92 protein-coding genes and 2 riboswitches (1 of these 94 cut by a window edge) are annotated in these 96,054 nt (G+C 34.7%); of the genes, 74 read left to right on the top strand and 18 right to left on the bottom strand.

Going from position 1 to position 96,054, the window contains the following annotated elements; translation table 11 throughout:
• On the top strand, positions 1–347 hold the final stretch of the coding sequence (locus OL233_RS02205; protein ID WP_275470729.1) for a hypothetical protein. 430 nt of this gene lie to the left of the window's left edge; the window shows 347 of its 777 coding nt (coding positions 431–777); the start codon falls outside the window, past its left edge; the stop codon is at positions 345–347.
• 31 nt (positions 348–378) lie between these two features.
• Here OL233_RS02205 and OL233_RS02210 read toward each other — a convergent pair whose 3' ends face one another.
• Positions 379–1,410 (bottom strand): YdcF family protein, encoded by a 1,032-nt coding sequence (locus tag OL233_RS02210; protein WP_275470730.1) that lies wholly within the window; start codon positions 1,408–1,410, stop codon positions 379–381.
• Between the two features lie 334 nt (positions 1,411–1,744).
• Between OL233_RS02210 and abc-f the strand changes: the two genes are divergently transcribed.
• The 11 genes from abc-f to OL233_RS02265 all read left to right on the top strand — a co-directional run bounded on the left by abc-f (position 1,745) and on the right by OL233_RS02265 (position 13,751).
• Entirely contained in the window at positions 1,745–3,361 is a 1,617-nt protein-coding gene (gene abc-f, locus OL233_RS02215) for a ribosomal protection-like ABC-F family protein (protein WP_275470731.1), read from the top strand.
• A gap of 215 nt (positions 3,362–3,576) precedes the next feature.
• Positions 3,577–4,455: a shikimate dehydrogenase gene (locus OL233_RS02220; protein WP_275470732.1), complete on the top strand. Its 879-nt coding sequence runs from the start codon at positions 3,577–3,579 to the stop codon at positions 4,453–4,455.
• Between the two features lies 1 nt (position 4,456).
• Entirely contained in the window at positions 4,457–5,488 is a 1,032-nt protein-coding gene (gene aroF / locus OL233_RS02225; RefSeq protein WP_275470733.1) for a 3-deoxy-7-phosphoheptulonate synthase, read from the top strand.
• Between the two features lie 25 nt (positions 5,489–5,513).
• Complete coding sequence (gene aroB / locus OL233_RS02230) at positions 5,514–6,584, top strand: 3-dehydroquinate synthase (RefSeq protein WP_275470734.1); 1,071 nt, start codon at positions 5,514–5,516, stop codon at positions 6,582–6,584.
• Between the two features lie 19 nt (positions 6,585–6,603).
• Positions 6,604–7,770, top strand: coding sequence for a chorismate synthase (gene aroC / locus OL233_RS02235; RefSeq protein WP_275470735.1), 1,167 nt, complete (start codon positions 6,604–6,606; stop codon positions 7,768–7,770).
• Between the two features lie 17 nt (positions 7,771–7,787).
• On the top strand, positions 7,788–9,083 hold the full coding sequence (aroA, locus tag OL233_RS02240) for a 3-phosphoshikimate 1-carboxyvinyltransferase (RefSeq protein WP_275470736.1): 1,296 nt from the start codon (positions 7,788–7,790) through the stop codon (positions 9,081–9,083).
• 8 nt (positions 9,084–9,091) lie between these two features.
• Positions 9,092–9,595, top strand: coding sequence for a shikimate kinase (locus tag OL233_RS02245; protein ID WP_275470737.1), 504 nt, complete (start codon positions 9,092–9,094; stop codon positions 9,593–9,595).
• A gap of 104 nt (positions 9,596–9,699) precedes the next feature.
• Positions 9,700–10,584: a hypothetical protein gene (locus OL233_RS02250; protein ID WP_275470738.1), complete on the top strand. Its 885-nt coding sequence runs from the start codon at positions 9,700–9,702 to the stop codon at positions 10,582–10,584.
• A gap of 87 nt (positions 10,585–10,671) precedes the next feature.
• Positions 10,672–11,520, top strand: a complete 849-nt coding sequence (locus OL233_RS02255) for a DegV family protein (RefSeq protein WP_275470739.1) — start codon at positions 10,672–10,674, stop codon at positions 11,518–11,520.
• 114 nt (positions 11,521–11,634) lie between these two features.
• On the top strand, positions 11,635–12,498 hold the full coding sequence (locus OL233_RS02260; protein ID WP_275470740.1) for an Rgg/GadR/MutR family transcriptional regulator: 864 nt from the start codon (positions 11,635–11,637) through the stop codon (positions 12,496–12,498).
• A 47-nt stretch (positions 12,499–12,545) separates the two neighbouring features.
• Positions 12,546–13,751, top strand: a complete 1,206-nt coding sequence (locus OL233_RS02265) for a multidrug efflux MFS transporter (protein ID WP_275470741.1) — start codon at positions 12,546–12,548, stop codon at positions 13,749–13,751.
• Between the two features lie 24 nt (positions 13,752–13,775).
• On the opposite strand, the gene OL233_RS02270 is transcribed toward OL233_RS02265, so the two are convergent.
• The gene (locus tag OL233_RS02270; RefSeq protein ID WP_126830485.1) at positions 13,776–13,961 is read right to left on the bottom strand and encodes a DUF2929 family protein; all 186 of its coding nucleotides are present in this window, start codon (positions 13,959–13,961) and stop codon (positions 13,776–13,778) included.
• Between the two features lie 142 nt (positions 13,962–14,103).
• On the opposite strand from OL233_RS02270, the gene dnaE reads away from it, so the two are divergent.
• The 14 genes from dnaE (at position 14,104) to OL233_RS02340 (ending at position 32,724) form a co-directional block, all read left to right on the top strand.
• Positions 14,104–17,436, top strand: coding sequence for a DNA polymerase III subunit alpha (dnaE, locus tag OL233_RS02275; protein ID WP_275470742.1), 3,333 nt, complete (start codon positions 14,104–14,106; stop codon positions 17,434–17,436).
• A gap of 170 nt (positions 17,437–17,606) precedes the next feature.
• The gene (pfkA, locus tag OL233_RS02280; protein WP_275470743.1) at positions 17,607–18,569 is read left to right on the top strand and encodes a 6-phosphofructokinase; all 963 of its coding nucleotides are present in this window, start codon (positions 17,607–17,609) and stop codon (positions 18,567–18,569) included.
• Positions 18,570–18,624: 55 nt separating this feature from the next.
• The gene (pyk, locus tag OL233_RS02285; RefSeq protein ID WP_275470744.1) at positions 18,625–20,385 is read left to right on the top strand and encodes a pyruvate kinase; all 1,761 of its coding nucleotides are present in this window, start codon (positions 18,625–18,627) and stop codon (positions 20,383–20,385) included.
• Positions 20,386–20,523: 138 nt separating this feature from the next.
• Positions 20,524–21,978, top strand: a complete 1,455-nt coding sequence (locus tag OL233_RS02290) for a S41 family peptidase (RefSeq protein ID WP_275470745.1) — start codon at positions 20,524–20,526, stop codon at positions 21,976–21,978.
• A 123-nt stretch (positions 21,979–22,101) separates the two neighbouring features.
• Positions 22,102–22,644, top strand: coding sequence for a signal peptidase I (gene lepB / locus OL233_RS02295; RefSeq protein WP_275470746.1), 543 nt, complete (start codon positions 22,102–22,104; stop codon positions 22,642–22,644).
• 31 nt (positions 22,645–22,675) lie between these two features.
• Entirely contained in the window at positions 22,676–23,536 is an 861-nt protein-coding gene (gene ylqF, locus OL233_RS02300; RefSeq protein WP_275470747.1) for a ribosome biogenesis GTPase YlqF, read from the top strand.
• Entirely contained in the window at positions 23,529–24,302 is a 774-nt protein-coding gene (rnhB, locus tag OL233_RS02305) for a ribonuclease HII (RefSeq protein WP_275470748.1), read from the top strand. Before ylqF ends, rnhB begins: the two co-directional genes overlap by 8 nt.
• 52 nt (positions 24,303–24,354) lie before the next feature.
• Positions 24,355–25,230, top strand: coding sequence for a DNA-processing protein DprA (dprA, locus tag OL233_RS02310; RefSeq protein ID WP_275470749.1), 876 nt, complete (start codon positions 24,355–24,357; stop codon positions 25,228–25,230).
• 131 nt (positions 25,231–25,361) lie between these two features.
• Positions 25,362–27,440 carry a type I DNA topoisomerase gene (gene topA, locus OL233_RS02315; RefSeq protein ID WP_275470750.1) on the top strand — a complete coding sequence of 693 codons (2,079 nt, stop codon included), beginning with the start codon at positions 25,362–25,364 and terminating at the stop codon, positions 27,438–27,440.
• Between the two features lie 58 nt (positions 27,441–27,498).
• Positions 27,499–28,797 carry an FADH(2)-oxidizing methylenetetrahydrofolate--tRNA-(uracil(54)-C(5))-methyltransferase TrmFO gene (gene trmFO, locus OL233_RS02320; RefSeq protein ID WP_275470751.1) on the top strand — a complete coding sequence of 433 codons (1,299 nt, stop codon included), beginning with the start codon at positions 27,499–27,501 and terminating at the stop codon, positions 28,795–28,797.
• A 147-nt stretch (positions 28,798–28,944) separates the two neighbouring features.
• Entirely contained in the window at positions 28,945–29,844 is a 900-nt protein-coding gene (gene xerC, locus OL233_RS02325) for a tyrosine recombinase XerC (protein WP_275470752.1), read from the top strand.
• A 28-nt stretch (positions 29,845–29,872) separates the two neighbouring features.
• Entirely contained in the window at positions 29,873–30,421 is a 549-nt protein-coding gene (hslV, locus tag OL233_RS02330) for an ATP-dependent protease subunit HslV (protein ID WP_275470753.1), read from the top strand.
• A 12-nt stretch (positions 30,422–30,433) separates the two neighbouring features.
• On the top strand, positions 30,434–31,831 hold the full coding sequence (gene hslU / locus OL233_RS02335; protein ID WP_275470754.1) for an ATP-dependent protease ATPase subunit HslU: 1,398 nt from the start codon (positions 30,434–30,436) through the stop codon (positions 31,829–31,831).
• Between the two features lie 17 nt (positions 31,832–31,848).
• Positions 31,849–32,724, top strand: coding sequence for an aldose 1-epimerase family protein (locus OL233_RS02340; RefSeq protein ID WP_275470755.1), 876 nt, complete (start codon positions 31,849–31,851; stop codon positions 32,722–32,724).
• Positions 32,725–32,765: 41 nt separating this feature from the next.
• Here OL233_RS02340 and ald read toward each other — a convergent pair whose 3' ends face one another.
• Both ald and plsY read right to left on the bottom strand, forming a co-directional pair.
• Entirely contained in the window at positions 32,766–33,878 is a 1,113-nt protein-coding gene (ald, locus tag OL233_RS02345; RefSeq protein WP_275470756.1) for an alanine dehydrogenase, read from the bottom strand.
• 261 nt (positions 33,879–34,139) lie between these two features.
• On the bottom strand, positions 34,140–34,772 hold the full coding sequence (gene plsY, locus OL233_RS02350) for a glycerol-3-phosphate 1-O-acyltransferase PlsY (RefSeq protein ID WP_275470757.1): 633 nt from the start codon (positions 34,770–34,772) through the stop codon (positions 34,140–34,142).
• Between the two features lie 239 nt (positions 34,773–35,011).
• Between plsY and OL233_RS02355 the strand changes: the two genes are divergently transcribed.
• The 5 genes from OL233_RS02355 (at position 35,012) to OL233_RS02375 (ending at position 40,418) form a co-directional block, all read left to right on the top strand.
• Positions 35,012–36,355, top strand: coding sequence for an APC family permease (locus tag OL233_RS02355; protein WP_275470758.1), 1,344 nt, complete (start codon positions 35,012–35,014; stop codon positions 36,353–36,355).
• A 92-nt stretch (positions 36,356–36,447) separates the two neighbouring features.
• Positions 36,448–36,577, top strand: a riboswitch (cobalamin riboswitch).
• 92 nt (positions 36,578–36,669) lie between these two features.
• Positions 36,670–37,602 (top strand): energy-coupling factor transporter transmembrane component T, encoded by a 933-nt coding sequence (locus OL233_RS02360; RefSeq protein WP_275470759.1) that lies wholly within the window; start codon positions 36,670–36,672, stop codon positions 37,600–37,602.
• Positions 37,575–39,269, top strand: coding sequence for an ABC transporter ATP-binding protein (locus OL233_RS02365; protein ID WP_275470760.1), 1,695 nt, complete (start codon positions 37,575–37,577; stop codon positions 39,267–39,269). The genes OL233_RS02360 and OL233_RS02365 overlap by 28 nt, the downstream gene beginning before the upstream one ends.
• Complete coding sequence (locus tag OL233_RS02370; RefSeq protein WP_275470761.1) at positions 39,256–39,957, top strand: ECF transporter S component; 702 nt, start codon at positions 39,256–39,258, stop codon at positions 39,955–39,957. The genes OL233_RS02365 and OL233_RS02370 overlap by 14 nt, the downstream gene beginning before the upstream one ends.
• A 35-nt stretch (positions 39,958–39,992) precedes the next feature.
• Complete coding sequence (locus OL233_RS02375; RefSeq protein WP_275470762.1) at positions 39,993–40,418, top strand: DUF4430 domain-containing protein; 426 nt, start codon at positions 39,993–39,995, stop codon at positions 40,416–40,418.
• 40 nt (positions 40,419–40,458) lie between these two features.
• Here OL233_RS02375 and OL233_RS02380 read toward each other — a convergent pair whose 3' ends face one another.
• Both OL233_RS02380 and OL233_RS02385 read right to left on the bottom strand, forming a co-directional pair.
• Positions 40,459–41,013, bottom strand: coding sequence for a BMC domain-containing protein (locus OL233_RS02380; protein WP_275470763.1), 555 nt, complete (start codon positions 41,011–41,013; stop codon positions 40,459–40,461).
• Positions 41,013–42,365, bottom strand: coding sequence for a 4Fe-4S dicluster domain-containing protein (locus OL233_RS02385; RefSeq protein ID WP_275470764.1), 1,353 nt, complete (start codon positions 42,363–42,365; stop codon positions 41,013–41,015). Before OL233_RS02385 ends, OL233_RS02380 begins: the two co-directional genes overlap by 1 nt.
• A 295-nt stretch (positions 42,366–42,660) precedes the next feature.
• On the opposite strand from OL233_RS02385, the gene OL233_RS02390 reads away from it, so the two are divergent.
• From OL233_RS02390 to eutJ, 22 genes are all read left to right on the top strand, one after another.
• Positions 42,661–43,773: an oxidoreductase gene (locus tag OL233_RS02390; protein ID WP_275470765.1), complete on the top strand. Its 1,113-nt coding sequence runs from the start codon at positions 42,661–42,663 to the stop codon at positions 43,771–43,773.
• A 51-nt stretch (positions 43,774–43,824) separates the two neighbouring features.
• Positions 43,825–44,628: a homocysteine S-methyltransferase family protein gene (locus OL233_RS02395; protein ID WP_275470766.1), complete on the top strand. Its 804-nt coding sequence runs from the start codon at positions 43,825–43,827 to the stop codon at positions 44,626–44,628.
• 21 nt (positions 44,629–44,649) lie between these two features.
• A complete protein-coding gene (locus OL233_RS02400; RefSeq protein WP_275470767.1) occupies positions 44,650–44,994 on the top strand; it encodes a BMC domain-containing protein in 345 nt (114 codons plus the stop codon).
• A 22-nt stretch (positions 44,995–45,016) separates the two neighbouring features.
• Positions 45,017–45,457 carry a EutP/PduV family microcompartment system protein gene (locus OL233_RS02405; protein WP_275470768.1) on the top strand — a complete coding sequence of 147 codons (441 nt, stop codon included), beginning with the start codon at positions 45,017–45,019 and terminating at the stop codon, positions 45,455–45,457.
• Entirely contained in the window at positions 45,457–46,014 is a 558-nt protein-coding gene (locus OL233_RS02410; protein WP_275470769.1) for a cob(I)yrinic acid a,c-diamide adenosyltransferase, read from the top strand. Before OL233_RS02405 ends, OL233_RS02410 begins: the two co-directional genes overlap by 1 nt.
• Before the next feature lie 62 nt (positions 46,015–46,076).
• A riboswitch (adenosylcobalamin (AdoCbl) riboswitch) is annotated at positions 46,077–46,224 on the top strand.
• A 279-nt stretch (positions 46,225–46,503) separates the two neighbouring features.
• Positions 46,504–47,622, top strand: coding sequence for a 1-propanol dehydrogenase PduQ (locus OL233_RS02415; RefSeq protein WP_275470770.1), 1,119 nt, complete (start codon positions 46,504–46,506; stop codon positions 47,620–47,622).
• Positions 47,623–47,658: 36 nt separating this feature from the next.
• Complete coding sequence (locus OL233_RS02420; RefSeq protein ID WP_275470771.1) at positions 47,659–48,003, top strand: BMC domain-containing protein; 345 nt, start codon at positions 47,659–47,661, stop codon at positions 48,001–48,003.
• 38 nt (positions 48,004–48,041) lie between these two features.
• Positions 48,042–48,614, top strand: coding sequence for an ANTAR domain-containing response regulator (locus OL233_RS02425; protein WP_275470772.1), 573 nt, complete (start codon positions 48,042–48,044; stop codon positions 48,612–48,614).
• Positions 48,607–50,046 carry a GAF domain-containing sensor histidine kinase gene (locus OL233_RS02430; RefSeq protein ID WP_275470773.1) on the top strand — a complete coding sequence of 480 codons (1,440 nt, stop codon included), beginning with the start codon at positions 48,607–48,609 and terminating at the stop codon, positions 50,044–50,046. Before OL233_RS02425 ends, OL233_RS02430 begins: the two co-directional genes overlap by 8 nt.
• A 111-nt stretch (positions 50,047–50,157) precedes the next feature.
• A complete protein-coding gene (gene eutA / locus OL233_RS02435) occupies positions 50,158–51,591 on the top strand; it encodes an ethanolamine ammonia-lyase reactivating factor EutA (RefSeq protein ID WP_275470774.1) in 1,434 nt (477 codons plus the stop codon).
• 27 nt (positions 51,592–51,618) lie between these two features.
• The gene (locus OL233_RS02440) at positions 51,619–52,983 is read left to right on the top strand and encodes an ethanolamine ammonia-lyase subunit EutB (RefSeq protein ID WP_275470775.1); all 1,365 of its coding nucleotides are present in this window, start codon (positions 51,619–51,621) and stop codon (positions 52,981–52,983) included.
• Between the two features lie 21 nt (positions 52,984–53,004).
• Positions 53,005–53,922 carry an ethanolamine ammonia-lyase subunit EutC gene (eutC, locus tag OL233_RS02445; protein WP_275470776.1) on the top strand — a complete coding sequence of 306 codons (918 nt, stop codon included), beginning with the start codon at positions 53,005–53,007 and terminating at the stop codon, positions 53,920–53,922.
• Positions 53,923–53,939: 17 nt separating this feature from the next.
• The gene (gene eutL / locus OL233_RS02450; RefSeq protein ID WP_275470777.1) at positions 53,940–54,596 is read left to right on the top strand and encodes an ethanolamine utilization microcompartment protein EutL; all 657 of its coding nucleotides are present in this window, start codon (positions 53,940–53,942) and stop codon (positions 54,594–54,596) included.
• Between the two features lie 19 nt (positions 54,597–54,615).
• Positions 54,616–55,077, top strand: coding sequence for a BMC domain-containing protein (locus OL233_RS02455; RefSeq protein WP_275470778.1), 462 nt, complete (start codon positions 54,616–54,618; stop codon positions 55,075–55,077).
• A gap of 20 nt (positions 55,078–55,097) precedes the next feature.
• Complete coding sequence (locus OL233_RS02460) at positions 55,098–56,579, top strand: acetaldehyde dehydrogenase (acetylating) (protein WP_275470833.1); 1,482 nt, start codon at positions 55,098–55,100, stop codon at positions 56,577–56,579.
• A 61-nt stretch (positions 56,580–56,640) separates the two neighbouring features.
• Entirely contained in the window at positions 56,641–56,922 is a 282-nt protein-coding gene (gene eutM, locus OL233_RS02465; RefSeq protein WP_211330806.1) for an ethanolamine utilization microcompartment protein EutM, read from the top strand.
• A gap of 101 nt (positions 56,923–57,023) precedes the next feature.
• Positions 57,024–57,662: an ethanolamine utilization phosphate acetyltransferase EutD gene (gene eutD, locus OL233_RS02470; protein ID WP_275470779.1), complete on the top strand. Its 639-nt coding sequence runs from the start codon at positions 57,024–57,026 to the stop codon at positions 57,660–57,662.
• A 3-nt stretch (positions 57,663–57,665) separates the two neighbouring features.
• Positions 57,666–58,259: a hypothetical protein gene (locus OL233_RS02475; protein ID WP_275470780.1), complete on the top strand. Its 594-nt coding sequence runs from the start codon at positions 57,666–57,668 to the stop codon at positions 58,257–58,259.
• Between the two features lie 2 nt (positions 58,260–58,261).
• Positions 58,262–58,531, top strand: coding sequence for a EutN/CcmL family microcompartment protein (locus tag OL233_RS02480; protein WP_126830410.1), 270 nt, complete (start codon positions 58,262–58,264; stop codon positions 58,529–58,531).
• Positions 58,532–58,567: 36 nt separating this feature from the next.
• The gene (eutH, locus tag OL233_RS02485; RefSeq protein ID WP_275470781.1) at positions 58,568–59,665 is read left to right on the top strand and encodes an ethanolamine utilization protein EutH; all 1,098 of its coding nucleotides are present in this window, start codon (positions 58,568–58,570) and stop codon (positions 59,663–59,665) included.
• A 2-nt stretch (positions 59,666–59,667) separates the two neighbouring features.
• The gene (locus OL233_RS02490) at positions 59,668–60,120 is read left to right on the top strand and encodes a cupin domain-containing protein (RefSeq protein ID WP_126830405.1); all 453 of its coding nucleotides are present in this window, start codon (positions 59,668–59,670) and stop codon (positions 60,118–60,120) included.
• 18 nt (positions 60,121–60,138) lie between these two features.
• Positions 60,139–60,978, top strand: a complete 840-nt coding sequence (eutJ, locus tag OL233_RS02495; RefSeq protein ID WP_275470782.1) for an ethanolamine utilization protein EutJ — start codon at positions 60,139–60,141, stop codon at positions 60,976–60,978.
• Positions 60,979–61,079: 101 nt separating this feature from the next.
• Here the strand turns inward: eutJ and OL233_RS02500 are convergent, their stop codons facing one another.
• Positions 61,080–61,964, bottom strand: a complete 885-nt coding sequence (locus OL233_RS02500; RefSeq protein WP_275470783.1) for a Rossmann-fold NAD(P)-binding domain-containing protein — start codon at positions 61,962–61,964, stop codon at positions 61,080–61,082.
• Between the two features lie 229 nt (positions 61,965–62,193).
• Between OL233_RS02500 and parE the strand changes: the two genes are divergently transcribed.
• Positions 62,194–64,296 carry a DNA topoisomerase IV subunit B gene (parE, locus tag OL233_RS02505; protein ID WP_275470784.1) on the top strand — a complete coding sequence of 701 codons (2,103 nt, stop codon included), beginning with the start codon at positions 62,194–62,196 and terminating at the stop codon, positions 64,294–64,296.
• A gap of 16 nt (positions 64,297–64,312) precedes the next feature.
• Positions 64,313–66,769 (top strand): DNA topoisomerase IV subunit A, encoded by a 2,457-nt coding sequence (parC, locus tag OL233_RS02510; RefSeq protein WP_275470785.1) that lies wholly within the window; start codon positions 64,313–64,315, stop codon positions 66,767–66,769.
• A gap of 21 nt (positions 66,770–66,790) precedes the next feature.
• On the opposite strand, the gene OL233_RS02515 is transcribed toward parC, so the two are convergent.
• The gene (locus tag OL233_RS02515) at positions 66,791–67,003 is read right to left on the bottom strand and encodes a helix-turn-helix domain-containing protein (RefSeq protein WP_275470786.1); all 213 of its coding nucleotides are present in this window, start codon (positions 67,001–67,003) and stop codon (positions 66,791–66,793) included.
• A 140-nt stretch (positions 67,004–67,143) separates the two neighbouring features.
• Here OL233_RS02515 and OL233_RS02520 point away from each other — a divergent pair, with 140 nt between their 5' ends.
• From OL233_RS02520 to OL233_RS02560, 9 genes are all read left to right on the top strand, one after another.
• The gene (locus OL233_RS02520; protein WP_275470787.1) at positions 67,144–67,623 is read left to right on the top strand and encodes a hypothetical protein; all 480 of its coding nucleotides are present in this window, start codon (positions 67,144–67,146) and stop codon (positions 67,621–67,623) included.
• 484 nt (positions 67,624–68,107) lie between these two features.
• The gene (gene pflB / locus OL233_RS02525; protein ID WP_126830394.1) at positions 68,108–70,354 is read left to right on the top strand and encodes a formate C-acetyltransferase; all 2,247 of its coding nucleotides are present in this window, start codon (positions 68,108–68,110) and stop codon (positions 70,352–70,354) included.
• An 88-nt stretch (positions 70,355–70,442) separates the two neighbouring features.
• A complete protein-coding gene (pflA, locus tag OL233_RS02530) occupies positions 70,443–71,213 on the top strand; it encodes a pyruvate formate-lyase-activating protein (protein WP_275470788.1) in 771 nt (256 codons plus the stop codon).
• A gap of 277 nt (positions 71,214–71,490) precedes the next feature.
• A complete protein-coding gene (locus OL233_RS02535; protein ID WP_275470789.1) occupies positions 71,491–73,137 on the top strand; it encodes a DUF5011/hyalin repeat domain-containing protein in 1,647 nt (548 codons plus the stop codon).
• A gap of 196 nt (positions 73,138–73,333) precedes the next feature.
• Positions 73,334–74,962, top strand: a complete 1,629-nt coding sequence (locus OL233_RS02540; RefSeq protein WP_275470790.1) for a hypothetical protein — start codon at positions 73,334–73,336, stop codon at positions 74,960–74,962.
• A gap of 373 nt (positions 74,963–75,335) precedes the next feature.
• Entirely contained in the window at positions 75,336–76,289 is a 954-nt protein-coding gene (locus OL233_RS02545; protein ID WP_275470791.1) for a LysR family transcriptional regulator, read from the top strand.
• Between the two features lie 24 nt (positions 76,290–76,313).
• Positions 76,314–77,240: a manganese-dependent inorganic pyrophosphatase gene (locus tag OL233_RS02550; protein WP_275470792.1), complete on the top strand. Its 927-nt coding sequence runs from the start codon at positions 76,314–76,316 to the stop codon at positions 77,238–77,240.
• A 65-nt stretch (positions 77,241–77,305) separates the two neighbouring features.
• A complete protein-coding gene (locus OL233_RS02555; RefSeq protein ID WP_275470793.1) occupies positions 77,306–78,172 on the top strand; it encodes a DUF1803 domain-containing protein in 867 nt (288 codons plus the stop codon).
• 20 nt (positions 78,173–78,192) lie between these two features.
• Positions 78,193–78,975, top strand: a complete 783-nt coding sequence (locus OL233_RS02560; RefSeq protein WP_275470794.1) for a pseudouridine synthase — start codon at positions 78,193–78,195, stop codon at positions 78,973–78,975.
• A gap of 14 nt (positions 78,976–78,989) precedes the next feature.
• Here the strand turns inward: OL233_RS02560 and OL233_RS02565 are convergent, their stop codons facing one another.
• Entirely contained in the window at positions 78,990–80,030 is a 1,041-nt protein-coding gene (locus OL233_RS02565) for an acyltransferase family protein (protein WP_275470795.1), read from the bottom strand.
• 188 nt (positions 80,031–80,218) lie between these two features.
• Between OL233_RS02565 and OL233_RS02570 the strand changes: the two genes are divergently transcribed.
• The 7 genes from OL233_RS02570 to OL233_RS02600 all read left to right on the top strand — a co-directional run bounded on the left by OL233_RS02570 (position 80,219) and on the right by OL233_RS02600 (position 86,341).
• Positions 80,219–81,523 carry a hemolysin family protein gene (locus OL233_RS02570; protein WP_275470796.1) on the top strand — a complete coding sequence of 435 codons (1,305 nt, stop codon included), beginning with the start codon at positions 80,219–80,221 and terminating at the stop codon, positions 81,521–81,523.
• A 501-nt stretch (positions 81,524–82,024) separates the two neighbouring features.
• Positions 82,025–82,231 (top strand): hypothetical protein, encoded by a 207-nt coding sequence (locus OL233_RS02575; RefSeq protein WP_275470797.1) that lies wholly within the window; start codon positions 82,025–82,027, stop codon positions 82,229–82,231.
• Between the two features lie 174 nt (positions 82,232–82,405).
• Positions 82,406–83,110, top strand: coding sequence for a hypothetical protein (locus OL233_RS02580; RefSeq protein ID WP_275470798.1), 705 nt, complete (start codon positions 82,406–82,408; stop codon positions 83,108–83,110).
• Positions 83,111–83,814: 704 nt separating this feature from the next.
• Complete coding sequence (locus OL233_RS02585; RefSeq protein ID WP_275470799.1) at positions 83,815–84,510, top strand: hypothetical protein; 696 nt, start codon at positions 83,815–83,817, stop codon at positions 84,508–84,510.
• 16 nt (positions 84,511–84,526) lie between these two features.
• The gene (locus OL233_RS02590) at positions 84,527–85,159 is read left to right on the top strand and encodes an ATP-binding cassette domain-containing protein (RefSeq protein ID WP_275470800.1); all 633 of its coding nucleotides are present in this window, start codon (positions 84,527–84,529) and stop codon (positions 85,157–85,159) included.
• Entirely contained in the window at positions 85,156–85,671 is a 516-nt protein-coding gene (locus OL233_RS02595) for a hypothetical protein (protein ID WP_275470801.1), read from the top strand. The genes OL233_RS02590 and OL233_RS02595 overlap by 4 nt, the downstream gene beginning before the upstream one ends.
• A gap of 313 nt (positions 85,672–85,984) precedes the next feature.
• On the top strand, positions 85,985–86,341 hold the full coding sequence (locus OL233_RS02600) for a bacteriocin immunity protein (protein ID WP_275470802.1): 357 nt from the start codon (positions 85,985–85,987) through the stop codon (positions 86,339–86,341).
• A 330-nt stretch (positions 86,342–86,671) separates the two neighbouring features.
• Here the strand turns inward: OL233_RS02600 and OL233_RS02605 are convergent, their stop codons facing one another.
• Together OL233_RS02605 and OL233_RS02610 are read right to left on the bottom strand one after the other, a co-directional pair.
• Positions 86,672–87,919, bottom strand: coding sequence for a DUF4767 domain-containing protein (locus OL233_RS02605; protein ID WP_275470803.1), 1,248 nt, complete (start codon positions 87,917–87,919; stop codon positions 86,672–86,674).
• 118 nt (positions 87,920–88,037) lie between these two features.
• The gene (locus OL233_RS02610; RefSeq protein ID WP_275470804.1) at positions 88,038–89,393 is read right to left on the bottom strand and encodes an aldehyde dehydrogenase family protein; all 1,356 of its coding nucleotides are present in this window, start codon (positions 89,391–89,393) and stop codon (positions 88,038–88,040) included.
• Positions 89,394–89,619: 226 nt separating this feature from the next.
• On the opposite strand from OL233_RS02610, the gene OL233_RS02615 reads away from it, so the two are divergent.
• Positions 89,620–90,399, top strand: a complete 780-nt coding sequence (locus OL233_RS02615) for a response regulator transcription factor (RefSeq protein WP_275470805.1) — start codon at positions 89,620–89,622, stop codon at positions 90,397–90,399.
• Positions 90,400–90,485: 86 nt separating this feature from the next.
• Here OL233_RS02615 and OL233_RS02620 read toward each other — a convergent pair whose 3' ends face one another.
• Genes OL233_RS02620 through OL233_RS02630 form a run of 3 tightly spaced genes read right to left on the bottom strand, consistent with a single transcriptional unit; the run spans position 90,486 to position 92,204 of the window.
• On the bottom strand, positions 90,486–90,794 hold the full coding sequence (locus OL233_RS02620; RefSeq protein WP_275470806.1) for a DUF3784 domain-containing protein: 309 nt from the start codon (positions 90,792–90,794) through the stop codon (positions 90,486–90,488).
• Positions 90,795–90,809: 15 nt separating this feature from the next.
• Positions 90,810–91,622, bottom strand: a complete 813-nt coding sequence (locus OL233_RS02625; protein WP_275470807.1) for an AAA family ATPase — start codon at positions 91,620–91,622, stop codon at positions 90,810–90,812.
• Positions 91,623–91,634: 12 nt separating this feature from the next.
• Positions 91,635–92,204 carry a GNAT family N-acetyltransferase gene (locus OL233_RS02630; RefSeq protein WP_275470808.1) on the bottom strand — a complete coding sequence of 190 codons (570 nt, stop codon included), beginning with the start codon at positions 92,202–92,204 and terminating at the stop codon, positions 91,635–91,637.
• A gap of 188 nt (positions 92,205–92,392) precedes the next feature.
• On the opposite strand from OL233_RS02630, the gene OL233_RS02635 reads away from it, so the two are divergent.
• Positions 92,393–92,719 carry a DMT family transporter gene (locus tag OL233_RS02635; protein ID WP_275470809.1) on the top strand — a complete coding sequence of 109 codons (327 nt, stop codon included), beginning with the start codon at positions 92,393–92,395 and terminating at the stop codon, positions 92,717–92,719.
• Positions 92,719–93,045, top strand: a complete 327-nt coding sequence (locus tag OL233_RS02640) for a DMT family transporter (protein ID WP_275470810.1) — start codon at positions 92,719–92,721, stop codon at positions 93,043–93,045. The genes OL233_RS02635 and OL233_RS02640 overlap by 1 nt, the downstream gene beginning before the upstream one ends.
• A gap of 35 nt (positions 93,046–93,080) precedes the next feature.
• Here the strand turns inward: OL233_RS02640 and OL233_RS02645 are convergent, their stop codons facing one another.
• The 4 genes from OL233_RS02645 to OL233_RS02660 form a co-directional block, all read right to left on the bottom strand.
• Positions 93,081–93,296, bottom strand: coding sequence for a hypothetical protein (locus OL233_RS02645; RefSeq protein WP_275470811.1), 216 nt, complete (start codon positions 93,294–93,296; stop codon positions 93,081–93,083).
• 49 nt (positions 93,297–93,345) lie between these two features.
• Complete coding sequence (locus OL233_RS02650; RefSeq protein ID WP_275470812.1) at positions 93,346–94,728, bottom strand: hypothetical protein; 1,383 nt, start codon at positions 94,726–94,728, stop codon at positions 93,346–93,348.
• Positions 94,721–95,290, bottom strand: a complete 570-nt coding sequence (locus tag OL233_RS02655) for an RNA polymerase sigma factor (protein WP_275470813.1) — start codon at positions 95,288–95,290, stop codon at positions 94,721–94,723. The genes OL233_RS02650 and OL233_RS02655 overlap by 8 nt, the downstream gene beginning before the upstream one ends.
• A 168-nt stretch (positions 95,291–95,458) precedes the next feature.
• Positions 95,459–95,902, bottom strand: a complete 444-nt coding sequence (locus tag OL233_RS02660) for a DUF1307 domain-containing protein (RefSeq protein WP_275470814.1) — start codon at positions 95,900–95,902, stop codon at positions 95,459–95,461.
• Between the last annotated feature and the right edge of the window lie 152 nt (positions 95,903–96,054).

Genomic DNA, 96,054 nt, shown 5'->3' on the forward strand with positions numbered 1-96,054 from the left:
AATCATTATTGGATTCAAAAGAATTAAAGAAATATGATGGAACTATTTATTTATATCCCATTACGATGAATAAGGATAAAATTGAAAAATTTTATCATTTGAAATCAGATTTTACAATGCTTCGCTTTGAAAATAATAAAGAAGTGAATCGTATTCCTCTTACAACGAAAGATGAAGCCGAAGAAGAGTTAGTTAATTACTTAATTACCTTAGAACAAGGTGAGCGTCCTCAGATTGGCGAGAAGAATAAACAAAAACAAAAAGAATTACGTGAGCAGAAAGAACGAGAAGAAAAACGTAAAGAAAATGAAGATATTATAGATGAATTACAAGATTTTATCTTATAAAAAAGAAGTGACCTAGGTCACTTCTTTTTTATTATCCAAATAATGTTGTTAGTATAGGGATGATAGTTGTAATAAAGAGTATTCCGATTACAATGAGGTGTCTTTTTTTAGTCATAACAAGATATCCGATATATTCTCTTATGAAAGCAGTAGGCAGGTAGTAGAATTTTGTTTGGGCGCCGATGCCTCTAAATGATAGGCCGAGATTACGTGCTAGTATTCCAGCTCTAAGGAGGTGATAGTTGTTCGTTGCAACGACAACTTTTTTAGAGTGAAAGCTAGCAATATTATCTTTTTTGGAGGCTAACTCTTGTGAGTATAAAATATTTTCTCGAGTTGTTGTTGAACGATCTTCGAGATAAACTTTTTTTGGCTGATATCCTTTTTCATTGATGTAGTTTGCCATCGCTTGTGCTTCTGAGATGAGTTCATCGGAACCTTGACCACCAGACATGATAAGTGTTGGAGCGTGGTCATATTTTTTTAACTGCTTATTGTAGAGCTTGATACCAGCCTCGATTCTACTAGCAAGTAAAGGTGTAACCTTATCACGATTAAGTCCAGCTCCAAGTACAATAATATAATCTACTTTGCCAAAAATTGGATAGAAATTGTAAAGGACTGCAGTCAGTGTGAATAAAACAAAAGTTATAGCGAAGTAAACGAATGACATGTTAATGAAGCTAAAAACTTTTAAAAGACTCTGATTTTTAATTCTGTTATTTGATAAAAATAAGAGGATTTCAATAAAAATTAAACCTGTAGCCACGCCAAGTGGGAGCATATTGCTTAATGATGGTCGTTCTCTCTTTAATAATATTCGCTCATTCCAAAATAGAGCAATAATCATAGCGTAGATTCCAAATAGTGCGACAAATACAAGTAGTAGTGCAATAATTACACCTAAAAAATAGGCAATAGGTGCGGATACTCTTTCTATTAAAAAGAAGATGAAAATACCAAAAATGCTAAAAAAGCACAAGAACCAGAAACCGGTCCATAGACTAGTTGGTTTACGAGTAACCCATATAAAAAATAAAAGTGTGGGAACGAGTAGTAACATAAGAAGCATAAGTGTCATAGATTTAATCCTTTCTGTTGTGTTATATTATAAAATAAGTATAACATGAAATGGATAGACTTGATTAATTTTAGAGTTGTTGCTATAATGTTGTAAAATTAAGAAAGTAAGAGGTATCAGTACATGAAGTTATAATCTTATTGAAAATTTAAACACTATGTTTAAAACAATGGGATTAGTCTGCGCTGATATACAATTCGTATAGATGGGACCTTTTGAGGTACCCTTTTGCCTATCTAATCCTTCCGAAACTGGGAGGATTATTTTTATATCCTCCTTTTTATAACGAAAGGAGATGTTATTTATTAATACTATAATGACATTAAGTAATTTAAAATTAAAAATTAAAGAGCGTGACATAGTTAATATAAAACAAGTGAGTGTTGATAGTGACTCTATAATAGGTTTAATAGGAGCAAACGGAAGTGGAAAATCAACATTACTCAACTATATTGTAGGTTATCCACGTCCAGAAGAGATTGTTATTTCAGGTGATATCATTTCTAAAGTTAAAAATATTGGTTATTATGAGCAAGAAATAAGCAGCTATCATTCAGACTCTAAAGAGATAGACTATTCATTACTTAGTAAGCATGGTTTGGACGATTGGAAGAAAGTGTCTAACTATATTCGGATGAGTGGTGGTGAAAAAAGTAAGAGAAGGTTGTTAGATAGTTTTTCTGAAAAGACAGACTTACTTATTTTAGATGAACCAACCAATCACCTTGATCAAAAAGGTTTAGATGAGTTAGTTGAACTAATAAAGAGTTATAAAGGTGCTATTATCCTTGTGTCTCATGATCAATCGTTTATAGAGAAGACGTGTAATACTATTTGGGAAATAAAAGATGAAACGTTAATTACTTTTAAAGGAAAGCTGTCAGAATATGAGGAAGACAGCCAGCGAAAACTTAAAGAGAAGCAACGTGTGATGAAGAAGAAAGTGAAAGAGCAAAAACAACTTGAGAAAGAGTTGCAATCGTTAAAAAATTGGTCAGCGTCTGCCCATGCGCAGTCGACTAAACAAGAGTTCCCTAAAGAATTCTATCGTTCTAAAGCAAAGAGAATGGATAGTCAACGGAAATCAGCAGAAAAAAGATTGACTAAAAAAATAAAAGAATCAGATGAGATTACGATAAAGCAAGATAAAGTTACCCATTACGATTTTGATACAGGGCAATACAAAAAAGGAAAAGCTATCTTATTAGATGAGGTTAGTTTTAGCTTTGGTAATCATAAGGTACTTGATAACGTATCACTGACTATTAATTTTGGTGATAAGTTAGTGATTAAAGGATCCAATGGAAGTGGAAAAACAACCTTATTTAAACTCGTTACAGGTGAGTTAGTGGGGGACAAGAGGCCCTGGGTTTCAGAGTTCGCTAAAATAGGGTATTTGAAGCAAAGTATAGATGAAAAAAATGAGGAGACATTGGAAGACTATGTTTCTTTAACACCAGATACAAGACATCGTTTCGTTCTTTTAGCAACACAACTAGGATTTAGTCTTGATCAATTACAACAAGAGGTGTCCTCGTTTAGTATGGGAGAACAGTTAAAAGCCAAATTATTATATTTTATGATGAGAGAAATGAATGTTCTTATATTAGATGAGCCGACGAATCACTTAGACTATCCCTCTAGACAAGCGTTAGAGAGTGTACTAAAAGATTATCCTGGGACGATCATTTTCGCCTCTCACGATGAGAGGTTTGTTGAATCAGTGGCAACAGATGAGTACACATTAGGTAAGAAAATAAATAAACCAGTCGCAAATGATGTAATTGTGAAAAAGAAATCAAAATTACTTTTACAAATGGAAAAAGATCGTTTAATAAGTGAGTTGAGTTTACTTTCACAAGGAACTGACGAATATTCGTCTAAAAACGAACGTTTTACGAAAGTTATAAAAACGTTAAAAGAGTACGAGTAATAACGATTATAGCTGTTTGACATGACTCTAATAAAAAGGCTATACTTAATAGAATCGTTTGATCAGTATGAGGATAGTTAAACCCTAATTTATCTTGTGTAGACCTTTCTTTTGGCTTTTAAAAGCATAGAGATACTCTCTGGGATTTAATTATGAGATAAAACGATTACCTTTTCGGGTAGTCGTTTTAATTTTTAGTAAAGTGAGGGACTAGTATGATGATTCCTGATGGAAAGACAAGGTGGGCAGCGGTTATTGCTTCACCAATCGGACATAGCTTATCGCCCTTGATTCATAATACAGCGTTTAAAACGCTAGGCATTAATGCCATCTATCTAGCATTTGATGTGTCAGAGCAAGAATTAAATGATGCTTTTTTAGGTTTAAAGGTATTTAAAGGACTAGGGTGTAATCTCTCTATGCCAAACAAACAACGTGCTTTGGAGTATGTTGATCAAATAAGTGAAGAAGCGCAGTTAATCGGAGCTATCAATACGGTTGTGAATAGTGAAGGTAATTTGATTGGACATAATACAGATGGTCGAGGTTTTATTAAGAGCTTGGAATCGGAAAATGTTTCTGTAAAAGATAAACGAGTGACTGTTCTAGGATCTGGAGGCGCTGGATTATCGATAATTGTAGCTTTGGCTTTGTCGGATGTAAGGGAAATCAAAGTCTTCAAACGACTGAATGATAGTTTCGAAACAGTCAACGACAAGCTCAAATTTATAGCCGAACAGACAGGCTGTGAGATAGAATTGTTTCCTTTGGGATCGGGTGACCGTTTAACTAAGGAGATTTCTATGAGCGATATATTAGTCAATACAACTAGTGTTGGAATGGGAAAAAACTCTTCTGAAAGTTTAGTTAATGACACGTCTTGCTTAACGCCATCATTAGTAGTGGTGGATATTATATACAATCCCAAGGAAACGAGATTGTTAGCTGATGCGAGAGTAAAGGGCTGCCAAACGATTAATGGGCTGGGGATGCTTATTTATCAAGCGGCAGAAGCATTTAAATTATGGACAGGACAGGATATGCCTGTTGAAGACGTAAAAAAAGCAATACTAGAGCATGAAAGGAATTTGTAAGATGACAGATAGTTTAAGAATAGAAATGAAAAGTGAGAGTATTTCTTCTGATGTGACAGCAGTTGTTCAACAATTAGAAGCGGCAGGTCTGACTGTCTCAGTTAATGATGCGACACCAATTTACTTAAGTGTTCAAGGAGACATATCAGAGTCGTTTGTGACTGCACTTAAAAATAATCCTATCATTGCTGATTTAAAAGAGATAACAGGAACATATAAATTAACAAGTCGAGAGTTTCATCCAGGGAACAGTATAATTAAAGTGGGTGATATCGAAATAGGCGGTGCTGATTTTGTAACGATGGCAGGGCCTTGTTCAGTGGAGACATTAGATCAAATGATGACCTGTGCCAAAATTGCTCATGAGGGCGGTGCTAAGGTTCTTCGGGGTGGTGCGTTTAAACCCAGAACGTCGCCGTATGCTTTTCAAGGGTTAGAAGAGGAAGGGCTTATTTACTTACGACAAGCCGCAGATGAGTATGGCTTAAAAGTTATTACTGAGGTTATGGACGAGGCGAATTTAGAACTTGTTTGTAAGTATACTGATATTATACAAATCGGAGCACGGAATATGCAGAATTTTAGATTGCTAGAAGCCGTGGGAAAAACAACTAAGCCAGTAGCGTTGAAGCGCGGAATTTCTGGAACGATTGATGAATGGTTACATGCTGCTGAGTATATCGCAGCACAAGGCAATTCAAATATTATTTTTGTAGAACGTGGGATTAGGACCTACGAAACAGCAACTAGAAATACGTTTGACGTAAGTGCCGTGCCTATTATTCAAAAACTCAGTCATTTTCCAATTATTGTAGACCCGAGTCATGGTGTTGGGATTTGGGACATTGTTCCGCCAATGGCTCTTGCTGGTGTGGCCGCTGGAGCATCAGGAATGATTGTTGAAATTCATCCGACTCCCTCAGAGGCTTGGTCAGATGGGCCACAGTCTTTGAATGAAAAAAATTATTTATCTATGATGAAAAAAGTTACAATTCTTAGTCAAACGATGAAAGAATTAACTCAACTTGATTAACCAAAACCAACAAAGGAGAACGTTTATGAAAGTATGTGTTCCTTTAAAAACAACACCGTATACGATTACTTTCTGTAAAGGTGGCTTAAGTACCATCGGGGGCTGGCTTAGTGATATATGGGAGCCCCAACGTGTGGCAATAATCACTGATAAGACAGTCTCAAACTTATATTTAGAGTGTGTCAGTGTGAGTTTGAAAAAGGCTGGGTTTGAGGTCTCTCATTTTGCAATTGAACCAGGTGAAGCAAGTAAAAGCCTTCAGATGGCAGAAGTATTATTTCACTGGTTAGCAGAAGAAGGGCTAACTCGGAGTGATGGAATTATAGCTTTAGGTGGAGGTGTTGTAGGTGACTTAGCAGGATTTGTCGCGTCAACATATATGAGAGGCATTCACTTTGTACAAGTGCCAACAACACTTCTTGCACAAGTTGACAGTAGCGTGGGTGGTAAAACGGCTGTTAACACCGCAGTTGCTAAAAACTTAGTCGGTAGTTTTGCTCAACCGTCTGGGGTATTCATCGATACGACGACTTTACATACATTATCTGAAAGACGTGTCAAAGAGGGATTAGCTGAAATTATAAAAACAGCAGCTATTCTTGATGCCAAACTTTGGGAAACGTTAAGTGGGTTTGACTCGCTTGCTGATTTTCTGAAAGAATCAGATGCAGTTATTGCGAGGTGTTGTGAATTAAAGGCATCAGTCGTTTTAGAAGATGAGTTTGATAATGGTAAGAGACTTATTTTAAATTTTGGCCATACGATTGGTCATGCCATTGAAGCAACAAGTGGTTATGGTGTTGTGACTCATGGAGAAGCGGTAGCGTTAGGTATGGTTCAAATTAGCCAAAGAGCAGAGGATAAAGAGTTAATACCTAAAGGGCTGACGCGTGATATCAAGAAAATGCTAATCAAGTTTGGATTGAATACCCACATAGATAAATGGGATGAAGAAGCATTACTAGAGGCTATCGCTCATGACAAAAAAAAGCGTGGTAATACTCTAAAATTGATTTTATTAGAAACAATTGGTGAAGCAAAAATTGTCACTTTGCCAATCGAAGAAATAGCAAGCTTTTTGAAACGTTTAGACTAAGAAAAGGAGAGGGTTTATAGTGCGTTTTCTTACAGCAGGAGAGTCACATGGTCCTGAGTTAACGGCAATCATTGAAGGTTTGCCTGCAGGTATGCCATTAGACGTAGAGATGATAAATAAAGATTTAAAAAGACGTCAGGTTGGTTACGGTCGTGGTGGTAGAATGAAAATAGAACAAGACCAAGTTAGGATTACATCAGGACTAAGACATGGTAAAACATTAGGTTCTCCCTTAACATTAGTCATAGAAAATAAAGACTGGAAAAATTGGCAGTCGGTTATGGGGATAGATCCTGTTACTGAAAAAGAGAAAGTAAAACGTCAGGTAACCAGACCACGTCCGGGTCATGCTGATTTAGTTGGAGGCATTAAATATAATCATCGTGATTTACGTAATGTTTTAGAGCGATCTTCTGCACGTGAAACAGCTGTAAGAGTTGCAATTGGTGCTGTATCGAAAGCTATATTATCAGCCTCAGGTTGTGAAGTAATGGCTCATGTTATTGAAATAGGTGGAGTTGAAGCAAGTATATCTGAAGGCATGTCCCTAGCTGATTTAAAAATCAAGTCGGAAAGTTCAGATGTTAGATGTAGTGATGAGAATGCCGCAGGTTTAATGCGCGAAGCGATCGATAGAGCAAAGAAAGAGGGCAATACATTAGGTGGTATTGTTGAAGTCATTGTAACAGGTCTACCGATTGGTTTGGGCAGCTACACACAGTGGGATCAGAAATTAGATGGAAAACTGGCGCAAGCTATGTTGAGTATAAACGCATTTAAAGGTGTTGAATTTGGTGTCGGGTTTGAAGCTGCTCGATTGCCAGGTAGTGATGTGATGGATGAAATCATATGGGACCAAGCACAAGGTTACACACGTAAAACAAATAGACTAGGTGGTTTTGAAGGTGGTATGACCAATGGAATGCCTGTTATTGTTAGAGGGGTTATGAAACCTATCCCTACATTATATAAACCGTTGGAAAGTGTTGATATCACCACTAAAGAAGTTTATACAGCTAGTGTCGAGCGTTCTGATTCGTGCGCTGTACCAGCAGCAAGTGTTATTGCGGAAGCTGTAATAGCTACAGAATTAGCTAAGGCTCTTTTAGATAAATTTGATGGAGATTCTTTCGTTAAATTAACTGAAAACATTAAAGAATACAAAAACTATACAACAGAGTATTAGGATATAAGGGGAAGAAAATGAAACTTAAAACAAATGTTACGAAACTAGTTGGAAAAGTGATAGTTCCTGGCGATAAGTCAATTTCACATAGAAGTATTATGTTAGGTGCCATGGCTTATGGTACAACTGTTGTTAATAATTTTTTATTAGCAGAAGATTGTTTAGAAACGGTTATTCTTTTTAAAACGTTAGGTGCTGATATTGAAGTGGATAGTGAGACTGCTACTGTTACGATTAATGGTGGTGGACTACAATCGTTAACTCAACCGAATGAAGATTTATATGTTGGGAATTCTGGTACAACAATGCGTTTAGGTTTAGGTGTTTTATCAGGTGTTCCGTTTATGACACGATTTAAAGGCGATGAATCTTTATCTAAGCGTCCGATGGAGCGTGTAATGGCGCCGTTAAGAGAGATGATGGCTATTACTTTTTCTGAAAAAGGTGGTGATACCCCACCAATTATTATGCTTGGAACATCACGTTTACGCGGTAGAACCCATAAAATGACTGTTGCAAGCGCTCAAGTAAAATCAGCTATTTTATTAGCGGGTCTATCTGCAACAGGTGAAACGGTTGTCGAGGAATTAGAACAAACCAGAAATCACACAGAGCAAATGATCCAACAATTTGGTGGTGAATTGACGGTTTCGGATAAAACAATACGTTTGATTGGCCCACAAGTTTTAACTGGAACAACTGTTGTTGTACCAGGGGATATATCGTCTGCTGCGTATTTCATTGCTGCAGGTGTTTTAGTGAAGGATAGTGAAATCACACTACCTAATATAGGATTGAATCCAACAAGAACAGGGATCCTTAATGTGTTGGAGTCAATGGGAGCACAGTATAAAATAAAAAATAAGACAGAAGGTTCGGAGCCTAGAGGAACTATTAAAGTGTGTTCTAGTGACCTTAAAGCTACAACAATCGAAGGCAATATTATTCCAACATTGATTGATGAACTGCCAATAATTGCTCTATTAGCCACACAAGCTGACGGAAAAACAATTATTAAAGATGCAGCGGAGTTAAAAGTGAAAGAAACAAATCGTATAGATCTAACTGCTGAAGAGTTAAATAAGATGGGTGCTAAAGTTACCCCAACTGAAGACGGATTAATTATTGAAGGGCCAACACCTTTAAAGGCCGCAAAGGTATCAAGTCATGGAGATCATCGTCTAGGTATGATGTTATCGGTCGCCGCATTACTTGTTAAAGATGGCGATGTTGAATTGGAAAATGTTGATTCAATTCGAGTATCTTACCCATCATTCATCGAGGATTTGACTAATCTAGTAGAAAGTAAATAGGTGGTTGTATGTTATTTTTAGTAGGCTTTATGGCATCGGGAAAAACAACGGTTGGCTCGCAACTGGCCTCTACTTTGGATAGGGGTTTTTGTGATTTGGATTGTAAATTTGAAGATATGACGCAGATAACTATTCCAACCTTTTTTGAAAAATTTGGTGAAAAAGCGTTTAGAGATAAGGAAAGTGAAATACTTTGTGATGTGATAAACGAATGTTCAAAAAAGGTTTTTGCAACAGGTGGGGGTTGTGTAGTACGTGAAAAAAATCGTGTATTGCTTGACGGGCAACATGTTATTTATTTAAAAGTCCCATTTGATGTTATATATGAGCGTCTCACTACTAAAAATAAAAGAATACGTCCATTAGCTAATACGACATCTAAAGAAGAGTTACATTCTCTTTATGAAGAACGACAAAAGTGGTACAATTCCGTTTCCACTCATTGTATTGAGTGTGAGGATCTGAATTCTAATGAAATTGTAAGGTTGATTTTAAAAGAGCTGAGTCATTAAGCTTATAAATTTATTAAGCATAAGTCATATATCTTTATAATTGCACTAAAATCTATTATTCTTATTTTATGGTCTTTTAAATAAAGGTAAAGAGGTGACGATGTGTGAGTTCTCCTTATAAGGGGCAAAAATTAGGACTGAGTGGGGTTATTCGTTCGTTTGGGAAATTATTTTTATTTATTCTTATTATGTGTATTGCATACTGTTATTATAACTATACCCAGGGCAAACGATTATCAGAAAATGATATAAACTACAAGGAACCGACTGAAATGATTTATAAGGGTAAAAAAAATCGGAATGGCAGTATCAGCAGTATAATAATCATAAACAAAGGCAATGATTATTCAAAACGAGAAGCAAGTGCAATCATGTTTGTGGACTATTACGCGAAAGATAAAACGCCTCGTTTAATATCTTTTTTTCCGCAAGCGATAATCGAAACGAGTTCTAATCAAAAAACGACATTGGCAGATTGCTTCAAGCAAGATGGACCAGAAGGGGTTCGAGCATTGCTTAAAGAAAGTTTAGGTTTGGATTCCAACTATTACTGTGTGTTATCTCCCTATGCTTTAGAAAAAAGTATGGAAGGGCTAATCCCTAATGGGGCGACTTTTCAAACTTCGGCCCCATTCACTACCAAATCAAATTTTATTGATTATGCAATAGGAAATGGACAGGAAGATAATGAGTTGGCAGAGATAACAAAAGATCAGCTTGTATTTGAAGAATTGCATAGAGTCAGCTTTACCTTGAAGAACAGTTTACATGTTCCAAGAGGAATAGGAAATGCACACGGCTATATGGCAACAAACTTACCTGGGAGAGCCTATACAGGTATTTTAAAAGATTTAATATTAGGTCAAAATAAACCATTAAAAAAAATAATTTTACCCATAGAGTATTTGGTTAATGGGAAAGATAACAAAAAAAATGTTACAATAGACGATGAAAAAAACAAAAAAATAGTACATGAGTTTTTAAACTAGGAAAAGTTTTTGAACATAGAGCTACATGTTTTTTTAAACCTATAGTATAATAGGAACATGCACGAAGAAAAAAGTGAGGTTATTTTTATGAAAACGGCAATTGTGACGGACAGTACAGCTTACTTGTCTGATGAAATTAAAAATCACCCGGATTTATATATTATTCCAATTCCTGTAATTTTGGATGGAAAAATTTACAATGAAGGTATTGATATTGAAGCAAATGATTATTACGATTTATTAAATAACAGTAAGGAATTCCCAACGACCTCTCAACCGTCTATTGGTGAAGTACTTGAGTTATTTCAAGAACTAGCTAACAAAGGATATGAACGCGCTATTAGCATTCACCTGTCATCAGGTATTTCAGGGTTTGTTAATAACCTAATGGCAATGGCTCCTGGTATTGAAGGTATTGATGTTCGTCCATTTGATTCAAAAATTACAAGTATGCCAATGGGCTATATGGTAAAAACAGCCCTTGAAATGGTAGAGGAAGAACAAGATATTAATACTATCTTTGAAAAATTAGAGTTAATTAGAAGTAATACAGATGCGTACTTAGTTGTAGATGATTTGAATATCCTAGTTAGAGGTGGACGTCTTAAAAATGGCGCTGCTCTTATCGGAAGTTTATTGAAAATTAAACCAATTTTAAAATTTGATAATGGTGATATTATTTTATCAGAGAAAATTAGATCAACTAAAAAAGCGTTGTCACGTGTAGAAGATTTAATGGCAAAAAAACAAAAGAAAACAAAAGAGGACTTAAAGTTCTTCATTATTCATGCAAATAGCTTAGCCATTGCTGAGCTTGAGAAAAAAGAGATGGAAGAAAAATACCCTGGTATTGAGATTGAAATTGGACATATTGGCCCAGTTGTCGGAACTCATATTGGAGAGAAAGCAATTGTATTTGCTTGGTGTGGTAAATAGTTTTAGCTATTATTTTACTTATTTTTAATTACCACTGAGAAAAAGACAAGTGAGACAGTCACTTGTCTTTTTCTGTATTATTATCTTTTTATAAAGCTAGATTAGGAGGATTTGATGAAAGAGTATGGAAAGACTGTAAGAATAATTAGACAAAATAAACAACTCTTGCAGAAAGAAGTTTATGAAAATTTGGTAGTAAAAAGTTTTGCAATTCGCTTTGAAAAAGGTGAAGTGATGTTACAATATGATACCTTTTTAGAAGTATTAAACCGATTGAATGTAACGCCAGACGAATTCCATTTTATACATAATGATTACAAGATGATAGAAGAAAAGACAGTTTGGTCAGAGCTAATACTGGCAATTTCTACTGGGAATGATCGTAAACTACATAGTATTTATCAATCATATAAGGATAGTAAAGTTATTTTTGAACGTGTCTTGGCATTTTTAGCAAATGCAATTGATTGTTATAATCCGCAACGATCAGACCCACATGCTGGTTTAGATAAAAACGAAGTTAAGGCTGTTTACAACTATTTTAAAGGACAAGATAGATGGACATTGGATGAAATTACAATTTTTACGACGTGTCATTATATTTTTACGAGTTTAGAACAACAACGTTTGCTTAAAAGATGTTATCCTAGTTTACGGTTATATAGAGGATATCCTTTGTATAATGAAGGTATGGTGACCTTGTTGAGCCATTATGTTTTAGATTGCTACCATAAAGGTGAAATTAAAGAGGCGAACGCTTGGTTTGTCAAATTAAAATCTATTCCGACAACTAAGGATGAATTATCACTTAGGTTACGCCAGTTGTTATGTGAGGCCTATTATTGCTATGCTAAAGGGCAGAAGAGTGAAGCTGAACAGCTAATTAAAAATCAATTGTTTATTTTGGAAACGTTAGGGCTTGAAAATGAAGCTGAAGGAATTAGTCGTTCTTACAAACGCTTTAAAGAAAATAATTAGCCACTGTCTTAGCAGATAAAACTAAAATAAGAAAATGAGGGGAAAGCATGAAAGTAGATTGGAAACGTAATATGTATATTGCATGGGCGGGTTGTTTTTTTACAGGCGCAAGTTTCAGTTTAGTCATGCCCTTTATACCCGTATATATTGAAAGTTTAGGGGCTCCCAAAAATATGATAGAGTTTTATTCGGGAGTGTCAATCAGTATTACTGCACTAGCGTCTGCATTAGTTGCACCTATATGGGGTAGTTTAGCGGATAGAAAAGGGCGTAAGTTGATGATGGTTAGAGCTGCAGCAGGTATGACTTTTACCATGGGGGCGTTAGCATTCGTTCCTAATGTATACTGGCTGCTAGCTATGAGATTTATGACTGGGATACTTTCGGGATATGTTCCGAATGCAACGGCTATGATCGCTTCTCAAGTCCCCATGGAAAAAAATGGGTGGGCACTTGGAACTTTAGCGACAGGAACTGTTGCAGGAAGTTTAATTGGCCCTATGATGGGTGGATTGTTAGCTCAAACTTTTGGAATGAAAAATGTGTTTATTATCACAGGAACTGTTCTATTTATTACAACAATTTTAACGGTATTTTTTGTAAAGGAAGACTTTACACCAGTCTTGAAAAAAGATGTTATCTCAACAAAAGATTTATTTACACAAATCAAAAATCCAGGAATGCTATATGGTATGTTCGCAACAACGCTAATTTTACAAATTGGGATTACAAGCATTTCTCCAATTTTAACGTTGTATATACGTGAGTTGGGTGGCGATATGTCTAATATTTTGTTTGTATCAGGTATGATTGTTTCAATATCAGGACTTTCCGCGTTTATCTCTTCACCTATTTTAGGTAAAATAGGTGATCGGTTCGGTAATCAAAACGTCCTACTTGGAGGACTTTTATTTTTCCTTTGTACAATAATTCCTATGGCTTTTGTCACTACACCATTTCAGTTAGGGGTTCTTAGGTTTTTAATGGGATTTTCAACAGGGGCACTAATGCCATCAATTAATTCAATTATCAGTAAAATTAGTCCTAAAGAAGGAGTCAGCCGGATTTTTAGTTATAATCAAATGGCACAAAATTTCGGGCAGGTATTTGGTCCATTGGTTGGTTCAACAATAGCGAGTAGTTTTGGTTATCAAAACGTATTTATCGGAACAGGATGTTTTATAGTTCTTAATATTTGTTTGTCACTTTATAATTTCAGAGGGACAATCGGTAAGAAAATTAGATACAAATAAAAAGAAGCCTAACTAGGCTTCTTTTTATTTTGTTGCTTGTTTAGTTGTAGGTTTAGAAACCACTGCGACTAGGCAGACAACGACTGCTAATAGGACAGAACCCATTAGCCCTTGTTCGAAGCTGTATAACGTGTGGCTTAGAGTTGAACCAAGAAACGCTACAACTTGTCCTAAGATTAAAGACCATAATAATACGATTGCATAACGCATTAGCTACACCTCTTTTCACTTTCGTATTTTATCATATAATGAATTGTTTAACAAAGAAAATATTATTTGAGTGATTATCAGCTAGGGCGATTTACTTGTATTTCATGTTATAATAGTGAGGATATTAAGAGGAGGTGCTTGAGTGATCACGGCACAATTACAAACACTGAGTTGCTACTCTTTGTTACAAAGTACAAATAAAATTGAAGAATTAGTGAGAACGGCAAAAGACTATGGCTATCAAGCGATGGCTTTGACTGATCTAAATATTATGACAGGTGCAGTTGAATTTTATAAAAGTTGTAAAAAAAATGGGGTTAAACCGATTATTGGATTGACATTAGACTATCACTTGTCAGATGAACAGCCAATAAAATGTAGAATGCTTTTATATGCCAAAGATCAAAAAGGCTATGAGAATTTGATGAAGATTTCGTCGGCAAAGATGGAACGTGATTCAAACGAGCCTTTCTATTTTTCAGAATTTTTCGAGCTACTAAATAATATTGTGATTATTGAACCTGAGCAGGGGTCACAATTAAGTTTTTATTATCAAAAGCAGGAAAATGAGCAGCTTAGAGCCTATTTGTCAAAATTAACTTATCATATGCAGAATGAAATGTTTTATGCAGGTGTTTCTCTTTATCCAGAAAATACCCCTCAAGCAAGCTGGTTAAGTTTGTTAGAAGCCAATAAAATAGAACCTATTGCGCTTCATGATGTGCGCTATCTACATCCTCAAGATGCTTTTTCAGTAGCTGTTTTAAAGCATCTTGAGGCAGGAACTAAGATTACGACTGAAGAAATAGGAGAGTCAGGTTCCTTGTATTTATCAAAGCCATCAGATTTTACTACCGTTTACACAACGCATAAGTTAGAACGTGCTGTCATAAATACTGATAAGGTGGCAGGAATGTGTGATTTTTCTATGCAATTTAATCAAACACTTTTACCACATTATGATGTACCAGATAATAAAGACGCCTCTTTATTTCTACGTGAGTTATGTTTAGAGAGTTTACCTAAGCGAATCGATAATCCAGGCCAAGAGTATCTTGAACGACTAGATTATGAGCTTTCAGTAATTGAGGAAATGGGATTTGTCGATTATTTTCTGATTATTTGGGATGTGATGATGTTTGCTCAAAGAGAAGATATTTTATTTGGACCAGGTCGGGGATCCGCTGCAGGATCTTTAGTGTCGTATTTAACGTATATTACGCATGTTGATCCTATTAAATATGATTTATTATTTGAACGCTTTTTAAATAAAGATCGATATACGATGCCTGATATTGATTTAGATATCCCTGATAGACGTCGTGATGAGGTGTTACAGTACGTGAACTCTCGATATGGTCATCACTGTGTGTCTCAAATTGCTACGTTTGGGACACTGGCTGCTAAAATGGCGCTTAGGGATATTTCTAGAGTATTTGGGTTGAATCAAAATGAAATTGGTCAGTGGTCAAAAGCATTTCCTGCAAGAGGTAAGCATACATTAAAAGAAGCGTATAAAGAATCGAAAACTTTTCGTGAGCTGGCAGAAAGTTCTGATAAAAATCGGTTAATTTTTGAGGTTGCCTCTAAAGTAGAAGGGCTACCAAGACACCTTTCGACCCATGCGGCAGGAGTTGTCATTAGTGATCAAGATTTGACTCAATGGGTGCCTCTACAAGAGGGGAGTAATACTATTCCCTTGACACAGTTCACGATGAACGATGTTGAGGAAATCGGCTTGCTTAAAATGGATTTCTTAGGTCTAAAAAACTTAACAATTATTGATGATACAATGAAAAATATTGCCTATACTACTGGTAAAAAAATAGATTTGCTAAATATACCTTTAGATGATGATGCCACGTTGAAGTTATTTAGAAAGGGTCAAACAACAGGGATTTTTCAATTTGATTCTCAAAATATAAAGAATGTATTGAAAAAATTAGGTCCGACCTCACTAGAGGATGTAGCAGCCGTAAGTGCGCTACATCGACCAGGTCCGATGGCTAATATTGATATATTTATCGATCGGAAAAAAGGGAAGGTTCCTGTGACTTATATACATGAGTCATTAAAACCAATATTAGATGTCACGTATGGCGTTATTGTTTATCAAGAACAAATTATGAAGATTGCGAGTGTTATGGCAGGTTTTTCACTAGGTGAAGCAGATATTTTAAGACGTGCCATTGGCAAAAAGAAAAAAGAGGTTTTAGATGAGCAGCGTGATCATTTTATTAAAGGCTCCTTAAGTCAGGGATATGATGTAGCTGTGGCTTCGGAAGTCTATGATTATATTGAACGATTTGCGAATTTTGGTTTTAATAGATCTCACGCTATAGCTTATGGGTTTGTATCCTATTGGATGGCATATTTTAAAGTTCATTACACAGGAGAATTTTTTTCAGCACTACTTCATTCAGATCGTCAAAATACTGCTAAAGTCAAAGAGTATTTATTAGATGCCACACGGATGGGGCTGAAACTCGTATCACCAGATATTAATAAGGCAACGTTTAGTTTTAGTTTTCAAAAAGATGTTCTTGTTTTTGGTTTAAGTGCTATTAAAGGTGTTCGTAGTGATTTTGCTAAAAGTATCATTGCGAATCGCAATAACGAAGGTAGCTTTAATTCATTGAAAAATTTTCTGATGAGGATGGAAGAAAAGTGGCTTAAAGAAGACCATATCTTGCCTTTAATCTATAGCGGTGCGTTTGATAAGCTTCATCCGAATAGAAAAGAATTAGTTGATGAATTAGGAGCGTTATTAAAAAGTATTTCGTATAGTGCGGGGAGTCTAGATTTACTAGATATTTTGAGTCCTAAAAAAGAAGAACATGCTGACTATACGGTAGGAGAAAAATTAGACCTTGAGGCTGACTATCTAGGAATGTATATTTCCGGACATCCGGTTGATGATTTTAAAATTGTCAGACTTATAAAAAATGTCACAACAATTGATCAGTTGCAAGAAAAAATGACACGAACTATTTTTATATATGTAAAAAATATAAAAGTGATTCGAGCAAAAACGGGAGAAAAGATGGCGTTTTTGGAAGGCAATGATGGGACAGGTGAGCTATCATTAACGTTATTTCCCGTTATTTACAAGCAAGTATCTGAATTGTTAGAATTGGATAAAGTATTAGTTGTGACAGGGAAAGTCGAACGAAGTAGTTATACTCAAAGTTTACAGATGTTAGTCAATAATGTTGAATCAGCAGATGAGTTGGCTAAAAAAATGGGACCTAAAGTATGTTATATAAAAATACCAGCAGATAAATACAGCCAAGATATTGTAGAGCAGTTAATGACTATTTTGAAGAAATACAAGGGTCAATGTCCAATAATTTTATTTAATGAGCAAAGTGCACAAAAAAATATTTTAAATGCCGAACTTTGGGTAAAAGAGTCCGTGGAATTAAAAAATGAGGTATGCTATTTATTAGGAAAAAGTACAATAATCTTCCAATAATTGTGATTTTAGTAATTAGTCAGTAATTTTTCATAGTATTTTCATATTTTGAAAGACTTTTTACTGTAAAAATGGTAGAATTATGACGTTGTAGTATTGTATACTGTTATTAAAGTAAAAAATACTTAAATATAACAAATTAAATAAAAATTTATTGAGGTGAGTTAACTATGAAACGTATTGCTATTTTAACAAGTGGTGGAGATGCTCCAGGAATGAACGCTGCAGCTCGCGCAGTTACTCGTAAAGCTATTTACGAAGGTATGGAAGTATACGGTATTAATTATGGTTACGCAGGTTTGGTTGCCGGAGATATTCGTAAATTAGAAATCGCTGATGTTGGGGATATTATCCAACGTGGAGGAACTTTCTTATATTCAGCTCGTTACCCGGAATTTGCTACTCAAGAAGGACAATTAAAAGGTATTGAACAACTTAAAAAATTCGGTATCGAAGGATTAGTTGTTATTGGTGGAGATGGTTCTTACCATGGTGCGTTAGCTTTAACAAAACATGGCTTCCCAGCAGTGGGTATTCCAGGAACTATCGATAATGATATTCCAGGAACAGATTATACAATTGGATTTGATACAGCTATTAATACTGTATTAGATGCGGTTGATAAAATTCGTGATACTGCTACATCACACGTTCGTACGTTTGTAATTGAAGTGATGGGCCGTAATGCTGGCGATATCGCTCTTTGGGCAGGTGTTGCTGGTGGTGCTGACGTTATCGTTGTTCCGGAACAAGAGTTTGATATGAAAGATGTTGCAACTAAAATCGCTGAAGGTCGTGAGCGCGGTAAGAAACACTGCTTAATCATGTTAGCTGAAGGTGTAATGCCAGGACATGAATTTGCTGAAAAATTATCAGAATATGGTGATTTCCATGAACGTGTATCAGTATTAGGTCATATTGTTCGTGGTGGTTCTCCAACTGCTCGAGATCGTGTACTTGCAAGTAAATTTGGTGGTAAAGCAGTTGACCTACTTAAAGAAGGCAAAGGTGGACTTTGTGTTGGAATCCGTAACGAGGAAATCGTTGCTGCAGACATCGTTGACACTTTAGAAAATGGCAAACATAAGCCAGATATGTCTTTATACACATTAAATCAAGAAATTTCTTTATAATCTAAAAGCTTTATTATAGATGATACAAAATACAGAATATAGGAGCGTTATTGTAATGAAAAAAACTAAGATTGTATGTACCATTGGACCAGCTAGTGAAACAGTTGAAACATTAGCTCAATTAATGAACTCAGGAATGAACGTTTGTCGTTTAAACTTCTCTCATGGAGATTTCGAAGAACATGGTAACCGTATCAAAAATATCCGTGAAGCTTCAAAACAAACAGGTAAACGTGTTGCTATTCTTTTAGATACTAAAGGACCAGAAATTCGTACGCATGATATGGCTGGCGGATCAAAAATTACAATTGTTAAAGGATCAACTGTTCGTATTTCAATGACTCAAGTTGAAGGAACTCCTGAAAAATTCTCAGTAACATACCCTGAACTAATTAATGACGTTACACCAGGATCACACATCTTATTAGATGATGGTTTAATTGACTTAGAAGTATCAGAAATTGATAAAGCTGCAGGCGTAATCGTAACAGTTGCTCAAAATGAAGGATTATTAGGAAGCAAAAAAGGTGTTAACGTTCCTGGCGCTTCGATCAACTTACCAGGTATCACACCTAAAGATGCTGCAGATATCGAATTTGGTATCCAAAATGATATCGACTTTATCGCTGCAAGTTTCGTACGTCGTCCAAGCGATGTATTAGAAATCACTAAAATTTTAGACAAACATGATGCCACTCACATCCAAATCATTTCTAAAATTGAAAACCAAGAAGGTATCGATAACTTAGACGATATCTTAAAAGTTTCTGATGGTTTAATGGTTGCTCGTGGTGACTTAGGAGTAGAAATTCCAACTGAAGAAGTACCAGTTGCTCAAAAATTAATGATTAAAAAATGTAACGAATTAGGTAAAGTTGTTATTACTGCAACACAAATGCTTGATTCTATGCAAAAAAATCCTCGTCCTACACGTGCTGAAGCGAGTGATGTGGCAAATGCTATCTATGATGGTACAGATGCTATCATGTTATCAGGTGAAACAGCTGCAGGGGATTACCCAGTAGAAGCTGTTCAAACAATGCATAACATTGCTGTTCGTACTGAAGAAGCTCTAGTAGAACAAGATGCTTACGCTCTTAAAAACTATGCTCAATCAGATATGACTGAAGCGATTGGTCAATCAGTTGGTCATACAGCTAAAAACTTAGGTATTAAAACAATCGTTGCTGCGACTGAATCTGGTCACACTGCACGTATGATTTCTAAATACCGTCCAAAATCACATATCGTTGCGATTACATTCGAAGAACGTAAAGCGCGTGGTTTAGCATTAGCTTGGGGCGTATTCCCAACGGTTACTGAAAAACCAGCTTCAACAGATGATATGTTCACATTAGCTACTGAAGTTTCTCAAGAACAAGGTTTCGCTTCAGAAGGTGATTTAATCATTATCACTGCAGGTGTTCCAGTTGGCGAACGTGGTACAACTAACTTAATGAAGATTCAACTAATTGGTTCTAAATTATTAGAAGGTCAAGGCGTAGGCCGTGAAGCTTTCGTTGGTAATACAGTTGTTGCTGCTACTGCTGAAGAAGCAAATGCTAACGCTACTGAAGGCTGTGTCTTAGTTGTTAAAACAACTGACAAAGATTACATGCCAGCTATTGAAAAAGCAGGAGCTTTAATTGTTGAAGAAGGTGGCTTAACTTCTCACGCAGCTGTTGTTGGTATCGCTAAAGGTATTCCAGTAATCGTTGCAGCTACAGATGCTACAACTAAGATTGCTGCTGATACATTAGTTACTGTTGACCCTCGTCACGGTATCGTATCAAGTGGTTTGAAATCACAAGCATAATTTAAGAAATGTTTAAAAGACTAGGAATTTCCTAGTCTTTTTTTTGCATTATAGAGACAAAGTAACTAAGTTTCTTTCTTTTGTGTTAGAATAAGGAGACAATTTTTTGTTAAAACAGAAGAGAAAGAAAGTGACACAATGACTAAACGTAAACGACCAGATGTACCCTATAAGCAATACATAATTTCATTAATTTGTATGGGGATTATTGCTGGTGGCGGTGCTTATAAAATAACAGAAATGCGCTATGATCAAGAAAGAAACCAACTTGCAACAGTTATGCCGCATTTTGATGAGATGATGAAAATTAATACAACGTATGAAACCATCAGAAACTCATATGTTGGTAAAGTTAAAAATGAAGAGTTGGTTGATGGTGCTATTAAGGGAATGACACAAGCTTTAAACGATCCTTATTCAGATTATTTTAGTGGGAAAGAATTCGATGAATTAAATGAGACAATCTCAGGATCATTTGCTGGTATAGGAGCAGTAATGACAGTGAAAGATAACAATCTAGTGATAGCAGAACCGCCTGTTAAAAACTCACCTGCAGAGAAAGCTCTCTTAAAAGCTGAAGATATCATTTTGAAAGTCAATGGGAAAGCAACTAAAGGAAAAGAACTAAGTGAAGTTGTTAAAGAAGTTCGAGGAGAAAAAGGAACTAAAGTTAAGTTGACAATTCAACGTGGAGAAGAGATTTTTGATAAATCATTAGTTCGTGACGATATTCCTGTAGAGACAGTTTTTGGGGCTATTTCTAAAGATAATAATAAAATTGGTTCGATTATTATTAGTAACTTTTCAGAACGAACAGCAGTAGATTTAAAAGACCAGATTGAAGTCCTTCGAAAAGAAGGTGCTCAAGCTTTTATTATTGATTTAAGACAAAATCCAGGCGGCTTATTAGATCAGGTTGCTGAAATGAGTAGTATGTTCTTAAAGGATGGTAAAACAATTGTTCAGTTTGAAGATAAAGACGGAAATAAAGAAGCTTTAAAAGCTAACAAAGGTGTCGATAAAGGCTTTAAAGTGAAAGAACCGGTAGTAGTTCTTGTTGATGAGGGCAGTGCGAGTGCTTCGGAGATTTTTGCAGCAGCTTTAAATGAGTCAGCTGGTGTCCCTATCATAGGTACAAAAACGTTTGGTAAGGGAACAGTTCAAACTGTTCAGCCACTTTCTGAAGAGAGTGAGTTAAAATTAACAACTAATAAGTGGTTAACTCCTAAAGGAAATTGGATACATAAAAAAGGATTAGAGCCAACTATAGCAACAGAATATCCTGATTTTGCTTATCTTGCCCCAATAGGCAGAGATATGACGTATCAGGAAGGTATGACAGGTAAGGTGATGGTTAATATTAACGGAATTTTAGCGGGGATAGGTTATGAGGTAGATGCTAAAAGTGATAAATACGATGCCCAAACTAAAACTGCTGTTAGTGAGCATCAAAAGAAATTTGATTTACCTGTTACAGGAGAGATTGACAATGACACAGCTCATAGTTTAGAAAAAGAATTAGCGAAAAAAATTATCGATAATGATGAGACGATGACTAAGGCACTGGAAGAAATCGTCAAAAAAATAAACTAAATTATCTCACTCTATCTTAATGTGTTAAGTAGAGTGAGCTTTTATTTTATAAAAAGTATTAAAAGAGTAGCCAATCCCTCTTTTTTTTATTATGATAGGTATAGTGTATGATAGGAGGGTACTATGAAAGACTATATACTAGAAAAGTTCTTCTATTGGGCTAAAATGGTTATTTTGGCATGTGTATTAGTTTTTATAATTAGAGGCTTTCTTTTCATTCCGATGAAAGTAGATGGAAATTCAATGGAAACAACACTGAAGCCGAATGATCAATTGGTTTATGAAAAAATTTCTAAAATCAAAAGATTTGATGTGATTATATTTGAAAATGAGGATGGTTCTATCTATATTAAACGAGTGATAGGGCTGCCGGGTGAACACATAAAATATGAAGATGATGAGTTGTATGTTAATGGCAGTAAATTAGAAGAAGCTTTCTTAGGACAAGCAAAAATTAAGCGTGACAGTAATCAATATACGACAAACTTTGATTTGAAAGAAATGACTAACCAGGAAACATTATCAGATGATGGGTATTTTGTTTTAGGTGATAATCGTAGGTTAAGTAAAGATAGTCGTTCATTTGGTGAAATCAAGGCTGATAGAATTATTGGTAAGGCTCGCTTTATTTACTATCCTTTGAAAAATTTCGGTAGAATAAAATAAGTTGTTAGATAGAAAGTTGGAGAGAAGAGTTATGACAATACAATGGTTCCCAGGACATATGGCAAAAGCCAGAAGAGAAATTACAGAAAAATTAAGATATGTAGACATGGTATTTGAATTGGTAGATGCTAGATTACCTTTATCAAGTCGTAATCCGATGATGGATGATATTGTTCAACAAAAACCACGTCTTATTTTATTAAATAAAGCAGATTTAGCAGATCCAAGAGAAACGGATAAGTGGAAGCACTATTTTGAGGAAAAAGGGCATGCTGCGTTGGTTATTAACTCACATGAAGGCAAAGGAATAAAGCAGATTGTACCCAAGTGTAAAGAAGTATTAAAAGAAAAACGTGAGCGTCAACAAGCCAAAGGGATGAAACCTCAAGCAATTCGCGCAATGGTTATAGGGATTCCTAACGTTGGTAAATCGACACTGATGAACCGTTTAGTAAAGAAAAATATAGCTAAAACAGGTAATAAACCTGGCGTTACTAAAGGACAACAATGGTTAAAAGCAGGCAATGATTTGGAGTTGCTTGATACACCAGGTATTTTATGGCCCAAATTTGAAAATCAAGCGATTGGGAAGAAGTTAGCCTTAACAGGTGCAATTAAAGATAACTTACTTCATTTAGACGACTTAGCAATCTATGGCTTAGAGTTCTTTGGGACTCACTATCCCAAAGACATAAAAAACCGTTATAATTTTACGGATGAAGAGATGGAATTAACACCTGTCGATCAACTCGTATTGATTACGAAAAAACGTGGTTTTAGAGATGATTATGACCGTGCTAGTGCCATGTTTATTCAAGAAGTACGTGCAGGTATGGTTGGAAGATATACATTAGACAGATATAATGAAATGCGAGAGGATTTTAATGACTAAAGGTTTGACGATAAGTGATATTAAAGAAAAGTTACAAACAGTAACAACTCAAACGGACCCATTTTTCAAAATTATTTCTGAGGATGAACGTAAAGGCGTTCAGAAATTGATTGAGTCATGGAAAAAGGATCAATTAAAAAAAGAAAAGATTAAAGAGCATTCTGAGTTCATGTGCCGTTATGAGCGTGCAGGTTTAGAGAAAGGGTACAAAATGATAGCGGGTATTGATGAAGTAGGTAGAGGTCCCTTAGCAGGTCCTGTCGTGGCTGCTGCTGTTATTTTACCTAAAGATTTTGAAGTTCTTGAGATTAATGATTCTAAACAATTATCTGAAAAAAAGCGAGACGATTACTATGATTTAATCATGGAGCAAGCTGTTGCAGTATCTGTGGGACTTGTTGACGAACGTGAGATTGATAATATTAATATTTACCAGGCAACAAAATTAGCAATGAAAAAAGCAGTCGGCAAATTGTGTTTTAAACCAGATTATTTATTAATTGATGCCATGGTTTTAGAAGATGTTGAAATCGATCAAGAGAGTATTATCAAAGGCGATGCTAAAAGTGTATCCATTGCTTGCGCTAGTATTGTGGCAAAAGTAACACGGGATCGAATGATGAAAGATTTTGATAAACAGTATCCAGGTTATGGTTTTGGTAATAATGCTGGTTATGGTACTAAAGAACATTTAAATGGGCTTGAAAAATTGGGCGTGTGCCCGATTCATCGACGTACATTTGCACCAATTAAAAATATGATTTAAAGATAAACCTTTTTTCTGCGTATCATTTCTAAAAGCAGAAAGAAGGTTTTTTATGTATGATGTAAAATTTATGTTTTTTAAATTGAAACATTGTCGGGGAATTTCGAATAAAGAGTTAGTTTGCTTATTTGAGAAAAGAGAAGACTGTGACTTAACAAGACTTTCAGCAAGAAATTTAGCTGAATTGTTAGGTATCAAGAACAGCAAATTGGAAAGGTTTTTAACTAGCTATCAACAAATAGCAGATAATCCAACCATATGGATAGACTACTACAAACATAAGGAGTTCTTATTTATTTTGGATGATAACTATCCAGATTACTTAAAGGAAATTTATAACCCGCCAATAGGATTGTTCTATCAAGGAGATATTAGTTTATTGCAAACGCCCTGTATAGCTATAGTAGGCTCTAGAGATGCTTCTTCTTACGGCAAAGATATTATCAAGGAAATAGTCCCTGGACTTGTTAGAAGGGGGCTAACGCTTGTTAGTGGGTTGGCTAGTGGCATAGACACTGCTGCTCATCAAGAATCAATATATAATAAAGGAAAAACGATAGGTATCATTGGATGTGGTTTAGATAGAATTTATCCTAAAGAGGGGAAACATCTGCAAACATATATGGGAAAAAATCATTTGGTATTATCTGAGTATCCGGAGGGAACACCACCACTTCCGTATCATTTTCCAGAACGAAATAGAATTATTGCAGGGGTATCATTAGGGACTTGTGTTATAGAAGCAAAAGTGAGGAGCGGCAGTCTTATTACAGCATCGTTAAGTTTGGAGATGGGACGAGAGGTTTTCGCCGTTCCGGGGTCTATATTGGGTTCTGGAAGTATTGGATGTTTGAAATTAATACAAGAAGGTGCCAAGTGTGTCACGTGCGCCAAAGATATTTTAGATGAATTAATATATAAGATTTAAGCAAAAAATGACATAATATAGAAGAAAAGTTGACAAAGGGTAAGCTTATAGAATAAGATTGTAACGATTTGATATAAGTTTATTCCTATATCACATGAGTAGTTAGTAAATTAAAGGTGGTAGTAAAATACATGGCATATAAATATTTAGTAATTGTAGAATCACCAGCCAAAGCAAAAACAATTGAAAAATACTTGGGTAAAAATTACAAAGTTGTGGCCAGTGTTGGGCATATTCGTGATTTACCAAAAAGTAAAATGGGTGTGGACACTGAGAACAATTATGAACCTCATTATATTTCTATCAGAGGTAAGGGTCCTGTTATTAAAGAATTAAAACGTCTCGCTAAAAAAGCTGAAAAAGTCTATCTCGCAAGTGACCCGGATAGAGAAGGGGAGGCTATTGCTTGGCATTTAGCTTATCTCCTTGGCTTAGATTTAGAAGATAAAAATAGAGTTGTTTTCAATGAAATTACAAAAGATGCCGTCAAAGCAGCCTTTAAAGAGCCGCGTTCAATCAATGTGGATTTAGTTGATGCCCAACAAGCTCGTCGTATTTTAGATCGCTTAGTTGGTTACTCAATTAGTCCAATACTTTGGAAAAAAGTAAAAAAAGGGCTGAGTGCTGGACGTGTTCAATCGATTGCTCTTAAAATAATTATAGACCGTGAAAATGAAATTAGAGCGTTTGTTCCAGAAGAATATTGGAGCATTGCTGGTAATTTTATGAAGAAGCGTAAAAAATTCAAAGCTAATTTTTACGGAGTGGATGGTAAAAAAGAAAAACTAAATAACGCTGAAGATGTGAAGGCTGTTACTGACCGTCTTGAAACAAAAGATTATACAGTAGATAAAATTACGAAAAAAGAACGCAAACGTAATCCAGCTAAACCCTTTACCACAAGTGGTTTGCAACAAGAAGCTGCACGTAAGTTGAATTTCCGTACTAGAAAGACAATGATGGTCGCGCAACAGTTGTATGAAGGAATTGCATTAGGGAAAAAAGGAACAGTCGGACTGATTACATACATGCGTACCGACTCTACTCGTTTATCAGATGTTGCAAAAAATGAGGCTGCCTCATTTATCGAAGAAACTTACGGTAAAGAATATGCAATTGGGTTTAAAGAAACATCTAAAAAAGAAAAAGGGGCTCAAGATGCCCATGAGGCGATTCGTCCATCAAGCATCTTAAGAACACCCGATTCAATCAAAGAGTACTTAAGTAAAGACCAATATAAATTATATAACTTAATTTGGTCACGTGTTGTTGCCAGTCAGATGACACCAGCAGTTCTTGATACAATGAAAGTTAATTTAAGCCAAAATGGCGTCATGTTTGTTGCGAATGGCTCTAAAATTAAATTCCCTGGTTTCATGAAGGTCTATGTTGAAGGAAATGATGATGGTAAAGAAGATAAAGAAAATATTTTACCTGATTTAGAAGAAGGCGAAACGATCACAGCTGTTGATTTAGAGCCAAAACAACACTTTACTCAACCACCCGCACGTTTTAGTGAGGCGACTTTAATCAAGACGTTAGAGGAAAATGGTGTAGGTCGACCGTCGACGTATGCCCCAACTTTAGAAACCATCCAACGACGTTATTACGTTAAATTAGTGAGTAAACGTTTTGAGCCGAGTGAGTTAGGTGAAATCGTAAATACAATTATCTGCGATTTCTTCCCGCAAATTGTTGATATCAACTTTACTGCCCAGATGGAAGAAGATTTAGATAAGATTGCTGATAGTCAGGAAGAATGGAAAAAAGTTGTGGATCGTTTTTACAAACCATTTGCTATTGAATTAGAGAAAGCAGAAACTGAAATTGAAAAAATCCAAATTAAAGATGAGCCTGCAGGTTTTGATTGTGAAGAATGTGGTCATCCAATGGTCATCAAATTAGGACGTTTTGGCAAATTCTATGCGTGTAGTAATTTCCCAGATTGTCGTCAAACTAAAGCGATTGTTAAAGAGATTGGTGTGAAATGTCCAACGTGTAAAGAGGGCGAAGTCATTGAACGTAAATCTAAAAAAAATCGCCTATTCTATGGCTGTTCGAGATATCCGGAGTGTGAATTTACTTCGTGGGATAAACCAGTTGGACGTGATTGTCCTAAATGTCAAAAATATCTGGTTGAAAAGAAAGCCAAAGGTGGCAAACAAGTACTGTGTAGTGAATGTGACTACAAGGAAGATATTCAAAAATAAAAAATCAAGCAAGAGCGTATCATGCGGTCTTGCTTGTTAACTGATAGGAGCTAAAATTATGACGAATCAAGTTGTTAATGTAATTGGTGCAGGTCTTGCTGGTAGTGAAGCAGCATGGCAAGCGGCCGAAGCAGGAGTAAAGGTTAATTTATATGAAATGCGCAAGGTAAAAAAATCACCAGCGCATCACACTGAAAATTTTGCAGAATTGGTATGTTCTAACTCATTACGTGGTAATACAATAACTAATGCTGTCGGTTTATTAAAAGAAGAAATGCGTCAATTTAATTCTTTAATTATTGGTTCAGCTGATGCGACAGCTGTTCCTGCTGGTGGAGCACTTGCAGTAGATAGAGATACTTTCTCAGAGATGGTAACGGATCGATTAAGAAATCATCCTAATGTTACTGTAATGGATGAAGAAGTCACTGAAATACCTGAGGGGATTACAATTATAGCAACAGGGCCATTAACATCAGAAGCATTAGCAGATCAAATTAAAGAGTTTACCGAATCAGAAGGACTATATTTTTACGATGCGGCAGCTCCGATTATTGACCGTGCCACTATTGATATGGATAAAGTTTACCTAAAATCACGTTATGATAAAGGTGAGGCAGCTTACTTAAACTGTCCAATGACTAAAGATGAGTTCAATGCTTTCCGTGAAGAATTAATTAATGCAGAAGTTGCTCCACTTAAAGAGTTCGAGAAAGAAAAATACTTTGAAGGCTGCATGCCGATTGAAGTGATGGCTGGTCGTGGTGAAAAAACAATGCTATTTGGACCGTTAAAACCAGTTGGATTGGAAGATCCTAAAACTGATAAGCGTCCTTATGCTGTTATTCAATTGCGTCAAGATAATGCTGCGGCATCGTTGTTTAATATTGTCGGTTTCCAAACTCATTTAAAATGGGGTGAGCAAAAACGTATTATTCGAATGATTCCAGGCTTAGAAAATGCTGAAATTGTTCGTTATGGTGTCATGCACCGTAATACATTTATGAATTCACCTGAGTTATTAGAACCAACTTACCAATCACGCAAACGTTCAGATTTATTCTTTGCGGGTCAAATGACAGGTGTTGAGGGTTACGTTGAAAGTGCAGCTAGTGGTATGGTGGCAGGCATGAATGCAGCTCGTATGGCTAAAGGTGAGGACTTAATGATCTTCCCTAGAGAAACTGCAGTAGGAAGCATGGCTTACTACATTACACATACAGCGGGTAAACACTTCCAACCTATGAATGCTAACTTTGGTATTTTCCCTGAGTTACCAACTCGTATAAAAGACAAAAAAGAACGTTATACCGCTATTGCAGAGCGCGCGTTAAATGCAACAGAAAAATTAAAATAATAATAAAAAGCCTAAACGCTGTTTAGGCTTTTTATTTAGTTTTATAAAGTGTTAAGAAAGGTAAAAAAAAGTAAATTTATATTAATATATTTGTATTAAAAAAGGGTCTATGATACATTTATTTTGTAGTAGAAAGAGGGCTCTATAGTGAGAGAAAGAGATTGGATAAAGGAGTTTTTAGATTACTTAGTCATAGAGCGACAGTATTCAGAAAAAACACAAAAAGCTTACAAAGATGATATTCGCGATTTTCTTATTTTTCTTGATAACACAGGTCAATCTGATTATTTAAAGGTAGATTATCAAGATATCAGACTTTATTTAGCTGAGTTACATGATAAAGAATACAGTCGGAATTCAACTGGCAGAAAAATTTCAAGTTTGCGTTCTTTTTATCAGTATTTATTGAGACAAGAGTTGGTTCAAGAAAATCCTTTTACCTATGTACAACTTAGAAAAAATAATCTACGTTTGCCTCGTTTTTTTTATGAAAAAGAAATGGATGCCCTGTTTGAGGCTGCACAAGGAGAAAGAGCACTTGATAAACGAAACCAAGCCTTACTCGAAACGTTATATGCAACAGGTATACGTGTTAGTGAATGTGCAGGGATGAAACTTTCAGATATTGACTTTGAATTGAATGTTATATTAATTCGAGGTAAAGGGAACAAGGAGCGGTATGTGCCATTTGGTTCACACTGTGAGGAAGCGTTACAAACGTATTTTGATAGCGCTCGTATAGAACTTCTTAAAAAAAATAAAAAGAAAAATGATTTTGTTTTTATTAATCATCACGGAGAATCGTTGACACCTCAAGGAATAACTTATATTTTAAAAACAGTTATAAACAAAAGTAGTTTAACGAGTAGTATACACCCCCATATGCTGAGGCATACGTTTGCAACCCATTTATTAAATAATGGCGCAGACATGCGTACGGTTCAGGAATTATTGGGACATGCTAGTTTGGCTTCAACACAAATATATGCTCATGTTACAAAAGAAAAATTACAAAAAAGCTACCGTGATTTTCATCCAAGAGCATAATACTAAGACATTTCAGGAGGAATTATAAATGGGATATACAACATTTCATTCAACAACAATTTGTGCAGTAGAAAAAGATGGTAAATTTGCAATGGCTGGTGATGGTCAAGTTACAATGGGAGAATCGGTTGTAATGAAAGGGACTGCTAAAAAAGTGCGCCGTATTTATAACGGAGAAGTGGTCGTTGGATTCGCTGGAAGCGTTGCAGATGCTTTTAATTTAGAAGGAAAATTTGAAGCGAAATTAAATGAATATAAAGGTAATCTAATGCGTGCCGCTGTAGAATTAGCGATGGAATGGCGCAGTGATAAAATGATGCAAAAACTTGAAGCGATGTTAATTGTCATGAATAAAGATGAAATGCTAGTCGTATCTGGTACTGGTGAAGTAATCGCACCTGATGATGGCATTTTAGCAATTGGTTCAGGTGGTAACTATGCGTTATCAGCAGCTCGCGCTATGAAACGTCATGGTAAAGAAGAATTAACAGCAGGAGATATCGCTCGTGAAGCACTACATGTAGCGGGAGATATCTGTGTGTATACAAATCATAATATTATCGTAGAAGAATTGTAGAGGGATGAGAATATGACAACTATAAATAAAACACCGAGAGAAATAGTATCAGAGTTAGACCAATTTATTATTGGACAAAATAGTGCTAAAAAAGCGGTCGCAGTTGCCTTGCGCAATCGTTACCGTCGTATGATGTTGGATGAAGAGATGCAACAAGAAGTTACACCTAAAAATATGTTGATGATTGGACCAACAGGTGTTGGTAAAACAGAAATAGCAAGACGTTTAGCAAAAATTATTCAAGCGCCATTCGTTAAAGTGGAAGCAACTAAATTTACTGAAGTCGGGTATGTGGGCCGTGATGTTGAGTCAATGGTACGTGATTTAGTAGAGGCAAGTATTGTGATAGTTGAAAAAGAGCAATATAGTAAAGTTTACACGCAAGCTAAGAAACGTGCAGAAGAGCGTCTCGTAAAACTTTTAGTACCAGGTATTAAGAAAGAACAAAAGAAAACAGCAAATCAGTTCGAAGCAATGATGCAAATGGTCAACTCAATGCAAAATCCACAAGAGGAAACGGAAGAAGTAACCGATAAAATTAAAGCAAATCGTCAAACAATTGCTGAAGAATTATCACGCGGGACTCTTGAAAGTCGTGAAGTGACTATTGAAATGGATGAACCTAAAAAAAATGTTGCGCCTATGAATAATGGTCTTGAACAGATGGGGATTGATTTAGGGGATACTCTTAATTCACTAGCACCTAAAAAACGTATTAAACGCACGCTTACAGTGAAAGAAGCACGTGAAATTTTGATTCGAGAAGAGTCTGAAAAATTAGTTAATAAAGGTGATTTATACAGTGAAGCGATTAAATTAGCTGAAAATAACGGTATTATCTTTATCGATGAGTTTGATAAAATTACTTCAAAATCACAACAATCTGGGGAAGTGTCTCGTGAGGGTGTTCAACGTGATATCTTGCCGATTGTTGAAGGGTCTCAAGTTAATACGAAATATGGCGCTATCCAAACAGATCATATTCTATTTATAGCTTCAGGTGCGTTCCACTTAAGTAAACCAAGTGATTTAATTCCTGAATTACAAGGTCGCTTCCCTATTCGTGTAGAGTTAGACGACTTAACAACAGAAGATTTTGTCAAGATTTTAACAGAACCAAATAATGCGATTATTAAGCAATATATGGCGTTATTAGGAACTGAAAATATTGATGTGACATTTACGATTGAAGCGATTGAACGTATTGCTTCAATTGCTTATCAAGTAAATAGTGAGACAGATAATATTGGAGCAAGACGTTTGCATACGATTCTTGAAAAATTATTAGAAGACTTATTATTTGAAGCATCAGAGATGCAGATGGGCGAAATCATGATTACTGAAAATTATGTTAATGAAAAATTAGGAGATATCGTAGAAGACGAAGATTTAAGTCGCTACATTCTTTAGGATAGAAAGGTGCACATATGAGCTGGGTAATTGAAAATGATAAAGTAAAAGTAATGATAAATAGTAAAGGAGGAGAACTTGCTTCATTTATTTCAAAGGAAACAGATGTTGAATATATTTGGCAGGCAGATCCGGAGTTTTGGGGGAGACATGCACCAGTACTTTTTCCGATAGTCGGTAAATTAAATGAGGATTGTTATAGCTATAAAGGTGAAAGTTATCCTTTAGGCCAGCATGGTTTTGCCAGAGATAGAGAATTTATGTTGGTAGAACAAACGGATAACTCATTAAAAGTGAATCTGAAGAGTGATGCAGTTAGCTTAAAAGTGTACCCATTTGATTTTGAGCTTATCTTAACGTACACATTAAATGATAAAAATTTAACGTGTGATTACGAAGTGAAGAACACAGGGGATGAAACAATGTATTTTGGTATTGGAGGACACCCTGCTTTTAATATCCCTTTAGGTGGTCAAGGCTCTTTTGATGATTATTATTTTGAAATAAATGGTTCGGATGAATGGACTGTTTATCCTTTAGAAGGTGCGTACATCAATAAAGAACAGTCTTATATTGAAAAGACACCAGATGAAATTCGAATTAATCGCGAATTATTTAAAGGTGATGCTTTAGTATTCGGTACAAAAGGAAAACAAGAAATTAGTATTAAATCTGATTTAACGTCAGCAAGTGTTAAGTTGAGCTATGATGAGATGCCATTTGTTGGATTATGGAGTCCTTATGCAAAAGAAGCACCATTTGTTTGTATTGAACCGTGGTGTGGTATTGCAGATACAACATGTGCATCAGGTGATTTATCCGAAAAATTTGGAACGAACCGTTTAGAATCACAAGAAGTATTTACAAACGGCTATACAATATCTGTAAAGTAAAAAGCAATCCCGTAATAGGGATTGCTTTTTATTTATTATATTTAAACTAATTCAGGTGAAGCATTAAATGGTAGATCGAGAGCGGAAGCAACTGCTTCATTTGTAAGTGTGCCTTTATAAGTATTAAGTCCTTTTTTAAGGACATCATTTGAATTTAATGCTTCTGCTAAACCTTTATTAGCAATTTGCAAGATATAAGGAATCGTAACATTTGTTAATGCTTGGGTAGCTGTTTTAGGAACAGCGCCTGGCATATTGGCAACAGCATAATGTTGAACTCCTGACACATTATAGACTGGTTCGTCATGTGTTGTGATACGATCAATTGTTTCAAAAATACCACCTTGGTCAATTGCAATGTCAATAATAACAGAGTTTGGTTCCATTTGAGCAACCATCTCTTTTGTGACAAGGGTAGGTGCTTTGGCACCAGGGATAAGAACAGCACCAATAACTAAATCGGCTGTCTTTATTGATTTTTCAATAGTAGCTGGCGTAGAGATTAAAGTTTGTACACGCCCGTTAAAAAGTTGTTCCAATTCAGCCAAGCGCGTAGCATTGACGTCTAAAATAGTTACGTTAGCACCCATCCCAACAGCAATTTCTGCTGCATGGTAACCAGAATGACCACCACCAATGATGACAACATTACCTTTAGGTGTAGCTGTTGCACCGCTAAGTAGGACACCTTTACCACCATGAATGCTTTCTAAGTACTGAGCTCCAATTTGAATGGCTAAACGGCCAGCGATTTGACTCATAGGAACTAAAAGTGGTAGAGAATTATCTGGTAATTGAATCGTTTCGTAAGCAATCCCAGTTGTTTTAGATTCTAATAGAGCATCTGTTAACTCTTTGTTTGGTGCTAAGTGAAGGTATGTGAATAAAATTAAATCTTCTCGTAAATAGTTGTATTCTTCTTTAAGAGGTTCTTTAACTTTAATAACCATATCTGATTGCCAAATTTTTTCGACATCAGCCGTTAATGTAGCACCAGCTGCTTCGTATTCCTCATCAAAATAACTTGCGTTAACTCCTGCATTTTTTTCGATTAGAACAGAATGACCTGCTCCGACTAAGTTACTAACTGATAGGGGTGTTAAACCGACACGACTTTCGTTGTTTTTAATTTCTTTAGGTACACCTATTTGCATAATAAACCCAACTTTCTAATCAAATTTTAACAAACTAAGTATACCACTTAAAAACTAAATGCGCAAAGATTCACAATTTAATTAACGACAGATAATTAAAAAATAACACTGTATTGATGTATTTAGTTTGAAAAAACATATAAGAATAGGCTGTTTATCGAAACAAGACTTTTTACAGCGCTTACATTAATAACTAACGTTAATTTTAAAAATAAAAAGTATTATTACTTTTATAAAAAAAATAACCACTCCAATGAGTGATTATTTCTTACGACTATTTAAACCGAAGGGGACACGGCTTTCAGTACCGTTTAAAATACGTTTTATATTTTCTTTATGACGTAAAAATATAAACAGAGTCAGCCCTATTGCAATGGCGGTTAATAACCAGTCAAATTCAGGCAAAATAGTTGGCCAAAATTTTGGCAATAGCACAGTAGATAAGGTAATTAAAATAGCACTGATCATACTTGTTAGACTAACCATACTGGTGATAAGTAGTGAAATGATAAAAATACTAGCGGAATAAATAAAGAATAATGGCGAATAACCTAGCAGCATTCCAGCACTTGTCGCAACAGCCTTGCCTCCTTTAAAATTAGCGAATATCGGAAAGGTATGCCCTAATACAGCTGTAAGACCTATCCAAAGTGGGTTAATAGTTGTAATACCCATTAAGGTTGGCAAACATGTCGCTAATGTTCCTTTTAGAATATCCATAAGTAAAACAGCAGTACCAGCAGTTTTTCCTAAGACACGGTATGTATTTGTAGTGCCGGAACTGTGACTACCATAGTTACGAATATCTTTTTTGTAAAATAATTTTCCTATCCAAACCCCAGAAGGTATAGACCCTAACAAATAGCCAATCGCGACCATTAAAACAATTTTCATATAGTTGAACTCCTTTTGTTAAGCTAAAAGTTATTTTACCATGAATAACGACCTACCTCAATAAGCTAACGCTTGTTATATGAGTAAATAAGGGGATACGTTATATAAGTAAAAGGCTTTCTTACGATTTTCTAATATAACAATCAAATGCTTTACTATTAGTATAAAAGAGGGTAGAGTTTAAGGGGATAAATACCTTTTTTTGCATAAATACAAATTATAATATAGGAGGCTTTTTAATGCCTGAGAAACAAAATGAATTGAAAAAAACGCTTGGTTTCACCGTTGCTTTTTCAACTATCATCGGAATTGTCGTAGGATCAGGAATATTTTTCAAACCTTACGCTGTATTTAATGCAACAGGAGGAGCACCTGGTCTTGGTATGTTAGCGTGGTTACTTGCGGGACTACTATCCATTGCAGGAGCCTTAACTGCATCAGAAATAGCAGGGATGATACCTAAGACAGGAGGTATGGTGACCTACCTTCATGATATTTTTGGTAAAAAAGTGGGTTTCTTAGCTGGCTGGGTTGAATCAACATTGTATCAAACAGGATCAACAGCTGCAGCAGCTGTTGTATTTGGTGTTCAGGCGGCTAGCTTACTGGGATTTGAACCAGGTGCCTATTGGCCGAAAGTCTTGATAGCGATTGGTATTATTGGGTTTTTAGCTTTCCTAAATAATCTTGGAGCTAAGACAAGTGGTTGGATTCAAACGGTTGCAGTGGTTTGTAAGCTCATCCCTTTAATAACTATTGTCATTGTGAGTTTTGTAAAAGGGACGGGTAATGATGTTTTAACACCGCTTCTCGGACCAGACCTAAACCCGGCTAAAGCTTTTTCTTTAGCGTTACTAGCCGCGCTATTTGCTTTTGATGGCTGGATGGGTGTTGGTATGATTGCAGGTGAAATGAAGAATCCAGGAAGAGACCTTCCACGAGCGCTAATTCTTGGGATGGGAACGGTATCGTTAATCTATATTGTCATGAATGTGGCTTATCTTTGGGTAATGCCCGCCAGTGAATTAATGCTTACTGAGACACCAGCTGCTGATGTTTCTCGTGTGTTATTCGGAGAGCGTGGGGGGCAATTCGTTTCGATTGGGATTTTAGTTTCCGTTTTTGGTGGCGTAAATGGTTATGTATTTACGGCAGCACGTTCGACGTTTACTTTGGCACAAAGTAATCGAATTCCATTAAGTAAAACGTTACAAAAAGTAAATAAAAATGGCGTGCCAGCTAATGCTACATGGTATATCTTCATTGTATCAAGTTTATTTTGTTTAACTGGTAAATATGATTTATTAACTGATTTATCAACATTTATGATTTGGAATTTTTATGTGTTAACATTTTATGGTGTCATTAAGTTAAGGCGAGAACAACCAGATGCTTATAGACCTTACAAAGTCCCTTTATATCCTTTCATCCCAATAATTGCGATGTTGGGTGGGTCCTATGTTGTCATTAGTACAATCATAAGCCAATTCCCAAAAGCAGTAGTTGGATTCGGAATTATGTTAGTAGGTCTTCCGATCTATGCTTATTATGAGAATAAAGAGAAAAAACAAACTATAGATTAGTTTGTTTTTTTTTTACTGCTTTTATTGATATTGTACTTTTGTTAAGAGTAAGGTAGAATAAGGTGCATTATAAAAATTGAATGTATTACTTTTTTGATATATTAGCAAACGGTTACACGTTATGCTTCAATGGAAGTTGGTTTAAATCCAACACTGTCCCCGCAACTGTGTTAGTAATCTCATTACTTAAGTCAGGAACATTGCCGTATATTAAAAAACACTTTTTCGGGAGTAAAAAGGTGGCTTGTTTTACTGTATGCCACTGACTTGATTTGTTAGTGGCTTTTTTTATTTTGTTTGGAAGGAATGAGGTTATGAGAAGTGAACATCAGAAAGATGACACTGTTTTATCTTTCTACCATCCTGTATTGTTACTAAGTTATTATTGTTTAGTTCTGTTAACAACGATGTTCACAGATAATCCATTAGTTCGAGGTATAAGTTTTTTAGGTGCAATGTGTGCATGCTGGCTTGTACTGGAGAAAGATTTATTTTACAAAAATATTAAACTAGGGAGTTTGATGGTTTTTGTAGCGACATTATCCAATTTTTTGTTCGTACATCGTGGTGCGACAATTCTTTATATTTTAAAATTTCGATTGTTTGAAAAAAATTATAGGTATCTTTTCACCTTGGAATCTATCGTGTACGGGGCATCCTTCGGTTTAATGATGTTTGCGATGTTATTGTGGTTTCAGTCACTAAATAAAGTTTTAACCACAGAAAAAGTAACCTTTTTATTTGGTAGACTTTTACCTAAGCTTGCCTTAGTGCTATCGATGGTTATGCGCTTCTTACCCATGTATCAAAGTCAGATGCGAACTATTCAACAAGCTCAAGAAGGGTTAGGACAATCTTTTTCTGGCTCAGTGAAAGAAAAAGCGACAAAGGGAACGCTTGTCCTGGGGAGTCTTTTCTCGTGGGCGCTAGAAAATGCAATCGAAACATCTGATTCTATGAATGCGAGAGGTTTTGGTATGAAGGGTAGAACAAATTTTTCGATTTTCAAATGGAGAGGACGAGACATGTCATTTCTATTTATTCTTTTCTTAGCAGGCTGTGGTATAAGCTATTCGATGCTACATCAAAGTTTTAAATTTACCTATTACTCGCATTTACGTTTTTTACAAGAAAATCAATTAACGAGTATGGTAGGATACGGTTTTATTAGTATCACTTTTTTGATGCCTATACTTGTCGAAGTAAAGGAGTGGCTTAGATGGAAATTCTTACAGTCGAAAATTTAAGTTTTAGTTATCCAGGGAAGTCTGGACGAGTTTTAAATAATATTAATATGAGTATTAATCAAGGCGATTTTGTAGTAATAACAGGTGATTCTGGCAGTGGAAAGAGTACCTTATTACGATTACTAAAGCGTGAATTAGCTCCTCATGGAAAAAAAGAAGGCAGCATTAGTTTTAAAGGTCAAGGTGTCGAGTCTATGAGCGACTTTGATTCTGCTTCTAAAATAGGTTTTGTGATGCAAAATCCGGATAATCAAATTGTAACGGATAAGGTGTGGAGTGAATTAGCCTTTGGATTAGAAAATTTAGGTCTTCCTCCCCAAGTAATAAGGAGTCGGGTTGGAGAAATGGCCAATTATTTTGGCATTCATTCGTGGTTTAGAAAAAATACTACCGATCTTTCCGGAGGTCAAAAGCAACTTTTAAATTTAGCGTCTATTATTGTCATGCAGCCTGACGTTTTAATTTTAGATGAACCTACAGCTCAGTTGGATCCAATAGCAGCTTCTGATTTTATTAAAACTGTTTACCAACTTAATCAAGAAATGGGAATTACGGTCATAATGGTTGAACACCGTTTGGAAGAGGTTTTTTCATTAGCCTCATCGGTTGTTTGGTTAGACGAAGGTAAGCTTGGTTTTAAAGGAACGCCCGATCAATTTGCCTCTCAACGTAATTTTTATAAAAAAGGTTCTAAAGTAGCATTATCTTTACCCGTATCAGTAAGACTTTTTCATTCGTTAAATGGAGAGGGGAAAATACCTTTAAATAATAGAGAAGGCATCCACTTCTTTGAAGACTATTTTTCGAAGACACCAGAGTTACTCATAGAAGAACCGAAAAAGTACGATAGGAATACTTCAGAAATCATCGCTAGGATGAAAAATGTTTGGTTCAGATATTCGAAGAAATCAGAAGATATTTTATCTGCAGTTGACCTTACAATTTATAAACAAGATGTATTCTGTTTGTTGGGAGGTAACGGCTCAGGCAAGAGTACACTGATGAAAGTTTTAGCGGGTTTGGAACAACCGTATGAAGGCTCCGTAAAGTTATTTGGACAGAAAAATAGTTTTATGAAAAAACAAGGGTCTTACCGTAATAAGATAGCGGTTTTACCACAAAATCCGCTATCACTTTTTACAGAGGAAACGGTTGGTCAAGACTACGCAAGTCAATATGAGATGATGGGATTTTCGAAAACGGACTATTGCTCTAAGCTATCGGAAGTGTCTGACTTATTGAAAATCAGTCATTTAATAGAGTACTCACCGTATGATTTGAGTGGTGGTGAACAACAATTGGTGGGGTTAGGGAAGTTATTACTAATGAATCCAGAATTTTTATTATTGGATGAACCGACTAAAGGATTAGATGCAGCTGCTAAAAACAACTTAGGTATACTATTTAAAGAATTAAAGAAAAAAGGTGTAACGATTTTTATTGTGACACATGATGTGGATTTTGCTGCACAGTTTGCAACGCAATGCGCGTTGTACTTTGATCATCAAGTTATTTCGTTAAATGATCCTACTAGCTTTTTCTCTACAAATTATTTTTATACAACAGCTACTAATAAAATGGTTAGAAAGTATTTGCCAAAAGCTATTAGACTAGAAGATGTTCTATCGGCGGTGGGAATAGAGGGGGGCTCTAATGAAAGACTATAGGATGAGATATGTATCCTCGCTTCTTTATCTAATTGGAATTCCTTTAATCATCGTATTTGGTTACACTATTTTAGAGAACAGAATGTACAATCTTATTTCGATGCTTGTGGTAGTGATACTGCTACTCCCTTTTTTCTTCTCATTTGAAAAAAAAGAAAGTACTTCAAGAGAATTAGTATTATTATCTGTGATGGTATCACTAGCAGTTTTAAGTAGAATGGCTTTTTTCTTTCTACCGGGTATGAACCCAATGGCAGCAATTGCTATTATTTCAGGTATATATCTAGGCAAAGATTTTGGATTTATGATTGGGGCATTGTCGCCACTAATTTCTAATATGTTATTCACACAAGGCCCATGGACACCTTTTCAAATGTTTGCCTATGGCTTTGTTGGTTTTTTAGCAGGGCTTCCATTTATCGCAAAATACGCAAAAGAGAAACAGTGGCTACTTTGGTTGCTAGGTATTTTGTTAGGTTGTTTATTTTCAGGCATGATGGATGTTTGGACGGTATTATCTGCAGATGGGGTTTTTACAATTAAACGTTATTTGATGATTATTTTGCAATCGTTCCCTATGACGGTAAATTATATTATTGCTAATATTTTATTTTTATCAGTATTAAATCGCCCGATGGGAGATCGAATTGAGCGCATTAAACAAAAGTATGGTATTGAAGTTGGTTAACAACTTTATATAAAAAAATTAAAGGAGTAGTGATTATGAAAACAATGAAAAAATTAATGGCTGTAATGGTATTAGGATTAGTATTAACAGGGTGTTCTGCAGGCGGATCAGATAAGAAAACTGAAAACTCACAAGCGAAAACTGAGGAAACGAGCAATAAAAAAGCTGAGAATGAGCAAAAAGCGACAATTCAAGTGATTGTTGATGACAAAGAAGAAGCGAAAAAAGAAGTAACTTTTGAAGAGGGTCAATCATTAGCAGAAGTTATGGATGCTAACTTTGATATGGCAGACGACAATGGCATGGTATCATCTATTGATGGGCATGAACAAAATGTAGATGACAATAAATATTGGTTATTTGATATCAATGGTAAACCGGCAACTAAAGGGGCATCTGATACTGAACTAAAAACAGGCGATGAAGTTGCTTGGAAATTAAATAAATTAGAAATGAAATAAAAAAAAGGAGCTAACTTTAAAGTTAGCTCCTTTTTTATGATTAAAATACCAAGCTGTTAACTAATTCTGGTCTAGGATTAGGTAAAACGATATGATTGATAATCATAGCTTCTTCTTTAGCCCCTTCAACTCCAGCATCAACAGCTGCTCTGACAGAATCGACATCACCAGTTAATACAACAAATGATTTTCCGGCAATTCCAGTTCCTAATTGTAAACTAATCAGGTCAACATCAGCTGCTTTGACAGCAAAATCAGCTGCAATGATAGAGCCTGCTGCTGAATAATATTCAATAGCACCCACAGCTGACATGTTATCTGGAACATGAGTCATGCTGATTGCTGTGATTACTTTCGGATCAATACGTGGAATAGTCAGTTTACCCACAACATGCATACCACCGATACGTGTTCCTTCTTCAATCGAACGTTCGACGGAATCGACACGACCTGATATGATGATATAATATTTCCCTGGACAACTTGCTTTAGCTGAGATTAACTGACAATCTGCAGCTTTGAGCATAAAGTCAACTGCTTCGATTCCTTTTGCAATACTATTTAATTCTAAAAATCCTAATGTATCTATAGCCATTATGCCACATCCTTTTTAATATGAATTAATTGTTCGCCAACAGTTTGTACAATCCCTGAAATACTTGCATGAATAGGTGCACCAAGTTTATCGTCATCTAAAGTTGCAATAACATCGCCAACGTTAACATGTTGGCCTGGATTAACAATAGCTTGGCAGGGAGCTCCGATATGCATTTTCAAAGGAATAAAAACTTCTTCAGTCTCAAATTCAGTAACATCCTCAAATGTATAGTTTGCGTATTTTTCCAGTCCCATTTTTAACAAAATATTTTTAGGTGGTGTTTTAGCAAAGTCACGCATTGGTTTTGGAATTAATTCTTCGCCGTTATATTGATAACGAATCCCTTTTTCAGCTAAGCGATTTTTAACATAAATATTAACTTGTCGAGGAGAAAGGGACATCGGACAGGCGATAACTTCACAAATTCCACATTCACAACATAATATAGCTTGCTTCCAAACCGGGTCATCATCAATATCATCTGGAATCTCATTCATTGACAGATGACGCATAACTTGATGTGGATGTAGAGGTATGCCTATTTGGTAGCGTGGGCATAAATCTGTACACAAGGTGCATTGGATGCAGCTTGATTTTGCTTGATTAATAATTTGTGAAATTTGACGCTCGTGTAATTGATACAAATACTCTTTTTCTTCAAGTACGATGATGCCAGATGTAGTTTTTGTCACAACTTGATCGTTAAAGTTTAAATGATTACCAATCTTACCCATCATAGGGCCTCCGTTTAGGAAGATGAATTGTGTCAGAGATGTACCACCAGCTAACTCTAAACATTTTGAGAAAGGAGTGCCGATTGGAACAAGCAACAGCTTAGGTTCATTAACTTCTCCGGTAATAGTAAGTAGTTTATGGGTAAGGGCTGTTTCTGATACCATCGATTCATAAACGTTAAGCATAGTTGTAATATTTGATACAACACAGCCCACTTGAAGAGGAATTCCTCCTGGAGGAACAGTCCTTCCTGTCACTTCATACACAATAACTTGTTCATCACCCGCTGGATAAAAATTACCCATTTTGAAAATAGTAATCGGAGCATTAAATTTGTCGATGGCCCGTTGTAGTGAAGCGATTTCTTCGTTGTAATGACTTTTCGTAGCGATGACAATATGCTCAGCTTCAACAAATTTCCCAACTTCAGCAATCGCCTGGATACATTTTTCAGCATGATTTTTCATAACATAGTGGTCCGTTTTTAAAAGGGGTTCACATTCTGCAGCATTAATTAAGAAATACTCTGCTTTGGCATTTAATTTCTTAGCAGTTGGAAAGCCAGCGCCGCCAGCACCGACTATTCCAGAAGAATGGATTTTTTCTAATAACATGTTTTCACCTGCATTCTTTCTTATTAGTTTATTTTTGAGAATCAAATGACACCGTTGTCAAAAATATTGTAAGCCTTACCAAACCGTAATGCAACGTTTTTTGTAAGTTTAAACTCGTTATTATTATGAAAAGGCTTAAAACCATGCTTTGACTATTATTAAAAAATTTGATATTCTATACACAAGTTAATAACGGTAGAAACACAGCGTGGTGTTTCTTAAAATGCAACGGTGCAAAAAAGTTTTCTTTTTTGTGCCGTTTTTTATTTTAATACGATGTAAAGGGGGGAATATCGTGAGTGTGGAGGAATCATTTGAGCTTAAATGCGGACTTGTTTTAAGAAACAGATTATTTTTTGCACCAATTTCGACTTTAAGTTGCCATTTAGGTGGTGAAATAAGTGAAGAAGACTTAGAATTTTATGACATGCGCTCTAGCTCTGTTGGGGCAGTAGTTTTAGCATCAGCGTATGTTTCACAAAAAGGTAAAGCCTATGAAGGTGGTATTGGTATAAGCCATAATCGTCACATTCCAGGTTTAAACAAGTTGGTTCGTACGATTAAAAAGCAAGGTGCTAAGGCAATTGTTCAGGTGTATCACGGAGGGGCAATGACCTTGTATAACAGAGATATTAGAAAATCATTCTGTGTGTCAAAAGGGTCACAGAACTTAAATCCAACACATCTCTATGATGAATTAACCCTAGTAACCATTGAACAGATATATCAAGAGTACGAAGAAGCGGTTGTTCGAGCTATTTCATCTGGATTTGATGGTGTTGAAATACATGCTGCTAGTAACTATTTACCGTTTCAATTTATGTCGCCGAATTGGAATCATCGAGAGGATTCGTATGGTGGTGATTTAAAAGGACGTTTAAAATTCACTAAAGAATTAATTTCTCGTTTAAAAAGGTGTATAGATAAACACACGTCTTCACCATTTGCGCTAGGTATTAGATTGTCAGAAGTCGATACATCGTTAGAAGCAGAAGAACAGGATCAGTCGTTCAAAACAACTCTATTAACGATTCAAGAATTAAATGATCTCCCGCTTGATTATATTCATATGGCGAGTTCTGATTGCTTGGAAGAGGTTCAGTTAGAGGGAAGGACTTACTCAAAATCGAGTTTATTGACTACAATGTCGCAATCTGTGCCGCTTATTATGTGTGGGGGGTTATTAAAAAAAGCAGATGTTGTAGCTGCATTGGCTCATAGTCCGCTGATTTCAGCCTGTCGTCCGTTTATATTTTTGCCAAATTGGGCAGGGGATATTCTGACTGGAGCTAAAGAGATCGTGATTGAAGAGAGGGCATTAACAGGTGTCGTTCGTCAAGAACTAAGAGTTCCAAGGATATTGTGGAAGAGTGTTAAAGAGTCTAAAGACTGGTATATGTATAAGTAGAGGGAGTTGAAACTAGCTGTGTCACTAAAATCTTTTAAAAATAAATGTTTTTTGGATGGTGCAAAGGGTACTGAAATTTCAAGTCGAGGTTACACAAAATATCCAATTGACTATGCCTCGATTGATGCTGTTGAAATAGTTGAGCAAGTACATCAGTCATATATTGATTCAGGTGTGGATGTGATAACAACGAATACATTTAGAGTGACTTCTTTTCCTGATAAATCTAAAATGAAAGACGTGATATGTGCAGATTGCTCTTTAATAAGGAACCTTAATGCTCCTAATATAGCGCTAAGTATTGGACCTGGGGATGGTGATTTTTCGGATTTAACTTCTAGGCAAAGAAAAGAGTTAAAACAAAAGTACAAATGGCAAGCCGAACTAGCTACTGACTGTCAAGTTGATATGATTTTATTAGAAACGGTATGTAGTCTTGATGAGGCGGTTATGGCAATCGAAGAAATACTGTCAATTACAAGTATTCCATTATGCGTGACATGTACATTAACTGAGAAAAGTACTATGCTTTCTGGTGAAACGCTTGATCAATTTTCTGAGAAAATGGAGAGCTTAGGAGTTTTTGCGATTGGTTTAAATTGTATTCCGATTAGTAAGTTATTATTAAATAATGTTAAAGAGCTAGCTAAAAAAACATCATTACCCTTAATCATTCAACCTAATCTTGGTATGCCAGAGCAAACAAAAAATGGGTCTGAGTATCCTGTGAAGGAGAAGGAATTTTTTGAAACAATGCAAGCTATTTCAGAGATTAATCAAGTTAAATTTTTAGGTGGATGCTGTGGAACCACACCTAAACTGATGACTAAACTAATTGAACTAAAAGTAAAATAGAAAAGGGGTCTACGAATAAATATGTCAGAAAAAAAGAGAGTTATTCAAGAATCGGTACCGGGTCGTCAGATAACAATTGCACATATCGTTGCAAATCCAGATAGTAAAGTCTATGAAAAGGTGGGTTTACAAGCCTTTAAATCACAAGCGATTGGTATTTTAACGATTACCCCAAGTGAAGCGGCCATTGTGGCATCAGATATTGCAACGAAAGCAGCGGATGTTAAGATTGGATTTATGGACCGTTTCAGCGGAGCATTAGTTGTAACAGGTGATGTGACTGCTGTTGAAGCAGCTTTGGAAGCAGTAATCGATACTCTAAGCAATATGTTAGCTATTTCTAAAACAAAAATTACACGATCATAGAATTCGGATAAGAGGTAAATACATGAAAAAAATTATGTTAGTTGGCGCTGTGGGAACAGGGAAAACGACGTTGACTCAACGTTTAAAAGGTCAAAAGATTTCGTATCATAAAACACAAGCGATTCAATTTGAAGAGCTGGTCATTGACACTCCAGGTGAATTCACACAACGACGTCAATATTATAGTGCGTTACAGGTGACATCAACTGAAGCCGATGTGGTTGGATTACTTCAAAGTGTTGGAGAATCATTTGATACGTTCCCTCCAGGTTTTGGTAGTATGTTTGCTTGCCCTAGTGTTGGCATTATTACTAAAATAGATTTAGCTGAAAGTGAAGATGATATTAAGCGTGCTGAACTAAGTTTGCTTAATGCGGGAGCTGTAAAAATATTTAAAGTGTCTTCAACTGAAGATAAAGGTATTGAAGACGTACTTGATTATTTGAAAGAGGAGGATGACTAATGAAGATTTATACTAAAACTGGTGATAAAGGTCAAACAAGTATCATAGGTGGGGATAAAGTTTCTAAAGCTTCTAACCGAGTATGTTCATATGGAACGATTGATGAATTAAATTCATATTTAGGTGTTATAATTAGCCAAATGAAGAGTAGTTTGGATGTAAAAAAAGATTTGATTGAAATTCAACAAGTTTTATTTGATTGCGGAACAGATATGGCAACACCTAACGCTACAAAAGGATATAGAACAAAAAGTGAGTCTACATTGTGGCTAGAAGAGTGTATAGATAAATACTTACAATCACCTGCTCCGTTAACGGAATTTATTTTGCCTGGTGGCGATCCTGTTGCGAGTCATTTGCATTACGCACGAACAATCGCAAGACGTGCAGAGCGAGAAGTAGTCGCAACGGCTGATACTGAAGAGATTAATGAAGAAGTCTTAAGATTCTTAAATCGTTTATCGGATTACTTTTTTGCAGGCGCACGATTAATTAATCACCGTGAAGGGCGTCCAGATGTCAGTTATAGAAGAAACGGAAAAGTTTTTTATAATTAGTACCAAAATCACAAGAAGGTGTTGTAAACGCTTATCAATTGTGATAGAATTTTTTTAGATGAAAGTTATTTAATTGGTTTATTTTAGATGGAAGTTTGGTTAGATTCCAATACGGTCCCGCCACTGTGAAGAGTGAAAACTACAAGTCAGGTCTTTCTAAAATTAACTACATGGTACTTAGTGTTTCGTGGTAAGACGACTAAGTTTATAAAGAAGATAGCCTATTATAAGGCTTATTCAGTAAAACTCCTTGTCGTTTTGATGAGTACCAGTATATACATGTAAGAGTTTAAAGAGAATTTAATACTTGCATAAAACTAAAGGTATAAAAAGACAACGGATTATTTTACTGAAAAGTAAGATTGCACAATGACGTGTATCCCGCTGTCTTTTTATTTTTTAGTTAGCAAGGAAGCTACCTAAAGAAAGTCTAGATATAGTCTTTTTTAGGTAGCTTTTTTCTATTTATTATTATGTGGAGGTGCAAAGGTGAAACAATTAAATTTTAATACAAATATCTTTATAGGTGAAAATTCCCTAGATTGTTTAAAAACATACTCAAATGAAAGAATTTTTATTGTAACAGATGGCTTTTTAGTAGAATCTAAGTTAATAGATTTTATTACTGATAATATAAATGATACAAATACAGTAGAGGTATACACAGATGTTGTTCCAGACCCTGTTGTTGATAATGTTGTAGGTGGTGTTGAAAAACTTGACGCTTTCAAACCAACCTTATTAATCGCATTTGGTGGCGGTTCAGCTATTGATGCTGCAAAAGCGATGAAGCTTTTTGGAATTAAATTAGGCAAATTTGAACAGTTAACTCTGATTGTTATTCCAACAACAAGTGGAACAGGTTCAGAAGTAACTAATTTCTCAGTTATAACTAATCCGAAAGAAAATTTAAAACACCCATTAGTGGATGATTTATTACAGCCTGACAAAGCAATTTTAGATACACGCTTAGTTAGAACAGTTCCACCGCATATCACTGCTGATACAGGGATGGATGTTTTAACACATGCTTTAGAAGCGTATGTTTCAACAGAAGCAAATGATTTTTCGGATGCCTTAGCTGAAAAAGCGATTAGTTTGATTTTTAACTACTTAGAACGTGCCTTTGTTAACGGTGATGACATGGAAGCTAGAGAAAAAGTCCACTATGCATCATGCTTAGCAGGGATTGCATTTAACCAAGCGTCATTAGGATTATGTCATGGTATCGCACATACAATCGGTGGAAAGTTCCACATGCCACATGGTCGTATTAATGCAATTTTATTACCATCGATTATTGAATTTAATTCAGATAAATGTAATATTGCAATGACAAAGTATGCTGATATTGCGCAAAAAAATAACTTATCAACTGGCTCAGGTAAAATGGCTGTTCGTCAACTGGTTAACCGTATTAAAAAATTAAGACAGTCCCTAGCTATTCCAACAAACTTTGTTGAGATGGGTGAGTCACAAGAGACGTTAAAACCACATTTGGATACAATTGGTAAAGAAGCTATACAAGATCCAACAACAGCAACAAATCCAATTCAACCGACTGAAGAAGAAGTAGTCGCAATTATTAAGCCGTTATTTAGTAAATAGATTAGGAATGTCTTAAAAAAGGAAGGGTGCTAGTTCTTGGAAGAAAAACAACGCTTAATACAAGAGTATGTTCCTGGTAAGCAAGTCACAATGGCTCATATTATTGCTAGTCCAACACAAGATATTTACGATAAACTTGGTTTGGTTACTACAACTAAAGGTGCTATTGGTATTTTAACCATTACACCTAGTGAAGCAGCCATCATTGCAGTAGATATTGCATTAAAATCAGGTGATATAGAAGTAGGATTTGTCGATCGTTTTAGTGGGTCAGTCGTTTTAACAGGTGATTTATCATCAATTAATTCCGCTCTCGAAGCGGTAACGTCAGGACTAGAATCAATTTTAGAGTTTTCATCAACGTCTGTTACAAAAACTTAAATTTTAATTAAAGCTTGATATATGAAAGGAGTGGTATCGTGACTAAGAACATTGTCATTGTAGACGATGAACCATTAATGAGATTAGATTTAAAGGATATGTTGCGTGCAGCTAACTACAATGTCGTAGGAGAAGCAGCAGATGGGTTCGAGGCAATCGAAGTTTGTAAACAACATATTCCAGATTTAGTCATTATGGATGTTCAAATGCCACTTTTAGATGGTTTAACAGCTGGAAAAAAAATTATGAGTGAACGTTATGCAAAAGGAATACTAATGTTAACGGCGTTTAGTGATGCTAGCCACCGACAAAAAGCTCTTGGATTTGATGCGGTAGGGTACTTAGTGAAACCACTAGATGAGAAATCATTCATTCCCACTGTTGATATGGCTATTGCTAAGGGAGATCAAGTTTTTAATTTAGAAAAGAATGTTTTAGAACTTTCTACTAAACTGGAAAACAGAAAAATGATTGAAAAAGCAAAAGGTGTATTGATGTCAAGTCAAGGTATCTCTGAAGATGAAGCCTACAAGCAAATCAGAAAGCTAAGCATGGATAAAAGGTGTCAAATGATTGATGTTGCTGAAATGATTGTGATTAGTCATGCATGAGGTTCTTATTAGAAAGTTATGCAAGGAAAATTCTGATTTAACGCCAAGTGATATTGATGAGATAGTCAAGGCCTCAAATATATTAGAAAATAGTATTTTGTATCAAGGTGAGGATGTATTTATTGATATTCTTTCAACTTTAACAGATGAAGCTATCGTTATATATCACCGTAAGCCAACTTTGAAACAATCATTATATAGAGATGAAATCATTGGTAAAGTGGCTAAGAGACTTAATGAGCCTGGTGTTTATAGAACATTCGAAACATCGTTAAAAACGGAGGGGTTATTAGGGAAAACGCAAGAAAATATCTTGATTAGACAAAAGGTATTTCCTATACGGAATAATCAGAAAAACATTGGTGTAATCATCGTAGAATCTCCTTTTGCTGAAGCTGTTGAAGAGCGAGATTATCATGCGAAAAAAAGTGTCTTTGATGATCAAACTAATGGCAGTTATAACCATCCAAAAGCTAACCTATTTTACCGATCATTCTTAGATAAATTAGACGAGGCAATATTAGTTTTTGACAAGGATGGCTATCTTGTGATGAATAATAGTGTAGCTGATTCTTATTATTATCACTTTGGTTATATGGAACGAATCAAAGGGTTTCATTATGATAATTTGTCACTTGATATGAGCACATTCGAGCAGTTGCTTTATTTGTTAGATGCAGGCAGATGGCATGAGGTTTCTGAAAAAGAAGTCAGATTTGGTGAAAGTCACTTTGAAATGAAACGATTTTTTGAGAGCGATAAAGATCTTTTTGTAATGGTACTCCATGATAAAACTGAGATTTATAATAAAGAAGTAGAGATTATTACAAAATCTGTTGCAATTAAAGAAATTCATCACCGTGTTAAGAATAATTTACAAAGTATCGTATCATTATTACGTATTCAAAGAAGACGTATAGAAAATGAAGAAGCTTCAAAAATTCTTAACGAAAGTGAAAATCGTGTACTCGCTATTTCTAGCGTGCACGAAATGTTATCAAAACAAATAGATGATGATATTTACTTGTCGTCAGTATTGAGTATGATAATTGGGAACGTTCAACGGATATTTTTAGGAACACTTAATGTTCAGGTAGATGTTGATTTAGATGATACAATTTGTCTAGACAGTGACCGTACGGTTACAGTGGCCTTGATTGTCAATGAACTCCTTCAAAATAGTTTTGAGCATGCCTTTAATAGAAGTTTGACAGATAATAAAATCAGTATTTTTCTTTCTAGAGAAGGGCATGATTTTGTTAAAGTCACAGTTAAAGATAATGGTTCAGGATACGATTCTGATGCTATATTTGAACAAAGTTTAGGACTTCAAATCGTATCATCATATATAAAAGATAAGCTTAGAGGTAAATTACAAGTAAACTCATCAGATGATGGGACTACAACATGTTTTTATTTTAAAACTACATAGGACAAACAATGTCGTTTGTCGTCAAGCAAAGTCGCTTAAACAGATCTTTTAACTTATTAAAAGATTTATTTGAGCGGCTTTTTAATTTTTAAAAAGAAGGGTGGGAATGATTTGTCTGAAGAAAAAGTATTGAGTGTCGGGATTGATTTAGGTACATCAACGACACAAATGATTATTTCAGAATTATCGATACAGAACATGGCATCAGCTTTTACGATACCTCGTATCACGATAACAGATAAAAAAGTTATTTTTCGAAGCGATATAATGTTTACTCCCATTTTTTCAAACAACTTAATTGATGTTGAAAAAATTAAAGATTTCGTCTCAAAGCAGTATCTATCAGCTGGAATTGGTAAAGATGATATTCAAATTGGTGCGGTTATTATTACAGGTGAGACAGCCCGTAAAGAAAACTCAAGCAAGGTGTTAGAGGCTCTTAGTGGTTATGCAGGAGATTTTGTCGTGGCGACAGCCGGACCTGATTTAGAAAGTATTATTGCTGGTCGTGGTGCAGGTGCCCAAAGCTTCTCTAAAGAACATCACAATACTGTGGTCAATTTAGATATCGGTGGTGGTACTACAAATTTAGCTGTCTTTTATGACGGTGAAGTAACGGATACAGGATGTCTTGATATCGGTGGGAGACTGATAAAAGTCGATAAAACCACCCATAAGATTACTTACTTGGCGCCTAAAATTAAAGAAATCATTACTAAGGAACAGCTAAAATTACAAGAAGGTCAAGTGGTAACCCCACAAGATTTAGAACCTATTATTTCAATAATGGTGACATTACTTGAAAATAGCGTAGGTATTGGGCCAATCAGTCCCTATTATGACTTGATTATCACTAATAAAGGTTTAGGCCATTCTAGAGTGATAGAAGCTTTATCATTTTCAGGTGGCGTAGCAGATTGTATTGATCAAGACAATAGAGTTGATCCGTTCATGTATGGAGATATAGGGTTACTTTTAGGTAGAGCTATTAAAGATTCCATTATTATGAATGAGATGAATGTCATTAAATCTATTGAAACAATACGTGCGACAGTTGTTGGAGCAGGTGCACATACTGCAGAAATTAGTGGCAGTACGATTACGTATATCGAGGAAGTATTGCCTATCAAAAATAGCCCGATTCTAAAGCTTAGTCATCAAGATGAGTTAGGTGCCGAACATTCTATTGCTGATGCTATTGTTAAGAAAATGGAATGGTATCAATTAGAAAACGAGTTCCAAGCAATATCATTGGGTATTGAAGGGGAGAGCAATCCTACATTCAATAGAGTCCAGGAATATGCTAAAGGAATTGTTATTGGTCTAGATAGTATGATTCAACGAAATGAAACTTTAGTTATAATTGTCCAACAAGATATGGCGAAGTCACTAGGTCAATGTTTATTTGGTCTTTTGCCAAAAGGTTATCCTTTTGTCTGTATTGATAGTGTTCGTGTCGAAAATGGAGATTATATAGATATTGGGAAACCAGTAGCAGCGGGTAGTGTTTTACCTGTGGTAGTAAAAACGTTAATTTTTAATTAGAAGAAAAGTGAAGGAGGAATTTTAAAAATGATATTAAAAACAAGATTGTTTGGCAAAACTTACGAATTTAAATCAGTAAAAGAAGTTTTAGCCAAATCAAATGAAGTGAAATCTGGCGATACCTTAGCGGGTGTAGCTGCTACTTCAGCAGAAGAACGTGTTGCAGCTAAAGTTGTTTTAGCTCAATTACAATTACAAGATTTATTCAATAACCCTGTAGTACCTTATGAGGACGATGAAGTTACACGTATCATCATTGATGATGTAAACAAACGTGCTTACAACAACATCAAACATTGGACAGTTGAGGAATTACGTGAGTATATCCTTGATTTCAAAACTAGTGACTATGATATTAAACAAGTTGCTCGTGGTTTAACATCTGAGATGGTAGCCGCTGTTACTAAGTTAATGTCTAACATGGATTTAGTCTATGCTGCACAAAAAATTATTGTTATGAAAACAGCTAATACAACGATTGGTGAACCTGGTCGTATCTCAGCTCGCTTACAACCTAACCACACTACTGATGATATTGATGGTATCATGGCATCACTTATGGAAGGTTTATCATATGGTATCGGGGACGCTGTTATCGGTTTAAACCCTGTTGATGATTCAACTGAAAGTGTTATGCGTATCTTAAATAAATTTGAAGAATTTAAAAATGAGTGGGAAATTCCGACACAAACTTGTGTGCTGGCTCATGTTAAAACACAAATTGAAGCGATGAAAAAAGGAACACCAACTGGTTTAGTATTCCAATCAATCGCAGGATCAGAAAAAGGGAATACTGCTTTTGGTTTTGATTCTAACGATATTGCTGAAGCTAAAAAATTAGCTATGGAAACAGGTGCTGTTGCAGGCCCTAACGTTATGTATTTTGAAACAGGTCAAGGTTCTGAATTATCTTCAGATGCTCACTATGGTGCTGACCAAGTAACAATGGAAGCCCGTTGTTATGGTTTTGCTAAACGTTTTGATCCATATATTGTTAATACAGTAGTTGGATTTATTGGACCTGAGTACTTATATGATTCAAAACAAGTTATTCGTGCAGGTTTAGAAGATCACTTCATGGGTAAACTTTCTGGCTTATCAATGGGTTGTGATGTATGTTATACAAACCACATGAAAGCTGACCAAAATGATGCTGAAAACTTAGCTTCATTATTAGCATTAGCTAATGTTAACTTCATTATGGGTATTCCACACGCTGATGATATCATGTTAAATTACCAAACAACTGGTTACCATGAAACAGCTACAATTAGACACATGTTAAACAAACGTCCTACTCGTGAGTTCGAAGGTTGGATGGAAAAAATGGGACTTATGGAAGATGGTCGCTTGACTGAACGTGCTGGCGATGGCTCTATCTTCTTAAAATAGAAAAGGAGGGTTCACTAAGAAATGGTCGATGAAAAAGGATTAAAAGCAATGATAGAAACAATCTTATCAGAAATGTCTGGTCAAGATTCTAATAAAAATGAGGATGTTGTAGGAAGTATTGTTTCAAATATAACATCTCAACAAGATGCATCATACAATGGTCAAGTAGAAGATGGATTTATTCCAGATATTACTGAAGTTGATATTAAGAGTCAATTCCTAGTACCAGATGCAGCTGATGAAGAAGGATACTTACGTATGAAACAATACACACCAGCTCGTCTAGGTTTATGGCGTTCAGGTCCTCGTTACAAGACTCAATCTATGCTACGTTTTAGAGCTGACCACGCGGCCGCTCAAGATGCAGTATTCTCAGATGTTCCTGAGGAATTAGTTAGCGAAATGGGATTTGTTCCAGTTCAAACTAAATGTAACGACAAAGATGAATATGTAACACGTCCAGATTTAGGTCGTCAATTTGATGATGAAAATCGTCAAATTATCAAATCTCACTCTAAACAAGGTGCTAAAGTACAAATTGTTGTAGGAGATGGGCTAAGTTCTGCAGCGATTGGTGCTAACATCAAAGAAATTCTTCCATCAATTAAACAAGGTTTAAAAATGTTTAACCTTGATTTCGATGAAGTTATCTTTGTTAAGTACTCTCGTGTAGGGGCAATGGATGAAATCGGTGAATTATCAGGAGCAGATGTTGTGTGTATGTTAATTGGAGAGCGTCCAGGTTTAGTTACTGCTGAATCTATGAGTGCTTACCTTGCTTATAAACCAACTATCGGTATGCCAGAAGCTCGCCGTACAGTTATTTCTAATATCCAAAAAGGTGGTACACCGGCAGTTGAAGCAGGAGCTTACATTGCTGAAGTTATTAAAAATATGCTTGATAAGAAAAAATCAGGTATTGACTTAAAAGAAGGTTAATAAAGGAGGAAAATTAAATGATTAATGATTCATTAGGTGCTAACGTTTTAAGTGTGAAAATCATTGCAAACGTAGACGCTGGTATGGCTAAAGCGTTAAACTTAGATCCTCAAAAACACCGTAGTTTAGGTATGATCACCTCTGATTGTGATGATGTGACATACGTTGCTTTAGATGAAGCAACTAAATCAGCAGCAGTTGAAGTGGTATACGCTAAAAGTATGTACGCTGGTGCTGGAAACGCTAGTACTAAATTTGCAGGTGAAGTGATAGGTATTATTGCTGGTCCATCACCAGCAGAAGTTAAAAGTGGGTTAGATACAGTTGTTCAAGAAATTGAAAATAGCCCTGGTTTCATCAGTGCTAACGAAGATGATAGTGTTCCTTATTTTGCACATTTAATCTCTCGTACAGGTACTCACCTATCAAAAGAAGCAGGAATTAAAGAAGGTGAAGCACTAGCTTACCTAATCGCTCCTCCTTTAGAAGCTATGTACGCTTTAGATGCTGCTATCAAAGCAGCAGATGTGGAAGTAGCAGCTTTTTACGGCCCACCTTCAGAAACTAACTTTGGTGGTGCATTATTAACAGGTAGTCAATCTGCGTGTAAAGCGGCATGTGATGCCTTTGCTCAAGCAGTAGCATTAGTTGCGGCAAACCCAACAATGTATTAATCCAAAGGAGGCAATAACCTTGTCTATTCAAGCTTTAGGCCTTATTGAAGTTAATGGTTTTCTTGGAGCAGTTGCAGCAGCAGATGCAGCACTTAAAACAGCTGATGTTCAGTTGATTAGTGCTGAGAAGATTTCTGGTGGTATTACAACAATTCAATTATCAGGCAATGTCTCAGCTGTTCAAGTAGCAGTTGAAACAGGGAGTCGTGTTGCGAATGACCTTACATGTTTAAGATCTAGTCACGTCATTCCACGTCTAGCGGATGAAGCTGCAGAAATGGTTCTTTCTTCTTTAAATAAAGAACCAAAAGCAGAAATGAAATCTGTCATAACTGAAGAACAAGTTGAATTACTCCCTGTTGGAGAAGCTAAACCTGAAATACCAAACAATTCAACAAGCGCAAAAAAAGAAACCGTTAAAAAACAATCAACAAAAAAAGCATCAAAAACTTCTTCTACAAAAAATAAGAAGAAAAAATAAACAAGGAGGCGTAATTTTTGGTGAATTTACAAGATAAAGATTTATTATCAGTTCAAGAAGTAAGAAACTTATTAAGAGAAGCGACTGCAGCTCAAAAAGAACTATCAACTTTCTCACAAGAAAAAATTGATACAATTTGTAAAGCAATTGCAGATGCTGCTTATAATGAGCGTGTGAAATTAGCAAAAATGGCTCGTGAAGAAACTGGCTTTGGTATTTGGGAAGATAAAGTAGTTAAAAATTCTTTCGCATCTAAAGTTGTTTGGGAAAATATTAAAGATATTAAATCAGTTGGTATCATCAACGAAGATAAAGTTCGTCGTGTTACTGATGTGGCTGTACCAGTTGGTGTTGTTGCAGGATTAATTCCATCGACAAATCCAACATCTACAGTGATTTACAAAGCTTTAATTTCAATTAAAGCCGGAAACAGTATCGTTTTCTCACCACATCCAAATGCTTTAAAAGCAATCTTAGAAACAATCGAAATCATTCGTAACGCTGCTGTTGCAGCTGGCTGTCCTGCTGGAGCTATTAGCTGTATGACAGTTCCAACTATTCAAGGTACATCTGAATTAATGAAGAATGACTTAACAAACTTAATTTTAGCAACTGGTGGATCTGCAATGGTTAAAGCGGCTTATTCATCTGGTACGCCAGCGATTGGTGTAGGACCAGGTAATGGACCAGCCTTTATTGAGAAATCTGCAAACATCCCTATGGCTGTTAAACGTATCATGGATTCAAAAACATTTGATAATGGTACAATTTGTGCCTCTGAACAATCAGTTGTTGTTGAAGAAGTGAGCAAAGCTGCAGTTGTTGCTGAATTTAAAAAGAATGGTGCTTACTTCTTATCAATCGAAGAGGCTGCCAAATTAGAAAAATTCATTATGCGTGCTAACGGAACAATGAACCCACAAATCGTAGGGAAATCTGTTCAAGATATCGCAACATTAACGGGTCTTTCTGTACCAACTGGAACTCGTGTCTTAATTGCTGAAGAAACTCGTGTTGGCGATAAAGTGCCGTATTCTCGCGAAAAATTAGCACCAATCTTAGCTTTCTACACAACTAAGAATTGGGAAGAAGCTTGTGAATTAAGCATTGATATTTTAAATCATGAAGGTGCAGGTCATACTTTATGCTTGCATACTGAAGATGAAAATGTTGTCCGTGAATTTGGTTTAAGAAAACCAGTTTCTCGTTTACTAGTTAATGCTCCTGGAGCACTAGGTGGTATTGGTGCGGCTACTAATATGATGCCAGCCTTAACATTAGGTTGTGGTGCTGTTGGTGGAAGTTCAACATCAGATAATATTGGACCTGAAAACTTATTCAATATTCGTCGTGTTGCTTATGGCGTACGCGAATTAGAAGAACTTCGTGGTGAAGATGCTTACTTAGTTGAAGGTAAAACAACTGCTTCAACAAACACATCAGTAAAATCAGAAGACGTTTTAATTAACACAATAGTTGATGCTATTTTAGCAAAACTATAATAATTGGTTATAATCTATTTATAATATAAAAAAAACATATACTATTAGGAGGAATTTTATTATGAACGCAAATGCATTAGGAATGATCGAAACTAAAGGGTTAGTAGGAGCAATTGAAGCAGCAGACGCTATGGTTAAAGCAGCAAACGTAACACTTATTGGTAAAGAACAAGTAGGTGGCGGATTAGTAACAGTTATGGTACGTGGTGATGTTGGTGCAGTTAAAGCTGCTACTGATGCTGGTGCTGCAGCTGCAGAACGTGTTGGAGAATTATTATCAGTACACGTTATCCCTCGTCCACATTCAGAAGTTGACGAAATCTTACCAAAAGTACAAGGTTAATTTCTAAATACACCAGCTTTTTTTAAAAGTTGACATGAAAGGGTATATTTAACTTTTAAATATACCCTTTTCTATAATTAAAATGTGGTAGGAGGTATAGTATGACTGATTTAGATATCAATGTATTAGTACGTGAAGTTGTTTCTCGTATTAAAACTGAAAACAAATCTTTTGAAGTGGAAGCTAGTGGTCGTCACGTCCATTTAGACCGTAAAACAATTGATTTATTATTTGGTGAAGGCTACCAATTAACAAAGGCTAAAGATTTATCACAACCTGGACAATATGCTTGCCAAGAAAGAATCTCTCTTGTTGGTCCTAAAGGCGTTCTAAGAAATGTCATCATTTTAGGTCCAGAAAGAAGTGACTCTCAAGTAGAAGTGTCATTAACAGATGCCCTTATTCTTGGAGTAAAAGCACCAGTTAAAGAAAGTGGCGATATTGAAGGAACACCAGGTATCGTTTTAATGAATGGCTTAAAAGTTGCTTCTCTTGAAAAAGGGTTAATTGCAGCAAAACGTCATGTACATATGACGCCAGAGGACGCTGAACGTAATAACGTTGTTCAAGGTGAAATTGTACAAGTTAAAGTTGAAGGTGAACGACCATTAATCTTTGATGATGTTGTTATCCGTGTGAGTCCAAAATTCGCAACATACATGCACATTGATTATGATGAAGCAAATGCTTGTGGATTCAAAAAAGGAACACAAGGTCATATCATTAAAAAGCAGGCGTAATTTATGATGGATATAGAGGCATTAGTAACCTATATAACTGATAAAATTATGTTGCAACTTGCTAATGGCAGTGAGTCCAACAACTCAAAAAAACTTTATATTTTAGGAGAAACAACTAACCAAATAGAGCAATTTATTTCGGATAATGATTATGTAAGGTCAACTGATCATCAGGTAGCAGATGCTATTTTAGTGGCTGACTTATCTGTGAGTTTACTTAGTCAAGTTGCTTTATTCTCTCCTCAATCAGATGAATCTACGTGTTTACTTTCTTTTTTTAAAGAAAAGAAACCTGTATTTATAGTTAAAGATAGTTTATCTTATACAGATGAAGTTGAAAAACTTCCTTATTTGATGGGTAAAGTAATTAAAGACTATGAAGCAACGTTAGAATCATTTGGTGCAAAATTTGTAGAGTGTTACAAGCAAGAAAACAATGAGAAACGACAAGTTTTGACATATGATAAACTTGGTAAGTTAGGTTTGGAAATAGGCTCAAAATTTGAAGTAAGTGAAGGAACAATTGTAACGTCGCTTGCAAAAGATTATTTGAGAGAAAAACAAATCACACTTATATATAGAAGAAAAGAGGAATAACTATGTTAATCGGGACAGTCTCAGGTAGTCTATGGGCTACTAGAAAAAATGAAAAATTAAATGGTTTGAAGTTTTTATTAGTTGATATTGAAGCGGATGAAAAAACATCAACACCCCAAACTCTAGTTGCAGCGGATAATGCTGGAGCAGGGTTTGGTGACATGGTTTTAGTCACAATGGGTGGTTCAGCCCGTGTCGCTTTAGATGATCCTGAAACTCCCGTTGACGCGGTTATTGTCGGCATTATTGACTCGGTAGAGCGTCAAAATTAAAATCGCTCTGCCTAATAAGAGGAGGGTTTTATTTAAATGGGTATCAATGAAATTATTATGTACATTATTGCTTTTTTCATGATTCTGGGAGGAATTGATAAGTGTCTAGATAACAAATTTGGTCTAGGTGAACAATTCGAAGAAGGAATTATGGCAATGGGTTCACTGGCTTTATCTATGGTCGGAATTATCACATTAGCCCCTGTATTGGCTAATGTTTTAGAACCAGTTGTTGTTCCAGTATACAAGTTCTTGGGTGCTGACCCCGCGATGTTTGCAACAACATTACTTGCAAACGATATGGGTGGCTTCCCATTAGCTGTACAAATGGCTGAAACTAAAGAAGCTGGACTTTTCGCCGGTACAATTTTAGGTGCTATGATGGGACCTACTATCGTGTTTACAATTCCAGTAGCATTAGGTATCATTCAAAAAACAGACCATAAATACTTAGCAACAGGTGTTTTATCAGGAATGATTACAATTCCAGTTGGTGCTTTTGTTGGTGGTTTAGTTGCAGGTTTCCCTGTTATGATGATTCTTAAAAACTTAGTTCCAATCGTTATTGTTGCTGCATTAGTTATGGCTGGACTTTGGTTCAAACCAGAAGCAATGATTAAAGGATTTACTGTTTTTGGTAAATTTGTCGTTATGGTAGCTATTATTGGTTTAGTAATTGGTGCGTTAGATCCATTAGTAGGAATTAAAGTACCTGGCATTACTCCTGTATCAGAAGGTATTAGTACCGTTGGTGGTATTGCGTTAACATTAGCAGGAGCGTTCTGTTTAGTGTTCGTTATCACAAAAGTATTCAAAAAACCTTTAATGGGATTAGGTAAAGTATTAGGTATGAATGAAGTTGCAGCTGCAGGTATGGTAGCGACAATGGCTAATAGTATTCCAATGTTCCAAATGATGAAAGATATGGATGCTCGTGGTAAAATCATCAACGTTGCGTTCGCTGTATCAGCATCATTTGTATTAGGAGATCATTTAGGATTTACTGCGGGTGTGGCTCGTGAAATGATTTTCCCAATGATCGTAGGGAAATTAGTTGGTGGTGTGACTGCTGTTTTCGTTGCAATGTTCATGGCTAATCGCATGATTAAAAATGAAGAGAAAGTAGGCGCTTAATAATGGCAGATCAAAGCAGAGAGTTAATTGAAAAAGTAGTTCGCGAAGTACTTTTAGAGAAATTTTCAGGTCTTTCAAGTCTAACAAAAACGGTTGATCCTAGTGGCGTGTTATCTGTAAAATTACCAATGCTAGAAGTTAATGAAGATGATCGTTTAGACACAGGTAACCCTGCGCATAAAGTTTACTGTAAAGATTTAGTAACACTTGAGGAAAGTCCTCGTTTAGGTTGTGGTCTTATGGTCATGAAAGATACAACATTTGATTGGACACTTGAATATGATGAAATCGACTATATTATTGATGGAACATTAACAATCATTATTGACGGTCGTCGTATTTCAGCAGGTCCAGGGGAAGTTATTTTAATCCCTAAAAATACATCTATTCAATTCTCAGTAGAAGGGGACGCACGTTTTGTGTATGTCACTTACCCTGCTGACTGGAATTCGTAGAAATTAGGTGGTGAACTAATGGTTGATTTACAAAAAGCAAATAGTCTTCTTAAAGAGTTTAATAGCATTGTTAATACAAAAAAATGTCGTAAATTTAATAAAAATGAGCCTTTAAAAGTCGGAATTGACTTAGGAACATCTTCTATCGTTTTGGCAATATTAGATAAAAATGATGCTCCTGTATATGGGAGTTTTGAGTTTGCTGAAGTTATTCGTGATGGATTAGTTGTAAACTATGTTGAGGCGGTTCAAATTGTGTCTCGCTTGGTACGAGATGCTGAAGAGGTTCTTGGTTTAGATATCACAGAAGCTGCTACAGCCATACCACCAGGGACAATTGGTAATGATAAAAAAGTAGTATCTAATGTTTTAGAGTCTGCAGGTTTAGAGGTGACATGTGTTATTGATGAACCAGAAGCAGCGGCGTGCTTACTTAATATGACGCACGGAGCTGTTATTGATGTGGGCGGTGGAACAACAGGTATTAGTGTTATCGAAGAGGGTGAAGTTGTTTTAAGCTTAGATGAGCCCACAGGTGGTGCTCATATGTCTTTAGTTCTAGCAGGGTATTACGCTATAACCGTACCAGAAGCAGAAGTATTGAAGCGAGATAAGTCTAAAGAAAAAACGAATTTCATTATTATTAAACCAGTTGTCGATAAAATGGCGGCTATTACACAAGGTATGTTGGCACAACACCCCATTGAACCGTTATACGTTGTTGGGGGCGCAAGTTATTTTGAGGATTTTGTACCGACGTTTTCAAAGTATTTGAAAATGCCAGTTGAACGTCCAGATTATCCGCAATTTGTGACACCATTAGGAATTGCCAAAGCAAGTATTCGTACGATTGATTAGAGATACTACCTGAAATTATATTTCAGCTTGTATAAATAAAACTACTTACTTAAGAGGTCATGCTAAGTAAGTAGTTTTTTTAGTGTATTAAAATATAACTATTATTTTATTTGATTATAGAGACGTGTCATTAAGGCAGGTAGCCAATCATCAAGCTCACTTACTGAGTAACCACATCCTATAAGTGTCGCTACAGACATTGGATTAGGGTATTTAGCAAAAGGAGATAACTTATCCCATGTAGTATCTTCATAAGCGATAGAAAGTTCATCCTTTTCAGATGCCTGACCTAGACGTGTAATAAACTCATCTGTTGTATAGATTTGGTTAGACGCTAAGTTTAAAGGTCCAACGATAGAAGAGTTTACAACAAATTGAAGCATGTTAGGTATTTCAGATGCCCTTACAAAAGAGAAGCGACCGTTGCCATTTTGAAATTTAATGGTCTCGTTATTTTTGATAGCTCTTAGGTAAAAATGCAAACGCTCCGTATAATCATCATCATCTAAGACTACTGGAAATCTTAAAAAGGTTACAGGGTTAGAGTAGTTGTGAGTAAAATAATGCTCAGCTTGGCGTTTACCTTCGCCATAATCAACAGGTGTTGTGTCATCAAAGATATGTGAGGCTGCGGTAAAATCAGTTTCTATAAAACCATTTTTTGGAGGTGTTCCTTTGTAGACAGCAAGGCTAGAAGTAAGGAGATAATGTGAGACTTCTTTTAGGTGTCTACACGTAATTTCTGCATCCTCTTTAGTGAAACAAATATTATCAAAAACAACATCCCAGTGGGTGTTAGTTAATTCTATCCAAGCAGGATGGTCGGCATTTGAACGATCGATTTCAATACGATTGACCGTATCACCAAATGAGTCAGGGGTTAACCCTCTTGTAGCGATGGTTACCTGGTATCCTAAACGTAGGAAAGAGGCAACAACTTTTTCACCGAAAAAGCGAGTCCCACCAAATACTAGTAGTTTTTTCATAAAAAAACCTTCTTTCTTTTAATCTGTTAGTTTATTATACCGTATATAAAGAGTAAATCGTAGAAAAATGAGGGGAATGACTTTCTAAATTTGTATTAAATTGACCGAAGAAATAAGGTTTCTCTTTTAAATTAGAGCGTTTTAGAGTATGATTAAGAATGGTGTAGCCTAGACTACGTTAGTTGTGCACGATGTGTTGCATAAAAGCTTGAAGTAAGGGAGTTATATAATGAGTAAAAAAGTGACGAATGATTACAATGATGCTTCCATACAGGTCTTAGAAGGACTAGAAGCAGTTAGAAAACGTCCCGGTATGTACATCGGTTCGACAGATGGCCGCGGTCTTCATCATTTAGTGTATGAAATTGTAGATAATGCAGTGGATGAAGCTCTATCAGGTCATGGTAATGAGATAGAAGTAACGATCCACAAAGATAATAGTATAAGCGTACAAGATTTTGGGCGTGGTATGCCGGTCGGTATGCACGCATCAGGCGTCCCTACTGTACAAGTTATTTTTACGGTATTACACGCGGGTGGTAAGTTTGGTCAAGGTGGCTATAAAACCTCTGGTGGCCTTCACGGAGTAGGGGCCAGTGTTGTAAATGCTTTGTCTTCATGGTTAACAGTTAAGATTGTTAGAGATGGCATCGAATATAAGCAAGAGTTCGAAAAGGGTGGAAAACCTGTGGGTACTCTTGAAAAAATAGGGAAAACAAGTAAGAAGAATGGAACATACATTCATTTCTTACCAGATGACTCTATCTTTTCTGTTACTAAGTTTTCTTATGATACTTTAGCAGAACGTTTAAGAGAATCAGCTTTCTTATTAAAAGGTGTTAAAATTACGATTACTGATGAACGTTCAGAAGAAAAAGTGGTTGAAGTTTTTCATTATGAAGAAGGTATTAAAGAGTTTATCTCTTATTTAAACGAAGAGAAAGATGACTTAACACCTGTGATTTATTTTTCAGGTGAAAAAGAAGGCATCGAAACAGAATGTGCTTTCCAATATAATGATGGCTATTCTGAAAATATCTTGTCCTTCGTTAACAATGTTAGGACGAAAGATGGCGGTACTCACGAAGTTGGAATGAAAACAGCCATTACTAAAACATTCAACGAATATGCTCGTAAAGTTGGGCTTTTAAAAGAAAAAGATAAGAACCTAGAAGGTAGTGACTTTAGAGAAGGGTTAACAGCCGTGATTTCTGTTCGTATTCCTGAAAACTTACTACAGTTTGAAGGTCAAACGAAAGGTAAATTAGGAACACCACTTGCTCGTTCTGTTGTTGAATCAACAATAAGCGAACAAATGGTCTTCTACTTACAAGAAAACAGTGAAATGAGTCAAATGCTGGTTCGTAAAGCGATTAAAGCCCGTGAAGCTAGAGATGCCGCTCGTAAAGCCCGTGAAGAAAGCCGTACGGGGAAGAAAAAACGTAAAGGTGAGTCGCTATTGTCAGGGAAATTAACACCTGCACAGTCGCGTAACCCTAAACGTAATGAATTGTACCTAGTGGAGGGGGATTCTGCCGGAGGTTCTGCTAAACAAGGACGAGATAGAAAATTCCAAGCTATTTTACCACTTCGAGGTAAAGTTATTAACACTGAAAAAGCTAAGATACAAGATATCTTAAAAAATGAAGAGATTAACACGATGATTTATACAATTGGTGCTGGAATTGATCCAGATTTCTCTTTAGAAGACTGTAATTATGACAAAGTTATTATTATGACCGATGCGGATACCGATGGGGCTCATATTCAAACGTTACTTCTAACGTTCTTTTACCGTTTTATGAAACCATTGGTTGAAGCAGGTAAAGTTTATATTGCCTTACCACCACTTTACAAGGTGTCAAAAGGTGTCGGTAAAAAAGCTAAGATTGATTATGCTTGGACAGATGAAGAACTAGCTACAAGCACTGCTAAGATGGGTAAAGGTTACATGATTCAACGTTACAAAGGACTGGGTGAAATGAATGCTGATCAGTTATGGGAGACAACAATGGATCCTGAGACTAGAACGCTTATCCGTGTTACATTAGATGAAGACGAAGGTGAAGCAGGAAGTAATGAACGTATTGTTTCAACGCTAATGGGTGACAAAGTAGAACGTCGACGTACATGGATTGAAAATAACGTTGCCTTTACGTTAGAAGAAGAAGGCAGTATTTTAGAACATGTCGATGAAGAAGATACTCCCAAAGTAACATCTACAGCAGAAGTGGATAAAACCCCTGTTTCAGAACGTGTTATTATCGAAAATTATAGAGATACAGACAATAAGAATGATGAAGAAATCACATTGTTTGATTTAGAGGATTAAGGAGGCCAAATCAGTAATGACTAATCCACGTGATGATATTCAAGATATAGCATTAAAAGAAGTGATGGGCGATCGATTTGGTCGCTATTCAAAATATATTATTCAAGAACGTGCGCTACCAGATATACGTGACGGGTTAAAACCCGTACAGCGTCGCATCTTATTCTCAATGGACCAAGATGGCAATACCTTTGATAAAGGTTTCCGTAAATCGGCTAAGTCTGTCGGTAATATCATGGGTAATTATCACCCACATGGAGACAGTAGTATTTATGAAGCGATGGTTCGTATGAGTCAGGACTGGAAATTGCGTGATGTTCTGATTGAGATGCATGGTAACAATGGTAGTATGGATGGTGATCCACCTGCTGCGATGCGTTATACAGAAGCACGTTTATCAAAACTAAGCGGTCAATTGTTAGAAGATATTGAAAAAGAAACGGTTGATTTTGTTTGGAACTTTGATGATACAGCAAAAGAACCAACTGTATTACCTGCAAAATATCCTAATTTACTTGTTAACGGATCAACAGGGATTTCAGCAGGTTACGCGACAGAGATTCCGTCACATAACTTAGGTGAAATCATTGATGGCACGATTCATTTGATTGATCATCCTGATGCGACATTAGATCAACTAATGACGTATATCCCAGGTCCTGATTTCCCTACAGGTGCGATTTTACAAGGGAAAAAAGAACTTAAACAAGCCTACGAGACAGGAAAAGGTCGCGTTGTCTTGCGTTCAGTGACGAAGATTGAACCGCTTAAAGGGGGAAAGCAACAAATCGTTATTAATGAAATTCCTTATGAAGTCAATAAAGCCAGTCTTGTTAAAAAGATGGATGAAATTCGTCTAAATAAAAAAGTAGATGGTATCGCTGAGGTCAGAGATGAAAGTGACCGTACAGGTTTACAAATTGTTGTAGAGCTTAAAAAGGATACAAATGCTGAAGGTATATTAAACTATCTATTCAAAAATACGGATTTACAAGTAAACTATAATTTTAATATGGTCGCAATTGATAACCAACGTCCTCACCAAGTAGGGTTAAAGCGCATTTTAGAAGCGTATATCGCCCATCGTCGTGAAGTTATTCGTCGTCGTAGTGAGTTTGATTTATCTAAAGCTCAAAAACGCCAACATATTGTGTCAGGTTTGATTAAAGCTTTATCTATTTTAGATGAAGTCATTGCAACTATTCGCGGTAGTAAAGATAAACGTGATGCGAAGGCTAACTTAGTAAAAGAGTATCAATTTACTGAAGAGCAAGCAGAAGCGATTGTGTCACTGCAATTATACCGTTTAACAAATACTGATATTACTGCGCTAGAAGCAGAAGCAGAAGAGTTATCACTTTTAATTTCATTGTTACAGGCTATTCTTAGTGATGAAACAACGTTGTTAAGTGTTCTGAAAAAAGAACTTAAAGAAGTGAAGAAAAACTTTTCAACGCCACGTCTTACCGTTATTCAAAATGAGATTGAAGAGATTGTGGTTAATACAGAAGTCTTAATCGCTCAAGAAGAGGTAATGGCGACGGTTACGAAAGAAGGGTATGTGAAACGTAGTAGCATGCGCTCATTTGGTGCATCAAGTCCTGACGAAATAGGGATGAAAGAAACAGATGAATTAATTTTTGCTAAGCAGTTAAGTACGTTAGATCATTTGTTGATGGTTACGAATAAAGGAAATATGATTTATCGTCCTGTTCATGAATTACCTGACTTGAGATGGAAAGATGTTGGAGAACATTTATCAACTCAATTAAGCGGTTTAGCTGTAGATGAGCATATTTTAGCAGTCTTTGATTATCAAAAACTGTCTGAAAGCAAAAACTTCATCTTTATTAGCCGAGGCGGATTGATTAAACAAAGTAAAATGTCTGATTTTACACCGTGGCGTACTTACAAAGGTCGTCCGACACAATGTATGAACTTGAAAGCAGATGATGAAGAAATTGTTAATTGCTATTTAGTGGAAGAAGCGATTGAGTATGACGTGTTACTTGCGACACATCTTGGATTCGGTTTACGTTATCCAATTAATGAAGTGCCAGTAGTAGGAGCACGAGCGGCTGGTGTTAAATCAATCAACCTTAAAGAAAGCGATTATGTTGTAAATGGTGTATTGATTGAGCCAGATATTAAAACGGCTATTACATTAATCACGCAACGTGGGGCAGTGAAGAGGATGGTAACACAAGAGATGCCTGTTCTATCACGTGCTAAACGTGGTTTGATGATGATTAGAGAATTGAAGAGCCACCCACATCGTCTTGTCTTTATGGGATTAAGTCATAAAGCGCAATTTGAAGTGATTACTCAAAATAATACTCGTTACTCAGTAGAAGAAATGGACTTTCCACTGAGTGACCGCACATCTAATGGCTCATTCCTAGGGGATGAAAAGAAAGATGGCGAAGTTTTTGAAGTGAAAACTGAACTAACTGTAGTATTGAAACAAGATTAAATAAAAAACACCATGAGATTTTTACTCATGGTGTTTTTTTATCCCTAAAAGAGAATCCACTGTTGTATTGTATAAACTTGCTAAAAGGATAAGGTGTTCAATTGTGGGACATCCACGCCCGTTTTCCCATCCAGAAATAGCTTGTCTAGAAATACATAATTTTTCAGACACTTCAATTTGCGAAAGAGCGGCACGTCTGCGGTAATGTGTCAGTTGTTTAGAAATATCTTTCATAACAGAACACTCCTTATTTGAAGGTAGTTTTTACTATTATATCATCTTATTGTCGAAATAAAGAAATGTAAAGTTAGCCGTTCTTATAGATTTTAAGTTTATAGATTATAATTAAAGTATATAAGATAGGAGGCTTAGGAATGACGCAACCTAATTTTTATGAATCGATTAAAACTAGATTATCTTTAGATTACTTGGTAGGTAATATCTCTAATCATTCTTTAAAATCAGGCTATATACTGTTAATCGCAGTAGTAGATAGTCATGCGCTTTTTGGATTGGTAGCTTTGCCAATTTTTCTAGAGGGTGAAGAGTTAACATTTAGAACGTTAGACGGCTTTGTTACAAGTTTATCAAAATTTGATAGTATTTTTATTTTTTGGTTGTTATTAGGGCTTATTTTAATAATACACGCTGCTCTTGTCCTATATCATTATCGACGTAAGCATTTTTTAAAAGGCTCCCTCAATATTCCGATGATTGTGGCTATTGTTTTAGTAGGTATTTTTCAAATGAAATTTCAAAAAATTGCTATATCGTTATCAGCGATTACTACATTTAGTTATTATATTGGTTATTTCTGGTTGAAAAGAACGAAGGTATTTTATGAAAAAAAATAATCATTTAGTGTTAGTTGCAGATTTATTTATCGTATTGATAGTAGGTCAATCTGCAAAAGTCTATGCTTATTATTCAGGAATAGTGCAGAGAATAGATATTCTCAATATTCCGATACCTAAACTGAATTATGCATGGTGAGTTTAGTTTTATGACTATAAAAGAGTAAGGTCAATCTGTTGATTAATCTTGCTTTTTTTGTTTGAGTTGCCTGTTATAGAATATTGAAGCAAAAAAACATCTGTTATAACACAGTTAGTGACGTGTTTCACTGATGTTGCTAAGGCTTACACTATGTGTTTGTACATTGTTTTTCAAACTAAAAACACTATTAATAGAGGGATTGAAGCGTTTTAATGTGATTATTAAGCTTCACATAATATTTTTTTGAACATTTCTATTGTGATTTTTTTATCTTGTGTTATACTGTATTTATAAACCTGTTACATATGATTTATATCATATAATTTTAAGGAGGCCTATAAAATGGAAGCATGGAATGGTTTTAAAGGTAAACAATGGAAAGAAGAAGTAAACGTTCGTGACTTTATTCAAGCGAACTACACTGAGTACACTGGAGATGATAGTTTCTTAGAGCCTATCGCACCAAGTACAGACAAATTATGGACTAAATTACAAGAATTATTCGACGTTCAACATGAAAAAAATGGTGTATACAACATGGATACAAACATCCCTGCTACTATCACATCACACGAACCTGGATACTTAATTAAAGAAGAAGAAACAATCGTTGGTTTACAAACTGATGAGCCACTTAAACAAGCATTTATGCCTTTCGGTGGAATTAACATGGCTAATAATGCGTTAACATCAAATGGTTTTGAAGCAGATGCTGAAATGACTCACATCTTCACTGACTACCGTAAAACACATAACCAAGGTGTATTTGATGCTTACACGCCTGAAATGCGTTCAGCACGTAAAAACAAAATTATCACTGGTTTACCAGATGCTTACGGACGTGGACGTATCATCGGTGACTACCGTCGTTTAGCTTTATATGGTATTGATTACTTAATGGCTCAAAAAGCTAAAGACCATGCTAACACAGGTAACAAAGTAATGACTGATGATGTTGTTCGTTTAAGAGAAGAAATCTCAGAACAATACCGTGCATTAGGAAAAATTAAAGAAATGGCAGCAGGCTACGGTTTCGATATCTCTAAACCAGCTGTAAACTCTAAAGAAGCTATCCAATGGTTATACTTTGGTTACTTAGCTGCAATCAAATCACAAAATGGAGCTGCAATGTCTATCGGACGTATTTCAGCATTCTTAGATATCTACATCCAACGTGATTTAGAAAACGGTGTTATCACTGAATTCGAAGCTCAAGAAATGATCGACCACTTAATCATGAAATTACGTATGGTTAAATTCGCTCGTACTCCTGAGTACAACCAATTATTCTCTGGTTACCCAATCTGGGCTACTTTATCAATCGCTGGTATGGGATTAGATGGACGCTCATTAGTTACTAAGAACGATTTCCGTATCTTACATACATTAACTAACATGGGACCATCACCAGAACCAAACTTAACAGTTTTATATTCTTCAAAAGAGCCAGAAGGTTTCAGAACATATGCTGCTAAAATCGCTAAAGAATCTTCATCAATCCAATTTGAAAATGATGATTTATTACGCGCTAACTGGGGATCAGATGACTGTGCTATTGCTTGTTGTGTATCTTCAACAGTTATGGGTAAAGACATGCAATTCTTCGGAGCTCGTGCTAACTTAGCTAAAGCTGTTCTTTATGCTATCAATGGTGGGGTTGACGAAATGACAAAAGCTCAAGTAGCTCCTAAATTCCGTCCAATGACTGGCGATAAATTAGATTACAACGAATTCATCGAACGTTACAAAGACATCATGGATTGGTTAGCTGAATTATATGTTAACACTTTAAATGTTATTCACTATATGCATGATAAATATGCATATGAAGCACCACAATTAGCATTCATGGATTCAGATTTAAAACGTACTTTCGCAACTGGTATCGCTGGTATCTCTCATGCTGCTGATAGCTTAATGGCTATTAAACATGGTGATGTTGAAGTTATCCGTGACGAAAATGGTTTAGCAATTGATTACAAACCAACCAAAGAATTCCCAACATACGGTAACGATCAAGAAGAAGCAGATGCTACTGCTAACTGGATCTTAGATTACTTCATGACTCAAATTAAACGTCAACACACTTACCGTAACTCTACACCTACAACGTCATTATTAACAATCACTTCAAACGTTGTTTATGGTAAAGCTACTGGTAACACACCTGATGGCCGTCGTGCTGGTAAACCATTAGCACCAGGTGCTAACCCATCTTACCAAGATGGTAAATTCTTAGGAGAGAAAAATGGTCTTTTAGCATCATTAAACTCAACTGCTCGTTTACAATACACTAATGCCTTAGATGGTATTTCAAATACTCAAACAATTAACCCTAACGGTTTAGGTAAAGACGACGAAACTCGTATCAACAACTTACGTAACGTTATGGACGGATACTTCGATAAAGGTGGCTACCACTTAAACGTGAACGTATTTACTAATGAATTATTATTAGATGCACAAGCTCATCCAGAAAAATATCCTAACTTAACAATCCGTGTATCTGGATATGCAGTTAAATTCCGTGATTTAACTCCAGAACAACAAGCAGACGTTATTTCAAGAACATCACATGATCATATGTAATTTTTTGAAACATCTGTTATAATAAACACATAATTTTAAAGGGGTGACTAATTAGTCATCCCTTTTATGATAAGGATGGGGATTTAAAATGACTAAACCTGTAGTAGGGCGTATACATTCAACAGAAAACTTCGGAACCGTTGACGGACCTGGTGTTCGTTTTATCATCTTTACGCAAGGCTGTCGCATGCGTTGTGAATTCTGTCATAATCCAGACACTTGGGAAATCGGAACTGGTAAAGAGGTAACAACTGATCAAATGATTGAAGAAGCACTTAAATATCGCAGTTATTGGGGTGAAAAAGGTGGTATTACGGTAAGTGGAGGAGAGCCGCTGCTGCAATTAGACTTTTTAACAGACCTATTTAAGAAAGCTAAAGCTTTAGGGATTCATACTACTATAGATACTTGTGGTAAACCATTTACTCGTGAAGAACCTTTTATTAGTGAATTTGAAGAACTTTTAGAATATACTGATTTAATTTTATTTGATATTAAACATATTGATGCTGAGGGACATAAGCGTTTAACACACCAACCTAATGATAATATCCTTGAAATGGCTCAGTATCTGTCTGAAAAAGGCCAACCGGTTTGGATTCGTCACGTATTAGTTCCAGAACGTACAGACTATGATGAATTCTTAATTCGTTTAGACGAATTTGTTAAAACACTTAAAAATGTCGATAAATTCGAAGTACTTCCGTATCACACAATGGGTAAATTTAAGTGGGAAGAGTTAGGTATTCCTTATCCACTAGAGGGAATTAATCCGCCTGAAAAAGAACGTGTTGAAAATGCTAAGAAATTATTGCATGTTGATGATTACAAAGGATTTGAATCGCAAACTTATAAATAAAAAAGCTAAAGCTGTTATTTTATATACAGCTTTAGCTTTTTTTTGTTATTATCTTCTATAATATTAATGTAATAATAAAATATAATTTGTTCAATTTTTATTATCAGAATTCTATTAAAGTATTATTATAGCGCTGTTTTATCAGGTTTTTAATATTAGATCCTATTAGATTTCACAATTTTATTTTATTTTATTTTTATTTTACTAAAATTATTAAAAAAAAATTTAACGTTATAAGTGTTATTATAATTTTATAAACAAGGAGGAGAAATACAACATGACTAAAAAAACAATCGTATCAAAATCAGTGAAATACCTTATGTTAGCATCAGTTTTAGGCACAACATCATTATCACTTATGAATGGGGTAACTGCTAGTGCAGCTGTGGTTCAACCTGAAATTTCAGAAATTATCGCAGAAAGTAACGAAGCTCAAAACTCAGCTATCTCATATGTAGATAAAGAAGGCTATATGCAAGTATTACCAATCGCAGAAGGAGCTACTGTTTCAATTTCTGGTTCAAATAGAACTTTAACAATCAAAACTCCAGATGGTAAAGTTTCAATCGATTCACCACAAGAACTTGTTCTTAAAGGAATTACTATTTCTGGTAACTCAACTATCGGAACTGATTCACTTGCAAAAATTACAATTGACGGAGTTACATGTCAACGTGGTTTAGAATTATCAAAATTAACTAACTTAGAAGAAGTAGTTGTTAAAGATTCATCATTCGGTACTGGAAGCGGATGTTGCCACGGATGGTCATTCTCAATTTCTAAGTCAGCTAAATTAACTAGCTTAGTAGTTGATAATTCAACTTTCGAAGATGATTTCCAAATTGCTAGCAATAAATCATTAGCAACTGCATACGTTTCTGAATCAACTTTCAAACAAAATGTACGTCCTAAATACAACAAAAAAGGTTACTTTACAGAATTTGTAAATAACACATTTGTTCGTGACGGCAAAAAATTAAAATATATCGGTGCTGGCTGTCATAATGAAGATATCTTCTTCATCAATAGAACAGGCGAAGCAATTGGTATGAAAGATGACAAACGTTTTGATGCTACTAAAGACGGTAAAGTAACATATACGACTGCGGATGGCGAAAAGAAAGATGTTGTTGTTCCTGCAGGTGTTAACATTTCTTCAGTATCTGCTAACAAAGATACTTATAGCTTTAAATTATCAAATAAAGAAACTTTCAAAATTACTGGTGCTACAGAGTTAACTTTCAGAAACGTTAACATTACTGGTAATATTAGTTTCGGAACAAGCTGTCATAAAACAATGAACTTAGAGTCATTACGTTTTGTATACTCAAAAACTAGTTCTGTAAAAGTTAATAAAGCACCAAAATTAAAAAATATCGAAATCCATGGTACTGAAATGACTAACCCTCATTCATGTAAAGGGATTAACTTCTCAAATAATGAAGCTTTAGAGCGTTTTGTTGTTCAAGATTCTGAAGTATATTCAAAACTACAACTTTCAAATAGTTCAAAAATGAATTCATTTGTTATGAATAATGTATATGCACCAGGCTATGTTGAAGCATATCGTTTAGGAACAGTAGAATTAGAAATTAGCAACACTAAATTTGATAATATTTTAGGTAGTACTCAAGGTATCGCTGGTGAAGCTGGCCGTCAAACTTTAGACAATGCTCCAATAATTAAAGCAAATTCAGTTGCTCAATTTGAACCCGGCAATGAAGTTTCATATGAAGAATTTTTAAAAGCTATTAAATTTTCAGCAACAGATGTAGAAGATGGCGATTTAACAGATAAAGTTGAAGTTATTGGCTTCGAAGAAATTGACTTCTTCGAAGAAGGTGAGTACCCAGTATCATTCACAGTAACTGATTCAGATTATAACAAAGTTACATTTGATATTATGGTCGTTGTTGTATTTTAATTTTAAAAACCTATCTCTTCAGAGATAGGTTTTTTTAGTCCAAAAGATTATTTGTTCAATTAAATACAAATACTGAATTAATATATTTAGTAAAAGGAATTTTTTTTCATTTTTTTAGAATCTTTAAAATTTTAAAAAAAAATGAAAAGATTCCATATGTTATATTATCTACAGATAAACAAAGGAGGAATTTAATATGTCAAAAAAATCTATTATGTCAAAAACTGCTAAATATTTAATGTTAGCATCAGTTCTAGGAACTACTGCCCTTACAGTAGTAAATACTTCAGTAGCAAGTGCTTCATCTGAAAAAATTGAAATGGTGAATCAATTCAAGTTAATGGATCGTGATGCTAAAGATTCAGCAATTACATATGTTGCTGAAGATGGGTCATTACAAGTTTTAGAGATTCCTAAAGATACGAAAATTGAAGTTCGTGGTCATAACGATCGTTTAGATGTTAAAATTGGTAAAAAGACTACAAAAATTAATAACCCTAAAGAAATCATTTTCAAAGGTATTACAGTTAAAAATTTAGTTCCTTTCTATACTGATAGTGTAGAAAAAGTTATGTTAGATGGCGTTAATTTTGAAAAAGGTACTGACTTCTCAGTATTAAAAGGAATTGATACTTTACTAGTTAAAGATTCTACTTTTGGTGCTACTGATTATTCATTAGCTATCCATTCAGCTCCAAAATTAACTACTTTAGAAATTGATAACTCATCATTTAATGCAGATATCAGAATCTATGACAACCATGCTTTAGTCTCTTCATTAATCTCTAACTCTACTATTAAAGATGATGTACGTGGCGACAACAATGCTAAAGGATACTTTACTGACTTCCAAGGTAACTCAATTGTTCGTGGAAAATACCAAAAACAATTAACTTCAGCAGGCATGAATGCTAATTCAATTTTCTATATTAATAAAAAAGACGGTGTTGCAATTGGCGATACTAAATTTAATGCTGAAAAAGATGGTAAAATTAAAGTTAAATATGAAGATGGTTCTAAAGGTGAAGTTGTTATTCCAGCAGGATTATCAATCACAAGCATGACTGATAAAAAGAACACAATTACTTATAAATTATCAGATGATAAGAAAAAATCTTATACAATCGAAAATGCTAAAGAAATTATCTTCAAAAACTTAAATATTGATACAACTATTTCATTTGTAAATAAACGTTTACGTTTAGAATCATTAACATTTGATAGCTGTAAAACACGTTTAATTGATGTGGCATATAGCGAAACTATGAAAGAGGTTAAAGTTGTTCGTACTGAGATTTCACAATCAAGTGGTTATTTAAGTATCTATAATAACAAAGCTCTTAAATATGTTGGCTTACAAGATTCAACTGTTGAAGGTGGATCAGGATACATTTCAGTTTATAACAATAAAACATTAGAAGAATATGTTATGAATAATACATATAACTATGGTTACTTATCAGCTTACAACATTGGAAATGCAGATCTTAAAATTAGTAACTCTCAATTTGATGATTACATTTCTACAGATGCTAATATTCAAGGCGAAGGTTCTCGCGTAACAGTAGGTGAAGTACCTGTTATCAAATGTCCTGAAGTTGCAATCTTCGAACCTGGAAATGAAGTGTCTATGAGCGAATTTATTAAAGCTCTTAAATTATCAATTACAGATGCTGAAGATGGCGATATTACTGATTTAGCAGTTATTAAAGGTTTTGAAGATATCGAATTCTTTGAAGAAGGCGAATATCCTGTAACAATTTCAGTAACTGATTCAGATGATAATATTGTTGTTAAAGATATTATTGTTAACGTTACATTTTAATAGTTAAAAAGGCGTAATCTATTAGATTACGCCTTTTTTTATGTTCGTCATTTACAATAGTCATTTGGTAAAAGATTATTTTGTTGCTCAATGTGATCAATATTATTATTATGACTCACAACTAATATCACTTTAGACCATTTAATTATTTAAAATAGATTATATTAAACTTTTCAATGGCTTTATATTTAGATTCTTTGCCATTAAAAGTTTTTTTCATGTCTAAACTAAAATGTGTTTTAACATAGATTGTCGAGGGATGCTATTGCTTTACTCGTTCTTTTTTATAAAAAATTACGTGTCATGTAATGTAACTCTTAAATTATGGTATAATAATGTTGTCTTAGTTTTTTTATAGAAGGGAAGGTTGTTTATGAAAGAACATCCAAATAAAATGATTTCATCACGAGCATTTTCTTATTTTTTACAGTTGGCAGATACTCTAAACTATACTAAAACAGCTCATTTACTTGGCATTTCGCAACCAGCATTAACCCAGCAAATTAAAAAACTTGAAGTTAAATTAGGTTCGCCGTTATTTCAGACCGTTGGTAAACAGTTATGCTTGACTGAAGCGGGGGTTATAATGAAAGAAGCTATTGAATCGATTTATGATACATTAGTTGAAGCTTCAGAAAAAATTCATGATGAAAATTTAAGTACACGTGGTAAAATTACTATTGGAATATCCGCATCCGTGGAGGATTGTGTTTTTACAGATTTTATCACAGATTATTTCAAACAGTTTCCTGATGTAGCTGTTACTTTATTTATGGTAGGGCGAAAGGAAGTATGGGAGTATTTAGAAAAAAATAAAATTGATATTGCGATTCTTTATCTTCCAGATGGGGTTCTTAATAAATGGAAAGGCTATGAGTCAGTTCGTATTATTAAAGATGAATTGCTATTTTTGCATCATGATGAGAATCTTGAAGGCAAGAAAACTATCACCTATCATGAGGCACAAGCTTTCCCTTGGGTAACTTATCCTAAAAGCTATTTCGTATCTCAAGTTATTCAAACAGCTTTTGAAAGTCAAGAAGTTGGCCGACCGGAAAGTGTTGCTAATTTCACTAAACCAAACCAGATGTTCCGTTTCAGTAATGAGACAGGGACGAATACGGCTTTACCTCGTTCTTTTTTCCAAGCACACGAAAAAGAAGGTGAACTACGTGCTATTCCATTTGAACCACCTATTGCTATGGAATTAGCCTTTGTTTATCGTAAGGAAAAATTAAACGTTCCACGTATTAGCCACTTTCTAAATGTATTTGATAAGTATATTACAGACGAGGATTATATTTCTCGTTTGAAAAATAAAAAATAATTATTGATTAAGGGAGTTTTTCATATGTCAAAAGTATTAGTCTTTGGTCACCAAAATCCAGATACAGATGCCATTACATCTGCTATTTCATTCGCACATTTACAAAGAGAGTTAGGCGTAGATGCTGAAGCAGTGGCATTAGGTGCTGTAAATGAAGAAACAGAGTATGCTTTAAATCACTTTAAAGTTGAGGCTCCTCGTGTTATTGAAACGGCAAGTAATGAAACAGATAAAGTGATGTTAGTTGATCACAACGAAGCACAACAAAGCGTTTCTGATATTAAAGAAGTAGAAGTGTTAGCAGTTGTTGATCATCACCGTATCGCTAATTTTGAAACATCTAATCCATTATTCTACCGTGCTGAACCAGTAGGGTGTACAAATACAATTATCTTAAAAATGTATAAAGAGCGTAATATTGCTATTCCTAAAGAAATCGCAGGGTTAATGTTATCAGCGATTATTTCTGATTCACTATTATTCAAATCACCGACATGTACAGAAGAAGATATTGCCGCAGCGAAAGAATTAGCAGCTATTGCAGATGTTGATATGGAAGCTTACGGTTTAGAAATGTTAAAAGCTGGAACAAACTTAAGTACTAAATCTGAAGAAGAGTTGTTATCTATGGATGCTAAGAGTTTCCCTATGGGGACTAAGAGTGTTCGTATCGGACAAGTAAATACTGTAGATGTATCTGAAGTATTAGCCCGTCAAGGAGCTCTTGAAGCAGCAATGTCTGCGGAAAATGCAAAAGAAGGCTATGATTTATTTATCTTAGTTATCACAAATATTTTGGATAGCGATTCAGTTATCTTGGTAAATGGTGAAGGACAAGATAAAGTTGAAGCAGCTTTCAATGTAACATTAACAAATAATACTGCTGAATTACCTGGCGTTGTGTCACGTAAAAAACAAGTAGTTCCACAATTAACAGAAGCGTTTAAATAAAATGGAAAAAGAACTAGCATCCATTAGGATGCTAGTTCTTTTGATAAAGAGGTCTTATTATCACGATGACAAGTTATACATTAAGACAGTTAGGTGGAAAAAGTCCCAACTTAACTGAAAACCAAATGAATTATTTAACAAAGTTATTTAATTGGTACAAGGAAACGAAGCAAACCGAATTGCCTTTGAAACCAATCAAACAGTATTTTAAAGCATGGACTACTATTGATGATGATATGGATTATTTTGTCAAAATGGGCTTTTTGGAACGCTACGATAGACGTTATCGATTTTTAGCCAAAGAAATTGATTTAAGTGTTATAGAGCGTATTCAACAAAAGAGTCAACCCTTAGATAGTCAGGTTACTGATTTTGATGAATCGGTAGTAGTATCTGCTATTACGAGCTACTACAATAACCTTAATCTATCATTTTTTTCAAAAAGTCCTAACTTAACTTATGCAATTCCATCAGCTAGCTTTGGTGAGAACTATCTTTTCCAGGACACATTATCTTCTGAGACTTTTGGTTTAGCCAGTCATTTTAATCATAATGAAAATAATATTATTTCTGAACAAATAGGTGATGTGAATCAAAGTTTTTTTGTTGATATGTCTGGGACTGTAATAGCGGCAAAGCAGTCAGAGTCGAGTCGTAAAATCAAGGAACCCAATCTATTCTTGACGATTTTAAGACAATTAGGGTATTTTCAAGATGAGAATGATAAATTAGCAGAAACTGTTTCATTCCAAGACTATGTAAAAGTGGATTTTGAAGTGGAGGTTGAGAAAGTTTCAGTGAGACTAGGTAGTTTTGTTCATGAAGCTGAGTTAGAATTGGATGAGATAACTAAAGAGCTGCTGTATTTTCTTGTAATAGAGAAGTATATATCTGAATTACGTTGTTCCAAACAAGTGATTCGTTTTATTTAATAGAAAAGAGGATCAATTATATGAAACATGCACGTCAACAATCCGTTAATGTGAAAAATACAAGCGGGGCAATTGAACATGAAGCCCGTGAAACATTAAGGTTAAATAAATATATAAGTGACAGTGGACATTGTTCAAGACGTGAGGCGGACCGTTTGATTGAAGCAGGACGTGTTACTGTCGACGGTGAAACTGCTATTATTGGACTTAGAGTTATACCGGGACAAGAAGTTGCTGTCGATGGCAAAGTTGTAACGGTTAACACTACCAAAGTGTATATTGCTTTGAATAAGCCGACAGGAATAACATGTACAACGGATGTTGCAATTCCGGGGAATTTAACCGATTTTATGCGCTATCCTGAAATGATTTTCCCTATTGGTCGTCTAGATAAAGATTCAACAGGCTTATTATTAATGACGAACGATGGTGATGTGGTTAATAAAATTTTACGTGCTGAAAATGGTCATGATAAAGAATATCAAGTGATGGTGAATAAACCATTTGATCAATCTTTTTTAGATAAAATGGCTTCAGGCGTTGAGATTTATAACCCAGTAGCAGATAGAAGACAAATTACTAAACCATGTAAGATTGAAAAAATTGGAGCTAAAAGTTTTAATTTGACCTTACAACAAGGTTTAAATCGCCAAATTAGACGCATGTGCGAAGAGTGTGGTTATTCTGTTGTAAGCTTAAAGCGCCGCCGTATCATGAGTGTTCATTTAGGGAATCTAAATGAGGGTCAGTGGCGTTATTTAACCAAAGATGAACTTGTTGCAATTAATGATGCTATTAAATAAAAAAACGACTTTCTTTAAATAGAAAGTCGTTTTTTTGTGGGCCATTTCCGCTGTAAAATAACCAATTTAAATTTAGTATAATCCATTATAGGTCCTAGATAAGTAGAAATAGTGTTAGATGATAGAACAACAGTTACAATAAGGCTCATAATAACAATAATACAAAAAGTGAGTGCTGTAAAAGGTAACTCATTAAGACTTGTTTCTCTTAATCCTTTCACAATGAACCCATGTAATAGATAGGTGAAGAGTGTATTTTTACCAAGGTGTGTCACCATTAATTGTATATTTGGAATGATAATAAAGAAAGCAAACATCGCCATGAAACTCAAGCCGTAAACATATAGTCTAATGAAGAAGCCCATAGATGGGTCTTCAAGAAAGTGATCATATGATTCTGAGCCAAATACCCAGTACTTGTTCATATTATCATTGATAGTTACAGCACCGAATACAATAAAAAATAATACTAAAGAATAAAAGCTTGATAATTTTGTTTGGATGTATTTAATAAAGCGTGGTGTTGTATAGTATCCTGCCAAAAAGAATGGTAAGAAAACAAAGGTTCTAGAAATACTTAGGGACTGACCAATGTAATCAATATAGCCTATTGTACAGGCAATAAAAATAGAAAGTGATAACCCGATACTAGGTTTTAATTTTCCAAAAACAAGTAAACTACAACACCAGAAAAATAAACTTAATAAAAACCATAATGACCACTCTGGTGCGATTAAATTAATACTAAATCCTCGTTCAGAATCTAAAAAAGAGTAGAATATTCCGTAAATAACTTCAAACATTAAATAGGGAAATAATAGTTTTTTAGCCGTTTTTAAAATATAACCTTTTTGGTAATAATTTTTATTAAAATAACCTGAAATAAAGATGAAAGCAGGCATGTGAAAGGTAAATATAAAGTAATAGATATTTTCTAGTATCTCATTTTTTTCAATATACGGTTGTAAAAAATGACCGAAAACAACTAAGAAAATTAAGATAATTTTAGCATTATCAAAATACGGTTCGCGGACTTTAGAGTGTGTTTTGTTCATATATTCCTCCTATATCTATTTATATTATACCTTATGACTATTGATAATAAATTGAATTCATAAATAAATCATAAATATTTTGGATGTTTGTAACAAACGTATTATTTCTTTAAAAAAAGTCGCAAATTGAGTTGTTTTAGCTTATAATTAAGAGTAATTTAATTGTCTTAAAGGAGATAGAGCGAAACATGTTAATAGGTAAAATAGGAATCATTATTTTAATGATTTTATTAACCGCCTTTTTTGTTGCAGCAGAATTTGGCTTAGTAAAAATCAGAAAGAGTCGTTTAGAATCACTTTCGCAAAATGGAAATAAGAAAGCGACATTAGCGCTTCATATAGTAGAACATTTAGATGCTTACTTGAGTGCTTGTCAGCTAGGGATTACACTGACATCACTTGCAATTGGTTGGCTAGGAGAAAGTACGGTTAGGGAATTAATTGATCCTGTGATGAGTAAACTGCCACTTCCGACATCAGTGATTCAAGTGACGTCACTAGCATTATCATTCTTATTAATCACCTTTGTGCACGTTGTTATTGGAGAACTTATTCCAAAATCATTTAGTATTACCAAAACGGAGGCAGTTGTGCTAGCAATTGTTAAACCACTCCATTACTTCTATAAAATAACTTTCCCATTCATTTGGTTATTAAATACCTCTGCAAATGGTATCGGAAAATTATTCGGTTTAACATTAGCAGGAGAAGGGGATGAAACCCATTCTGAAGAAGAACTTCGTTTAATCGCTAATCAAAGCTTTATTCAAGGTGAGATTAATGAAGATGAGTATGAATTTTTAAATAACGTGTTTGAATTTGATGAGTTAATCGCAAAGGAAATCATGGTGACACGTGTTGATATGGAAACGATTAATGAAGGAACTACAGTAGAGGAAGCGTTAAACTTTGCAATCGACAAAGGTCATTCTCGTTTCCCAGTTATTCGTAAAACGAAAGATGATATAGTTGGGTATATCACATTACAAGACTTAATTAAGGTCTATGTGGACCAACCGCAAGCGATTATTGATGATTTCATGCAAGAACCAATTATTGTCATTGATTCGATGCCAGTTAAATCATTGTTATCTGAAATGCAGAAAGAGCATAAACATTTCGCTATCTTATCAGATGAATATGGTGGGACAAGTGGTTTAGTTACTATTGAAGATATTATTGAAGAAATTGTTGGTGATATTCAAGATGAACAAGACCAAGAAGAGGAGAATATCGTCGAAGTAAGACCGACAATCTTTATGGTTAACGGAAAAACTGCTCTTTCAGAAGTAGAAGATGCTTTTGAAGTTGATTTTCCAGAAGACTTAGATAGCAATAGTATTAGTGGTTATATTACGGATACGTACCAACGTGATGTAGAAGTAGGATTTAAATGTGAGTTTGAAGGCCTATCTTTCGAAGTCATATCAATGGATAAAGTCAATATTACAAAAATTAAATTAACTGATAAAAGAGAAAAGCCAACTGAATAAGTTGGCTTTTTTTATATGATTAAAATCCTATATATTGTTTTAATAACAGTTGATTAATCCTTAGTTTAGAAGTACAGTTAAAATAATAAATAACTTTTAAATGCTTTGCCGGATTGATAGTATGTTTGTTCGTAGGATTATAATGGCTGTTAAAGTACGTTCAGTAGACAATAATTCTTTGTACAAGTATACAGAAAATAGATTAAACTTCTAATTTACTAGAAATGCGTCTTCATTATAAGTCAGTAGAAAACGTTTGTTTTAGGATAGTCTTAATATTTTATCTAAAACATTAAATTACGAGCATTTTTACTATAAAAGACAAATTAAGAATAATTACGATAAAATTATTTTGTTAAATCTTGATATAATATAGCTTATATTTAAAAAACAATTCAAATGATGCCGCTTATAGCCAACTGCTAAAAGAAAAGATACTTTTCATCTGTCTATGCTAAAGCCAACTATGTCAAAAAGATCATGAAAGGAAAAGGTATAAGAATGAATAAAAAATGGATTTTAGTATTAGGGCTACTATCTTTAGTGTCCTACGGAAGTTTTTCTTATGCAGATACACAAGACAAACCATTTGACTTACATCTAAAACCTAGTTCAAATAATGCTGACTACAAACAAACAGATGCTAGGAATAAAGATACTTATTCATATGTCTATGCTAAAGTCAATTATGTAAAAAATCCTTTCTGAAATCCTGACTAAAAAATATTAGATATAAACGAGGCAAACACACAAAACGTTAGGCTCGTTTATATATTGAAGGGAATAGTTCCAATGAGAAACTTTTTATTGAAAAGAGTCATAAGAAATAAAAATTTTTATTACAGCTTAATAATAGCTAATGGGATATCTATATTTTATATAATGTTTGATATCTATCCTAATGCTAAGTATGGTGGTTCTCCATATACAAGATGGATTGGAAGTTTTACAGGTTCCCAGATTCCAGCAGTTCTTTTTATGTTGTTACCTATAATTTCAGCCATGGGGTTTTCTGATACATATTTAAAAGATAAAAGCACAGGTTTATTAAATATAATAGTAAGTAAAGGTTATGGAAAACAATACTATAAGGAATTGTTTTTCACTAATTTTATTGTAGGAGGAATTTGTTTTGCCTCAAGTTTATTAACAAATTTATATTTCTGTTTTATGTTATTGCAAGACGAGGCAGTAGACATGTTAGTAAATGGCAATGGAAATGTTCCTTTGTTATTTTCAAATACATTATTTCCACAATTTTATTATGACCATCCATTATTACATATCGTTTTATATTTAATAATCGCATTTATTATTTCAGGAATATATGCCTCACTAGCGTTGAGTCTAAGTTTTATCTTATCAAACTCATTTTCGGTATTTTTAGCTCCTTTCGTTTTTAACTACATATATAATATTCTAATTCCTGATATACCAGAAAGTAACTCATTTCTGTTTACAACATTTGCCAAGCAAATTTCAGGCCCTATATTATCTCCAGTAATCGTTCTTTTAGTAACAGTAACGTTTTTTTTATTATGTATACTATTATACTTAGTGGGAATTAAACGATATGAAAATTTGTAAACTGGTATTACCACATAAAAAAAGTCAACTATTAATAATAATAGCTATTCTTTGGTTAATTTCTGTATACATGTATGTTACAAAGTTCCATGAAAATACAAATCTATATATAATTCAGGAAATGTCATTTAATATATTTTGTTATTCCGCCGCGATAGTTCCTATATATCTTTGTATATTAACAACTATCCATTATTACTATTTCAATTCATCTGTTATTTTAAACTTTAAAACTAGAAAATCCTTTTTAAATAAAGTGTATCTTGCTTTTTTTAAAGTTGCCTTAATATACATGCTTTTTTATATGATAATCACAATTATTATTTCAAATCTATTAGCTGGGGAAGTAAGAGAGTTTGATATTTTTATTATGATTAATTTTCTAAAAATTTATAGTATACACGTTTTGTTTTTATTTTTTTTAGGGTGTATCTATTTACTATTAATAGATTTAATCCATTCTATTAGTATATCTTTTGTAATAACACTATCTTTTCCTTTTATATCCCAAATATTTAATTTTTACTTCGGAGTTACAGCTTTGATCAATCAGTTAATTATGCTATCTACGTATCAATCTATTGATGTTATAGAATTATTTCTTTTTTTAAGTAAATTAGTAGGGTTTACTTGTATTGTAATATATTTATCGTTTTCTATATTAGAAAAAAAAGATTTCGTGACTATAAAGGACTGAAAATTAAATGAAAAATGTTTTCATGAGAGATTTATTTTTATTGAGAGGTTATAAAAAACGTTATATTGTTGTCCCTCTTATTTTATCATTGTTATTAATTTTTAATAAGATAACTAAAAATAACACGGAAGTATTCGATATTATTTATGCATTAGGGGGAATACATGAAATAGATGCTAAAGAAAATAGTTTTATAAACATGCCATATCTTTGGCAAATATTTGAAGTTTCAAACATTTTTATATTCTTTGATTTTTTTAGAGAAGATATGTATCAATATGGACAAGGCGCCTATATAAAGGCAAAAAAAAATACTTTCTTTACAAGTAAAATTTTATGTTCAATGTTGATTATTTTTCTTTTGAATTGTTACTACTTTATTTTTAGTATGATTATTACTAATACTTACGAGAATTTGAGATACTTTTCAATACTTATATTTGGTCAAATTATTTTTCTATTATTCTATTATATTTTTTCTATTTTTATGTCAGAAGTATATTCATTTATATTAGTATTTCTTATTTCATGTATTGGATGGGGAAGTTCAAATAATTATTTTCCTGCAAATTTTAGTATGCCTATTCAAGTAATGGAATCTGCTAATAAATCAGTATTTACAGTTTCGATATACTATGTGTCTATATTTGTATTACTAACTACAATGGGAAATTTATTTTTAAAAAATAGAAAATTATATTAATTAGTAAGGAGAAACTATGGAAACAATTAAATTTAAAAATGTTACTAAAATAATAAAAAAAAACAAAGTATTAAACAATGTCTCATTTGAATGGGATATGACTATCAATTATGGTATATATGGTCCAAATGGATCGGGAAAAACAATGATCTTGCGAGCTATTTCGGGTTTGTTAAAAGTAGATGGAGAAATAGAAATAAATAATATAAGCGATATAGGGAGTAAAAATTTTCCGGAATCTATAGGGATATTGATAGAAAACCCTAATTTTATTAATAGTTTTACAGGCTTTGAAAACTTGAAACTATTATCATTTATGACTGACGGTGTTGATGATAAGCAAATAGTTTTATCACTAAGTATGGTTGGTTTAGACCCTAATGATAAGAAAAAGGTCTCTAAGTATTCTTTAGGAATGAAACAAAGATTAGGTATTGCACAAGCTATTTTAGGTTCTCCTAAAATAGTACTTTTAGATGAACCTACAAATGCCTTAGATGAAAGCGCAGTAGAGTTAATTGAAAACTTAATTAAAAATATGAAAGATACTACTTTTATAATAACCAGTCATGATAAAGAATTTTTAAAAAAAGTTACTGAAATACAGTATTATATGAATACAGGAATTTTAAAAGAGGAAAAATTATGAAGAAAATAATATCAGGACTATTTATTTTTTTTATTGCTATTAGTGGAATAAGGTATTATTTATTAAATAATATTGATAGGTATTTGATAACAGAATACGATGTAAATATAAATGAACCTATGGATATGGATAAACTGACATATACTATATTAAGCATAAAGAATAAGAAAGAATTTAGCGAAAGCTATAAGCAAGATGTTATTAGGTATACTATTAGGTTTAAAGCTGAAAATAAGACAGAATCTAACCGAGACCTATCAATTTATAAAAAGCTAGCACTAATATCAGGAGGAACATCTTGGTGGATTGATCCGATAGAAAATTTAGAAAATTTGAGAAATGAAAAAGTATTGTTAACTTTAAAGCCAAATGAATCTACAATTGGAGAAGTTTGGATTGATGTTGTCCCTGATAAAGAAGGATTTTATACAGAAAATGTCCTAAAAGATGCGGACATATACTATATAGAACATTTTCATAGAGGAGCCTATAAATATCACTTATTGTATTAAAAAGGGAAGCCAAATCTTATTTAACCTCTTGTTTGGTACTGCGTGTTCAAATTATCTACAATCGCATCAAAAGAAGCCTCCTCGTCAGTAGTAGCGCTTTTTTTGGTGCGATTGTTATAGTATAGACGAATCAATAAGAACGAAAGATTGTAAAATAAAGATAGGTATTCCGGGTGTTTTGTATAATATCTTTTTAAAATAGAAGGTTATACGTCTTGAAATCCAATTCTGATTGACAAATGTGATGTTAGTTGTAAAATTAAAGTGTAAGGTATACAACGATTAAAACATTTAAAGAATGGAGATTATTGCAATGGACAAAGAAATTAAAAATAACGCACAAAGATATATAGGAGAACTTATCAAGCTTCTAGAAAGTCGAACAGAGCAACCTAGCAAACTTCTTGATATAACAGATGTGCTATCACAAGTAAGTCTTAAACTAGATTCTGAAAGTCATCCTGAAGTACTAGTAAATAAACTAGTGAATTATATTAGAAGTGCTGCAATAGCTGGGAGAATTAATTTTTCAAAAGAAGAAGAATCTCTTATTATTAAACTTGGTATCATTGGACAAAAAGCTGGCATAAACGGACAGTATATGGCTGATTTTTCTGATAAGTCACAATTTTATAGTATATTTGATACGAATAAAATGCCACGTCGTTAAGATGATATCAAATAAAATTTTATAAACTAAGGAAATAATTATTTTAGACGTTTTTCTTGGTTTGGGGCTTTAATTCTTTAGAAGTGTATATATACTGCGATAACTTTTTGTTAGTCAAGAAAACACCAGAGAGAGTAGATAGACAATATAGTATTGGCATGTTTTTATATATGAAAAAAATATATTATTCTAGTTTACATAATATATATTAAAGAAAGTTAACTGCGAAAATGAAGAGTCGGTTAATTATAGAAATGCATCTTGTATTTGTAACTAAAACAAAAAAGCTAAACAGCGCGTATAAACTGTTTAGCTTTTTTGTTTTAAATTCTAACTATATTTAGCTATAAGTTCTTGTAGTTTGGCTTGAGCTGCAGCATCTTCAGAGACGATTAATGGTGTTGGTGGATAGTTTGTATTAAATGAACCATCATCGTTACACTCGGCAAATCCTGATCCTGTACTCAGACCATCACCCGCAGCTTTTTTGAATTCGTAAACAACACCGTTGTCACCAAGAATGTATTTACTAGCTGGTAAAGACTCATCTAAATTAAGAGTGTAACCGTCTGCTGTAGCTCCGGAATTTATTTTATCATCATGCCCAACAGTGCCATCTAAAGCATAGAAAAATAACATCCCGCCAATAATATCAATTGGAAAGGCATCACTACCTGGTAAATTTTGCTTGTTATCTTGAACTAACATTTTACCGTCAGGTGTTTCCGCATACCAATCACCACGACCGGCAGCACCATGATTAAAGTAAAGTGTCGTAATCGCCATATCCCCTTTTTTAGCTTGATTTGTAGCCCAAACGTAGAATTCATTAGTGATTGCTATTTTAGTATCATTACTGAATTTATGAGAGCTCTTTTTAGATTTAGCTGGCCCAGAGAAATTATGTCCATTACCGGTTGCAATAGATTCAAAATTAGTTACTAAGTCTTTGTTTTCTGACTCCTTAAAGTATAGTAAATTTTCGGCATTACCTTGATTCTGTGAGGTCACAAGAACATGCGGTTGGTTATCTTTGAGAGTGAAGAAATACAGATGAGCGCCTCCGAACCCAATATGATCGATATCAGAATAAATCCCTACAATTTGATACGCATTCTTATCGGTAGTTTGGTCGCCAATAACCATGTTTACCGCTGAACCATTGACACCAAAATTATTCTTAGATACATCGTTGGGATAATGATAACCATAGTAATTAATTTCTCGACCACTTGGATAAGCTTCATCGTAATCCTGTCCCATAACGGTACCGAATTTAGCCATTAAATCTGCTAGTTCTCTACTTTTTTCTTTTGTCCATGTAGATGCTGAATTTATTTTTTTCTTTGTTTCTTTATCATTACTATTGCCATCTTTAGTCGCTTTTTTTGCTTCTTTTACTGCTTTATCGGCTTCAGCTTTCGCTTTCTTAGTTTCAGCCTTCGCTTTTTCCACTTCGAGCTTTAACTTCTCGTTAGCTAATTGTTCTTTAACTTTAGCTGGGTCTTGTGTATCGTTACTACCACAACCCGTTAAAAGCACAGTAGCTAGTAATAACGTTCCTAATAACTTTTTCATTTGATTAAGTATCCTCCAATAGTTTTATCTCTTACTATTTTACAATAAACTGAGAGTAATTGAAAACAATTTCAAAAAAAGACTGACCATGGATAAGGTCAGTCTTTTAGGAAATATACTACTCCATTCCGTATGCAATGTGATACGTGTTAAGTAATTGTGCTACGTGAACATTTTCAGATAAACTGCTTCCACCGACTGCTCCACATCCAAGTGTTAATGATGGTTTCAGTTTTGTTGTGCTTCCGATAGCGCCAAGAGCAGCCAAACTATTAATGATAATACGTGATGCAGGGATACATACACCAAACTCACGCACTAATTGGTCATTTGTTGTATGTAGAACCGCTGTGTGACCAATTCCCTCATTCTCTAATAGGGCACGACAGGTTGCGACACCTTCTGTAAAATCCTCAACGGTATACATCGCTAAAATTGGAGTTAATTTTTCACGAGAATACGGATTTTCTTTACTGATAGCTGTTTGTGGTGAGACGAGTACAGTTGTTTCTTTAGGTACAACGATATCGCTTAATGCTGCGACATCGAAGGCTGTTTGACCAACAATTTGTGGGTTCATTGAGCCGTTTTCACGCATAATATATTTACTAATTTTACTAGCTTCTTCTTCTGACAAGAAGTAGGCATTTTCTTCTTTAAGTGCTGCAATAACCTCATCTTTAATTTCTTTTTCAATCACCAAAGCTTGTTCTGATGCACAGATTGTACCGTTATCAAAAGTTTTACTTGAAATAATTTGGCTAACTGATTTCTCAATATCCGCTGATTTTTCAATTAAGACAGGTGTATTCCCAGGTCCAACCCCAATGGCTGGATTTCCTGATGAGTAAGCTGCCCGAACCATTGCTTCGCCACCTGTTGCTAAGATAAGAGCCGTTTTATTGTGTGCCATTAAAGCTTGAGTTGCTTCTAGTGTAGGCGTTGGTAAAACTTGTACAAGATTCGCTGGAGCTCCTACAGTTGCAGCTGCTTCATTAATCAAACGAGCAGTTTCTTGAATAGCATGTAAGGCTCTAGGATGTGGCGATAGGATAATAGCATTACGTGTTTTAAGGGCTAATAATGCTTTAAAAATTGTTGTTGAAGTTGGATTAGTTGAAGGGATTAAACCTGCTACTATACCCATTGGGACAGCTACTTTCATTACTCTGTCTTCTTTGTTTTCTTCTAAAATCCCTACGGTTGGGATATCTTTAATACTTTCATAAACTTCTTCACTTGCGAATAAGTTCTTGATAACTTTGTCTGATACTTTACCAAAACCAGTTTCTTCGTGAGCTAATTTTGCTAAATATTCAGCTTGACCACTTAAAATCTCCGATACCTTTTTAATAATTAAGTCAACAGCTTGCTGTTCGTATGTTGCATATACAGCTTGGGCCTCGTGTGCTTGATTGACTAATACTTCTACCTCGTTTAAAGAGCGTTGGATTTTATCGTGTTGTTCTGTCATGTCTATCTCCTCCTTATTGATTACACCCTTATCATAACGCGGTGTAAGCGATTTCTTTAGGACGATTTTAAGATGCTTTTGGATTATTATAGACAAGTTTGTTATCTTTATAACAAGCGCCACATCAGGGTTTAGAACAGTTATATTTGTTTTATCTTTAATAAAAGTATGTTATACTTTAACTGTAATGTAAGCATTTTCTAAGACTACCCAAGGAGGGGTTATTATGTGTCACGTACTTATAGCAACACCCATTGATACTGACCGCCAATTTATTAAAAAGATTATTAGACGTGATTTTTTTAATATCAGTCTCTTACCTGATGCCTATACAACTGAGGATGTATTAAATAGTGCCGATTCCCATGTCATTGATCTTTTGATTTTGGATATTAGTGGGACAATGCCAAATGCTTTTGAATGTAAAACGCAAGTGATTGAGAAATTTCCTAACGTCAAAACCATTTTGATTGATCAAACAGAAGACTATCATCATCTTCATAAATCTCTACGCTGCGCTGCTATTGATTATCTTGTCAGTCCTCTTGATGAATCAGAGTGTCAGCAGGCCATTCATAGGAGTATTTTATCCCTTAATCAAATTTCATTACTATATGTAGAAACAAATAAAAAAATAACAGATAATAAGAGCGAGCAGACTAAACAAATGATTCAATACATTCATGTCAATTATCAAGAAGCAATTTCTTTAGACACATTAGCGGCGTTTACCCATTTACACCGAAATTATGTTAGCCGTTTGTTTAAAGAAGCGTCAGGTATGACATTTACAGACTATTTAAATCAATACCGTATAGAGCAAGCTAAGTTATTATTATCAACGACTCAAAATTCTATTGCGCAGGTTGCTGAAAGTGTCGGCTATTTAGATCCAGCCTACTTTAGCCGTCTATTTAAAAAAATAACAGGTCTAACACCTAACCAATTTAGACAAGACTATCCCGGTGTGTATACGCCAGGTGACATTACTTTTGCTTTAAGTTAATAATGAATAAAAAGGTTATGCAAATTTAATTGCATAACCTTTTTATTCATTATTATTTTTAGTTTACATAACATAATTATCGTAAATTATTTTTTATTCACACTAATCAAACACCAAGTGGTCACTAAGAAAATACTAGCTATCGCTATTGCAATTCCCCATTCTGTTGGTTTAAAAAGCATGATGACACAAGATAGTGATGATACAAAGCATACTAGTGCGGTTTTCTTTCCAATATTTCTCTCTTCACTCTTTCTTTTTTCTTGTGGGCTAGCAGTATTATAGCCTGCAATTAAATTGAACCATTTTCCTCGATAGAATTGAATACCACAGATAAGAAATAAACTAATAAGCGGTATCATGATAAGTAACGATATTAATGTCTCTGTTGACATGTTATTTCCTTCTTTCTAACGTTTAAACTGATTACTCATTTGGTTAAAAAAATCATAGTATTCTTTAATGGCGGGCAGTTTGGTCCATTTGGATGGTTGCATGCCGGGTAAGTCCAGATTATAAATTGTTCCCTCTAATTTACCTAATAAAAACGGTGAATGAGTCGCAATCACAAACTGACAATTTAAAAAGCGTGTGTGGTAGGTTATGATATCGGCTAAAATAAGCTGATTTTTTGGTGATAAAGACACTTCAGGTTCGTCTAAAAAATAAATGCCATCAGGAATTAAATAATCTTCAAAAATCTGCATGGCTGTCTGTCCGTTAGAATATTTTTCTTGTGCGAATATTATTTTTTCAATATCCCGGTCTGTTTTTACTTTAGATTGTTTAGCCATAACTTGCTTTTTAGACAGCCCTACACGTTTTCTTTCGTAGCGGTACCCTTCCCTTAGAACTTCCTCTTGTTGGATTTTTTTGACTTCGTATAAGACATCTTCACTTTTTAAATAATAGCTATTTTCAGGTACACGTTTTGTCCATCCTGTCTCTTCATCATCTTCAAAGGTAATGGTTAATCGGTTTAAATACTGCTCATAATAGTCTTTTTTACCAAATAGTCGTGGTTTCTCCGCACCTTTAATGTCTAACTTGTCGGCTAATAAATTCAGTAAGGTAGATTTTCCGGATCCGTTATTCCCATAAAATAAGGTGATGCTATCGAAAACAATCGTCTCTCCCAATTGTGAACGTAAACTGTTATAAGGATAGATATTAGGGTTATCTACATCTTCTACTGGTAATTGGCAGCTTCTAATATAACGCATAGAATCACTCCTCTACTTCATACTTAGCTTATCGTAATCATCTTTAGTCATACCATAGTAAGCCACTTCTAATGACTTAGTTTGATATTTTTCAGGACTGATATAGTTTTTACCCCAATAACTCATCCCGATTTTTGCCATCACCCGACCTGAGTTTGGATTATCTACGTGATGTTTTGCTTCTATTTTGATTAACCCTAATTCTTCAAAGGCTAATTTTACAAGCGGACGAGCTACTTCAGCAACAATACCTTGACCCCAGTAATCTTCTGAGATTGCCCAACCAAATTCAGTTGAATCAGCTGTCATAGCCATCATATCTATCGTGCCAATCATTTTATTGTTTTTTTTAAGTTCAATTGCCCATTTAGTAAGTTGGTCAGGTATAAAGAAATTGGCGATCGCTTCTTCTGATTCTCTAAGTGTTTGATGAGGTTCAAATGTGGTATATTTCGCTACATTAGGGTTAGAACAATACTCAAACATATCCTGACTGTCTGCAAGTGTAAGTGTTCTTAGGATGCACCGCTCTGTTTCGATTATTTCATTTTCTGCTAATAGTAAAGCACGACTTTTTGTCATGGTGATGACCTCTTTTCACGAATTGTTATGTTCTTATTATATCACTTATCGAATAAAATATTGACTTTCATTTTAGGGTTAGCTAAGATTAACCAGTTAAGTATATTACTGTTCGTTTAACGAAAGGACATAAAAGCGTTACTCTTTAGGAGCTTAATATAAATAACACTAATTTTGGAGGAAATAATATGAAAATAGCATTACTACTCAGTGTTTCAATCTTGACTGAAGTTGCAGCAAGTTCATCTTTAAAATTAACTGATGGCTTCAAAAAAATTAAGCCTAGTATTTTTGTGATTGCGTGCTACTGTCTTTCTTTTTATTGCTTGTCGCTTGTATTAAAAGTATTCCCAATCGGAAATGCTTATGCCATTTGGGGTGGCTTAGGAACGGTTTTTACCTGTTTGATTGGTGTTTTTTATTACAAAGAAAATATGACTAAGCAAAAACTATTAGGAATCTCATTAATTATATTAGGTGTTATTGTTCTTAATTTATGGGGAGGTGCTCACTAATGCGTGGTTATCTTTATTTATCAGGGTCTATTATTTTAGAAGTATTCGCTACAACCATGTTAAAAGTATCGGATGGTTTCAGCGTGCTGCTACCTAGTCTGTTACTAGTAATAGGTTATATGGGGTCATTTTACTGCCTGTCGTTATGTTTAAATTATTTGCCACTTAGTTTAGCTTATGCCATTTGGACAGGCTTAGGGACAGTTTTAACCGCTATTATTGGTATTACCTTGTGGCATGACCCATTTAATACGTTCACATTTATTGGCTTTACTTTAATTATTAGTGGTGTTGTCTTATTGAACTTAAGTTCTGAAGGACATTAAAAAAAGGAAGACCTTCTTTAGGAGGTCTTCCTTTTTTATAGTGATACGAGTTTGATTAAGTCAGCTACTTCTCTTTTACTGGGCATTCTCTCTAATGAACCCTCATCTACCGCTGCTACAAACAATTTCTGTAACTGTTCTTGTAAGTCTTCTTGCGACAGGTTTTCTTTTGTAAGCAAACGTGCCTCAGTAATAATGTCTTGATGACCTAATACTGTTTTCTTTTTTCTAAAAAAATGACTAATCCCCATATCGGCCTCCTAAAAAGTTTTCCTTAAAAGGAGTATAACATATTAGGTATTATTTGAAAGGCACTTCTATTCCTCCGATTGTAACAGATGCCACATCTTCAAGTTCAAAGTAAGTTAACTCCGACATAAAATGATCTGATTTTTTAGTCATGTCGCTTGGTTCAAAACTCACTTCTTTATGACTACCATTTTTTAATTCAATATCTGCTTTAATCGTTTTATCAAGACGTTTATCAAGGGTGTAGTCGAATGATAAACCTAAAGGAGATAAACTAATATTTTTTAATTCAATTCCTTCATTTTTTAGTGAAATATCTTCAAGCTCTTTGCTTACAAGGTACGTTGGTTCTGCTAATTTAATCGCCCAATTTCCTTTAACATAATCTTTCATAGTCGAACCTGTTAGTTCTAAGGAGTAATCTTTTAAGTCCTTGTTTCCTATATTGAATATAAAGTGTTCGTAATCAGTTCGACCACTTTCGTTATTATGTGTTCCTTCATCAACCTGGAAGCTAGCAACATATCCGAGAGTTTTTCCATCCTGTTTAGACTTTACTATCGGATAAAATCCATCATGATTGACGTCATTAGGTCTTTTAATTAGCATGTGTAATAAGCCATCTTCCAGGGTCATGTTTTCTAGTGTAATATCTTGTTCGGTTGATAATACTTCATTTATTACACCAGGTTTAAGAACCCGCTTGTTTAATTCGTCCCAATCGAGCCCTAATTTATCTAATTCCACATCATTAGCCCCACCACCAGAGTTAGTATTATCAATCCACTTAGCCTCTTTTGGCATTAATTTTTTTAAATCACCCTCGTATATTTCGTCGAATTTTTCTTCATGACTTATAAAAGAATTCAGCTTAAATCCTAGTGGTTTTGTAGTATCCTCCATAGTAATGGCACGTGTTACTAATGTAGCTGTTTTCGTCTTAGGATTATAATCGACCACTTGAGTGTTTCCACCGCTTAACATTTCCCACCGTTGAATACGTGTGTCCTTTGCTAAACGATCCTCTTCTAAATCTGTTAATTCACTGACAAAATAAGTCCTATTTTCGTCTTTAAAGCTTGTTTTAGCTTTTAATCTAAGTCCTTTATCAACGACCTCTTCATTTAGTTTATCGGATTTTAAAAGTAATTTTTGTGAGTCTGTTCCAAATGATTTCATATAAGCTATTTTGATGTTATCACGTTGGCTAAATGCGGATAATAGTATAACACTAGCTGCTGCTGTTACGATAATTGCTGCTTTTTTCTTTTTGAATGGGATCACTTTCTTTTCCTCCGATTGTTTTACTTTTATTTTTTGCGCTAATTCTTTTTGTTCAGTCTCTCCAAACGGCTCCTCTAAATAATTTAAAAAGTCATCAAGCTGTTCATCTGTTAAGTGTTCCAACGGTTCTTTTTTATATTTTTTAACCATGTCCTGTCACCTCGTTTATAAATGTTGTGTAGTCCAATTCTTTTTTTATCTTTTGTTTCCCTCTGTAAAGTCTGTTATCAACTTCTTTAGCACTCAAGTTTAGTTCTTTTTGAATGTCTGCTGGTTTCATATCACAAAAGAAACGTTTGATAATAACGGATCGTGTGGGTTCTTCTAAGGTCATTACCACTCGGTATAATTCTTGCCAATCTAAATCATTCATCTCTTCAGCTGTAACCATATCTGAAAAAATAGAATCATCTGTCGCCTCTTCCTTTTTACGTTTGCGACTTGTCAGAAGATTGATTGCCATACTTTTTGTCATAACTGCCAAATAAGTCTTAATCGTACCCCTTACAGGGTCATAACTTTTAGGGTTACACCAGAGTCTTACAAACACATCACTAACAAGCTCTTCAATGTCTTCTTTTGCTTGTGGTTGTGTGGGTGTTAAGACCGAAGCTGCCACCGCCCAAAGTAATTTAGAATAATCAGTTACCACCTGATCGAACACCTCTTCATCACGGTTTAATAGTCCTGTATAAACTTCTTCATTTGTCATTTAATTGCACCTCCTAACGTCTTGTTCGCTAATATTACAATCGGAATTTGAGAATTCCTCACATTTCGAATATTTATCATGCATAATTGTGTTCTGTTTATAAAAAAATACTCACTGGTCACATTTTACATGACTGGTGAGTATTTTTTGAAGTTACTTTCATAACATTTATTTTTTAGTGAATCCAACATTTTCAAGACTTTTGCCTAAATTATCTAGAGAGAGAGTCCCGTCTTCATTCGCGCTTACTGAATATAATAACAATAGAGAATCAGGTTCAACCTCTTTTATTGTTACTATTAATGTTTCAGTCGCTTTCATATCTTCAAACTCTAACGTTTCATTCACTCCATCCATCTCTTTGTATATCTCTATATTATCTTCTAAATTACTTTTGATTTCTTTTTTTGTGCTCCCCATTTTTTTATAATCATAAGTATTTTTTGCTATAGTTTTTGTCACATTTTTATTTTCATCATATTTAACTGTTAGTTTTAGATTGACACCATTATTTTTTAGAGAATAATTGACCTGTCCTGGCTCACTTGTATGAGTGCAACCACTTATAACAAGTCCTACACCAATTAAAAATATACTTACTAATTTTTTCATATTTTTCCCCCGATAAAGTTTAATTACTATAGTTACTATACAATAGTACTCCTTAATTTTTTTATTTAATTTTATTTTATTAAATAAAAAAGAAAAAATAGTTGTTTAATAAAATTGATTATAAAAAACTGCACGGAATAAATTCTGTCTCT

Source organism: Vagococcus proximus, from assembly GCF_029143285.1.
In the GTDB taxonomy this organism is placed as follows: domain Bacteria; phylum Bacillota; class Bacilli; order Lactobacillales; family Vagococcaceae; genus Vagococcus_D; species Vagococcus_D proximus.

What these genes read in the sequence shown, in the direction of transcription:
- OL233_RS02580 (WP_275470798.1), top strand. Translation starts at nt 82,406, where the DNA reads ATGTTTGATATCTATCCTAATGCTAAGTATGGTGGTTCTCCATATACA.
- parC (WP_275470785.1), top strand. Translation starts at nt 64,313, where the DNA reads ATGACTAATCCACGTGATGATATTCAAGATATAGCATTAAAAGAAGTG.
- aroF (WP_275470733.1), top strand. Translation starts at nt 4,457, where the DNA reads ATGACAGATAGTTTAAGAATAGAAATGAAAAGTGAGAGTATTTCTTCT.
- OL233_RS02590 (WP_275470800.1), top strand. Translation starts at nt 84,527, where the DNA reads ATGGAAACAATTAAATTTAAAAATGTTACTAAAATAATAAAAAAAAAC.
- OL233_RS02355 (WP_275470758.1), top strand. Translation starts at nt 35,012, where the DNA reads ATGCCTGAGAAACAAAATGAATTGAAAAAAACGCTTGGTTTCACCGTT.
- OL233_RS02660 (WP_275470814.1), bottom strand. Translation starts at nt 95,902, where the DNA reads ATGAAAAAATTAGTAAGTATATTTTTAATTGGTGTAGGACTTGTTATA.
- OL233_RS02625 (WP_275470807.1), bottom strand. Translation starts at nt 91,622, where the DNA reads ATGCGTTATATTAGAAGCTGCCAATTACCAGTAGAAGATGTAGATAAC.
- eutD (WP_275470779.1), top strand. Translation starts at nt 57,024, where the DNA reads ATGACTGATTTAGATATCAATGTATTAGTACGTGAAGTTGTTTCTCGT.
- OL233_RS02645 (WP_275470811.1), bottom strand. Translation starts at nt 93,296, where the DNA reads ATGGGGATTAGTCATTTTTTTAGAAAAAAGAAAACAGTATTAGGTCAT.
- OL233_RS02550 (WP_275470792.1), top strand. Translation starts at nt 76,314, where the DNA reads ATGTCAAAAGTATTAGTCTTTGGTCACCAAAATCCAGATACAGATGCC.
- rnhB (WP_275470748.1), top strand. Translation starts at nt 23,529, where the DNA reads ATGACTAAAGGTTTGACGATAAGTGATATTAAAGAAAAGTTACAAACA.
- dprA (WP_275470749.1), top strand. Translation starts at nt 24,355, where the DNA reads ATGTATGATGTAAAATTTATGTTTTTTAAATTGAAACATTGTCGGGGA.
- OL233_RS02655 (WP_275470813.1), bottom strand. Translation starts at nt 95,290, where the DNA reads ATGACAAATGAAGAAGTTTATACAGGACTATTAAACCGTGATGAAGAG.
- eutC (WP_275470776.1), top strand. Translation starts at nt 53,005, where the DNA reads ATGGTCGATGAAAAAGGATTAAAAGCAATGATAGAAACAATCTTATCA.
- OL233_RS02570 (WP_275470796.1), top strand. Translation starts at nt 80,219, where the DNA reads ATGTTAATAGGTAAAATAGGAATCATTATTTTAATGATTTTATTAACC.
- topA (WP_275470750.1), top strand. Translation starts at nt 25,362, where the DNA reads ATGGCATATAAATATTTAGTAATTGTAGAATCACCAGCCAAAGCAAAA.
- pfkA (WP_275470743.1), top strand. Translation starts at nt 17,607, where the DNA reads ATGAAACGTATTGCTATTTTAACAAGTGGTGGAGATGCTCCAGGAATG.
- trmFO (WP_275470751.1), top strand. Translation starts at nt 27,499, where the DNA reads ATGACGAATCAAGTTGTTAATGTAATTGGTGCAGGTCTTGCTGGTAGT.
- OL233_RS02500 (WP_275470783.1), bottom strand. Translation starts at nt 61,964, where the DNA reads ATGAAAAAACTACTAGTATTTGGTGGGACTCGCTTTTTCGGTGAAAAA.
- ylqF (WP_275470747.1), top strand. Translation starts at nt 22,676, where the DNA reads ATGACAATACAATGGTTCCCAGGACATATGGCAAAAGCCAGAAGAGAA.
- OL233_RS02370 (WP_275470761.1), top strand. Translation starts at nt 39,256, where the DNA reads ATGAAAGACTATAGGATGAGATATGTATCCTCGCTTCTTTATCTAATT.
- lepB (WP_275470746.1), top strand. Translation starts at nt 22,102, where the DNA reads ATGAAAGACTATATACTAGAAAAGTTCTTCTATTGGGCTAAAATGGTT.
- OL233_RS02515 (WP_275470786.1), bottom strand. Translation starts at nt 67,003, where the DNA reads ATGAAAGATATTTCTAAACAACTGACACATTACCGCAGACGTGCCGCT.
- OL233_RS02575 (WP_275470797.1), top strand. Translation starts at nt 82,025, where the DNA reads ATGAATAAAAAATGGATTTTAGTATTAGGGCTACTATCTTTAGTGTCC.
- OL233_RS02565 (WP_275470795.1), bottom strand. Translation starts at nt 80,030, where the DNA reads ATGAACAAAACACACTCTAAAGTCCGCGAACCGTATTTTGATAATGCT.
- OL233_RS02360 (WP_275470759.1), top strand. Translation starts at nt 36,670, where the DNA reads ATGAGAAGTGAACATCAGAAAGATGACACTGTTTTATCTTTCTACCAT.
- OL233_RS02560 (WP_275470794.1), top strand. Translation starts at nt 78,193, where the DNA reads ATGAAACATGCACGTCAACAATCCGTTAATGTGAAAAATACAAGCGGG.
- OL233_RS02640 (WP_275470810.1), top strand. Translation starts at nt 92,719, where the DNA reads ATGCGTGGTTATCTTTATTTATCAGGGTCTATTATTTTAGAAGTATTC.
- OL233_RS02600 (WP_275470802.1), top strand. Translation starts at nt 85,985, where the DNA reads ATGGACAAAGAAATTAAAAATAACGCACAAAGATATATAGGAGAACTT.
- OL233_RS02520 (WP_275470787.1), top strand. Translation starts at nt 67,144, where the DNA reads ATGACGCAACCTAATTTTTATGAATCGATTAAAACTAGATTATCTTTA.
- OL233_RS02380 (WP_275470763.1), bottom strand. Translation starts at nt 41,013, where the DNA reads ATGGCTATAGATACATTAGGATTTTTAGAATTAAATAGTATTGCAAAA.
- OL233_RS02635 (WP_275470809.1), top strand. Translation starts at nt 92,393, where the DNA reads ATGAAAATAGCATTACTACTCAGTGTTTCAATCTTGACTGAAGTTGCA.
- OL233_RS02270 (WP_126830485.1), bottom strand. Translation starts at nt 13,961, where the DNA reads ATGCGTTATGCAATCGTATTATTATGGTCTTTAATCTTAGGACAAGTT.
- parE (WP_275470784.1), top strand. Translation starts at nt 62,194, where the DNA reads ATGAGTAAAAAAGTGACGAATGATTACAATGATGCTTCCATACAGGTC.
- OL233_RS02475 (WP_275470780.1), top strand. Translation starts at nt 57,666, where the DNA reads ATGATGGATATAGAGGCATTAGTAACCTATATAACTGATAAAATTATG.
- OL233_RS02440 (WP_275470775.1), top strand. Translation starts at nt 51,619, where the DNA reads ATGATATTAAAAACAAGATTGTTTGGCAAAACTTACGAATTTAAATCA.
- OL233_RS02255 (WP_275470739.1), top strand. Translation starts at nt 10,672, where the DNA reads ATGAAAACGGCAATTGTGACGGACAGTACAGCTTACTTGTCTGATGAA.
- OL233_RS02260 (WP_275470740.1), top strand. Translation starts at nt 11,635, where the DNA reads ATGAAAGAGTATGGAAAGACTGTAAGAATAATTAGACAAAATAAACAA.
- OL233_RS02430 (WP_275470773.1), top strand. Translation starts at nt 48,607, where the DNA reads ATGCATGAGGTTCTTATTAGAAAGTTATGCAAGGAAAATTCTGATTTA.
- OL233_RS02405 (WP_275470768.1), top strand. Translation starts at nt 45,017, where the DNA reads ATGAAAAAAATTATGTTAGTTGGCGCTGTGGGAACAGGGAAAACGACG.
- plsY (WP_275470757.1), bottom strand. Translation starts at nt 34,772, where the DNA reads ATGAAAATTGTTTTAATGGTCGCGATTGGCTATTTGTTAGGGTCTATA.
- OL233_RS02340 (WP_275470755.1), top strand. Translation starts at nt 31,849, where the DNA reads ATGAGCTGGGTAATTGAAAATGATAAAGTAAAAGTAATGATAAATAGT.
- OL233_RS02245 (WP_275470737.1), top strand. Translation starts at nt 9,092, where the DNA reads ATGTTATTTTTAGTAGGCTTTATGGCATCGGGAAAAACAACGGTTGGC.
- OL233_RS02535 (WP_275470789.1), top strand. Translation starts at nt 71,491, where the DNA reads ATGACTAAAAAAACAATCGTATCAAAATCAGTGAAATACCTTATGTTA.
- OL233_RS02265 (WP_275470741.1), top strand. Translation starts at nt 12,546, where the DNA reads ATGAAAGTAGATTGGAAACGTAATATGTATATTGCATGGGCGGGTTGT.
- OL233_RS02410 (WP_275470769.1), top strand. Translation starts at nt 45,457, where the DNA reads ATGAAGATTTATACTAAAACTGGTGATAAAGGTCAAACAAGTATCATA.
- OL233_RS02385 (WP_275470764.1), bottom strand. Translation starts at nt 42,365, where the DNA reads ATGTTATTAGAAAAAATCCATTCTTCTGGAATAGTCGGTGCTGGCGGC.
- OL233_RS02555 (WP_275470793.1), top strand. Translation starts at nt 77,306, where the DNA reads ATGACAAGTTATACATTAAGACAGTTAGGTGGAAAAAGTCCCAACTTA.
- OL233_RS02545 (WP_275470791.1), top strand. Translation starts at nt 75,336, where the DNA reads ATGAAAGAACATCCAAATAAAATGATTTCATCACGAGCATTTTCTTAT.
- OL233_RS02585 (WP_275470799.1), top strand. Translation starts at nt 83,815, where the DNA reads ATGAAAAATGTTTTCATGAGAGATTTATTTTTATTGAGAGGTTATAAA.
- OL233_RS02220 (WP_275470732.1), top strand. Translation starts at nt 3,577, where the DNA reads ATGATGATTCCTGATGGAAAGACAAGGTGGGCAGCGGTTATTGCTTCA.
- hslU (WP_275470754.1), top strand. Translation starts at nt 30,434, where the DNA reads ATGACAACTATAAATAAAACACCGAGAGAAATAGTATCAGAGTTAGAC.
- OL233_RS02615 (WP_275470805.1), top strand. Translation starts at nt 89,620, where the DNA reads ATGTGTCACGTACTTATAGCAACACCCATTGATACTGACCGCCAATTT.
- hslV (WP_275470753.1), top strand. Translation starts at nt 29,873, where the DNA reads ATGGGATATACAACATTTCATTCAACAACAATTTGTGCAGTAGAAAAA.
- OL233_RS02610 (WP_275470804.1), bottom strand. Translation starts at nt 89,393, where the DNA reads ATGACAGAACAACACGATAAAATCCAACGCTCTTTAAACGAGGTAGAA.
- OL233_RS02290 (WP_275470745.1), top strand. Translation starts at nt 20,524, where the DNA reads ATGACTAAACGTAAACGACCAGATGTACCCTATAAGCAATACATAATT.
- OL233_RS02595 (WP_275470801.1), top strand. Translation starts at nt 85,156, where the DNA reads ATGAAGAAAATAATATCAGGACTATTTATTTTTTTTATTGCTATTAGT.
- OL233_RS02490 (WP_126830405.1), top strand. Translation starts at nt 59,668, where the DNA reads ATGGCAGATCAAAGCAGAGAGTTAATTGAAAAAGTAGTTCGCGAAGTA.
- abc-f (WP_275470731.1), top strand. Translation starts at nt 1,745, where the DNA reads ATGACATTAAGTAATTTAAAATTAAAAATTAAAGAGCGTGACATAGTT.
- OL233_RS02650 (WP_275470812.1), bottom strand. Translation starts at nt 94,728, where the DNA reads ATGGTTAAAAAATATAAAAAAGAACCGTTGGAACACTTAACAGATGAA.
- OL233_RS02375 (WP_275470762.1), top strand. Translation starts at nt 39,993, where the DNA reads ATGAAAACAATGAAAAAATTAATGGCTGTAATGGTATTAGGATTAGTA.
- OL233_RS02365 (WP_275470760.1), top strand. Translation starts at nt 37,575, where the DNA reads ATGGAAATTCTTACAGTCGAAAATTTAAGTTTTAGTTATCCAGGGAAG.
- eutJ (WP_275470782.1), top strand. Translation starts at nt 60,139, where the DNA reads ATGGTTGATTTACAAAAAGCAAATAGTCTTCTTAAAGAGTTTAATAGC.
- aroB (WP_275470734.1), top strand. Translation starts at nt 5,514, where the DNA reads ATGAAAGTATGTGTTCCTTTAAAAACAACACCGTATACGATTACTTTC.
- eutL (WP_275470777.1), top strand. Translation starts at nt 53,940, where the DNA reads ATGATTAATGATTCATTAGGTGCTAACGTTTTAAGTGTGAAAATCATT.
- OL233_RS02540 (WP_275470790.1), top strand. Translation starts at nt 73,334, where the DNA reads ATGTCAAAAAAATCTATTATGTCAAAAACTGCTAAATATTTAATGTTA.
- pflB (WP_126830394.1), top strand. Translation starts at nt 68,108, where the DNA reads ATGGAAGCATGGAATGGTTTTAAAGGTAAACAATGGAAAGAAGAAGTA.
- pflA (WP_275470788.1), top strand. Translation starts at nt 70,443, where the DNA reads ATGACTAAACCTGTAGTAGGGCGTATACATTCAACAGAAAACTTCGGA.
- OL233_RS02630 (WP_275470808.1), bottom strand. Translation starts at nt 92,204, where the DNA reads ATGACAAAAAGTCGTGCTTTACTATTAGCAGAAAATGAAATAATCGAA.
- OL233_RS02620 (WP_275470806.1), bottom strand. Translation starts at nt 90,794, where the DNA reads ATGTCAACAGAGACATTAATATCGTTACTTATCATGATACCGCTTATT.
- OL233_RS02210 (WP_275470730.1), bottom strand. Translation starts at nt 1,410, where the DNA reads ATGTTACTACTCGTTCCCACACTTTTATTTTTTATATGGGTTACTCGT.
- aroA (WP_275470736.1), top strand. Translation starts at nt 7,788, where the DNA reads ATGAAACTTAAAACAAATGTTACGAAACTAGTTGGAAAAGTGATAGTT.
- OL233_RS02400 (WP_275470767.1), top strand. Translation starts at nt 44,650, where the DNA reads ATGTCAGAAAAAAAGAGAGTTATTCAAGAATCGGTACCGGGTCGTCAG.
- ald (WP_275470756.1), bottom strand. Translation starts at nt 33,878, where the DNA reads ATGCAAATAGGTGTACCTAAAGAAATTAAAAACAACGAAAGTCGTGTC.
- OL233_RS02605 (WP_275470803.1), bottom strand. Translation starts at nt 87,919, where the DNA reads ATGAAAAAGTTATTAGGAACGTTATTACTAGCTACTGTGCTTTTAACG.
- OL233_RS02480 (WP_126830410.1), top strand. Translation starts at nt 58,262, where the DNA reads ATGTTAATCGGGACAGTCTCAGGTAGTCTATGGGCTACTAGAAAAAAT.
- pyk (WP_275470744.1), top strand. Translation starts at nt 18,625, where the DNA reads ATGAAAAAAACTAAGATTGTATGTACCATTGGACCAGCTAGTGAAACA.
- eutM (WP_211330806.1), top strand. Translation starts at nt 56,641, where the DNA reads ATGAACGCAAATGCATTAGGAATGATCGAAACTAAAGGGTTAGTAGGA.
- eutH (WP_275470781.1), top strand. Translation starts at nt 58,568, where the DNA reads ATGGGTATCAATGAAATTATTATGTACATTATTGCTTTTTTCATGATT.